99 protein-coding genes, 1 tRNA gene and 6 pseudogenes (1 of these 106 running past the window's edge) are annotated in these 114,850 nt (G+C 67.3%); 25 read left to right on the top strand and 81 right to left on the bottom strand.

All coding sequences use genetic code 11. The annotated features are described in order from the left end of the window. From ampC to WT16_RS26630, 6 genes and pseudogenes are all read right to left on the bottom strand, one after another. Nucleotides 1-387 carry the beginning of a class C beta-lactamase gene (ampC, locus tag WT16_RS26655; RefSeq protein ID WP_063534590.1) on the bottom strand. The gene continues 786 nt to the left of window position 1, outside the view, so the window shows 387 of its 1,173 coding nt (coding positions 1-387); its start codon is at nt 385-387; the stop codon falls past the left edge of the window. Nucleotides 388-652: 265 nt separating this feature from the next. Continuing rightward, nucleotides 653-875 (bottom strand): annotated as a pseudogene (locus WT16_RS32950) (transposase); the annotation flags it as partial. A 4-nt stretch (nt 876-879) separates the two neighbouring features. After that, entirely contained in the window at nt 880-1,200 is a 321-nt protein-coding gene (locus WT16_RS35245) for a GNAT family N-acetyltransferase (protein ID WP_269447552.1), read from the bottom strand. 94 nt (nt 1,201-1,294) lie between these two features. Next, on the bottom strand, nt 1,295-2,875 hold the full coding sequence (locus WT16_RS32940) for an IS66 family transposase (RefSeq protein ID WP_082875012.1): 1,581 nt from the start codon (nt 2,873-2,875) through the stop codon (nt 1,295-1,297). A 31-nt stretch (nt 2,876-2,906) separates the two neighbouring features. Further along, a complete protein-coding gene (tnpB, locus tag WT16_RS26635) occupies nt 2,907-3,257 on the bottom strand; it encodes an IS66 family insertion sequence element accessory protein TnpB (protein WP_061083813.1) in 351 nt (116 codons plus the stop codon). Further along, nucleotides 3,233-3,685 (bottom strand): transposase, encoded by a 453-nt coding sequence (locus tag WT16_RS26630; RefSeq protein ID WP_059933741.1) that lies wholly within the window; start codon nt 3,683-3,685, stop codon nt 3,233-3,235. The genes tnpB and WT16_RS26630 overlap by 25 nt, the downstream gene beginning before the upstream one ends. A 74-nt stretch (nt 3,686-3,759) precedes the next feature. Between WT16_RS26630 and WT16_RS26625 the strand changes: the two genes are divergently transcribed. Further along, the gene (locus WT16_RS26625) at nt 3,760-4,551 is read left to right on the top strand and encodes a tyrosine-type recombinase/integrase (protein WP_231892113.1); all 792 of its coding nucleotides are present in this window, start codon (nt 3,760-3,762) and stop codon (nt 4,549-4,551) included. 137 nt (nt 4,552-4,688) lie between these two features. Continuing rightward, nucleotides 4,689-5,021: pseudogene (locus tag WT16_RS34055) on the top strand (transposase); the annotation flags it as partial. On the opposite strand, the gene WT16_RS26620 reads toward WT16_RS34055, so the two are convergent. Together WT16_RS26620 and WT16_RS26615 are read right to left on the bottom strand one after the other, a co-directional pair. Further along, a complete protein-coding gene (locus WT16_RS26620; RefSeq protein ID WP_231892112.1) occupies nt 5,022-6,977 on the bottom strand; it encodes a recombinase family protein in 1,956 nt (651 codons plus the stop codon). It lies immediately after the preceding pseudogene. Between the two features lie 109 nt (nt 6,978-7,086). Then, a complete protein-coding gene (locus WT16_RS26615) occupies nt 7,087-7,290 on the bottom strand; it encodes a hypothetical protein (protein ID WP_063534587.1) in 204 nt (67 codons plus the stop codon). A gap of 312 nt (nt 7,291-7,602) precedes the next feature. Between WT16_RS26615 and WT16_RS32930 the strand changes: the two are divergent. Further along, nucleotides 7,603-7,842 (top strand): annotated as a pseudogene (locus WT16_RS32930) (transposase domain-containing protein); the annotation flags it as partial. A gap of 374 nt (nt 7,843-8,216) precedes the next feature. Here WT16_RS32930 and WT16_RS34045 read toward each other — a convergent pair. From WT16_RS34045 to WT16_RS26530, 16 genes are all read right to left on the bottom strand, one after another. Next, a tRNA-Sec gene (locus tag WT16_RS34045) sits at nt 8,217-8,309 on the bottom strand. Between the two features lie 100 nt (nt 8,310-8,409). Continuing rightward, a complete protein-coding gene (selB, locus tag WT16_RS26605) occupies nt 8,410-10,335 on the bottom strand; it encodes a selenocysteine-specific translation elongation factor (protein ID WP_063534977.1) in 1,926 nt (641 codons plus the stop codon). Next, a complete protein-coding gene (selA, locus tag WT16_RS26600; protein ID WP_063534586.1) occupies nt 10,332-11,774 on the bottom strand; it encodes an L-seryl-tRNA(Sec) selenium transferase in 1,443 nt (480 codons plus the stop codon). Before selA ends, selB begins: the two co-directional genes overlap by 4 nt. Further along, entirely contained in the window at nt 11,771-12,730 is a 960-nt protein-coding gene (gene fdhE / locus WT16_RS26595) for a formate dehydrogenase accessory protein FdhE (protein WP_006028675.1), read from the bottom strand. Before fdhE ends, selA begins: the two co-directional genes overlap by 4 nt. A gap of 174 nt (nt 12,731-12,904) precedes the next feature. Continuing rightward, nucleotides 12,905-13,531, bottom strand: coding sequence for a formate dehydrogenase subunit gamma (locus tag WT16_RS26590; RefSeq protein WP_063534585.1), 627 nt, complete (start codon nt 13,529-13,531; stop codon nt 12,905-12,907). Further along, nucleotides 13,528-14,442 carry a formate dehydrogenase subunit beta gene (gene fdxH / locus WT16_RS26585; protein ID WP_006028673.1) on the bottom strand — a complete coding sequence of 305 codons (915 nt, stop codon included), beginning with the start codon at nt 14,440-14,442 and terminating at the stop codon, nt 13,528-13,530. Before fdxH ends, WT16_RS26590 begins: the two co-directional genes overlap by 4 nt. A gap of 10 nt (nt 14,443-14,452) precedes the next feature. Then, nucleotides 14,453-17,524, bottom strand: coding sequence for a formate dehydrogenase-N subunit alpha (fdnG, locus tag WT16_RS26580; protein ID WP_156521505.1), 3,072 nt, complete (start codon nt 17,522-17,524; stop codon nt 14,453-14,455). Nucleotides 17,525-17,736: 212 nt separating this feature from the next. Continuing rightward, a complete protein-coding gene (locus tag WT16_RS34040) occupies nt 17,737-17,913 on the bottom strand; it encodes a hypothetical protein (protein WP_156443000.1) in 177 nt (58 codons plus the stop codon). A gap of 90 nt (nt 17,914-18,003) precedes the next feature. Then, nucleotides 18,004-18,771: a YdcF family protein gene (locus WT16_RS26570; RefSeq protein WP_006028670.1), complete on the bottom strand. Its 768-nt coding sequence runs from the start codon at nt 18,769-18,771 to the stop codon at nt 18,004-18,006. A gap of 216 nt (nt 18,772-18,987) precedes the next feature. Then, the gene (locus WT16_RS26565) at nt 18,988-19,926 is read right to left on the bottom strand and encodes an ABC transporter substrate-binding protein (RefSeq protein ID WP_015603232.1); all 939 of its coding nucleotides are present in this window, start codon (nt 19,924-19,926) and stop codon (nt 18,988-18,990) included. A gap of 169 nt (nt 19,927-20,095) precedes the next feature. After that, nucleotides 20,096-21,961 carry an amino acid ABC transporter permease/ATP-binding protein gene (locus WT16_RS35470; RefSeq protein ID WP_082875009.1) on the bottom strand — a complete coding sequence of 622 codons (1,866 nt, stop codon included), beginning with the start codon at nt 21,959-21,961 and terminating at the stop codon, nt 20,096-20,098. A gap of 139 nt (nt 21,962-22,100) precedes the next feature. Continuing rightward, complete coding sequence (locus WT16_RS26550) at nt 22,101-23,423, bottom strand: LLM class flavin-dependent oxidoreductase (protein WP_006028667.1); 1,323 nt, start codon at nt 23,421-23,423, stop codon at nt 22,101-22,103. Nucleotides 23,424-23,482: 59 nt separating this feature from the next. After that, nucleotides 23,483-24,481 (bottom strand): LLM class flavin-dependent oxidoreductase, encoded by a 999-nt coding sequence (locus WT16_RS26545; RefSeq protein WP_063534583.1) that lies wholly within the window; start codon nt 24,479-24,481, stop codon nt 23,483-23,485. A 60-nt stretch (nt 24,482-24,541) separates the two neighbouring features. Beyond that, nucleotides 24,542-25,489, bottom strand: a complete 948-nt coding sequence (locus WT16_RS26540) for an ABC transporter substrate-binding protein (RefSeq protein WP_043283085.1) — start codon at nt 25,487-25,489, stop codon at nt 24,542-24,544. A gap of 69 nt (nt 25,490-25,558) precedes the next feature. After that, nucleotides 25,559-26,110 carry a GNAT family N-acetyltransferase gene (locus tag WT16_RS26535; protein WP_063534976.1) on the bottom strand — a complete coding sequence of 184 codons (552 nt, stop codon included), beginning with the start codon at nt 26,108-26,110 and terminating at the stop codon, nt 25,559-25,561. Between the two features lie 290 nt (nt 26,111-26,400). Beyond that, nucleotides 26,401-27,423 carry a succinylglutamate desuccinylase/aspartoacylase family protein gene (locus WT16_RS26530; protein WP_063534975.1) on the bottom strand — a complete coding sequence of 341 codons (1,023 nt, stop codon included), beginning with the start codon at nt 27,421-27,423 and terminating at the stop codon, nt 26,401-26,403. A 279-nt stretch (nt 27,424-27,702) separates the two neighbouring features. On the opposite strand from WT16_RS26530, the gene WT16_RS26525 reads away from it, so the two are divergent. The 3 genes from WT16_RS26525 to WT16_RS26515 all read left to right on the top strand — a co-directional run bounded on the left by WT16_RS26525 (nt 27,703) and on the right by WT16_RS26515 (nt 30,619). Then, nucleotides 27,703-27,936, top strand: coding sequence for a hypothetical protein (locus WT16_RS26525; protein WP_009915633.1), 234 nt, complete (start codon nt 27,703-27,705; stop codon nt 27,934-27,936). A gap of 144 nt (nt 27,937-28,080) precedes the next feature. Next, entirely contained in the window at nt 28,081-29,004 is a 924-nt protein-coding gene (locus WT16_RS26520) for a YihY/virulence factor BrkB family protein (RefSeq protein ID WP_015604112.1), read from the top strand. Nucleotides 29,005-29,464: 460 nt separating this feature from the next. Continuing rightward, on the top strand, nt 29,465-30,619 hold the full coding sequence (locus tag WT16_RS26515) for a porin (RefSeq protein ID WP_059931959.1): 1,155 nt from the start codon (nt 29,465-29,467) through the stop codon (nt 30,617-30,619). Nucleotides 30,620-31,060: 441 nt separating this feature from the next. On the opposite strand, the gene WT16_RS34585 is transcribed toward WT16_RS26515, so the two are convergent. Continuing rightward, nucleotides 31,061-31,225 (bottom strand): hypothetical protein, encoded by a 165-nt coding sequence (locus WT16_RS34585; protein ID WP_197486507.1) that lies wholly within the window; start codon nt 31,223-31,225, stop codon nt 31,061-31,063. Nucleotides 31,226-31,642: 417 nt separating this feature from the next. After that, complete coding sequence (locus WT16_RS26510; RefSeq protein ID WP_015603490.1) at nt 31,643-32,086, bottom strand: HU family DNA-binding protein; 444 nt, start codon at nt 32,084-32,086, stop codon at nt 31,643-31,645. Between WT16_RS26510 and WT16_RS26505 the strand changes: the two are divergent. Further along, nucleotides 32,085-33,487: pseudogene (locus tag WT16_RS26505) on the top strand (acyltransferase). The gene WT16_RS26510 and the pseudogene WT16_RS26505 overlap by 2 nt on opposite strands. Before the next feature lie 146 nt (nt 33,488-33,633). Here WT16_RS26505 and galU read toward each other — a convergent pair. Genes galU through WT16_RS34580 form a run of 3 tightly spaced genes read right to left on the bottom strand, consistent with a single transcriptional unit; the run spans nt 33,634 to nt 34,940 of the window. Then, nucleotides 33,634-34,521 (bottom strand): UTP--glucose-1-phosphate uridylyltransferase GalU, encoded by an 888-nt coding sequence (gene galU / locus WT16_RS26500; RefSeq protein ID WP_009915639.1) that lies wholly within the window; start codon nt 34,519-34,521, stop codon nt 33,634-33,636. Then, on the bottom strand, nt 34,515-34,796 hold the full coding sequence (locus WT16_RS35730; protein WP_331457919.1) for a hypothetical protein: 282 nt from the start codon (nt 34,794-34,796) through the stop codon (nt 34,515-34,517). Before WT16_RS35730 ends, galU begins: the two co-directional genes overlap by 7 nt. Further along, nucleotides 34,797-34,940: a hypothetical protein gene (locus WT16_RS34580; RefSeq protein ID WP_009915643.1), complete on the bottom strand. Its 144-nt coding sequence runs from the start codon at nt 34,938-34,940 to the stop codon at nt 34,797-34,799. Between the two features lie 219 nt (nt 34,941-35,159). Here WT16_RS34580 and WT16_RS26490 point away from each other — a divergent pair, with 219 nt between their 5' ends. Then, nucleotides 35,160-36,332, top strand: a complete 1,173-nt coding sequence (locus tag WT16_RS26490) for an acyltransferase (protein WP_063534582.1) — start codon at nt 35,160-35,162, stop codon at nt 36,330-36,332. A gap of 425 nt (nt 36,333-36,757) precedes the next feature. On the opposite strand, the gene WT16_RS26485 is transcribed toward WT16_RS26490, so the two are convergent. The 4 genes from WT16_RS26485 to WT16_RS34035 form a co-directional block, all read right to left on the bottom strand. Then, complete coding sequence (locus tag WT16_RS26485) at nt 36,758-39,220, bottom strand: glycosyltransferase family 4 protein (protein WP_006028638.1); 2,463 nt, start codon at nt 39,218-39,220, stop codon at nt 36,758-36,760. Further along, nucleotides 39,217-40,683, bottom strand: coding sequence for an oligosaccharide flippase family protein (locus WT16_RS26480; RefSeq protein WP_006028637.1), 1,467 nt, complete (start codon nt 40,681-40,683; stop codon nt 39,217-39,219). The genes WT16_RS26485 and WT16_RS26480 overlap by 4 nt, the downstream gene beginning before the upstream one ends. A 48-nt stretch (nt 40,684-40,731) precedes the next feature. After that, nucleotides 40,732-42,888, bottom strand: coding sequence for a hypothetical protein (locus tag WT16_RS26475; RefSeq protein ID WP_063534581.1), 2,157 nt, complete (start codon nt 42,886-42,888; stop codon nt 40,732-40,734). Nucleotides 42,889-43,058: 170 nt separating this feature from the next. Further along, a complete protein-coding gene (locus WT16_RS34035; protein WP_155246043.1) occupies nt 43,059-43,364 on the bottom strand; it encodes a hypothetical protein in 306 nt (101 codons plus the stop codon). A gap of 93 nt (nt 43,365-43,457) precedes the next feature. On the opposite strand from WT16_RS34035, the gene WT16_RS26470 reads away from it, so the two are divergent. Genes WT16_RS26470 through WT16_RS26460 form a run of 3 tightly spaced genes read left to right on the top strand, consistent with a single transcriptional unit; the run spans nt 43,458 to nt 46,550 of the window. Next, complete coding sequence (locus tag WT16_RS26470) at nt 43,458-44,516, top strand: acyltransferase (protein ID WP_009915652.1); 1,059 nt, start codon at nt 43,458-43,460, stop codon at nt 44,514-44,516. Between the two features lie 35 nt (nt 44,517-44,551). Beyond that, nucleotides 44,552-45,595, top strand: a complete 1,044-nt coding sequence (gene gmd, locus WT16_RS26465; protein ID WP_006028634.1) for a GDP-mannose 4,6-dehydratase — start codon at nt 44,552-44,554, stop codon at nt 45,593-45,595. Next, entirely contained in the window at nt 45,582-46,550 is a 969-nt protein-coding gene (locus WT16_RS26460; protein WP_059931947.1) for an NAD-dependent epimerase/dehydratase family protein, read from the top strand. Before gmd ends, WT16_RS26460 begins: the two co-directional genes overlap by 14 nt. On the opposite strand, the pseudogene WT16_RS26455 reads toward WT16_RS26460, so the two are convergent. The 14 genes and pseudogenes from WT16_RS26455 to asd all read right to left on the bottom strand — a co-directional run. Further along, nucleotides 46,535-46,771, bottom strand: a pseudogene (locus WT16_RS26455) (cupin domain-containing protein); the annotation flags it as partial. The gene WT16_RS26460 and the pseudogene WT16_RS26455 sit on opposite strands and share 16 nt — an antisense overlap. Beyond that, nucleotides 46,767-47,993 (bottom strand): O-succinylhomoserine sulfhydrylase, encoded by a 1,227-nt coding sequence (locus WT16_RS26450; RefSeq protein WP_063534974.1) that lies wholly within the window; start codon nt 47,991-47,993, stop codon nt 46,767-46,769. The gene WT16_RS26450 and the pseudogene WT16_RS26455, both read right to left, overlap by 5 nt. 266 nt (nt 47,994-48,259) lie before the next feature. Continuing rightward, nucleotides 48,260-49,795, bottom strand: a complete 1,536-nt coding sequence (purF, locus tag WT16_RS26445) for an amidophosphoribosyltransferase (protein WP_006028630.1) — start codon at nt 49,793-49,795, stop codon at nt 48,260-48,262. A 53-nt stretch (nt 49,796-49,848) separates the two neighbouring features. After that, nucleotides 49,849-50,343, bottom strand: a complete 495-nt coding sequence (locus WT16_RS26440; protein WP_063534580.1) for a CvpA family protein — start codon at nt 50,341-50,343, stop codon at nt 49,849-49,851. 6 nt (nt 50,344-50,349) lie between these two features. After that, nucleotides 50,350-51,084: an SPOR domain-containing protein gene (locus WT16_RS26435; protein ID WP_171845189.1), complete on the bottom strand. Its 735-nt coding sequence runs from the start codon at nt 51,082-51,084 to the stop codon at nt 50,350-50,352. A 119-nt stretch (nt 51,085-51,203) separates the two neighbouring features. Beyond that, nucleotides 51,204-52,517: a bifunctional tetrahydrofolate synthase/dihydrofolate synthase gene (gene folC / locus WT16_RS26430; protein ID WP_063534973.1), complete on the bottom strand. Its 1,314-nt coding sequence runs from the start codon at nt 52,515-52,517 to the stop codon at nt 51,204-51,206. 111 nt (nt 52,518-52,628) lie between these two features. Continuing rightward, complete coding sequence (gene accD / locus WT16_RS26425; protein ID WP_006028626.1) at nt 52,629-53,501, bottom strand: acetyl-CoA carboxylase, carboxyltransferase subunit beta; 873 nt, start codon at nt 53,499-53,501, stop codon at nt 52,629-52,631. Between the two features lie 81 nt (nt 53,502-53,582). Beyond that, nucleotides 53,583-54,398, bottom strand: a complete 816-nt coding sequence (gene trpA, locus WT16_RS26420) for a tryptophan synthase subunit alpha (protein ID WP_015603360.1) — start codon at nt 54,396-54,398, stop codon at nt 53,583-53,585. Nucleotides 54,399-54,440: 42 nt separating this feature from the next. Next, a complete protein-coding gene (locus tag WT16_RS26415; protein WP_063534579.1) occupies nt 54,441-55,301 on the bottom strand; it encodes a site-specific DNA-methyltransferase in 861 nt (286 codons plus the stop codon). Nucleotides 55,302-55,311: 10 nt separating this feature from the next. Further along, entirely contained in the window at nt 55,312-56,505 is a 1,194-nt protein-coding gene (trpB, locus tag WT16_RS26410) for a tryptophan synthase subunit beta (RefSeq protein WP_059931941.1), read from the bottom strand. A gap of 70 nt (nt 56,506-56,575) precedes the next feature. Further along, nucleotides 56,576-57,328, bottom strand: a complete 753-nt coding sequence (locus WT16_RS26405; RefSeq protein WP_063534578.1) for a phosphoribosylanthranilate isomerase — start codon at nt 57,326-57,328, stop codon at nt 56,576-56,578. Further along, nucleotides 57,325-58,137 (bottom strand): tRNA pseudouridine(38-40) synthase TruA, encoded by an 813-nt coding sequence (gene truA / locus WT16_RS26400; protein WP_063534577.1) that lies wholly within the window; start codon nt 58,135-58,137, stop codon nt 57,325-57,327. Before truA ends, WT16_RS26405 begins: the two co-directional genes overlap by 4 nt. Then, entirely contained in the window at nt 58,137-60,557 is a 2,421-nt protein-coding gene (locus tag WT16_RS26395; protein WP_063534576.1) for a FimV/HubP family polar landmark protein, read from the bottom strand. The genes truA and WT16_RS26395 overlap by 1 nt, the downstream gene beginning before the upstream one ends. 135 nt (nt 60,558-60,692) lie before the next feature. Next, nucleotides 60,693-61,814 carry an aspartate-semialdehyde dehydrogenase gene (gene asd / locus WT16_RS26390; protein ID WP_041861959.1) on the bottom strand — a complete coding sequence of 374 codons (1,122 nt, stop codon included), beginning with the start codon at nt 61,812-61,814 and terminating at the stop codon, nt 60,693-60,695. Here asd and WT16_RS26385 point away from each other — a divergent pair. Continuing rightward, nucleotides 61,813-61,974, top strand: coding sequence for a hypothetical protein (locus WT16_RS26385; protein ID WP_009915671.1), 162 nt, complete (start codon nt 61,813-61,815; stop codon nt 61,972-61,974). The genes asd and WT16_RS26385 overlap by 2 nt on opposite strands. Before the next feature lie 181 nt (nt 61,975-62,155). Here the strand turns inward: WT16_RS26385 and leuB are convergent, their stop codons facing one another. The 5 genes from leuB to WT16_RS26360 all read right to left on the bottom strand — a co-directional run bounded on the left by leuB (nt 62,156) and on the right by WT16_RS26360 (nt 66,328). Then, on the bottom strand, nt 62,156-63,223 hold the full coding sequence (leuB, locus tag WT16_RS26380; RefSeq protein WP_063534575.1) for a 3-isopropylmalate dehydrogenase: 1,068 nt from the start codon (nt 63,221-63,223) through the stop codon (nt 62,156-62,158). 96 nt (nt 63,224-63,319) lie between these two features. Beyond that, entirely contained in the window at nt 63,320-63,970 is a 651-nt protein-coding gene (gene leuD, locus WT16_RS26375) for a 3-isopropylmalate dehydratase small subunit (RefSeq protein ID WP_006028617.1), read from the bottom strand. Nucleotides 63,971-64,047: 77 nt separating this feature from the next. After that, a complete protein-coding gene (locus WT16_RS26370; protein ID WP_009915673.1) occupies nt 64,048-64,191 on the bottom strand; it encodes an entericidin A/B family lipoprotein in 144 nt (47 codons plus the stop codon). Between the two features lie 2 nt (nt 64,192-64,193). Continuing rightward, nucleotides 64,194-65,603, bottom strand: a complete 1,410-nt coding sequence (gene leuC, locus WT16_RS26365) for a 3-isopropylmalate dehydratase large subunit (RefSeq protein WP_063534574.1) — start codon at nt 65,601-65,603, stop codon at nt 64,194-64,196. 197 nt (nt 65,604-65,800) lie between these two features. Continuing rightward, complete coding sequence (locus tag WT16_RS26360; protein WP_006028615.1) at nt 65,801-66,328, bottom strand: Lrp/AsnC family transcriptional regulator; 528 nt, start codon at nt 66,326-66,328, stop codon at nt 65,801-65,803. A gap of 173 nt (nt 66,329-66,501) precedes the next feature. On the opposite strand from WT16_RS26360, the gene mdeB reads away from it, so the two are divergent. After that, nucleotides 66,502-69,234 (top strand): alpha-ketoglutarate dehydrogenase, encoded by a 2,733-nt coding sequence (gene mdeB, locus WT16_RS26355; protein ID WP_063534573.1) that lies wholly within the window; start codon nt 66,502-66,504, stop codon nt 69,232-69,234. A gap of 90 nt (nt 69,235-69,324) precedes the next feature. Here the strand turns inward: mdeB and WT16_RS26350 are convergent, their stop codons facing one another. Next, complete coding sequence (locus WT16_RS26350; protein ID WP_063534572.1) at nt 69,325-70,569, bottom strand: DUF1479 domain-containing protein; 1,245 nt, start codon at nt 70,567-70,569, stop codon at nt 69,325-69,327. Between the two features lie 233 nt (nt 70,570-70,802). Next, nucleotides 70,803-71,192 (bottom strand): VOC family protein, encoded by a 390-nt coding sequence (locus WT16_RS26345; RefSeq protein WP_015602997.1) that lies wholly within the window; start codon nt 71,190-71,192, stop codon nt 70,803-70,805. Nucleotides 71,193-71,267: 75 nt separating this feature from the next. Here WT16_RS26345 and WT16_RS26340 point away from each other — a divergent pair, with 75 nt between their 5' ends. Beyond that, the gene (locus WT16_RS26340) at nt 71,268-72,236 is read left to right on the top strand and encodes an AraC family transcriptional regulator (protein ID WP_006028611.1); all 969 of its coding nucleotides are present in this window, start codon (nt 71,268-71,270) and stop codon (nt 72,234-72,236) included. A 97-nt stretch (nt 72,237-72,333) separates the two neighbouring features. On the opposite strand, the gene gltA is transcribed toward WT16_RS26340, so the two are convergent. The 7 genes from gltA to WT16_RS26305 all read right to left on the bottom strand — a co-directional run bounded on the left by gltA (nt 72,334) and on the right by WT16_RS26305 (nt 78,254). Further along, on the bottom strand, nt 72,334-73,635 hold the full coding sequence (gltA, locus tag WT16_RS26335) for a citrate synthase (protein WP_009915680.1): 1,302 nt from the start codon (nt 73,633-73,635) through the stop codon (nt 72,334-72,336). Between the two features lie 52 nt (nt 73,636-73,687). After that, nucleotides 73,688-73,960 carry a succinate dehydrogenase assembly factor 2 gene (locus WT16_RS26330; RefSeq protein ID WP_006028609.1) on the bottom strand — a complete coding sequence of 91 codons (273 nt, stop codon included), beginning with the start codon at nt 73,958-73,960 and terminating at the stop codon, nt 73,688-73,690. 1 nt (nt 73,961) lies between these two features. Then, the gene (locus tag WT16_RS26325; RefSeq protein WP_006028608.1) at nt 73,962-74,663 is read right to left on the bottom strand and encodes a succinate dehydrogenase iron-sulfur subunit; all 702 of its coding nucleotides are present in this window, start codon (nt 74,661-74,663) and stop codon (nt 73,962-73,964) included. Nucleotides 74,664-74,684: 21 nt separating this feature from the next. Continuing rightward, nucleotides 74,685-76,460 carry a succinate dehydrogenase flavoprotein subunit gene (gene sdhA / locus WT16_RS26320; protein ID WP_009915682.1) on the bottom strand — a complete coding sequence of 592 codons (1,776 nt, stop codon included), beginning with the start codon at nt 76,458-76,460 and terminating at the stop codon, nt 74,685-74,687. A 4-nt stretch (nt 76,461-76,464) separates the two neighbouring features. After that, the gene (gene sdhD / locus WT16_RS26315; RefSeq protein WP_006028606.1) at nt 76,465-76,833 is read right to left on the bottom strand and encodes a succinate dehydrogenase, hydrophobic membrane anchor protein; all 369 of its coding nucleotides are present in this window, start codon (nt 76,831-76,833) and stop codon (nt 76,465-76,467) included. 4 nt (nt 76,834-76,837) lie between these two features. Continuing rightward, nucleotides 76,838-77,254, bottom strand: a complete 417-nt coding sequence (gene sdhC, locus WT16_RS26310; protein WP_015602926.1) for a succinate dehydrogenase, cytochrome b556 subunit — start codon at nt 77,252-77,254, stop codon at nt 76,838-76,840. Between the two features lie 199 nt (nt 77,255-77,453). Next, entirely contained in the window at nt 77,454-78,254 is an 801-nt protein-coding gene (locus tag WT16_RS26305) for a GntR family transcriptional regulator (RefSeq protein ID WP_015602596.1), read from the bottom strand. A 297-nt stretch (nt 78,255-78,551) separates the two neighbouring features. Between WT16_RS26305 and WT16_RS26300 the strand changes: the two genes are divergently transcribed. The 5 genes from WT16_RS26300 to acnA all read left to right on the top strand — a co-directional run bounded on the left by WT16_RS26300 (nt 78,552) and on the right by acnA (nt 85,725). After that, a complete protein-coding gene (locus tag WT16_RS26300; RefSeq protein ID WP_006028603.1) occupies nt 78,552-79,535 on the top strand; it encodes a malate dehydrogenase in 984 nt (327 codons plus the stop codon). A gap of 204 nt (nt 79,536-79,739) precedes the next feature. Continuing rightward, entirely contained in the window at nt 79,740-80,759 is a 1,020-nt protein-coding gene (locus WT16_RS26295; RefSeq protein WP_063534571.1) for an aldolase/citrate lyase family protein, read from the top strand. Nucleotides 80,760-80,914: 155 nt separating this feature from the next. Beyond that, complete coding sequence (locus tag WT16_RS26290) at nt 80,915-81,424, top strand: hypothetical protein (RefSeq protein ID WP_006028601.1); 510 nt, start codon at nt 80,915-80,917, stop codon at nt 81,422-81,424. An 84-nt stretch (nt 81,425-81,508) separates the two neighbouring features. Beyond that, nucleotides 81,509-82,960 (top strand): bifunctional 2-methylcitrate dehydratase/aconitate hydratase, encoded by a 1,452-nt coding sequence (locus tag WT16_RS26285; RefSeq protein ID WP_015603447.1) that lies wholly within the window; start codon nt 81,509-81,511, stop codon nt 82,958-82,960. A 47-nt stretch (nt 82,961-83,007) separates the two neighbouring features. Continuing rightward, on the top strand, nt 83,008-85,725 hold the full coding sequence (gene acnA, locus WT16_RS26280; protein ID WP_006028599.1) for an aconitate hydratase AcnA: 2,718 nt from the start codon (nt 83,008-83,010) through the stop codon (nt 85,723-85,725). 307 nt (nt 85,726-86,032) lie between these two features. On the opposite strand, the gene WT16_RS26275 is transcribed toward acnA, so the two are convergent. Further along, nucleotides 86,033-87,205 (bottom strand): multidrug effflux MFS transporter, encoded by a 1,173-nt coding sequence (locus WT16_RS26275; RefSeq protein ID WP_015602776.1) that lies wholly within the window; start codon nt 87,203-87,205, stop codon nt 86,033-86,035. Between the two features lie 136 nt (nt 87,206-87,341). Here WT16_RS26275 and WT16_RS26270 point away from each other — a divergent pair, with 136 nt between their 5' ends. Further along, nucleotides 87,342-88,211 (top strand): LysR family transcriptional regulator, encoded by an 870-nt coding sequence (locus WT16_RS26270; protein ID WP_015603965.1) that lies wholly within the window; start codon nt 87,342-87,344, stop codon nt 88,209-88,211. A 413-nt stretch (nt 88,212-88,624) separates the two neighbouring features. Here WT16_RS26270 and WT16_RS26265 read toward each other — a convergent pair whose 3' ends face one another. From WT16_RS26265 to WT16_RS26255, 3 genes are all read right to left on the bottom strand, one after another. Continuing rightward, nucleotides 88,625-90,790, bottom strand: a complete 2,166-nt coding sequence (locus WT16_RS26265; RefSeq protein ID WP_063534570.1) for a c-type cytochrome — start codon at nt 90,788-90,790, stop codon at nt 88,625-88,627. A 284-nt stretch (nt 90,791-91,074) separates the two neighbouring features. Continuing rightward, entirely contained in the window at nt 91,075-91,449 is a 375-nt protein-coding gene (locus tag WT16_RS26260) for a DUF2784 domain-containing protein (protein WP_015603733.1), read from the bottom strand. Between the two features lie 226 nt (nt 91,450-91,675). Beyond that, the gene (locus tag WT16_RS26255; RefSeq protein ID WP_045554764.1) at nt 91,676-92,038 is read right to left on the bottom strand and encodes a hypothetical protein; all 363 of its coding nucleotides are present in this window, start codon (nt 92,036-92,038) and stop codon (nt 91,676-91,678) included. Nucleotides 92,039-92,235: 197 nt separating this feature from the next. On the opposite strand from WT16_RS26255, the gene WT16_RS35465 reads away from it, so the two are divergent. Beyond that, a complete protein-coding gene (locus WT16_RS35465) occupies nt 92,236-92,370 on the top strand; it encodes a hypothetical protein (protein WP_063534569.1) in 135 nt (44 codons plus the stop codon). Nucleotides 92,371-92,716: 346 nt separating this feature from the next. After that, nucleotides 92,717-94,465, top strand: a complete 1,749-nt coding sequence (locus tag WT16_RS26245) for a S53 family serine peptidase (RefSeq protein WP_041861961.1) — start codon at nt 92,717-92,719, stop codon at nt 94,463-94,465. Nucleotides 94,466-94,536: 71 nt separating this feature from the next. Here WT16_RS26245 and WT16_RS26240 read toward each other — a convergent pair whose 3' ends face one another. The 4 genes from WT16_RS26240 to WT16_RS26225 all read right to left on the bottom strand — a co-directional run bounded on the left by WT16_RS26240 (nt 94,537) and on the right by WT16_RS26225 (nt 99,001). Continuing rightward, nucleotides 94,537-95,376, bottom strand: coding sequence for an ABC transporter permease (locus WT16_RS26240; RefSeq protein WP_006028592.1), 840 nt, complete (start codon nt 95,374-95,376; stop codon nt 94,537-94,539). Nucleotides 95,377-95,407: 31 nt separating this feature from the next. Beyond that, nucleotides 95,408-96,667 carry an ABC transporter permease gene (locus WT16_RS26235; RefSeq protein WP_006028591.1) on the bottom strand — a complete coding sequence of 420 codons (1,260 nt, stop codon included), beginning with the start codon at nt 96,665-96,667 and terminating at the stop codon, nt 95,408-95,410. Between the two features lie 100 nt (nt 96,668-96,767). Beyond that, the gene (locus WT16_RS26230; RefSeq protein WP_006028590.1) at nt 96,768-97,814 is read right to left on the bottom strand and encodes an ABC transporter substrate-binding protein; all 1,047 of its coding nucleotides are present in this window, start codon (nt 97,812-97,814) and stop codon (nt 96,768-96,770) included. Nucleotides 97,815-97,888: 74 nt separating this feature from the next. Beyond that, complete coding sequence (locus tag WT16_RS26225) at nt 97,889-99,001, bottom strand: ABC transporter ATP-binding protein (RefSeq protein WP_006028589.1); 1,113 nt, start codon at nt 98,999-99,001, stop codon at nt 97,889-97,891. 108 nt (nt 99,002-99,109) lie between these two features. On the opposite strand from WT16_RS26225, the gene WT16_RS26220 reads away from it, so the two are divergent. After that, complete coding sequence (locus WT16_RS26220) at nt 99,110-100,639, top strand: PLP-dependent aminotransferase family protein (RefSeq protein ID WP_063534568.1); 1,530 nt, start codon at nt 99,110-99,112, stop codon at nt 100,637-100,639. Nucleotides 100,640-100,657: 18 nt separating this feature from the next. Here the strand turns inward: WT16_RS26220 and WT16_RS26215 are convergent, their stop codons facing one another. The 5 genes from WT16_RS26215 to WT16_RS26195 form a co-directional block, all read right to left on the bottom strand. Next, entirely contained in the window at nt 100,658-101,692 is a 1,035-nt protein-coding gene (locus WT16_RS26215) for a lipase secretion chaperone (RefSeq protein ID WP_063534567.1), read from the bottom strand. A gap of 3 nt (nt 101,693-101,695) precedes the next feature. Further along, the gene (locus WT16_RS26210; protein WP_063534566.1) at nt 101,696-102,790 is read right to left on the bottom strand and encodes a triacylglycerol lipase; all 1,095 of its coding nucleotides are present in this window, start codon (nt 102,788-102,790) and stop codon (nt 101,696-101,698) included. Between the two features lie 328 nt (nt 102,791-103,118). Continuing rightward, on the bottom strand, nt 103,119-105,323 hold the full coding sequence (locus WT16_RS26205) for a TonB-dependent copper receptor (RefSeq protein WP_063534565.1): 2,205 nt from the start codon (nt 105,321-105,323) through the stop codon (nt 103,119-103,121). An 86-nt stretch (nt 105,324-105,409) separates the two neighbouring features. Then, complete coding sequence (locus WT16_RS26200) at nt 105,410-105,805, bottom strand: DUF2946 domain-containing protein (RefSeq protein WP_063534564.1); 396 nt, start codon at nt 105,803-105,805, stop codon at nt 105,410-105,412. Nucleotides 105,806-105,965: 160 nt separating this feature from the next. Next, complete coding sequence (locus WT16_RS26195) at nt 105,966-106,502, bottom strand: cytochrome b (RefSeq protein WP_009915702.1); 537 nt, start codon at nt 106,500-106,502, stop codon at nt 105,966-105,968. A 261-nt stretch (nt 106,503-106,763) separates the two neighbouring features. Here WT16_RS26195 and WT16_RS26190 point away from each other — a divergent pair, with 261 nt between their 5' ends. Continuing rightward, a complete protein-coding gene (locus WT16_RS26190; protein WP_006028582.1) occupies nt 106,764-107,399 on the top strand; it encodes a Pr6Pr family membrane protein in 636 nt (211 codons plus the stop codon). Between the two features lie 106 nt (nt 107,400-107,505). Here the strand turns inward: WT16_RS26190 and WT16_RS26185 are convergent, their stop codons facing one another. The 4 genes from WT16_RS26185 to gndA all read right to left on the bottom strand — a co-directional run bounded on the left by WT16_RS26185 (nt 107,506) and on the right by gndA (nt 111,039). After that, entirely contained in the window at nt 107,506-108,261 is a 756-nt protein-coding gene (locus WT16_RS26185) for a peptidoglycan DD-metalloendopeptidase family protein (RefSeq protein ID WP_075645255.1), read from the bottom strand. A 126-nt stretch (nt 108,262-108,387) separates the two neighbouring features. Then, nucleotides 108,388-108,750 (bottom strand): cupin domain-containing protein, encoded by a 363-nt coding sequence (locus WT16_RS26180; RefSeq protein ID WP_197486505.1) that lies wholly within the window; start codon nt 108,748-108,750, stop codon nt 108,388-108,390. A 342-nt stretch (nt 108,751-109,092) separates the two neighbouring features. Next, a complete protein-coding gene (locus WT16_RS26175) occupies nt 109,093-109,425 on the bottom strand; it encodes a DUF4148 domain-containing protein (RefSeq protein WP_015603870.1) in 333 nt (110 codons plus the stop codon). 198 nt (nt 109,426-109,623) lie between these two features. Then, complete coding sequence (gene gndA, locus WT16_RS26170; RefSeq protein WP_015604050.1) at nt 109,624-111,039, bottom strand: NADP-dependent phosphogluconate dehydrogenase; 1,416 nt, start codon at nt 111,037-111,039, stop codon at nt 109,624-109,626. Between gndA and WT16_RS32870 the strand changes: the two are divergent. Then, nucleotides 111,028-111,153: pseudogene (locus tag WT16_RS32870) on the top strand (6-phosphogluconate dehydrogenase); the annotation flags it as partial. The gene gndA and the pseudogene WT16_RS32870 overlap by 12 nt on opposite strands. A 253-nt stretch (nt 111,154-111,406) precedes the next feature. Here WT16_RS32870 and WT16_RS26165 read toward each other — a convergent pair. The 3 genes from WT16_RS26165 to WT16_RS26155 are packed head-to-tail and all read right to left on the bottom strand — an operon-like array spanning nt 111,407 to nt 114,391. Beyond that, nucleotides 111,407-112,084 carry a DUF938 domain-containing protein gene (locus WT16_RS26165; RefSeq protein WP_009916232.1) on the bottom strand — a complete coding sequence of 226 codons (678 nt, stop codon included), beginning with the start codon at nt 112,082-112,084 and terminating at the stop codon, nt 111,407-111,409. Further along, nucleotides 112,047-112,970 carry an NAD-dependent protein deacetylase gene (locus WT16_RS26160; RefSeq protein WP_063534562.1) on the bottom strand — a complete coding sequence of 308 codons (924 nt, stop codon included), beginning with the start codon at nt 112,968-112,970 and terminating at the stop codon, nt 112,047-112,049. Before WT16_RS26160 ends, WT16_RS26165 begins: the two co-directional genes overlap by 38 nt. Continuing rightward, the gene (locus tag WT16_RS26155) at nt 112,967-114,391 is read right to left on the bottom strand and encodes a cytosine permease (RefSeq protein ID WP_015602709.1); all 1,425 of its coding nucleotides are present in this window, start codon (nt 114,389-114,391) and stop codon (nt 112,967-112,969) included. Before WT16_RS26155 ends, WT16_RS26160 begins: the two co-directional genes overlap by 4 nt. Between the last annotated feature and the right edge of the window lie 459 nt (nt 114,392-114,850).

Raw genomic sequence — 114,850 nt, 5'->3', positions numbered from 1 at the left:
CACTTTGCCCAGCCGGCTACCCCGCATCGCAGGCAGGTACTGGCTCGTTGGGGCCGACAAGGACAGCTTGCCACTCGCCTGCGCGTACGACGCAAGCGTCGCGGTCAAGGTCTTGCTCACGGACCCGAGTTCAAACAAGGTGTCGCGCGTAATAGGCGCATACGTTTCGATCGATGACACGCCAAAATTGAACACGTGTGGTTCACCCTTGACGATGATGCCGACTGCCATCCCGGGCACGTCGTATTTAGCCATCACCGGCTGGATGGCCTCGCTCACCACTTGTCTGAGTTTGTCCTGCGAGCTGTCGGAGGCGTGACAGGAGGTCGAAACGACGCTCATGGAGAACGCAGCCGTCATCATCAGACTACGGGTATTGAACTTCATATCCTTGAATCCTTCGTTTCTGTTGGTTGATCGTGAGACGCACGTGCTCGTGCCGAATGGCCGCATTGAGAGGGCCGGAAAGAACGAACGATAATCCCAGCAACCTTGATCTGACGAGGCAAAACCTGTTCATGCTCAAATCCTCATGAGGCTGATGGCAGGGGGTGGTTGATCTCTCTGCAGCATGATCAGCGTGCCATCAAAATGTAATATAAATGTAAGGAGAACTGTCCGTTTACAACATAGGGGTTTTCATCAATCTAGGCTTCGTCTTCTTCTTGCCCGGCGCGAGCAACGGGATCGGCGTGTCGTCCGCGTGCAGCTTGGACGGTGCCATCGTGTAGCAGCGCAACGCCTCGCACTGGCTGCCCCAGCGACCCGTGCTGGCCGGGTCGAGCTTCACGCAGTCAGCCGCGCGCGGCAATCTGCGACTGCCGGTACAACGGAGTATGGTCAGCGTATTTCGGTAAGCGATCAGACAAAGACGCCCCTCTATAAATGGAGCTTCTTGGAGAGTCGCTGGCCGTCCCTCAAGAAACCATGTCGCTCATAGAAGTGGTGAGCAGCCGGTCGGTGATCGCCGCTTGTCACTTCCAACTTTACACACCCGGCCTGCCTAAACCAGTGTTCTGCAGCGCCAATCAGTGCGCTACCAACTCCGTTTCCCCGATATCGCTCGTCGACGACCATGCTAGTTATGCGCCCGAGATTGCCCGCCGCGTGGAAGAGCGGTAGTGCGTGGAGGCTAATACTACCGATAACTTCTTCTCGCATGGACGCCACAATGATTTTGTCTACCAGGCTCGGAAGCATCGCTTCAACTTTCTCAAGGACTAGCGCTGGAGTTGTCTGGTAGCCGAGTTGCTGCAGCAAGAATGCGGTTGTTGCGTGATCCGATGGTCGCGATTCACGGATGAGAATGTCCGATGACGTCATCGCCTACAGTGCTCCAAGGTAAAAGATCTTCGTAGTCGCTGAGAGTTGTTGCCTTCGGTAACGCCCTAAACAGCGAGACCAGATAGCGATACGGATCAACACCGTTCGCCTTGCACGTCTCGACGAGGGAGTACAGGTTAGCACTGGCCTGCGCGCCGGCGACAGTATCGGAGAACAACCAGCCCTTGCGGCCGACGACGAATGGCCGGATCGCGTTCTCGCACAGGTTGTTCGAGATCGGCCAGTTTCCGTTCTCGACGTAGCGGACCAGCTTGGGCCATTGCCCGCTCATGTATTGCAGCGCCTTGCCAAGCAGACTCGACGGCACAACGCTTGGCAGATGCTCGACCAGTATGCGCTCGATGACGGTGAGCACGCGAGCGCTGTACCGGGCGCGCAGTCGCTGCCGGCGTTCAGCCTTCCACTTCGCGCTGCGCGCCTCGGCCGCAAACAGCTTGCCGATCAGCATCACGAAGCGCGTGGCTAGCAGATCAGGCGAGCGTGCAGCCTTCGGCGCCGACTCCTCGGCCTTGATGAAGCCGCGACGAACGTGTGCCCAGCATCCGAGATGCACGAGCTGGTGATCGTGGGCGATGCCGTTATAGAGTTCGTACCCGTCAGTCATCAGCACGGTGCCGGGTTGCACGCCGACATAGAGCTTCTGCGCATGCTGGGCACCGCGCCCCGGCGAGTACGAGAACATCCGTACCGGTGGCCCTGAGCCGTTGACCTGCGCCCATAGGTAGCTCTTCGCCTGCGGCCTTCGTCCCGGTTCTTTCAGCACTTGGAACGTGGTTTCGTCGCCGTATATCAGGTCTGATTCGAGCAGCGCGTCGCGCATCAGGTTAATCACCGGCTGCGTGGCTAGTCCCACCCGCACCACACTGGCGGCCAGCGTGTTCGACGAGATATCGCCGCCGAAGCGACGCAGCAGTGTGGCCTGACGATACAGCGGCATGCCGTACTGGTACTTGCCAGTGATGATCCACGCCAGCGCGGATTCCGTGAGCAGCCCGCGCGGGACGATGCGCGCCGGTGCGGGCGTGACCTTAATGCCGAGGTCACAGCACGGGCACGCGTACTTGACCCGCTGGTGCTGAACGACACGCACCCGCTCGGGAATCACGTCAAGCTGTTCGCTCGTCTCGACACCGATCTCCACGAGGGCATGGCCGTCGTGCGCGCAGAATCGTTCAGACTCCGGCAATTCGTGCCGCACGACCTCGCGGGGCAGGTTCGGATCGAGTGGTTTGCGCCCGCGTTTTCCTCGCGCGTGGGCGGCGACTAACGTACCGGGCACGTCCTCGCGCGCGGGCGCGTCGGTAGCCGTCGCCAGTGCCTCGGCTTCGTTGAACAGGCCCAGCTGGTCGACATGGCGCGCTTCGCTTGAGGCGCCGAACAATTCGTGCTTGTAGGCTCGCAGCTTCTCTTCGGCCAGATCGCGCTGAGCCGTCACGAGCCGAAGCTCACCGCGCAGCGCATCGCGTTCGACGCTCGCGGCAATCAGCGCCTCGTACTCCTCGGCGCTCAAAATGACGGGATTGTTCGGCATGGCCGATTAGACCATGTCACCCGCGTGGTGTTCAGCTCATCCGCGCGTAATATCGCTGGGGATGCTTATGGATCACGGCCAAGTCGATGCCGTCGAGCAGCCAGTGCAACTGCTCGGCGCTGAGCATGATCGTGTCGCCTCCGTTCGGCCAGATGAAGCGGTCAGCTTCGAGGCGCTTGAGTAGCAACCGGAAGCCGTTGCCGCCCCAGCCAAGAATCTTGATGCGATCGCGACGGCGATTGCCGAAGACGAACAGCGCTGAGGTCATCGGGTTCAGTCGCATCGCCTGTTCGACCAAGATCGACAGCCCGTTGATGCCCATGCGGAAGTCGACCGGATCGCGATGCAGGTAGACCTTCAGCCCTTCGTCGAACCGGAACACGGCAGCCTCCCGAGCATCTGGATCAGCGTCGTGATCTCCTCAAGCCCCGCTTCGCCCAGCTTCAATTCCACCCCGTTGGGCAGGCGCACGTTCAGCGAGAGCGACAGCTTTGCTTCGGGGGTAACGGGCTGCGCCGCCGCCGCGACGACCGGGATAAATGCCGGTGACGAGGCAGGCATATCGATCACATCGTTGTCTGCTGGCTCCGTCGGCAAATTTGCCGTCTTCTGGCTGCGCTGATAGCGCGTCACCCAACTGCGCAGCAGATTCGGGTTGATTCCGTACTCCATCGCCGTGCGCGCTATCGACACGCCCGGCTGAAGGCATTGCCGGATCAATTCCTCCCGCGCCGCTTCGTCGTACTCGCGGCGACCGTCTCGTTTCTGGCCGATCACCAGCCGCTCATGCAAATCCTGTTTATCGTTCATTGACTCTGATGCCATGTGTCCACGTGGACACGTAGCATCTGTGAGTCACGTGACCGATGCTAGGGCGTCGGTAAATGATCGCTTACCTTCGAGCAGCACTCACGTGGCAAGCGCTACTTGCGATGAGCCGATCGCCGTCGCTCGGCCTGTTCGCTCATGTGCAGTCGTACTTCACCGAGTATCTGCCACGGCAACGAGGCGCCAGCGTTCATACCATCCGCGCCTACCGGGATGCGCTGACGTTGCTGTTCAAGTTCGTCTCCGAGCAGAGCGGCCGCGGTGTTGCCTCTTTGCAGCGCGATTACACGTTGCTGCTGTTCCTATACAACTGTGGTGCTCGGGTCAGCGAAGCTGCGGGCCTTCGGTGGGACGACCTGCAATTGACTGCACCAAGGCAGGTGCGCCTGCGTGGCAAGGGTAAAAAGGAACGTCTATTGCCGTTGTGGCCCGAGACGGCCAACGCATTGCACCGACTTCGCGGCATGTCACGCGACGCCGACGGGCAGTGCGTGTTCGTCAATCGGCACGGGCAACCCTTGACGCGCGACGGCATCGCCTACATCCTCACCAAGTACGCGACCGCGGCGGCTCAGGACAATCCCGCGCTGATGCGAAAGCACATCACCCCGCACGTCCTGCGCCACAGTTGCGCTGTCGCGTTGCTGCAGTCCGGAACCGACGTGACGGTGATCCGCGATTACTTGGGTCATACCAGCGTCGCAACGACAGGTCGTTACATCACGATCAACCTGCAGATGAAGCGCGACGCCATGCAGGCGTTCTGGAAAAAGGCCTGCATTGAGCCGGTGAACGCAAAGTCATGGAAGCCAAAGGGCGACCTGCTCGCGTTCCTACAGTCCTTGTGAGCGCGCTCAACTTTATGTGGAGTTCGAACCCCGGAGACGTCGCTCGCACGTTGGCGAAAGCTTGTTCTCTCCCGGATAAAACCGAGCTCGGGATAATGCGCCTTATGCCGAGCTCGGCATAAGGCGCATGCGAGACGGTACACGACGTTCACGACCGCACGCCTACCGACGCGACCGGACAGGTACTCGAATTGATCGGCGAACTCTACGGCATCGAGGCGGACATCCGCGGCAAACCCGCCGCTGAACGGCTGCGCGTGCGGCAGGAGAAAAGCATGCCCCTGCTCGCGACCATCAAGACGTGGATGACGGACAAGCTCGCGATGCTGTCGAAGAAATCCGACCTTGCCAAGGCGATCCGTTACTCGCTCAATCAGCGGGATGCGCTCGTGCTGTATTGCCAAGAGGGGCGTGCCGAGATCAGCAATGCCCTGGCCGAAAACGCACTGCGCTGTGTGAGGACTGGGCGTTCATTGTGCACCTCCTTCCGAAACCTCGGTAAACATTGGGAGTTGCCCTTCAACGCCGTTGCGACACGGGCGATGTTTGCGAGTCAGCGCCGCCGTAACAGCTTCACTGCGCAGATCGCTTGCGCGAATCTGCCACGGGGCATCCGGCATTACCTGCTCGGCAGGCAGAACCTTATCGTTGATTAGACGCCGGATTATGTAGTGGGTAACGCCAAGCGCTTTCGCCGCCTCGGACATCGTCAACCAGTCACCATCCTTCTCAGCCGACTTGTACGCATAGATATCGCGCACTCGCCGTACGGAGCTGACGCGATGCGCAGTCCAGGTCTTGCCTTGGCCCGTGCGTATTCCCATCCGGTTTAGTGATGCGGCAATATCCTGATCAGACCATCGGGTTGCCATGCTGCGGATGACTGCGAGCGCTTCGTCGGACGTGCTGCATCCGTGCTCGCCGGTCTTGGGCTTGCGGATCCGCACCTGCGAGTGCTGACCGCCTTGCCAGTGAATCGTGAGAATGACTTCACGCGTTGACTCGTCCACGTCTGCGACTATATCGACGATCAGCGCCCGAACCACCTGCTGGCGCATGCGCATGGTGACGCCCGGAGCATTCCAGGCGGCATCGAGGTCCTCGGCGAGCTTCGTAAAGTCAGGAGCAGCGATAGGTGCCGCCGGTGTGCGTGCAGTCTCCAGGCGCGCCTGGCAGGCCAGTACGCAACGCAACGCTGCTTCCCAATTCTTCTCCAACTGCGCGGCGATCAGACGGTTATCGGGATCGCAGGCGACGTAGCGTCGCTCTGCCAGCGTGGCTTCGTACTGAGCCTGCTGCAGTTCAAGTTCGATGATCCGACGCTGCTCGCTCAGGGTATCCATAAGCATCTGCTCGGCCTGCAAGGCTGCCTCTATCGCCATTGGCTCCACGACACGCATTAGTTCTCTCGCGATCGCGGCGTCTATGCGAGAGCCGCCGAAGCTCATGCATTTCGGTGGCAGGTCAAAGCGATAGCATCGGTAGACCGGTCGCGGTGTGCGTCCAGTATAGGCTACCGACAGGCGACGTCCGCAGCGCGCGCATCCAAGCAGACCTGCCAGTAGGGCTCGCCCGCCACGCCCTGATTTTACGTCGCCTGCCTTGCCGTAGGCGTTGGCGGCGAGCAGCTTCTGGTTGCGCTCGAATTCTGCCCAGTCGATGTAGCCTTCGTGGTGCTCCTTGAGCAGAACCTCCCACTCCTCGAACGGCTTGCGGTGCTTGTAGCTCTTGTGTGCACGGCCATCAACGATGGTCGTCTGCTTCCCGCTCTTACCATAAGCGTAGGCTCCGGCATAGAACGGATTCCTGAGCACCGAGATCACGTTACGGTAGCGTATCAGCGTCCAGTCGAAGTGCGTCAGGGTCCTGCCATCGGTCGGGCGTGGGAAGTGGACTTGTTCGGCCCGTAACGACAGGAAGGCCTGCCGTGCGCTACCCAGTTCGCGAAAGCGAGTAAAGATCAGGCGTATCACTTCCTGTAGCCGTTGATTGGGATCAAGACCCAGGCCGACATCACGATGCCAGAGGTAGCCGATCGGTACGCTGATGCGCAATTCACCGCGCTGAGCCTTGGCACACGCGGCATCCAGCATGCGCGTTCGAAGCACGTTGAGCGCGAATTCGCTAATGCGGCCCTTCATGCCGAGCAGCAGCCGGTCGTTCGGCCGGCAGGGATCGTACACGCCATCAAGGTCGATGACCCGCGCCTCGACGAGACCACACAGTTCGAGCAGATGGTGCCAGTCGCGCCCGTTACGGGCAAGACGTGATGCATCCAGGCAAAGGACAGCGCCGACTTCACCGGCACAGAGCAATGCCACCAGGCGCTCAAAGCCGGGCCGGGCCACCGTTCCGCTCGCCGATCGACCCAGATCATCGTCGATGACCTCGATATCGCGAAACCCGCACCGCTTTGCTTCTCCCACGAGCTCGTACTGGCGACGCTAGCTCTCGAGGTTCATCTGGACCTGGGCCTGCGTTGACTGACGGACATAAACTACCGCCTTGCGCTGGAGAAGGGGCGCCGGCAAACGATCAGCGCTCGTCATCGTCACGCTCCTTCCTGGTGGTTACGCCGGCGGCTTGGATCAGCAGGCTTGCAAGATGTGCGATTACCTTTGCGCGCTGCGCCGCGTTCATTCCCTGAAGCTCGGCGTTGTTGAACACCATGCTCATCTGGCGCGGCGTCACCGCCGGCGATTGCGGTCGTGCTGGAACATCCCTTGGCAGCTGGCCCATTGCGTTTCTCCCGGACGATGTTGAAACCGTCCGGCGAGTTTGCTCGCAAGCGCCGATCAACAAGCAGCCTATGCAGGGCGCACAGCACCGCCACGGTAACTCTCGGCTCGCCGAGCTCCATGGCTGAACACACGGCCCGATCGAGCATCCACGCTGCCACCACCTTGACTACGCCAGGGCCGGCGTCGACATGCACCACGCGGCCGCCGCTGCGATTCTCGACGTCTCGAACCTTGACGCGGCGACCATACAGCGGATGCCAACGATAATGGACTTCAACTTTTTGCCCGATATGGGCAGAATGAACACGAGCTTGCTCTGGGTCGCAAGAACTTCTTGTTCGCCGGCTCCGATAGCGGGGGCGAACGGGCTGCCGCGATGTACAGTCTGATCGGCACGTGCCAGCTCAACGGCATCAACCCGCGCGCCTACCTCGAATACGTCCTGACCCATATCGCTGATCACCCCATCAACCGTATCGACGAACTGCTACCCTGGAACCTGGCCAGGAAACTGCAAGAGCAGTCTTGCCCACCGGCCTACACAGGCTGATTGCCAGAGCGCGAAAACCAGATCGCCCGATACCTGATCATGCATCATGCGCGCACCGTATTGCGAACGGCCTTCGCGAGGTGCTTACAACGCGCACCACTATCCGCGATCAGCATGTAGAGGCCACCGCCATCCGCGTAATGATCCGGCGCTACTTCTTTCGCGACTCGCAGAGCGCTGAGTCGATGCAACTGTCGTCCGGCCATGTTGCCCTCCCTACCCACAAACCCACATCGCTACCCATACTTCGCGAGGAAATTGTGCGGGACGTCAACGGTAGTCGCAAGCACGCTGTTACCCATAAACCGCTTTAAAATCAGCGATCTAGATGGCATCAACAGAAGAGATAGGAATAGCCTGGAAGACCCATTGGGCGGAAGGCAGCCGGAGTCGAACCGACCTGGCGCGGGCTGACCGCACCAACTGGGTTTGAAGCCCAGCCGCACCACCGGATACGAATGCCTTCCTGCGAGAACGGGAACGGAAGCGGGAGCCGATATAAAAAAGCATGCCGCCCCGTCAAGAACCGTAGAGAACCGCAGCGAACTACACGAGCCCGAACCCGGACTACTGCGAACCGATCAGCAACCGGCTATCGGCGCGCAACCAGTGAAGATCGCGGTGGAAGCGAGTATACCCAACGCGATCGAAGAACTCGAGAATTTGAATCGCGCGCTTGCGGCCGAGGCCCGTCGCGTCGCGAAACGTCGCCGCATCGAGCGCGCCGCCGTGCTCGCTCGCGAGTCGCGCGATCAATTGCGCAAGTTCCGCGATCACGTCGCGGTGATAGAACAGGTCCCGCACGACCTGATGCACGTCGCCGCGCCGCGCGAGCTTGCGCAGCAGCGCGCGCGCCGCGTCCTCCGCCGCGCCCACCGCCGCCGCATGATCGCGCACCCACGGCGGATCGTAGCGGCCCGCCGCGACGAGCGGCAGCAAGCGCCCGGCCAACGCCTCCTCGCGCGCATCGAAGCTCACCGCGTGCGACGGCAGATGCAGCCACGGGCCGCTGCGCACGATCGCGCCTTCGGCGATCAGCGCATCGGTCAACGCACGCCACAACGCGTCGTCCGCGAGCGGCGCCGCGATCCGGCGCAGCCGCGCGACATCCGGCCCCTGCTCGTCCGGCGAGCGCTGATGAAACGTCGCGAGCGCGTCGAGCACGCGTGCGCGCAACGCGTCCCAATGCCCGCGCGCGACAACGCGCGCTTCGTCCGCATGCCTGCCCGGCGCGGCGACGTTCACTGCATCGGCCGGCAACGCCCATGCATCCGCCGGCAAGCCCGTCAGGTGCATCAGCGTCGCGCGCGTGATGCCGAGCGGCGCTTCGTCGAGCAGCGCATCGAGGCGGCCTTCGTCGAGCCAGAGCGCGAGCGCGTCGAGCCATGCGCGCCGCGCGCTCGTGCGCCGCTTGCGCGCGGGGCCGAACGGATCGAGCACGCGCCCGCCGCCCACCGTGCGCGTCGCCTGCGCGTTGCGCACGATGAAGCGGTCGCCCGGCACCGCGAACACCGGCTCCGTGAAATTCAATTGCGCGCGCGCGCGCTGGCCGGCCCCGAGCGTATCGCCCTCGAGCAGCGCAACGTGCGCAACCCTGTGCAGCGTGCCGAGATGCACGTGCAGCGGCGTCCAATGCGAGATCGTCACGTCGGCGTCCGCCGTCAGCGTCAGCTCGACGTCGATGCGCGGCGAAAGCGTCGCGAGCCGCGGATCGACGATCGCGTCGCCGCGCGCGAGCGCCGCCTTGTCGATGCCCGCGAGATTCAGCGCGCAGCGCTCGCCAGCATGGCCGACGTCGGTCGCGCGGTTCTGCGCATGGACGCCGCGCACCCGCACCGGTTCGCCCGTGCGCGCGACGGCGAGCGTATCGCCCGTGCGCACGCGCCCCGCGAACGCGGTGCCCGTCACGACGGTGCCTTGCCCCGCGAGCGTGAACACGCGATCGACCGCGAGCCGGAACAAGCCGTCGTCGCGCCGCGCACGCCACGCGAGCGCCGTGTCGCGCAAGTACGCGTTCAATGCGGCGACGCCCGCATCGTCCGGCTCGGTCGCGCGCGTCTCGAAAACCGGCGCATCGGCGAGCGGCGACGTCGCGAGCCATGCGCGGATCTCGTCGCACACTTGCGCGATGCGCGCAGCGTCGACGCGATCGCATTTCGTCAGCGCGACCGCGCCGTGCGCGAGCCCGAGCAGTTGCAGAATCGCGAAATGCTCGCGCGTCTGCGGCATCACGCCGTCGTCGGCGGCGATCACGACGAGCGCGAAATCGATCCCGCACGCGCCCGCCGCCATCGTATGGACGAGCTTCTCGTGGCCGGGCACGTCGACGAAGCCGAGCACGTCGCCGTTCGGCAGCGGCGTGTACGCGTAGCCGAGCTCGATCGAGATCCCGCGCGCCTTCTCTTCCTTCAGCCGATCGGTGTCGACGCCCGTCAGCGCGCGCACGAGCGTCGTCTTGCCGTGATCGATGTGGCCCGCGGTTCCGACGATCATGCGCGCGTATCCGTCGGCGCTTGCGCGCATTGCGCGACGAATGCCGCTTCGTCGTCCGCTTCGAGGCAGCGCAGATCGAGCCGCAGCGCGTCGTCGGCGATGCGGCCGAGCACCGGGCGCGGCCAGCCGCGCAGGCGCTTCTCGAGCTGCGCGAGCGCGCGGCCGCTGCGCTTGCCGTCGCTCGCGCGCACGACGAGGCCGCAGCTCGGCAACTGATCGACGGGCAGCGCGCCGCTGCCGATCTGGCTGAACATCGGCTCGACGTCGACCGCGAACGCCGCGCCGATCGCGCGTTGCAGCGCCGGCCGAACGCGCCCGGCCGTCGCCGCGATGTCCGCCTGCGCGCGCGTAAGCAGCCGCAACGTCGTCAACCGCTCGCGCAGGAATTCGGGCGCCTGGTACAGGCGCAGCACCGGCTCGAGCGCGGCGAGCGTCAGCTTGCCGACGCGCAGCGCGCGCTTGAGCGGATGCTGCTTGATCTTCGAGATCAGGTCGCGCCGCCCGACGACGAGGCCCGCCTGCGGGCCGCCGAGCAGCTTGTCGCCGCTGAACGTGACGAGATCCGCGCCCGCTTCGACGGTCTCGCGCACCGTCGTCTCCTTCGGCAAGCCCCAGCGCGTCAGGTCGACGAGCGTGCCGCTGCCGAGATCGACGGCGACGGGCACCCCATGCTCGCGCGCGAGCGGCGCGAGCTCCTGCAGCGTCACTTCCTTCGTGAAGCCGCTGATCGCGTAATTGCTGCAATGCACTTTCATCAGGAGCGCGGTGCGCGGCCCGATCGCTTGCGCATAGTCGCTCAGATGCGTGCGGTTCGTCGTGCCGACCTCGCGCAGCTTCGCGCCCGCGCGGCTCATGATGTCGGGAATGCGAAACGCACCGCCGATCTCGACGAGCTCGCCGCGCGACACGATCACTTCCTTCTTCGGCGCGAGCGCGGACAGCGCGAGCAGCACGGCGGCCGCATTGTTGTTGACGACGGTCGCCGCCTCCGCGCCCGTCAGCTCGCAGACGAGCGCGTCGATCAGATCGTCGCGGTCGCCGCGGCGGCCCGTCGCGAGATCGAATTCGAGATTCATCGGCTGCGTGAGCGCCTGCACGACCGCGCGCACCGCTTCGTCCGGCAGCAGCGCACGGCCAAGATTCGTGTGCAGCACGGTGCCTGTCAGGTTGAACACCGCGCGCATCGCGCCCGCCGCGCCGGCGGCGAGCCGCGCGCGCACGTCGGCGGCGATCCGCGCATCGTCGAGCGCCCCGGCCGCGGCCGGATCGCGGCGCGCGGCGTCGCGCCACGCGTCGAGCGATGCGCGCACCGCGGCGAGCGCGCGCGTGCGGCCGTATTCGTCGACGAGCGGCTTCATCTCGCCCGACGACAGCACGCGCTCGACCGACGGCACGCGCGCGAGCAGCACGTTGACTTCGTTCGCGCCCGTCCCGCTCACGTCCGCTCGTCCCCTGCCGCGTCGGCCGGCAAGTCGGGCCACAGCAGCGGATTCGGCGACGCGCGCCGGTAGCCCGCCTCGCCCATCAGCAGATCGAGCGTGAGGCTCGCGAGATCGTCCGCGAGCGGCTCGACGTCGTAGTCCTTCTCCTGATAGCCGATCTTCCGGTACGTATGGCACTCGTCGCACGATTCGGCCTTGATCGCTTCGCTGCCGCCTTCGATTCCGTGATATGCGATCCCCTTCGTCGAATCGCAGTGCGAGCACTTCGTGCGGACCATGTGCCACTCGGTCGAGCACAGCCCACACTGGAGGAAGCGGTAGCCCTGATGCTGGCCGCCGACGCGCACGATGCTCGCGACCGGCTGCGCGCCGCACACCGGGCAGAGGCCGGGCTGTTCGAGATACGGGACGTCGGCGGGCGCGATGCGGCTCGCGAGCGCGGTCCACACCACCTGCAGCGCGGCCATCAGGAACGGCGCCGACGCCGGCTCGATCTCGGCGAAGCGCTGCGCGAGAAGCGCGTCGGCCTGCGCGTCGAGCGCGGCGGGCTCGCGCAGCCGCAGCCCGTCGATCAGTTTCGCGAGCGGCGGATTCACGAGGCCCGCGCGCTCGACGCGGTCGAGCAGGCTTTGCAGCACGTCGCGCCAGCGCGGATCGCGCGCGCCGCCGAGCGCCGGCGCGAGCGGCATCGAATGGCGCTGCGCCTGCTCGATCGCCGCCTTCGCGGGCGCGTTCGGCTCGAACGTCTGCAGCAATTCGTGCTGCGCGTCGGCGGCGGCGGCCATCAGCCGCAGATAGCCCGCGATCGGGTTCAGGTCCGCGAGCTTGCGCAGCCGCGCGGCGCGCGCGGCGAACACGGCGCCGCGCTCGGGCATCCGCACGCGCGGAATGGCCGAATGGTCGAGCGATGCGATTTCGCCCGGTTCGAGAATGCGTTGGGTTGGGTCAGTCACGTGAGTGCCCTAAAAAAACAAGCGCCGAATCGTCGGCGCTTTGGGTTCCGTCCGCCGTCCGCTCGCCCGCCGCCCGCATGGGCGACTCGGCGGACGGGCGGACAAGCGGCGGGCGGCGGGCGGCGCTCGAACCGACCGAGTCCGCGCGCCGCGCCGGCTTCGTGCGATGCGACGTTACTTCACGCTCTCGCGAAACCACTTCGGATGGTGCTTTCTGGCCCAGCCGACGGTCACGGTGCCGCGCACCATCGCGCCGATCGAGCCCTTCACCCACAGCGCCGCGTAAACATGCACGACGATGCCGACGATCAACGCGAACGCCGCCGTCGCATGGACGACGGCCGCCGCGCGAATCACGCCGATCGGAAAGTAGAACGAGAAATAGCGCCGCCAGATCACGATCCCGGAGACGAGCAGCAACAGCAGACACGCCACCATCACGAAGAATAGCAGCTTCTGTCCCGCGTTATAGCGGCCGACTTCCGGCAGCTTGTCCTCGCGGTTCGCGAGCACGTCGTCCATCTGCCGCAGCCACTGGCGATCGCCCGCGTCGAGCAGGTTGTGATGCCAGTAGCGCGCGACCATCACCGCAAACGACGCGAACATCACGAGGCCGACGAACGGATGCAGGAGCCGCGTCCACTGCCCGCCGCCGAACAGCGCCGTCATCCAGAACATCGACGGATGGAACAGCGCGAGCCCGGACAGCGCGAGCAGCACGAACGAGATCGCGGTGATCCAGTGGTTCGAGCGCTCGTTCGCCGTGTAGCGGACGATCAGGTTCGGGTCGTCATGCTTCATTTCGCGTCCTCCTTGATGCGGCGCGCTTCGTCGCGGGCGGCGGCTTCCTCGTCGTCCGTCACTTCGTTCGGGCCGACGCGCGTGTAATGGAAGAAGCCGACGAGCGCGGACAGCGCGATGCCCGCCACCGCGAGCGGCTTCGCGATCCCCTTCCACAGCTTCACCATCGGGCTGATCGACGGATTGTCGGGCAGGCCGTGATACAGCGACGGCTTGTCCGCGTGATGCAGCACGTACATCACGTGCGTGCCGCCGACGCCCTGCGGATCGTACAGCCCCGCGTTCTCGAAGCCGCGCCCCTTCAGATCGGCGACGCGCTCGGCCGCGTGCCGCTTCATGTCCTCCTTCGTGCCGAACACGATCGCGCCCGTCGGGCAGGTCTTCACGCACGCGGGCTCCTGGCCGACCGCGACGCGGTCCGAGCACAGCGTGCACTTGTACGCGCGGTTGTCCTGCTTCGAGATCCGCGGGATGTTGAACGGGCAGCCGGTCACGCAGTAGCCGCAGCCGATGCAGTTCTCCTCGTGGAAATCGACGATCCCGTTGTTGTACTGCACGATCGCGCCCGGCGAAGGGCACGCCTTCAGGCAGCCCGGGTCCTCGCAGTGCATGCAGCCGTCCTTGCGGATCAGCCACTCGAGGTCGCCCGCCGGGTTCTCGTATTCGGCGAAACGCATCACCGTCCACGAGTGCTCGGTCAGGTCGGCCGGGTTGTCGTAGACGCCGACGTTCGTGCCGACTTCGTCGCGCAGGTCGTTCCACTCCATGCAGGCCGTCTGGCACGCCTTGCAGCCGATGCACTTCGATACGTCGATCAGCTTCGCGACGCTGCCCGTCGCCGGCTCGCGCGCGGTGGGCGCTGGCGTCGTGGTGGCCGAGACGCGCTTGATGTCGAGCGATTGCAATGCCATCTCTTTCCCCTTACGCCTTTTCCACTTTCACCAGGAACGACTTGAATTCCGGTGTCTGCGAGTTGCCGTCGCCGACGGACGGAGTCAGGGTGTTCGCGAGATAGCCGGGCTTCGTCAACCCCTTGAAGCCCCAATGCAACGGAATGCCGACCGTCTGCACCTTCCGGCCGTCGACCGTGAGCGGCTTGATCCGCTTCGTGACGAGCGCGACCGCGACGATGTGCCCGCGGTTCGACGACACCTTCACGCGGTCGCCGTGCGCGACGCCGACCTCCTTCGCGAGTTCCTCGCCGATCTCGACGAACTGCTCGGGCTGGATGATCGCGTTCAGCCGCGCATGCTTCGTCCAGTAGTGGAAGTGCTCGGTCAGACGATAGGTCGTCGCGACGTGCGGGAACTGGTCGACCTTGCCGAACGCCGCGCGGTCGTCCGGGAACACGCGGGCAGCCGGATTGTTCAGCGCCCGCGGGTTGTCCGGATGCAGCGGGTTCGCGGCGAGCGGCGTCTCGAACGGCTCGTAGTGCTCGGGGAACGGGCCTTCGTTCATGCCGGCGCGCGCGAAGAAGCGGGCGACGCCTTCCGGATTCATGATGAACGGCCCCATGCCGTTTTCGGGCGGCTCGTCGGCCTTGTAGTCCGGAATGTCCGCGCCTGTCCACGCGCTGCCGTTCCAGCCGATCAGCTTGCGGGTCGGGTCGAACGGCTTGCCGCTCATGTCGCACGACGCGCGGTTGTACAGAATCCGCCGGTTCGCCGGCCACGCCCACGCCCAGTTCAGCGTCTGGCCGATGCCCGTCGGGTCCGCGTTGTCGCGGCGCGCCATCTGGTTGCCCGCTTGCGTCCACGCGCCGCAGAAGATCCAGCAGCCGCTCGCGGTCGTGCCGTCGTCCTTCAGTTGCGCGAAGCCGGCGAGTTGCTCGCCCTTCTTCACGAGCGTCTTCGCCGGGTCCTTCGGGTCCGGCAGATCGGCGAGCGCGCGGCCGTTGAACTCCATCGCGAGCTCTTCGGGCGTCGGGCTTTCCGGGTTTGCGTACGGCCAGCTCAGATTGACGATCGGGTCGGGATACTTGCCGCCGTCCTTCCGGTACATGTCGCGCATCCGCAGGAAGAGCCCCGACATGATCTCGAGGTCGCTCTTCGCCTGGCCGGGCGGCTCCGCGCCCTGCCAGTGCCACTGCAGCACCCGGCCGGAATTGACGAGCGAGCCGCGCTCCTCCGCGAAGCACGACGTCGGCAGCCGGAACACCTCGGTCTGGATCTTCGACGAATCGACGTCGTTGAACTCGCCGTGATTCTTCCAGAACTCGGACGTCTCGGTCGCAAGCGGGTCCATGATCACGAGCCACTTCAGCTTCGCGAGCGCCTCGGACGTCTTGCGCTTGGACGGCGACGCCGCAAGCGGATTGAAGCCCTGGCAGATGTAGCCGTTCATCTTGCCCGCGTGCATCAGCTCGATCGTCTGCAGCAGGTCATACGGCTTGTCGAGCTTCGGCAGGTAGTCGTAGCCCCAGTTGTTCGCGGCGCTGGCCGCGTCGCCCCACCACGCCTTCATGAAGCTCACGTGGAACGCGCGGTAGTTCTTCCAGTAGCTCAGTTGGTTCGGCCGCAGCGGCTGCTGCGCGCGCTTCTGGATGTAGGCGTCGAAATCCTGCTCGGCCTGCATCGGCAGCGTCATGTAGCCCGGCAGCAGGTTCGACATCAGCCCGAGGTCGGTGAGCCCCTGGATGTTCGAGTGCCCGCGCAGCGCGTTCATCCCGCCGCCCGCGATGCCGATGTTGCCGAGCAGGAGCTGCACCATCGCGCCCGTGCGGATCATCTGCGCGCCGACCGAGTGGTGCGTCCACCCGAGCGCGTACAGCACCGTGCCGGCGCGGCCGGGCACGGCCGTCGTCGCGAGCATCTCGCACACCTTCAGGAACTTGTCCTTCGGCGTGCCGCAGATCTTCTCGACCATCTCCGGCGTGTAGCGCGCGTAGTGCTGCTTGAGCAGGTTGTACACGCAGCGCGGGTGCGCAAGCGTGTCGTCGACCTTCACGAAGCCGTCGTCGCCGCGCTCGTAGTCCCATGTCGACTTGTCCGGGTACGCGTGCTTGTCCGCGTCGTAGCCGGAATAGATGCCGTCGTCGAACGCGAAGTCCTCGCGAACGATGAACGAGAAATCCGTGTAGTGCCTGACGTACTCGTGCTGAATCTTGTCGTTCGTCAGCAGGTAGTTGATCACCCCGCCGAGGAATGCGATGTCCGTGCCGGTGCGAATCGGCGCGTAATAGTCGGCGACCGATGCGGTGCGCGTGAAGCGCGGATCGACGACGACGAGGCGCGCGTTGCGATGCGCCTTCGCTTCGGTGACCCACTTGAAACCGCACGGGTGTGCCTCGGCGGCATTGCCGCCCATCACGAGAATAACGTCCGCGTTCTTGATGTCGACCCAATGGTTCGTCATCGCGCCACGGCCAAACGTCGGGGCAAGACCTGCCACCGTCGGGCCATGTCAGACACGAGCCTGGTTGTCGAACGCGAGCATCCCCATGCTGCGCACGGTCTTGTGCGTCAGATAGCCGACCTCGTTGCTGCCCGCCGACGCGGCCAGCATGCCCGTCGTGAGCCAGCGGTTGACCTTCATGCCGTCGTCCGTCGTCTCGACGAAGTTCGCGTCGCGGTCCGCCTTCATCAGCTTCGCGATCCGGTCGAGCGCGTCGCTCCACGAGATCGGCTGCCACTTGTCGGAGCCGGCCGCGCGGTACTCGGGCTGCGTGAGGCGGCTCGGGCTATGGATGAAGTCGATGAGGCTCGCGCCCTTCGGGCACAGCGTGCCGCGGTTGACCGGGTGGTCGGGGTCGCCCTCGATGTGGATGATGCTCGACGTGGCGTTCTTCGCGCCGTCGCCGAGGCCGTACATCAGGATTCCGCAACCGACCGAGCAATATGGACAGGTGTTGCGGGTTTCGACAGTGCGCGCCAGCTTGTATTGGCGGACCTCGGCGAGCGCTTCGGCCGGCGAGAAGCCCATCAGGGCTAGGCTCGATCCGGCAAGCGTCGTCGCGGACAGCTTCAGGAACTGGCGCCGGGACAGTTGGAGCATGGTGGTCTCGGGCGGGTTGTATTGAAGGGGAAGGATTGGATTTTGCGTGGCTGGGGTAACGAATGCGTGGTTGCGGATTGCGCGGCCGCTCCGTGCGCGGCGGCGACGGGCCGTGCTGCCTATCGTCTTTCCTTTATATGACAACGCGAGAGAATCGGATAGCGGAACCGTCACCAATAAGGGAAAACCATTTCTTACAGCGCGCAAGGTTATCAGATCGCGCGAAAACGCGGCGTGTCGCGCGAGGCGCTCGCGCACCAGCACAGCGCCGAGCCGATCGACGGTCCGTCACCCGTCGCCCCGCGCGCCGCGCGCCGCGTGCCGGAAGATCGTCGTCGCGGGATCTCGTCGGGTTGCCGGCGACGGCGCTCGGCGAACGCGACGACCACCCTTGCCGCGTGGCGCTCTCGCGCGTTTACGGCATCCGGCACGAAATATTGAGGGAGCGACGCGCAGCGACCGCGGGCGGCGCGTCGTCGTCAAGCGTCGCCGGGCCGCGTCCTCGCCTGGTTCCAGCCGAGCGCGTCGTAGAGCCGGTAGCGCGCGATGCCGAGATATTCGTGCAGCGCGAGATCGGCGACCGAGAAGTTGTGCGCGAGCGGCAGCGGGAACGTCACCGCTTGCAGATACTCGGCGCGCACGGGAGTCGCGGCGACGCCGAAATGCGAGAAATACAGCACGCTGCGCCGCAAGTGGATGCCCGACGTGACAAGCAGCACGCGGTCCGCGCGATAGCCGTCCAGCACGGCGCGCGTGAATTGCGCGTTCTGCCACGTGTTCATGCTGCGCGGCTCGGACAGCACGTCGGCCGCGTCGATGCCGAGGCCGATCAGCGCGTCGCGATAGACGGCCGCCTCCGGCACGCCGTTGCGACGCGCGTCGCCGCCGCTCACGATGAGCTTGCAGTCGGCGTTCGCGCGCGCGCGGCGGCAGTCGCGGTAGAGGCTCGCCGCCTCGACGACCCGCGAATAGGAGAACGTGCCGGGCTCGACCGCCCCCGTCGCCGCGATCTTCTCGGTGCCGAGGCCGAGCATCACGATCGCGTTGCGCGCGCCCCACTCGATCGCCGGCCGCGCCGCGTACGGCGCCTGCAATCCGCGCAGCAGCCACGCGGGCACGGGGCCGCAGCCGATCGCGAAGAACGCGGCGATGGCCGCGACGAACAGTGCCCGGCTCGCGCGGCGGCGCTTCGCGAGCCGCAGCAGCGCGGCGACGAGAACGACGGCGGTCAGCAGCGCGAGCGTCATGCGGCGGCCTCCGGCGCGCACGCGATGGCGCGCGGGCGCGGGCGCGAACGGTATGGCGCGGCGGTCCGGGTTGCCGGCGGCGTCGGGCGCGAAAATCGGGGCATGGCGGCGGTCACGCGATGATCAGGCCCGAGATTATGCACGGGCATCGGCATCGAGGCCAGCGCGTTTGCGCGGCGTGCGGGGGCGAAGGCGCCGAGCGGACGTCGTCGGCGCTCAGAACGACGGCAGCCCCGGCGGATTCGTCTCCGACCGGTCGACCGCCTCCGACAGCAGCCCCCATCGCGCGAGCGCCTGCCGGTACTTGCCGTCGCGGATCAGATCGTTGGTCGCGAGCGTCAGCGCGTCGGCGAGGCCGCTGCCCTTGCGCGTCGCGATCGCGACGTCGGCCCTGACCGGCCAGCCCGCGTTCACGTTGCCGACGCACCGGATCCTGCCGTCGCGCGCCGCCTGGTACGCGAGCGTCGCGTTCGGATTCAGCTCGGCGTCCGCGCGCCCCGAGAGCAGCGCGACGCGCGATGCGCCGTCGTCGTCGAAGTACAGTACGTCGACCGGCTTGCGCCCCTGCGCGACGTTGCGCCGGTTCCATTCGAGCAGGATGCGCTCCTGGCTCGTTCCCGACGCGGTGATGATCCGCAGGCCCGCGACGTCCCGCGGCCCGGCGATCCGCGCGATCGGGCTCGCGGTCCTCACATAGAAGCCGTGCAGGCCGAGCCGGTACGTCGTGAAATCGAACTTCTCCTTGCGCTTCTCAGTGACGCCGACATTCGAGATCACCGCATCGTACTTGCCGGAGCTCAGCCCGAGCGGCCAGTCGGCCCACGCAACGGGCACGAGCGCGAGCCGCCGGCCTAGCGCATCGGCGATCAGTTGCGCGTAATCCGGGTCCGCGCCGACGACGGTGCGCGCGTCGGTCGCGAACGTCGCGACGGGGGGCGCATGCGGCGCGATCGCGACGGTGAACGCGCCGTCGTCGACCCAACGGCAGCGGCGCGCGGCGTCGATGGCGGCCGGATCGCGGGCGGCGCGCACGCGGCCCGCCTGACGCGGATCGAGATCGACCGCGATGCCGGCGGCGCGCGCGCCGGACGGCGCGGCGGCCAACGCGGCCGCGAACGCCGCCGCGCGGCCGATGAACGTGCGTCGGTCGATCATCGCGGCGATACCTCCGATGCCTCCGATGCCTCCGATGCGATCGACGCGGCGCGGTGCAATGCGAGCGCGTGCGATTGCGCGATGCGATCGCGCTCGGCGACGTCGTCACAGCAGCGACCGCCTTCGCCCAGGCCGCCGCGCCGCACGTCCGCCTGTCGCCGCGCCGCCATCACAGCACCTTCGAGAGGAACGCGCGCGTGCGCGGATGCGCGGGCGCGCCGAGCACCTGCGCGGGCGGCCCCGCTTCGATGATCCGGCCGTGCTCCATGAACAGGATCGTGTCCGCGACCTCGCGCGCGAAGCCGATTTCGTGCGTGACGACGACGAGCGTCGTTCCCGAGCGCGCGAGCTCCTTGATCACGTCGAGCACCTCGTTGACGAGCTCCGGATCGAGCGCGGACGTCGGCTCGTCGAACAGCAGCACCTTCGGCTTCAGCGCAAGCGCGCGCGCGATCGCGACGCGCTGCTGCTGGCCGCCCGACAACTGGCGCGGATACGCGTCGGCCTTCGCGGCGAGACCGACGCGCGCGAGCAGCTCGCGCGCGATGCGCTCGGCCTCGGCGCGCGTCGCGCGGCCCGACGCGACGGGCGCCTCGACGACGTTCTCGAGCACGGTGAGGTGCGGGAACAGGTTGAAGTTCTGGAACACCATGCCAACGTCGACGCGGCGGCGCAGCACGTCCTTTTCCTTCAACTCGTACAGCGTGTCGCCGTCGCGGCGATAGCCGACCAGCTCGCCGTCGATGTCGATGAAGCCGCCGTCGACGCGCTCGAGATGGTTGATCGTGCGCAGCAGCGTTGATTTGCCGGAGCCGGACTGGCCGAGGATCACGGTGACGCTGCCTGCCGGCGCGACGAACGACACGTCGTCGAGCACCTTGTGCGGGCCGAAGCTCTTCGATACGCGACGCACGGCGACCTCGCCGCCGCGGCGCGTGCCCGCCGGCGCGGCGGCCGCCCTGTCGCCGCGCGCGAATCGCGCGCCGGAAGCCGACGCCTCGCCGGCCGGACGCGCGCCTTTTTCCACGGCGCGCGCCGCATCGTCCGAGCGGGCCGCCGACACTACCGCCCGCCCGCGCCGCGGCAATGCATCGACCAGCTTGCCGACGAGCGCCGCGACGGGCGACCGCCCCGGATGGCGCACCGCGCCGCGCGCGTAGCGCCGCTCGACCTGCGCCTGAACGATCGACAGCACGGTCAGGATGATCAAATACCAGACCGTCGCGACCATCAGCAGCGGAATCACCTCGAGATTGCGCCGGTAGATCACCTGCACCGTGTAGAAGAGCTCGGGCATCGCGAGCACATACACCATCGACGTGCCCTTCGCGAGCGAGATCAGATCGTTGAACGCGACGGGCAGAAACGCGCGCATCGCCTGCGGCAGCACGATGCGCGTCGCCTGACGCGCGCGCGGCAGGCCAAGCGCGGCGGCCGCCTCGAGCTGCCCCTGATCGACCGACAGGATGCCGCCGCGAATCCCCTCGGCCGCGAACGCCGCGTGATTGAGCGTCAGGCCGAGCACGGCCGCGCAGAACGGGCTGATCAGGTCGGCCGTCGCGACGTCGGCGAACGTGATCCCCGTGAACGGCACGCCGAGCCACACGTGGTCGTACAGATAGCCGAGATTGTTCAGGATCAGCAGCAGCACGACGAGCGGAATCGAGCGGAACAGCCAGATGAACGCCCATGCGCACGCGGCGAGCAGCGGCGAGCGGGACACGCGCGCGAGCGCGAGCGGCACGCCGAGCGCGAAGCCGAACAGCGCGCCGAGCGCGGTCAGCAACAGCGTGCGCGCGAGCCCCGACAGCACCGGCTCGGACAGGAACCATTCGGCGAAAACCGGCCAGCCCCATTGCGGATTGCCGAGTACCGAGTTCAGCACGAGCGCGATCAGCACGGCGGCAAGCACGGTGCCCGCCGTGCGCGCGCGATAGCGGGCCGGCACGATCCTGAAACGCGGCGCGTCGGCGCGCGCGGCGGGAATGCCCGGCGCCGGCAACGCGCCGCCGACAGCGTGAGTGACGTCGCTCATGAGCGTGGCTCCTTGCTGATTCGATGTCGTGCCGCGCGCACCTTCGATGCGCCGATGCCGATTGCAACGGCGAGCGCGGCCGCAGCGCTCGCGCGCGACGCGGCATGCGCGCGGCGCCGCGCCGCCGCTGGCCGCGCCGTCATGCGATTTCGGCCGCCGCGCGGCGGCTTTCCTTGCGCGGCAGGCCGAGGTGGTCGCGCAGCGTGGCGCCGGCGAGCGTGCGCCGGTAGCGGCCGCGCGCCTCGAGCGCCGGGATCACGAGCTCGACGAAATCGTCGAGCCCCTGCGCCTGCACCGCGAAGCCGAGGATGAAGCCGTCGCCCGCGCCCGCGTCGATCCAGCGGATCAGCGCGTCGGCAACGTCTTGCGCCGCGCCGATGAACTGCGGGCGCGGCGTCGCGACGGCGAGCGCGGTCTCGCGCAGCGTGAGCCCCTTCGCGCGCGCGTCGGCCTTGATGTGGTCGGTCGTCGAGCGGAAGCTGTTGCGGCCGACGTCGCCGAGCTCCGGGAACGGCGCGTCGAGCGGGTATTGCGTGAAGTCGTGGTGGTCGAAGTAGCGGCCGAGATACGCGAGCGCGTCGTCGATCGTCAGCAGATCCTGGATCGCGCGGTACTTGTCCTCCGCTTCGGCCGCGGTGCGCCCGACGATCGGCCCGATGCCGGGGAAGATCTTCACGTCGTCCGCCCGGCGGCCGTGCGCGAGCGCGCTGTCCTTCACGCGCCGCGTGAACGCGCGCGTCTCGTCGAGCGACGGCGAGTGCGTGAACACCGCATCCGCGTACTTGCCCGCGAGCGCGATCCCCGCGTCCGACGAGCCCGCCTGGAAAATCACCGGCTGCCCCTGCGGCGAGCGCTGGATGTTGAGCGGCCCGGCGACCTCGAAGAACCGGCCCGAATGATCGAGCGCATGCAGCTTGTCGCGCGCGAAAAAGCGGCCGCTCGCGCGGTCGCGCACGAATGCGTCATCGTCCCAGCTATCCCACAGCCCCTGCGCGACGCTCAGGTATTCGTCGGCGATCTCGTAGCGCAGGTCGTGCTCCGGGTGCTTCGTGCCGTAGTTCTTCGCGGTGCCCTCGAGCGGCGTCGTCACGACGTTCCAGCCCGCGCGGCCGCCGCTCAGCAGATCGAGCGACGCGAACTGCCGCGCAACCGTGAACGGCTCGCTGTACGACGTCGACACGGTGCCCGCGAGGCCGATCTTCGACGTCGCGGTCGCGAGCGCGGACAACAGCGAGATCGGCTCGAAGCGGTTCAGGAAGTGCGGGATCGACTTCTCGTTGATGTAGAGGCCGTCGGCGACGAACGCGAACGCGATGCCGTTCGCCTCCGCCTTGCGCGCGACGCGCACCAGGAAGTCGAGGTTGACGCTCGCGTCGGGCGGATTGCTTGGGTGCCGCCACGCGTTCATGTGGCTGCCCGCGCCTTGCAGCATGATGCCGAATGGGATCGTGGACTGGGTCATGGCGAAGATCGGTGTCGTTGAGATCGGGTGAAGGCGCGCGGCCCGCGCGCGCCGCACGCTCAGGTCCGCACGGGCAGCTCGCGCGCGAGCAGCTCGACGGACGCGAGCCGCGCCGGATAGTGCGTGACGGGCGAATCGACGACGAACTCGGCGACGCCGTAGCGGCGCGACAGCGCATCGAGCTCGCGGTGCACGTCGTCCGGCGCGCCGGCGATCACGTGCGGACGCAGCTCGTCGACCCGGTAATCGGTCGCGCCGCTCTGGCGCGCGAACTCGGCCGCCGCCTGCGCGCTGCCGAGATTGAAGCTCTGGCCGCCCGCGAGCTTCAGCTTGAAGATCCGCAGCGCGCCGATCAGCCGCTCGGCGTCGCCCTTCGTCGGCGCGGCGACCGCGTACAGCGCGAGGAGCGGCGCGCGTCCGGTCGCGCTGCGGTAGGTGCCGAGCGAGCGCTCGACGTTCGCCTCGTCGCCGTTGAAGTGCCCGGCATAGCAGAACTGCCAGCCGAGCCGCGCGGCGAGCGCGGCGCTCTCGGGCGAGCCGCCGAGCAGCACGCGCTCGGGCGCCTCGGGCGGCACCGGCAGCGCGAGCGCGCCGGCGAGCGGATGCTCCTCGGCGACGCCCCAGTTCAGGAACGCGTCGAGCTCGGCGAGCTGGTCGGCGAACGCGGGCTTGCGCGGCTTGTCGTGCAGCGACTGCAGCGCGCGCGTCGTGAGCGGCAGGCCGCCCGGCGCCTTGCCGACGCCGAGATCGACGCGCCCCGGCGCGAGCGACGCGAGCAGCTTGAACGTCTCGGCGACCTTGAACGGGCTGTAGTGCTGAAGCATCACGCCGCCCGAGCCGACGCGGATCGTCGACGTATGCGCGAGCACGTGCGACACGACGATCTCGGGCGCGGAACTCGCGAGCCCCGGCGCGCCGTGATGCTCGGCGATCCAGAAGCGGCGATAGCCGAGCGCCTCGGCGCGCCGCGCGAGCGCGACCGTGAAGCGCAGCGCGTCGGCCGCCGTCGCGCCTTCGGCGATCGGGCTCTTGTCCAGCAGCGATAACGAATAAGACATGGCGGGTACGTATTCAGGCTACGGGAAATCGGGGAAACCGCGCGCGTCCGGCGTCGCGCGTCACGTCTTCGGCAAGCCCGGCGGGTTGGTTCGCGATGCGTCGATCGCTTCGGAGCCGAGGCTCCAGCGATCGAGCACGCGCCGGTACGCGCCGTTCCGGATGAAATCGTTGATCGCGAGCGTGAACGGCGCGGCAAGGCCGCTGCCCCTGCGCGTCGTGACCGCGAGGTCCGCCGTGCGCGGCCAGCCGCCGCTCACGGTGCCGACGAGCTTCGTCCGGCGCTGCTGCGCGGCCTGATACGCGAGCACCGAGTTCACGCTGAAGATCGCGTCCGCGCGGCCCGATTGCAGCGCGACGTTCTTCACCGCGTGATCGTCGTAATACTGGACCGTGACGGGCTTGAGCCCGTGCGCGACGTTCTCGCGGTCCCATTCGAGCAGGATCTTCTCCTGGTTCGTGCCGGCGTCGGTGATCACGCGCAGGCCCGCGACGTCCCTCGGCTCCTTGATCGACGCGATCTTGCTGTCGGACTTCACGTAGAAGCCGACCTGATCCTTGCGATACGTCGAGAAATCGAACTTCGCCTTGCGCTCCTCGGTCACGGTCACGTTCGACAGCACCGCGTCGACGCGCCCCGATTCGAGCGCGAGCGGCCAGTCGGCCCACGCGAGCGCGACGATCTTCAGCTTGCGGCCGAGGCTGTCGGCGAGCAGTTGCGCGAGATCGGCGTCGAAGCCGACGACGGTGTGCGCGTCGGTCGCATACGCGCTGATCGGCGGCTGGCTCGGCGCGATGCCGACCGTCAGCGTATCGGGCTCGGCGAACCTGAAGCCCGCGGGCAGCGCGCGGATCACCGCCTCGTCGCGCGCGCCGCGCACGCGTCCGGGCTGCTCGGGGCTCAGATCGAACGTGGCGGCGAACGCCGCCGCGCCGATGCCGGCCAGCACGGCCGCGACGACGGCACGCGCGATCGGTCCGGCGAACGACTTCATGTAGGGTGATTTCATCGACGATTCCTGTTCTCGTTCGTGGCGAATGCGTGGTCGCGTTCGAGGCGACAGACGGGCCGCGGCGCGTCACTCGACCGGCGCGGCCGGCGCGGGCGCGCGCAGGTCGTCGAGCGTGCCGACGCGGCCCGGCTCGATCAGATCCTTGCCGAACGGCAAATGCACGTAGATCTCCGGGTCGACGTCGCGATCGAACAGCGCCGCGTAGCCCGTGTCGAGATACAGCGCCCATGCTTCCGGCTGCCGGAAGCCCGTCGTCAGATAGACGCGCCGATAGCCCTGGCGCGCCGCGCGCAGCTCGAGCTCGCGGACCACGCGCCGCGCGAGCCCTTGCCGCCGCAGATCGGCGCGCGTCCAGATCCGCTTGAGCTCCGCCGTGTGCGCGTCGTATCGCTTGAAGGCTCCGCCGCCGATCGTCTCGCCGCCGCGGATCAGCAGGATGAACGCACCCTCCGGCGGCGCGAACAGCTCGGCCGGATAGCGCGCGAGCTCCGCTTGCGCCGAAGCACGGCTGTCGGGCCGATACGCGTGATAGCGCGTCGCGTATTCGTCGATCAGCGCGTCGATCAGGGGTTTCGCGCGCGCGTCGTGCGGCGCGGTATCGATAATGCTGTCGGTCATGGCGATGTCGTCGATGGCGAACGGTTGCGCACGGTTGCGCACGGCCGGCGCGGCCGATACGACGGCCCGCCGCGGCGGCGCGCCCGTTCGATCTGCGGAATCCGGGCAGCGGGGCGCGGCATCGCTATCCGACGCGCACCCGCGTGATCCGATGCGCGCCTTTCGCGATGTCATCGCGCTACCGCTGTTCATCACATTAGCGTTTCGACTCGCAAAGCCTAACCAAGCAATTTCGATATCGATATCGGCGGCGGCGTAGCAAGGATTTCGATGGAACGGGCGGCGCGCGGTCAGGCCGGCGCGTCGTCTTCCGCGAGCTGGAACAGACAGTCGCCGCGCCGCACCTGCGCGGGCACGCGCTTGCAAACGACTTCGCCGTCGCTCGCGAAGCGCTGCGTGACGGGCTCGCGCAGCGGCGTATCGGGAAAATGGATCAGCGCGGCCGGCTGCCCCGCGCGCACGCGCGCGCCGAGCTCGACGAGCGGCTCGTAGAGGCCCTTGTCGTATGCGTACACATAGTGATGCGCGCCGCTCACCCGCATGAAACGCGTCGTCGCGGGCGGGCTGTCCGGCACGAGCGGGCCGTGCAGCGCGCCGACGAAGCCGAGGAAATGCAGCAGGCCGCGACGGGCGTCGCGGATCAGCGCCGGGTCCGACATGCCGCCGCCGCCCAGCTCGGTCAGGATCGAGATCGCGCCCTGCCTGCGCGCGGCCGACGACGCGTGCACCGGATTCGGCGCATGCAGGAATGCGCGCGGCAGCCCGAACGCGGCGAGCAGCGCCCGCACGCGCGCGCGCTCGGCCGCGTCGCGCGGCTCGAGCGCGAGCATGTTGCCGCCTTGATAGACGAGCGAGCTGCCGCCCGAATGCAGATCGACCAGATACTGCGCGCGCGGCAGCAGCGTGTGCTCGATGTAGTCGGCGATCACGGCGGTCGGCGCGCCGGCCGGATCGCCGGGAAAGCTGCGGTTCAGATTGCCGCCGTCGATCGGCGACACGCGCGAGCCCGCGTCCGCCGCCGGGAAATTCGCCATCGGCAGGAAAATCAGTTGCCCGGCGACCTGCGCCGCGTCGATCTCCCGCACGGCTCGCGACACGACGATCTGGCCTTCGTACTCGTCGCCGTGGTTGCCCGCCATCACGAGCACGACGGGGCCGCTGCCGTTGCGGATCGACACGATCGGCACCGGAATCCATCCGTACGCCGAACGATGGACCGAGTGCGGCACGCGCAGATAGCCGGCGTGCTTGCCGTTCGCGTCGAGATCGACTTCGCTGCGGATCGGATTTCGGAAGCGGGAGGTGTCGTTCATGGTCGGCATCGGCCTGCGGCGGCCTGAGCATAACAAGGCGGTGAAAAGGAGCATACCGGCAATCGCCGGCGCTCGCTCGGTGGCGCGATGCGCGACCGAGCGGCGCCGCGCCGTCGATGCCGCCGGACGCTTCGAATGCCGTGCGGCGCGGTTTTCTGCTAATGTCGCCTTACGGCCGCGTTCGGCCGGCGCATGCGCGAGCCGCCGGGCACACGGTCGTTCGCGCGGCCCGCCTCCGGACGCACGCCACCGAAGCACCGATCCCTCGGGAGCCTGCGCATGACCACACATCGTTTCAACGTGTTCGGCAAGCAGATCCTGGTCGAGCGCGCGCAGGACCGCTGGGTGCCGTTCTACCCCGGCGCGGACGGCAAGCGCCGTCCCGCGCATTTCGTCATTCCGGATTTTCTCGAAGCCGACGAGCTCGGCCAGTATCTCGGCGATCTGTTCCATGAGAGCGCGACACCCGATAACGGCGACGTCGAGCGCCTCGATCTGCCGGAGCCCGACTGAACGGCGCCGCGCGCGGCAGCCGCAGCCGCCGCACGTCGTCACCCTGCTTCGCCGGATTGAGTAAACTTTTCTGATCAGGCGGCGTCCGACGCAAAAACGGCAAACGACCCCGGCGCGCGATGCTCGCGCCCGTACGCGCAACCCATGAAATCCTTGATCCCGCAACAACGGCAAAAGCTCGTCCGTCACAACGTCAACTGGGCGCTCGATGCGTTCAAGCGCTTCTCCGCCGATCGCTGCGCCGCGATGGCGGCGAGCATCGCGTTCTATTCGGCGTTTTCGCTCGCGCCGACGCTCGTGATGGTGATCGCGGTCGCCGGCTGGTTCTTCGGCGCCGACGCCGCGCGCGGCGAGGTGTTCAGCCACGTGCACGAGCTGATCGGCAACGAGGCGGCGGCCGGCGTGCAGACGATCGTCGAGAACGCGCATCGCAGCGGCAGCCGCGGCGGCACCGCGGCGCTGATCTCGTTCGCGATGCTCGCGATCGGCGCGTCGGCGACGTTCGCATCGCTGAACACCGCGCTCAGCGTGATCTGGCCCGCGACCGAAACGCGCGCGTCGTCGGTGCTCGGTCTCGTGCGGGTGCGGCTGATCTCGTTCGGGCTCGTGCTCGGCGTCGCGTTCCTGCTGATCGTGTCGCTCGTGCTCGACACCGCGATCACGTTCATCGGCCGCTGGCTGTGGGGCGCGTCGCCATACGTCGCGATCGGCAACCTGCTGCAGTTCTCGATCGGCATCGCGGTGCTCGCGTTCGCATTCGGCACGCTGATGAAATTCCTGCCGGACGCGCGCGTGTCGAACCGCGACGCGATGACGGGCGGCATCGTCTCCGCCGTGCTGTTCTCGGCGGGCAAGAAGCTCTTCGCGCTGTATCTCGCGCACGCGGGCACCGCGAGCGCGTTCGGCGCCGCGGGATCGTTCGCGGTGCTGCTGATGTGGCTGTACTTCTCGGCCGCGGTGCTGCTGCTCGGCGCGGAATTCGCGGCGGCGCGCGGCGCGGCGCGCGCATCGAACGCGGCCGCGCCGCAAGCCGATGCGACGCCGGCGCGCGACAGCCCGCACGACTGACGCGCCCGGCGAGCGCATCAGGAAGCCGCCCGCGCCTTACGCCGGCCTTTCCGGTTGTTGCGCGCGAGCAAACATCCGGCTCGGCATGCCGCGTGTCAAGAGCGGAAAGGTGCAGGCGTGCGTCGAGCCGCATCACGTCGCGGCGTTCGTGCGCACGATTGTCGCCATGCTGGCCGGCCGTACATCCGCAAACGTTTGCACACACTGTTTTTGTTGCGTAACCCGCCCGAAAACCCTCCCCTCCGCGAGCAAGATACTTGTTCCCACAACAATCGCAACGCAGCAATCGGCCAGTGTTCCCCGAATCGAAATAGTCGTTTATGTGATTGATATAAAACGACTTTCCATCGCTGTCACCTTTTTGAGACACTTTATTTTTTTGGATTTCTTGCGTCTGGTGCAGTGCGCTATTCTCCAATCCGCAACAAATAACGACTCACTCGCGTGGAGAAATAACTCGATGAAGAAACTCGCTCTGTCTACCCTCTCGCTCGCGCTGCTGGGCGCAGCCGGTGCAGCCCAGGCTCAAAGCAGCGTCACGCTGTATGGCGTGATTGATACGTCGATCACTTATGTTCATGGTAACGATGGCAAGGCCAACAACGCATGGCTGATGGGCAGCGGCAATCTGCAAGGCAGCCGCTGGGGCCTGAAGGGCACCGAGGATCTCGGCGCCGGCCTGAAGGCGATCTTCCAGTTGGAAAACGGCTTCAGCTCGAATGACGGCACGCTCAGCCAGGGCAAGCGCATGTTCGGCCGCCAGGCGTTCGTCGGTCTGCAAAGCGATCAATACGGCACGGTGACGCTCGGCCGCCAGTACGATCCGCTCGTCGACCTGGTGCAGCCGGTCACGGCAGACAACTACTTCGGCAGCCTGTTCGCCACCCCTGGCGACGTCGACAACAACGACAACAGCCTGCGCGTGAACAACACGGTCAAGTACACGTCGCCTGTGTTCGCGGGCTTCCAGTTCGAAGCGCTGTATGGCTTCAGCGGCATTGCGGGTGCGGCGGGCCAAGGCCAGACGTGGTCGGCGGCGGCGGCGTACAACAACGGCCCGATCGGCGTCGCAGCCGGTTATTTCTACACGTCGAACCCGTCGCCGGCGAGCGGCGTGCGCACGACGTGGAGCGGTTCGTCCGACGCGATCTTCGACGGCGCGATCAACTCCGGCTACGCAAGCGCGAAGTCGATCGGCATCGCACAGGTGGCCGGCCAGTACGTGTTCGGCCCGGTTACGGTCGGCCTCGGCTACAGCAACGCGCAATACAAGCCGGACGGCTTCTCGGGCTTCTCGTCGACAGAGAAGTACAACACGGGCCGCGGCTTCGCGACGTACCAGGCCACGCCGGCACTGCTGCTCGGCCTCGGCTACGCGTACACGAAGGCGAGCGGCGACACGGACGCGAAGTACCACCAGGTGTCGATCGGCGCGGACTACGCACTGTCGAAGCGCACGGACGTCTACCTCGCGGGTGCTTACCAGCACGCGAGCGGCACGCAGCGCGTCGATGCGACGACGACGCAATCGGCGCAAGCATCGATCGGCTCGTACAGCGTCAACGGTACGAAGTCGCAAGAGATGGTCGCGCTGGGCCTGCGCCACAAGTTCTAAGCGCAGCCGCGACGCGCGGCTCGCCGGCGCCTTCGGGCGTCGCCGGCCGCAACCGCAAAGCCAGCCTGGCGCAGATGCGCCAGGCTGGCTTTTTTGTGATGCGTGCGCCGTGCGTGACGCGTGAATCGCGAGGCGGCGACCGATCGACGACATCGCGCGGGACGCCGCGCGCGGACCATGCGCGCGGAGCCGCATAGCGGGCGCTACGCGCGCTCCGAAGGCTTCGGCAACGCCTCTGCCCCGGCATCGCCCGCAAGGGCAACAGGGCCTCTATGGCGAGCCGGCAACGCGCAATGGACGACGGCCGCGCGGCGACGAAGATCCCGACCGCCCCACACGTCGCGCGTCCGACTCGTTCGCCGCGCTACACCGCGTGCCACGCGCGCACCGCGCACGACACGTCACGCACAACAACACATCGCGCACCGCACGTCGCTCGCATCAACGCTCGCCACGCCACTCGCCGGACGCCGCGACCTTGCGCCGGCCTGTTCGACGCGTCCAAGGCTCGGCAAGGACGAACGTCGTCGTCGACTGGTCGATCGCTTCGGGGTCGTGCAGGAAGCATCGTCGACGCGTCGCACCGGCCTCCCGTTCATCCAGCATGACGCCGCTGCCTCAGCGAATGCGAATTTGAACGCCTGTGCCGGCGCATCAGTGCGTGCGCCCTCTCAAAATGAACCCGCACCTTCATGCGGCGAGTCATCGATCGCCGTGCGGCTGCCGCGGCCGCTCGCTCGAACGTCAGCGACTCCGCGCGCATCGCGTATCGCGCGGTGACATCTCGTCGCACCGCAACCGCATCGGTCCATCGTTCGACGGCAAACGAGAAACGTACATCTCACTACGTTGCCGCGAGCATTCCCGATCGACGCTCGTCATCACGCCACGCGCCTTGCGTTCGCAACCGCACGCTGCGCTCCGCCCGCACGCGGACAAAAAAATCCCCGCGCGCTCGCGCACGCGGGGATTTTTTCGGACTGTCGCAGCTACCGGACGATTCCGGCAAACCGCACGCCGTCCTTACGCTGCCGCATCCTTCAGCTTCTTCAGCGCGCGAGCCTTCACGCGCACGCTGGCCGGCTTCGCCGGGAACCAGCGCTCTTCGCCCGTGAACGGGTCCTTGCCGAAGCGCTTCTTCTTCGCCGGCACGGCTTGCGCCGTGATCTTCAGCAGACCCGGCAGCGTGAACTCGCCTGCGCCCTTCTTGTGGACCGAGCCCAGCACGACGTTCTCGAGTGCCGCGAGCACTGCCTTGACAGCCTTCACTTCGATGGCTGCGCGCTCGGCGATGTGCGTCGCGAGCGAAGCCTTCGTGAACTTGTCCTTGAGCGGCGTCGGAGCGGCGGGCGCCTTCGCGACAGCCTTCTTCGCCACTACTTTCTTCGCGGGCGCTGCTTTTTTGGCAGCCACTTTCTTGGCCGGTGCGGCAGCCTTCTTAGCCACCTTTTTTGCGGAAGTCGCCATGTTTCTCCTACCAGGTGTGGTCGTTGGATACACGAAGCGCGCGACATGCGAGCTTCAACGCCGGATTCTACAAGCGCCGCGCCGCTTCGTGCAGCACTTTTATGCGTTATCCGCGGGTTTCCCGCAGGTTTTGTTGCGCGCCGCTGACTACGGATGTCGTTTCGGCCCGCGCGCGCAGCGGTTTTACGTCGCATATCGAATCGCCCGAGCGAATTATGTTCGACATTTGCATTCCTATACTGTCCGTCGGCATCGCATCGCTTGGGACCTGGAATGCGCGCAGTCAAACACGTGAGAGGGCTCGACGGCCTGCGCGCCGTCGCCGTCACACTCGTCTTCCTGTCGCACCGCGCGCACTTCGGCGCGGTCGACGTCGGCCAGATCGGCGTCTGGACGTTCTTCCTCATCAGCGGCTTCCTGATCGTCGGCGAGCTGCACCGCAGCCGGCTCGCGATCGAGCGCGGCACGTCGTGCCGCCGCTACGCGTTCTGGCTGTTCGCGGGCAAGCGCGCGCTGCGCATCCTGCCCGTCTACTACCTGCTGCTCGCCGCGATCGCGATCGCGCATCGCCATCTCTATCAGCACGACGTCGATCTCGGGCTGCGCTGGCACGCGGTGTTTCTATCGGACTATTGGATCGGCGTCGTCAAGGAGGGCTGGCCGGGCAGCACGTCGCACTTCTGGAGCCTCGCCGTCGAGCAGCAGTTCTACCTGATCGCGCCGATCGTGCTGCTCGCCACCCGCGCATCGCGCCATCTCGCGATTTGCGCCGCGACCGTCGCGCTCGCCGCCGCCGCGCATCTGCTGCTCTATTTGCAGCACGCGTCGCCCGTGCTCATTTACGCGTTTTCGCCGTGGAATTTCGCGTTGATCGCGCTCGGCGGCATCGGCGCAATCCTGCGCAGCGGCGGCGCGGCGGCGCCCGAAGGCGTCGCGGGCGCGCTGATGCCGTGGATCGGCGCGGCGGGCGCCGCGTTCTGCGCGACGCTCGCGCTATGGGCCGCACCGCTTTCCGCGACGGCGGGCGGCGTCGCGGACATCGGCCTTGGCGTGTCGATCGCCATCCTGCTGTTCTGGATCGTGAGCCGTCCCGAACATCCGGCCGTCTCGCTGCTCGAGCGGGCGCCGCTCGCGTACCTCGGCACGATCAGCTACGGGTTCTATCTGTTCCACAACCTGATTCCCGAGCGCATCGGCGTGATGCCGGGCCTCTACGAACGGCTGCGCGTTCCGCCCGCGCTGCAGGAACTGCTGCCCGAAATCCTGCAATTCCTGCTCGCGGTGCTGCTCGCGCATCTGTCGTGGCAGTACCTGGAAAAGCGCGTGCTCGACTACAAGAAGCCGCTCGACGCCGCGCTGCGCCGCCGGTTCGCGCCGAGCGAACGTCCGGCCGCGCGCTGACCGGCGCGCCGGAGCATGGGCGCGTGCCGCGGCGAGCGCCTTCCCGCCTCGCTCCGCTCCGTCCGGATACAAAAATGCCCCGGCTCGCGAGAACCGGGGCCAACGGAACAACCACCACACACCTTGGACGTCAAAAGACAGGGATGCTAAGCGACCGCGGCGAGCACCGGCAGGCAGTTGCGCAGGTACGCCTCGAATTCGCGGCCCACTTCCGGATGCTGGAGCGCGAGCTCGACCGTCGCCTTCAGATAGCCGAGCTTGCTGCCGCAGTCGAAGCGGGTGCCGTAGTAGCGGTACGCGAGCACCTGCTCCTCGGTCAGCAGCGACTGCACCGCGTCCGTCAGTTGCAGCTCGCCGCCCGCGCCCGGCTTGATCTTGCGCAGATGCTCGAAGATGCTCGGCATCAGCACGTAGCGCCCGACGACGCCGAGATTCGACGGCGCATGCTCGGGCGCCGGCTTCTCGATGATGCCCGACAGCTTGATGATGTCCTCTTCCCACTCGCGGCCCTCGACGACGCCGTACGAGCGACTGTCCTCGCGCTCGATCGTCTCGACGCCGATCACCGAGCTGTGATAGTGGTTGAAGACGTCGACGAGTTGCTTGAGCACCGGCTGGTCGCCGTGCAGCAGATCGTCGGCGAGGATCACCGCGAACGGTTCGCCGTGCACGAGCTTCTCCGCGCAGAGCACCGCGTGGCCCAGGCCGAGCGCGGCCGGCTGGCGCACGTAGAAGCAGTCGACGTGGCTCGGCTTGATGCCGCGCACGAGCTCGAGCAGCTTTTCCTTGCCGCGCGCCTCGAGCTCGGATTCGATCTCGAACGATTTGTCGAAGTGATCTTCGATCGCGCGCTTGCTGCGGCCCGTCACGAAGATCATCTCGGTGATGCCCGCATTGATCGCCTCTTCGACCGCATACTGGATCAGCGGCTTGTCGACGACGGGCAGCATTTCCTTCGGACTCGCCTTGGTGGCGGGCAAAAACCGTGTGCCGAGACCGGCAACGGGGAACACGGCTTTGGTGACTTTCAACATGATCGCATCCCGAAAGTGTTGACGATTGGCCGGACGTCAAATGTCGGGGGCGCACGCCGGGCGCGGCTGCGCTCGACGGACGGTGCGCATCGGCATTCGACGCGCCGGCAACCCATCAATCTGAATAAAGATCCGCTCGCTCCGGCGCTGCTCTCATTAATATGAAAGAGTTGTCCGGATATAAGCATATTCGGATAATCGCCGCGAAGTCGGTCGATCTTGCCGACCCGCCGGGTGCTTCGCGACAATTTACCGATTCGATCCGGCGCGTTCAATTATTCGAATTCCTCCGAATACGGCGCGCCGCCGCGACCGAAGCCGAAACGGTTGATCGGCTCGTTCTTCAATGCGTCCCGATAGGCCGACAGAACGGCCATCACGAGCAATACGGCGCCGCTTGCAATCCAATGCATGTCCATCGCGCACTCCTTCCTTCAATCGACATGGGATCTCAAGCTATCAGAAAAAAATCGATAAATAATTTGCCGCCATGCCGCAACGTGAGAACCGTTACGAACGGATACGTTTAATTACATCTTATTCAATAGGCGATTTTTTTATTCTCCCGTCCGGATTTCTTGCGGATTACGATCGAATGGCGCCTTTTGCGCCTTTCTCATTGCAAGGAACCGGATCGCATGAATGCTTCGAGCATGGCGTCGGGTGCGCGGCCGAGCGCCACCGACCACAAGGAACACCTGATCGACGCGCTGCGCGGCTTCGCCGCGCTGCTTGTCGCGTACTTCCACTGCCGGCAGGTCGCGTGGGTGGGAATGCAGCACTTCCATCGGACGTATGGCCATTCGCTCGACCCGAGCGCGATCGCCGGCTACCTGACGTTTCCGTTCGCATGGGGCTCGGCCGGCGTGCCGATCTTCTTCGTGATCAGCGGCTATTGCATCCATCGCAACGCGGCGCTCAAGCTCGCCGCCGATCCGTCATACCGGCTCAACGCGCCGAACTTCTGGGCGCGCCGCTTCGCGCGCATCTACCCGGTGCTGCTCGCCGCGCTCGTCGCGACGCTCGTGTTCGATTCGGTCAGCCTGCAGTTCGAGCCCGTCAGCCACAAGATCCGCGACATCGGGCTCACGTCGTTCGTCGTCAACCTGCTGTCGCTGCAGGGCGTCGCGGGCTACACGTACGGCTCGAACGGCGCGCTGTGGACGCTGTCGCTCGAAGTGCAGTTCTACGCGATCTATCCGCTCCTCTTCGCGGCGCGACGCCGCTTCGGGATGCTGCCCGTCGTCGTCGCGATCGCGCTCGTCAACGTCGTGTCGGCCTGGCTGCTCGAACGGCACGATCTGCAATTCTTCACGTCGTACTGGCTGTCTTGGACGGTCGGCGCGTGGATCGCCGACGTCCGCGCGCAACGCGACGCGCACGCCACGCCGGCGCCGTCGCGGCTCTGGTACGCGGCCGCGGCGGCCGGCGTCGCGCTCGGCTGCGTCGCGTTCCATTTCGGGCAGTATGGCGCGTTTCAGCTATGGGCAGCCGGCTTCGCATGCTATCTGTACGCGGCGCTCGCGCGGCCCGTGTCCGCGTCCGTGCCGATGCGGGCGCTGTCGTGGTTCGGCGACTTCAGCTATTCGCTGTACCTGATCCACCTGCCGTTCTTCGTGTGCCTGGCGTCGGTGCTGTATCGCTCGGAGCTGCAGTTGTCGATCTGGCCGTCGTTCGCGTTCATCGCGGCCGTCGTCCCCGTCGCGTACCTGTTCTACCGGATGTTCGAGCTGCCGGCGATGCGCTGGTCGGCGAGCCTGAAGCCGAAGCGGGCCGTCGCGGCTGCCGCGCAGCGGCAGATGCCCGTCTGACGGGCAATGCGCGCGGCTCACGGCGCGCGAGCCGGCTGCGTGCAGTCGCCCTCTTGAAACCGGCAGGACAGCCAATCGAGCCGGATCGCCCGCCACGGCACGAATCCATGCAGCCGACGCTCGCTTCATCCTCCGTCAGATCGCGCATTGGCACGGCGGCGTCGCGACGAACGGCTTAACGTGGTGTTGCCGCAAGCGCGCAACCCGCTGCGGATCTCACGTGGATTCGGATATCGGCCGACAGCGCGTCTTGTCCGGACGTCGACGAAACAACCGGAAATGAACGGCCGCATGTGTGCATCGGGCGCGGCGTTCGGCAACGTGAACGAACACGCAACAATCCGGGCATCCGGTCGCCGATATCGCCGGCCGCGAAGTCACTCCCGCAGCCGCTCGCCGCGCCCGCGCTCACGACAAAACCGGTTTCACCGCCGCCGCGCAGTCTCGACGAGAATCCGCTCGACCTGCTCGACGTAGGTCTGCGTGCCGAACCGGTTCACCGCGGTGTCGTAGCCGTTCGCGACGAGCCGCTCGCAGAGCACCGCGTCGGTGCGCAGCGCGGCGAGCGCGTCGGCGAGCGCATGCGCGTCGCCGGGCTCGCGGAGCAGGCCGTTCACGTCGTCGTCGATGATCTCGACGACGCCGCCCGCCCGCGCCGCGACGACGGGCCGCTTCGCGAGCATCCCTTCGACGATCACGCGGCCGAACGGCTCCGGCGTGATCGACGTGTGCGCGACGACATCGACCGCCTTCATGCAAGCGGCGACGTCGCGCTGAAAGCCGAGGAAATGCACGCGCTCGCCAAGCCCGTGCAGTGCGACGAAGCCGCGCAGCTCGGCCGCGTACTCGTCCTCGCCGAAGAGCGGCGCGCCGACGAGCGCGACGTGCATGTCCGGATAGAGCCGCGCCGCCTCGAGCAGCACGTGCTGCCCTTTCCAGTGCGCAAGCCGGCTGAACGAGCCGACGATCCACGCATCGGCGGGCAGCCCGAAGCGCACGCGCAGCGCGGCCTGGCGGACCGGTTCCAGCGCGACGAAGGGCTCGGCCGAAATGCCGTTGAAGACGACCTGCACCGCGCGCCGCTCGAAGCCCGTCAATTCGAGAAACGCCCGCGCGGACGCGTCCGAGTTCGCGATCACGCGCGTCACGCCGAGCCGCGCGCATTGCTTGATCGCGAGCCGCTGCTTCGGGCCGAAGTGCGCTTCGCTCACGATGTCGCGCAGATGCCAGACCACCGGCTTGCGCGCGAGCCGCCCGGCGAGCGCGCCCACCACCATCGCGCGCTGCGTGTTCGCGTAGATCACGTCGGCGTCGCGCGCGCGACGCGCGACTTCGCGCACGAGCGCGAGCAGGCTGCCCGCCGCGCGCAGCGACACGCCGCCCTGCTTGTGCACGCCCGCGAGCGCGCGCTGGCCGACGACGTCGACCCGCGCGCCCGCTTCGTCGAGCGCCGCGCGAAACGGCCCGTCGTCGAACAGCACGACGTCGGCCGAATCGCGCAGATGCTTCATGATCTCGAGCAGCGACAGCTCGGCGCCGCCCAGCACGCCGCTCTGATCGAGCACGAGCGCCTTCAGGCCGCGCGCCGCGAGCGACGCGCGGCCGGCCGGCTGCGCCGCGCCCGCCAGCTTCGCGCGCGCCTGCGCGTTCGGCAGCAGCGCGTCGATCTGCGCGACGAAGCGCCGCCGGAAATGCGCGGCGGAGAACCGCTCGGCGTTCGCGCGGCAATCCTCCGGCTTGAAGCGCGCCGGCGCGCGCTCGAAATCGTCGACCGCGGCGACGATCGCCCGCGCGCTCTGCTCGTCGAAGAACACGCCGGTCGGCCGCTCGTGCGACGCCGCGTCGCGCACCGTCTCGAGCGCGCCGCCCTTGCCGAACGCGATCACGGGCGTGCCGCATGCCTGCGCCTCGACGACCGAGATCCCGAAATCCTCCTCGGCCGCGAACACGAACGCCTTCGCGCGGCGCATCCGGTCCTGCAACACCGAAAACGGCTGATAGCCCATGATCTCGACGTTCGGCGCGGCCTTTGCGCGGATCTTGCGCATGTCCGGCCCGTCGCCGATCACGACGAGCCGGCGCTCCGGCATCTGCGCGAACGCGTCGACGATCAGGTCGATCTTCTTGTACGGCACCATCCGCGACGCGGTCAGATAGAAGTCTTCCTTCTTCATCGACAGCGTGAACGCGTCGACGTCGACGGGCGGAAACACGATCGCCGCGTCGCGCTGATAGACCTTGTGGATGCGCCGCGCGATGAACGCCGAGTTCGCGACGAAACGGTCGACCGAATTCGACGTGCGCACGTCCCAGTTACGGATGTAATGCAGGATCAGCCGCGCGAGCGCCGATTTGACGCCGCGCGTGAGCTGCGATTGTTCGAGGTACTGATGCTGGAGATCCCACGCGTAGCGGATCGGCGAATGCACGTAGCTCACGTGCACCTGGTCCGGCCCGGTCAGGATGCCCTTCGCGACCGCGTGGCTGCTCGAGATCACGAGATCGTACGCGGATACGTCGAGCTGCTCGATCGCGAGCGGCATCAGCGGCAGGTAGCTGCGGTACTTCGTGCGCGCGTACGGCAGCTTCTGGATGAACGACGTCGTGACCGGCTTGCCGCGCAGGAACGTGCGGTCGTCGAGGAAATCGACGAGGCCGAACAGGTCCGCGTCCGGAAAGCACGCGACGATCTGCTCGAGCACGCGCTCGGCGCCCGCGTAGGTGACGAGCCAGTCGTGGACGACCGCGACGCGCAGCGGCCGCGCCGCATCGCGCGCGCGATGCGCGGGGGGCGGCGCATCGGCGATGCGCGCGTCGCGCGCGGCGCGCTCGACGTCCTGAAACGTCGCGGCGCGCTGCAACGGATGTTCTGCAAGATCGCGATTCATACGCTCTTCCTCGGGTTCAGACGCACGAGCACGCTGCGCGCGAGCGCGCGCATGCCGGGCGTCATCGTGATCGACCAGCCGACATTCAGCGCGACCGCGGCCGCGCACGCGGCGATCGCGGCGGCGAGTCCCGGCAGCGCATGCGCGACGTACAGGCTCGCGAGCAGGAACGCGAGGTGCGCGAACATGTCGAGCGCGATCGCGCGCATCCGGATCGCGGACAGATACAGCAGCACGCCGTAATCGACGAGCGCGCGCGCCGCGACGACCACCGCCGCGCCGATCAGCCCGAAATGATGGATGCCGACCCACAGCGCGCCGACGAAGAACGGCATCTGCACGAGGCCCGCGGCCGCCGCGCGCGCGGGGTTCACCTGCGACTGGATCAGGATGCGCGTGACGCTCGCCTGGCCGACGAGCCACACGCTGATCACGAGCACGCGCCCGACGGGCGCCGACAGCTCCGCGAGATCCCGGCCGACCCACAGCGTGAGAAACGGCCCGAGCGCGAAGACCGCGGCGATCGCGATCGGCGTGAACACGCCGTTCAGGAATTCGAGCGACTGCTTGACGAGCGTGTCCGCGTGATCGCGGCCGACGGCCGACAGCCGCGGGAACAGCGTGCGCACGAGCGCGTTCGGCAGCATGTTCAGGCGCGTGACGAGGTTCTGCGGCACCGTGTAATACGTGACGTACTTCGCGCCGAGCCCGGCGCCGAGCATCACGCGGTCGAGCGTGTCGGCGATCATGCCCGTCATGCTCGCGATCAGCATCCAGCCGCCGAAGTTGAAGAGCCCCTTCGCGGTGCCGAGCTGCGGCGGCTCGATCCTGCGGATGCCGAGCACCTTCATGCTGGCCGCGCCGAGCATCACCGCCGCGATGAGGCGCGCGCCCACCGCGGCCGCGAGCACGACCTGCAGCGTCGGCGCGACGAGCCACGCGGCGAAGAGCGGCATCAACTGGAACAGGAACGTGCCGATCGTCTGGTTCGTGTTGAACACGCCGAAACGCTCGGCGCCGTTGATCGCGCCCGCGAACACCCATGACACGTTCGCGAGCGGAATCGCGAGCGCGAGCCACGGCAGCGCGAGATACACCTCGTGCTGCAGCTCGGCCGACACCTTCGTGAAATACGCCGTGTACATGAACGCGCCGAAGTAGATCAGCAGACCGCCCGCGACGCCCGTGGCCAGGTTCAGCCAGAACGCGCTCCAGAACACGCGCGCGCTCTCTTTCGCGTCGCCGCCCGCGAGCGCCTTCGAGATGTGGTTCTGCGCGGCCATGCTCATCCCGAGATCGAGAATCCCGAAATAGCCGATCAGCGTCCACACGAGGCTCACGACGCCGTAACGCTCGACGCCGAGCGCCTTGATGTACGCGGGCACCGTCACGAGCGACACGAAGGTCGGCAGGATCAATCCGAAGAAATTGATCGCGACGTTCTTCAGCATGCCTTTATCCATGGTCGCGCCGCCCCGCTCCGTTCGCGCCCGCCGTCGCTCCCGCGCCGGTCATTGCGGCCTCCATCGATACATCATCACCTTGCCGCGCGCGTCCTCCTCGACGAAGATCAGGTACTCGCCGTTCTCGCGCCGGTACGCGCTGATCCCGAACGGCACGTCGACCCAGCCGGACGCGCGCCCGACCTCCGGCCCCGGCTTGATCACGCCGAGCTCGCGGCCGTTGTCCTTGTCGTACACGTGCACCGTGCCGACCGGCTCGACGCCGAACAGATAGCGCCCCTCGAGCGTCAGCCCGATCAGCGTGAAGATCGGCTTCGCGTCGAGCTGCCACGGCAGCGAAACCTGATAGCGCACGACGGGGGAGCCGCTCGACCACTTGTCGAAACGCACGAGCACGCGCCCCACCTCCTTCGACAGGCCGCCGACGCGCGCCGCGTCGGCCGTGTAGCCCGTCACGTACAGCGTGTCCGCGGAAGCGTCGTACAGCGCGCGGCGCAGCTCGGTGAACGGCGCGGGCGTCGGGTACGTCGTCAGCTTGTCGTACGAGTAGATCGGGTTGCCGGCCTTGTCGAGCCCGCCGAAGCGAAAGCGCCGGATGCCGCGCGTGTCGCTCGTGCGCCAGATGTCGCCGTTCGTGTCGACCCACCAGCCCCAGCCGCCCGCCATGCCCTTGCCGGTCGTGTTCAGCTCGAATTCGCCTTCGTCGAAGCGGCCGTTTCCGTTCGCGTCGCGCCAGATCCAGTCGCCGCCCGGAGGCCGGTTCGGCACCTTGTCGACGGGCCGCGCGCGCCCCGCGAGCAGCCCCGACGGAATCGCCGTCTCGCCGTCGCGCTTCGGATCGAAGCGATAGATCTTCAGATGATCGGCGTACATGTCGGTCAGGTACAGGAACGTGCGGCCCGCGACCTTGCGCGCGAACGGCATTCCCGGCCATTGATCGGTGTTGAACACCGGATCGTCCGGATACTTGAAGCGATTCGACAGGAATCCCGCATATTTCCATTCCTTGCCCACGGGCTTCGACAGATCGAGCTCGAAGCGCTTGTTGCCGGTGTAGACGCTGTTCGGCCGGCCCGGATCGATCCACGCGCCGTCGACGAACAACAGGCCCTGCACCTGCCAGCGCAGCCGGCCGTCGGGCGCATAGCTCTCGAGCGTGCTGCCGAGCCCCGCGCCGATCGTGCCGTGACGCGGGCCGATGCCGTTCGTCGCCACATACACATTGCCCGCGCGATCGACGCCGACGCCCGTCAGCCCGTTGAAGCGCTGCGGCCCCGGCCGGCCCGCGTAGCCCGAGAAGATGCCGCCGCGCTCGCCGAGCGCGCCGCTCATCGCGTAGCCGCCTTCGGCCGATTTCGAGAAGATCAGGATCTGCTGGCGCGCGCCATTGTCGGCGACGAGCACGCGGCCCTTCGCGTCGGTCGCGACGTCGACGGCGTCGACGCCCGACGGCAGCTCGGGCGCGTCGTCGATCGCGCGGCCGTCGGGCCGCACGTGCGCGAGCTTCGCCGGCCCGTTGCGCGTGTCGGTCAACAACCACAGCGTGCCGTCGGCCGCGAGCGCGATCCGGCCCGGCTCGCGCGCGCTCCACGCGCCTTTCTTCTGCATCGTCTGCGCGTCGTACACGTTGACGGTGTCGTGCAGCGGATCGGTCGCGTACAGTGCGTTGTCGTTCGCGGCGAGCCCGGCGACTTCCGCGTGCGTGTCGGTCGGCACGTCGTTGACCATCAGGAAGCTCGCCGCGAGCTTCGCGCGCGCGTCGCCCGCCTTCGCGCTGCGAAACGGCGCGGCCTCTTTCACATCGCCGATCTCGCGGCGCGAGATGCCGTACCACTGCCGGCCCTTGTCCGGCCAGATGCCCGGCGCGACGAGCCGGCCCTTCTCGTTGCCGACCGCGATCGCGACGTACGCATAACGGCTGTTCACCGCGATCGCGCTGCCGCCCGCGTTGCCCCAGCCGTGCGTGCCGCCCGCGAAGCCGAGCATCTTGCCGTCCTGATAGACGCTCGCCTCCGCGCCGCTCTCGTCCCACGGCGCGTTCGTATACACCTTGCCGTCGGGCGTGACCGCGATCGCGCGAATGTCGATCTGCGTCCACGTGCCGTCGCCGTAGCCATGGGTATTGCCGATCCACGACGTCGTCGCGGGCAGCACGTTCTCCGCTCGCGCGGCGCCCGCGAGCGTCGCCGCCGCGCACACCGCCACTCCCATTCGCATCAAACGTCGCAAGACGCTTCTCCCTTCGACCGTGACGAGACGCCGGCGCGCCCGGCCACCAGCGAGCCCGACGCGCGAAACACTCGTGCGTTTGCGACGCATGCATGCATCGCAAAATAGGTTTCAAACGATGCGAAGCAGGTTACAAGCAAAAATATTCACAAGAAATTTGGAAATATTTGCGGATATTTCGACGCGCAAGAATGTATCGAATGATCAAATCGAATCGTTTCGCATGGCCGCGCGCCGGCAAGAACGACCGGCGGCACCCGCGCGGACGCGTAGAAAATGCCGCGCCGCAGCATGCGCGACCAAGGCGATCGGGGTCGAATGCCGCGCCGAATTCGCTCGCCGCGCCCCGTGAATGCGGCCGCCGCGCCGCTTGCGGAAAAAATCGAACGAATCTCGGTGCGTTTTTTTGCCGATTTCTTTTCCCTAGAATCGATTTCGACTCGATCTTTCATTTATTTCAGCGGATGCACAACGATTCGGAGCGAGCGCGCAGAAAGCGCAATGCGCGGCCGGCGCCGGATCGTCGTCGTTCGCCCCCGTGCCCGATGACTCGCGATACGCTCGTTGCCCCGCCCGCCCACGCCGGCCGCATCGTCCAGCTCGATGGCCTGCGCGCGCTCGCCGTGCTCGCGGTGTTCTTCCAGCATGCGCTGAAGGCCCCGCTGTGGATCGGCGTCGACCTCTTCTTCGTGCTGAGCGGCCTGCTCATCACCGGCATCCTGCTCGAGCGCAAGGCGCGCGGCGCGTCGTACTTCGGCTATTTCTACGCGCGCCGCGTGCGCCGCATCCTGCCGCCGTATCTGCTGCTGCTCGTCGTGTCGTCGATCCTGTTCGGCGTCGAATGGGCGAGGCACTGGCCTTGGTATGCGTTCTTCTCGACGAATATCGGGCTGTCGCTCGGCAGCATCGGGCACGACAGCCTGAACGTGCTGTGGTCGCTCGCCGTCGAGGAGCAGTTCTACATCTTCTGGCCGTTCGTCGTGCTGCTCGTTCCGGCGCGCGCGCTCGCGTGGGTCGCGGCCGCGCTGATCGTCGCGGCGCCGCTTCTGCGCGCGCTCGCGACGCCGTGGTTCGATTCGTTCTGGCCGATCTACTACCTGACGCCGTTCCGGATGGACCTGCTCGCCGCGGGCGCGCTCCTCGCCGTCGCGCTGCGCCGCGACCGGCGCGCGCTCGAGCCGTACTACGGCGCGGCGATTGCGGCCGCCTGCGCGGCGCTCGCGGTGCTCGCGTGGCTGCATTTGTCGTTCCCGCGCTTTCGCGCGGCAAACACGCCCCTCTCCAATGCGACGCTCTACAGCGTGTCGCTCGTGCTGTGCACGTCGATCGTCGTGATCGCGCTGCGCGGGCGCGGCCTCGTGCAGCGCGTGCTGACGAATCCCGCGCTCGTCTATGTCGGCACCGTCAGCTACACGATCTATCTCGTCCACCTGAGCGTGCTGTACGCGCTCTGGCCGCTGCATCTGAACCGCTACCTGACGGCCGCGCTCGCGTTCGCCATCACGCTCGGGTACGCGAGCGCGAGCTGGTACGGCTTCGAGCGGCGCCTGACGCGCGGCGCGCCCCGGCCGGCGCTCGCGGGCGCCGCGCGCGCATCCGCATGATCCGATTCACTCCATCGTTCGATTAGGAAACCGCAATGACCCAAGCACGCAAGGCGATCATCACCGGGATAACGGGCCAGGACGGCGCTTATCTGACGAAGCTACTGCTCGACAAGGGCTACGAAGTCGTCGGCACGTATCGCCGCACGAGCTCGGTGAACTTCTGGCGCATCGCCGAACTCGGCGTCGACAAGCATCCGAACTTGACGCTCGTCGAGCACGACCTGACCGATCTCGGCTCGAGCCTGCGCCTCATCGAACGCACGCAGCCGGACGAGCTGTATAACCTCGCCGCGCAGAGCTTCGTCGGCGTATCGTTCGACCAGCCGGCGACGACGGCCGAAGTCACGGGCCTCGGCGCGCTGAACCTGCTCGAGGCGATCCGCATCGTGAACCCGAAGACCCGCTACTACCAGGCGTCGACCTCGGAGATGTTCGGCAAGGTGCAGGCGATTCCGCAAACCGAGAGCACGCCGTTCTATCCGCGCAGCCCATACGGCGTCGCGAAGCTGTTCGCGCACTGGACGACGGTCAACTATCGCGAGTCGTACGGCATCTTCGGCTCGAGCGGGATCCTGTTCAATCACGAATCGCCGCTGCGCGGGCGCGAGTTCGTCACGCGCAAGATCACCGACACCGTCGCGAAGATCAAGCTCGGCAAGGCGAACCGGCTCGAGCTCGGCAACATGGATGCGAAGCGCGACTGGGGCTTCGCGCTCGAGTACGTCGAAGGGATGTGGCGAATGCTGCAGGTGGACAGGCCCGATACCTACGTGCTCGCGACGAACCGCACCGAGACGGTCCGCGATTTCGTGCGGATGGCGTTCGCGGCGGCCGGCTACCAGCTCGAATGGAGCGGCAAGGCCGAGGACGAGCGCGGCATCGACACGGCGACGGGCAACGTGCTCGTGTCGGTGAATCCGAAGTTCTACCGCCCCGCCGAAGTCGATCTGCTGATCGGTTGCGCGGACAAGGCGAAGGACAAGCTCGGCTGGGCCCCGAAGACGACGCTCGAGGAACTGTGCCGGATGATGGTCGAAGCCGACATCACGCGCAACCGCCACCATGAGACCTTCTGAGCCCGGCGCGCGGCGCGCGCTCGTCACCGGCATCGCGGGCTTCACCGGCCGCCATCTCGCCGCGCGCCTCGAAGCCGACGGCTACGACGTGTGGGGCACGGTCGCGCCCGACACCGACGCGCCGGACGACCCGCTGCTGCGGCGCTGGCGCTGCGTGAAGGCGGATCTGCTCGACGTCGACTCGCTGCACGCGGCGGTCGCCGACGCACGGCCGCACGCGGTCGTGCACCTCGCCGCGCGCGCGCACGTCGCGCACGGCGATCCGCAGGACACGTACCTCGTCAACGTGGTCGGCACGCGCAACCTGCTCGCGTCGCTCGCGGGCCTCGACGCGAGCCCGGACGCGGTGCTGCTCGCGAGCAGCGCGAACGTCTACGGCAACGCGCCGATCGAAGTGCTCGACGAATCGGCGCCGCCGCGGCCCGCGAACGACTACGCGGTCAGCAAGCTCGCGATGGAATACATGGCGAAGCTCTGGCTCGACCGCCTGCCGATCGTGATCGCGCGGCCGTTCAACTATACGGGCGTCGGCCAGAGCGACGCGTATCTGCTGCCGAAGCTCGTCGCGCATTACGCGCGCGGCGAGCCGCGGATCTCGCTCGGCAATCTCGACGTGAGCCGCGATTTCTCCGACGTGCGCGACGTCGTCGACGCCTACGCGCGGCTCGTCGACGCCGCGCCCGCGGGCGAGACGTTCAACGTGTGCGCGGAGCGCGGCCATGCGTTGAAGGAAGTGCTGGCGATGCTCGCGCGGATCGCGGGCTACGTGATCGACGTGAGCGTCGATCCGCGCTTCGTGCGCGCAAACGAGGTGAAGAAGCTGGTCGGCTCGCGGCAGAAGCTGCGCGGCGTGATCGGCGACGCGCGCCGCACGCCGCTCGACGAGACGCTGCGCTGGATGTACGGCGACATGCGCGCGGCGCTCGCCGCGCGCGCGGGTCAGCCGGCGAGCTGAGCGTCGATGCTCTTCGCGAGCGGCGACGGCGTGTCGCCCGTGTGCAGCGTCGTGACGGTCTCGATCAGCGCGATCCCGCACTCCGCATCGGCGACCGGGTTGTGCATCGTGTTCTTCGGCACGATGCAGAAGTCGCCGGCGTTCAGCACGACGTCGTCGCGCCCCTCGAATTGAATGCGCAAGCTGCCGTAGACGACGTAGAACATCTCGTCCTCGTCAGCCCGCGAACCCGCCCGCGAACCCGCCCGCGAACCCGCCCGCGAGCCCGCGCGCGAGATCGTCGCGGATGTCCGCCGGAGCCTCGAGTCCGACCGCGAGCCGGATCAGCCCTTCGGTGATCCCCGCCGCCTCGCGCGCCTCAGGCGCGATCCGGCTGTGCGTCGTCGTCGCCGGATGCGTGATCGTCGTGCGCGTGTCGCCGAGGTTCGCGGTGATCGACACGATCTTCGTGCCGTCGATCACGCGCCACGCGTTCGCGCGCTGCTGCTCCGGCGTGTCGCCCTTCAGCTCGAACGACACGACCGAGCCGCCCGACTTCTGCTGACGCTTCGCGAGCGCATGCTGCGGGTGCGATTCGAGCCCCGGATAGAACACGCGCTTGACGGCCGGATGCGCTTCGAGCCAGCGGGCGATCTCGAGCGCGTTCTCCGATTGCCGGTTCACGCGCAGCGACAGCGTCTCCATCCCCTTGAGCAGCACCCACGCGTTGAACGCGGACAGCGTCGGCCCCGCGGTGCGCACGAACGGGAACACCTTCTCCATGATGAACGCCTTCGACCCGACGAGCGCGCCGCCGAGCACGCGGCCCTGGCCGTCGAGGAACTTGGTCGCCGAGTGCATCACGACGTCCGCGCCGAGCTTGAGCGGCTGCTGCAGCACCGGGCTGCAGAAACAGTTGTCGACGACGAAGAGCGCGTTCGCGGCCTTCGCGATCTTGCCGATCGCCTCGATGTCGGCGAGCTCCGTCATCGGGTTCGACGGCGTCTCGAGGAAGAACATCTTCGTCTCGGGGCGCACGGCGGCGCGCCATGCGTCGAGATCGGCCGGATCGACGAACGTCGTCGTGATCCCGAACTTCGCGAAGATCTGGCCGAACAGCCCGAGCGTCGAGCCGAACAGGCTGCGCGAGCTGACGAGGTGGTCGCCCGCCTGCAACGCGGCCATCACGACCGACGTGATCGCCGCCATCCCGGACGCGGTCGCGATGCACGCCTCGCCGCCCTCGAGCGCCGCGAGGCGGTCCTGGAACATCGTGACGGTCGGGTTCGTGAAGCGCGAGTACGTGTAATAGTCTTCCGAATGCTTGAAGCGCTCGGCCGCCTCGGCCGCGCTCGCGTAGCAGAAGCTCGACGTCAGGAAGAGCGCTTCCGAATGCTCGTTGAATTCGCTGCGCAGCGTGCCCGAGCGGACGGCGAGCGTGTCGAAGTTGAGAGAGTCGTCCATGTTCCGTTCATCCGTTTTCAAGCGCATCGCCGCCATGCGCACCGCACGGCGCGCATGCCGCGATGCGCAGATCAACAAAAAGCCCGCTCATGCGTCGGCATCAGCGGGCTTGGTGTGCGGTACGAACAGCTATCGACTCGGGCCGACGTGGCGCTGCTCGCCGGCCTTCGCTTTAGCTGTTTCGGGTTGCCCCGCGTCCGCAAGCTGAAATCAAATCGACGCAAGGCGCCATCGTATCACGCCTTTTCGGTCATGTGCGCGGGCGCTCACTCGACCGACAGTTGCAGGTTCATCTGCGAGCGCTCGGCGCCTTCGCCGCTCGGATCGCGATCCGCCTGCGACGCGGGCGCGAGGCGCGCGCGCTCGATCGCGTCCAGATACTCGGGCGTGACGTCGCCCGTGATGTAGTCGCCGTCGAAGCACGACGCCTCGAAGCCCTCGAGCGACGGGTTGATGTCGCGCACCGCGCGGCGCAGATCGTCGACGTCCTGGTAGATCAGGTAATCGGCGCCGATGATCTTCGCGACTTCCTCGTCGGTGCGGCCGTGCGCGACGAGCTCGCCGCGCGTCGGCATGTCGATCCCGTAGACGTTCGGGAATTTCACGGGCGGCGCCGCCGAAGCGAAGATCACCGATTTCGCGCCCGCGTCGCGCGCCATCTGCACGATCTCGTGCGAGGTGGTGCCACGCACGATCGAATCGTCGACGATCAGCACGTGCTTGTCCTTGAACTCGATGCTCATCGCGTTGAGCTTCTGGCGCACCGACTTCTTGCGCACCGCCTGGCCGGGCATGATGAACGTGCGGCCGACGTAACGGTTCTTGAAGAAGCCCTCGCGATACTCGACGCCGAGCTTCGCCGCCACCTGCATCGCAGCCGGCCGCGACGAATCGGGAATCGGCATCACGACGTCGATCGGCACGTTCGGCAGCTCGCGCCTGACCTTCTCGGCGAGATAGTCGCCCATGCGCAGGCGCACGTTGTAGACGGGCACGCCGTCGAGGCACGAATCCGGGCGCGCGAGGTACACGTACTCGAACATGCACGGGTTCAGGCTCGGCTTGTCCGCGCACTGGCGGCTGTGGAACCTGCCGTTCACGTCGATGAAGACCGCCTCGCCCGGCTTCACGTCGCGGACGAATTCGAAGCCGATGCCCTCGACCGCGACCGATTCCGACGCGACGATCCACTCGGTGCCCTGTTCGGTTTCGAGCTTGCCGATGCAAAGCGGGCGGATGCCGAACGGATCGCGGAACGCGAGCAGGCCGTAGCCCGCGATCAGCGACACGATCGCATACGAGCCGCGCGCGCGGCGGTGCACGCCCGCGACCGCCTTGAACAGCGAATCGGGATCGAGCTCGAGGCCCGTCGTCGAGAGCTGCAGCTCGTGCGCGAGCACGTTCAGCAGCACCTCGCTGTCGGAATTCGTGTTGATGTGGCGGCGGTCGATGCGGAACATCTCGTCCTTCAACTGCTGCCAGTTCGTCAGGTTGCCGTTGTGCGCGAGGATGATGCCGAACGGCGCGTTCACGTAGAACGGTTGCGCTTCGGCTTCACTCGACGCGGAGCCCGCCGTCGGGTAACGGACCTGACCGATCCCGGCCGTGCCGGGCAGGCTGCGCATGTTGCGCGTGCGGAACACGTCGCGCACCATGCCGTTCGCCTTGTACATATGGAAATTGCTGCCGTCCGCCGTCGCGATGCCCGCCGCGTCCTGACCGCGATGCTGCAGCAGCAGCAGGCTGTCGTAGACAAGCTGGTTGACCGGGGACTGGGAGATAACGCCTACGATGCCGCACATGGCATGTCCTTCAACGATACAAAAAAACGGTTCGGTCGGTGCGCTCGCGCGGATCAGACGTGAATGTACGCAGCGAGCCCGTCGGGCAAGAGCGGCTTGAGCTCGCGCACGCCCTGTTCGGCGAACGGACGCAGCAACGCGTCGCGCCAGAAATCCTGTTTCGGCAGCTCGGTGAGTCCCGCCGCCGCGACGAGCAGCAGCACGAGCAGCACGCCGCGCACGAGGCCGAACATCATGCCGAGCGACCGGTCGACGCCGCCCAGGCCCGTCGCCTGCGCGATCCGCGACAGCAGCGCGTTCGCGACGCCCGCGACGAGCACGACGCCGATGATGATCAACGCGAACGCGACGGCCCACTGGGTCAGCGCGCCGCCCGGCCAAGTCGCCGGAATATAGGGCAGCACGACGCCGACGAAACGGCACGCGATCAGAAATGCGGCGATCCAGCCGATCAGGCCGAAGATCTCGCCGACGAATCCCCGCCACGCGCCGCGCAGCGCCGACAAACCGATCACCAGCAGCACGGCGTAATCGAAAGCAGTCAGCATCGCCCGTTACTGCGTGAGGCCCGCTTCGCGCACCTTCGCGATCGCGGCGGAAGCGGCCGCGCGATCGGCGAACGGCCCCGCGCGCAACAGTGTAGCCGTACTGCCGTCGGCCTGCTTGCGGTGCTCGACATACGCGGGCACGCCCGCCGCCTTCAGCTTCGTCGCCCAGTTGCGGGCGGCCGCGTCGTCGCGGAACGCGCCGAGCTGCAGCGCGAAGCGCGCGCCGGGCGGCGATGCGGGCGAAGACGCGTCGCCGTCGGCCGATGCGGTCGCGGCCGGCGCGCGCGACGCCGGGACCGCATCCTGCGACGGCTGCGCGGCCGGCTTCTGCGCGGCGGCGGTCTGGGCCTTCCTGGCTTCCTTGGCGCCCGTCTTCGTGTCCGGCTTCACATCCGGCTTCACATCCGATTTGGCGGCTACGGCAGGCGCGGGCGCGGCGGCAGCGGCCGTCTCGGACGCGGGCGGCTCGTCGTGCGCGACGCCCGCCTGGACGTCCGACGCGTCTTCGTCGTTCGCGGCGGCCGCCTGGTGCGACGGGCGATTCGGGATGTCGATCTGGACGTCGTCGGTGACGGGCTTCGGATGCGAATCGAGCACCATCGGCAGCACGATCACCGCGGCGACGACGAGTGCGATCGCGCCGACGAGCCGCCGGCGCGCGCGTTGTTTTTCAGGAAGGGTCGGATCGAGCAGCAGCGCGTCGGTATCGGGCCGCTCGGTGCGGCGCGAACGGCGTTCCACGCGTTCGGTGCGCACGGCACGGGCGCCGGACCGCGCCCCGCGCCTTTGCGGCGCGTCGTCCTCTTTCTTGCCGAACGAGAAAATTCCCATGTATGGCTGAACCCGAAGCTACTCGTCAGTCAGTGGTCATGGCGGCGGTCCACGACGGGCATCACGCCCGCTACCGTGTAGAAGCTACCGAAAACCACGATTCTATCATTGTCGGATGCGCTTTTTAGTGCATCGAGGAACGCATCGGCCGGCGCCGCGTGGCGCGTGACGCTGTGCTGCGCGCCGTTCTCGACGCCCGCGCCGCGCAGCACGCGCTCGAGCACGTCGGCCGACGCCGCGCGCGGCAGCGGCAGATCGGTCAGATGCCAGTGATCGATCGCGCCCTTCAGCCGCGCGACGATTCCCACGAGATCCTTGTCCGCCATCGCGCCGAACACCGCGTGCGTGTACGGGTAGTAGCCCATCGAATCGAGATTCTGCGCGAGCACCGCGGCCGCGTGCGGATTGTGCGCGACGTCGAGCAGCACGAGCGGCTTGCCGGGCAGCACCTGGAAACGCCCCGGCAGCTCGACGTTCGCGAGCCCGAGCCGGATGTCCTGCGCGGACACGGGCAGCCGCCCGCGCAGCGCCTCGAGCGCGGCGAGCGCCGCCGACGCGTTGAGCAACTGGTTCGCGCCGCGCAGCGCCGGATACGCGAGCGCCGGATAGCGCTTGTCGCGGCCGAGGTACGCCCATTGCTGGCGCTCGCTGCCCGGCTGCGTCGAGCAGCGGAAGTCGCGCCCGACGAGCCACAGATCCGCGCCGATCGCGGCCGCATGGTCGACGAGCGCGTGCGGCGGCGCCGGGTCGCCGCAGATCGCGGGCTTGCCCGGCCGGAAGATGCCCGCCTTCTCGAACGCGATCTTCTCGCGCGTGTCGCCGAGATAGTCGATGTGGTCGACGTCGATGCTCGTCACGATCGCGCAATCTGTATCGATCACGTTGACCGCGTCGAGCCGGCCGCCGAGCCCCACTTCGAGGATCACCGCGTCGAGCCCGCGCGACGCGAACAAGTGCATGATCGCGAGCGTCGTGAACTCGAAGTACGTGAGCGACACCGGCTCCGGCAGGCTCGTGCGCGCCGCCTCGACCGCCTCGAAGTGCGGCAGCAGCGCTTCGTCGTCGACGATCCGGCCGTCGATGCGCGCGCGCTCGTTGAAGCGCAGCAGATGCGGCGACGTGTGGCAGCCGACCTTGTAGCCCGCGCGCGTCAGGATCGTCTCGAGGAATGCACAGGTCGAGCCCTTGCCGTTCGTGCCGCCGACCGTGATCACCGGGCACGCGAATTCGAGCTTCAGCGCGTCCTTGACCCGGCCGATGCGGGTGAGGCCCATGTCGATGCCGACGGGATGCGCGCTTTCGAGGTGCGAGAGCCACGCGTCGAGAGTGGAAAAAGTGCTCATCGAATCCAAGGCGAATCAAAGCGGCGAATCAAAACGGATACGCCAAAAAAACAAACGCGCCGCTCGGCGCAAGCCGAGCGGCGCGCGGACGTGCGATCACGCGCGCGGCCGTCAAGCCAGCGCGTCGGCCGGCTGGCGCTGCAACAGCGCGAGCAACTGCGCGATTTCGTCGCGCATCTTGCGGCGGTCGACGATCATGTCGATCGCGCCCTTCTGCAGCAGGAACTCCGCGCGCTGGAAGCCTTCCGGCAGCTTCTCGCGCACCGTCTGCTCGATCACGCGCGGGCCGGCGAAGCCGATCAGCGCCTTCGGCTCGGCGATCACGACGTCGCCGAGGAACGCGAAGCTCGCCGACACGCCGCCCATCGTCGGATCGGTCAGCACCGAGATGAACGGCAGCTTCGCCTCGGACAGCTTCGTCAGCATCGCGGTGGTCTTCGCCATCTGCATCAGCGACAGCAGGCTCTCCTGCATCCGCGCGCCGCCCGACGCGGCGAAGCAGATGAACGGCACCTGCTGCTCGAGCGCGTTCTGCGCGCCGCGCACGAAGCGCTCGCCGACGACCGAGCCCATCGAGCCGCCCATGAACGAAAACTCGAAGCACGCGGCGACGACGGGCAGCGTGTGGATCGCGCCGCCCATCACGACCATCGCGTCGGTCTCGCCCGTCTCGTCCATCGCTTCCTTCAGACGGTCCGGATACTTGCGGCTGTCCTTGAACTTCAGCGTATCGACCGGGACGATCTCCTGGCCGATCTCGTAGCGGCCTTCCGGATCGAGCAGCGCGTCGAGGCGCTCGCGCGCGCCGATGCGCATGTGGTGATCGCACTTCGGGCACACGTGCTGATTCGCGTCGACGTCGTTGCGGTACAGCACCGCTTCGCACGACGGGCACTTGACCCACAGGCCCTCGGGAATCCCCTTGCGGCTTTTCGGATCGGTCTGCTTGATCTTCGGCGGCAACAGTTTGTCGAGCCAGCTCATCGTATGGTTTCCTGTTCGGTGACGGACCGGGCGTTGCGCGCCCGGCCCGCGGTCAGCTTGTGTTGACGTGTCGCGCGCGGCTTACGCCGCCGGCTTCGCCGCGCCGTCGATCGCGGCGCGCAACTCGGCGACGAACCCCTGGAGCTCGGCGGCGGCGTTCTCCGGCGCGGCCTGCTCCAGCAACTGGACGAGGCGGCTGCCGATCACGACGGCATCCGCCACCCCGGCCACCGCGCGCGCCGTCGCGGCGTCGCGGATGCCGAAACCGACCCCGACGGGAAGCGGCACGCGCGACTTGATGGCCGGGATTTTACCCGCAATGCTGGAAACATCCAGATTTGCGGCGCCCGTCACCCCTTTGAGCGACACATAGTAGACGTAGCCGCTCGCCACCTGGCCGACGGCGGCGATCCGGTCGTCGGTCGAGGTCGGCGCGAGCAGGAAAATCGGATCGATGCCCGCCGCTCGCATCTTCGCGGCGAAATCGTGCGATTCCTCGGGCGGATAGTCGACGACGAGCACGCCGTCGACGCCCGCGTCGCGCGCGGCCGCCGCGAACGCATCCTCGCCCATCCGCTCGATCGGATTCGCGTAGCCCATCAGCACGACGGGCGTCTTCTGGTCGCGCTCGCGGAAGCGCCTCACGTCGTCGAGCACGCGATGAAGCGTCACGCCCTTCGCGAGCGCGCGCTCCGACGAGCGCTGGATCACGGGGCCGTCCGCCATCGGATCGGAGAACGGCACGCCGAGCTCGATCACGTCGGCGCCGCCTTCGGCGAGCGCGTGCATCAGTTCGACGGTCCTCGCCGGATCGGGATCGCCCGCGGTGATGAACGGGATCAGCCCCTTGCGGCCTTGGGCGGCGAGTGCGGCAAAAGTATTCTGAATACGGGACATGATTTTTTCCAAATCGTTTTGCTATCGCGCGTATCGCGCTGCTCACGCGTCGGCCGGCGCCGAGATTGCCGCGAGCGACGCGACGCGTTCGCGTGCGATCGCGCAATAGCTTTCGTTGATCTCGTAGCCGACGAAGTCGCGCCGCTGCCGCGCGCAGGCCACCGCGGTCGTGCCGCTGCCCATGAACGGATCGAGCACGCGGCCGCCCGGCGGGCAGCTCGCGAGCACCATCCGCTCGATGATTTCGAGCGGCTTCTGGGTCGGATGATCGACGCGCTCCGCGTGCTGCCGGTGCAGGCGCGAGACCGACCAGACGTCCTTCGGGTTGTAGCCCATCTCCAGCCACTTGCTGCCTTCGAACAGCTTGCGCGAGCGGGCCTTCTTCGTATCGGCGTCGTACGGGATGCGGACCGGATCGAGATCGAAGTAATAGCCCTTCGAAACCGCGAAAAAGCCGATGTTGTCGTGCACCGACGTGAAGCGGCGCGTCGTGCCGCCCATGCTCGGCACGCGCCGGTCCCAGATGATCTCGTTGACCATCGTGAGCTTCGTCTTCAGGAAGCTGAAGATCTCGGGCGCGTACTGCCACGTGCAGAACACGTACATCGAGCCGGTGGGCTTGAGCTTCGGTATCGCGAGTTCGAGCCACTCGCGCGTCCACGCGAGATGCTCGTCGCCCGAGCGCTTGTCCGAGTCGTTGCCGTAGTCCTTGCCGAGCCCGTACGGCGGATCGGCGACGATCAGGTCGATCGACGCGTCCGGCAGGCTCGCGGCGTCGTGCAGGAAATCGCGGTTGTGCAATTCGATGCCGGCGGACAGCGCGCGCGGCGCGACGGCGGCAGGCTGAACCGCTTGCGCGTCGCTCGCGGCGCCGCCGCCCGGCTCTTCGATCAGGTCGCGCATCGGTCGGGGTTCAGAGCACGAGGCCCGATCGCTCGGCGACCGTGTGCATGTCCTTGTCGCCGCGCCCCGACAGGTTGACGAGCAGGATCTTGTCCTTCGGCAGCGTCGGCGCGAGCTTCACGCCGTATGCGATCGCGTGGCTCGATTCGAGCGCCGGGATGATCCCCTCGATCCGGCAGCAATCGTGGAACGCCTTCAGCGCCTCGTCGTCGGTGATGCCGACGTACTGCGCGCGGCCGCTGTCCTTCAGCCACGCGTGCTCGGGGCCCACGCCCGGATAGTCGAGGCCCGCCGACACCGAATGCGTCTCGATGATCTGGCCGTCGCCGTCCTGCAGCAGATACGTGCGGTTGCCGTGCAGCACGCCCGGGCTGCCCGCGATCAGCGAAGCCGCGTGATGGCCGGTGTCGAGCCCGTCGCCCGCCGCCTCGACGCCGATCAGCCGGACGGCCGCGTCGTCGATGTACGGATAGAAGATGCCCATCGCGTTCGAGCCGCCGCCGACGCACGCGATCACCGCATCCGGCTGCCGGCCGGCGAGCTCGGGCATCTGCACCTTGCATTCGTCGCCGATCACGCGCTGGAAGTCGCGCACCATCATCGGGTACGGGTGCGGGCCCGCCACCGTGCCGATGATGTAGAACGTGTTCTCGATGTTCGTGACCCAGTCGCGCATCGCCTCGTTCAGCGCGTCCTTCAGCGTGCGCGAGCCGGATTCGACGGGCACGACGGTCGCGCCGAGCAGCTTCATCCGGTAGACGTTGGCAGCCTGCCGGCGCACGTCTTCCGAGCCCATGTAGACAACGCACTCCATCCCGAAGCGCGCGCAGATCGTCGCGGTCGCGACGCCGTGCTGGCCCGCGCCCGTCTCGGCGATCACGCGCTTCTTGCCCATCCGCTTCGCGAGCAGCGCCTGGCCGATCACGTTGTTGATCTTGTGCGCGCCCGTGTGGTTCAGGTCCTCGCGCTTCAGGTAGATCTGCGCGCCGCCGAGCGTCTCGCTCCAGCGCTGCGCGTGATAGATCGGCGACGGACGGCCGACGAAGTGCTTCAGCTCGCGGTCGTACTCGGCGACGAAATCGGGATCGTTCTTGAATTTCTCGTACGCGGCACGCAGCTCGTCGAGCGCGTGAATCAGCGTTTCGGCGACGAACACGCCGCCATATGGGCCGAAATGGCCACGATCATCGGGAAGGTTATACATGACGTCACTCTCGGTTCGACCGCGCGGCGCGCCGGATTCTCGATTCCGGCGCCCGCCGCGCGGACTGGCATCACCCGGCGTCCGCTTCGCGCACTGCGCGCACGAACGCCGCCATGCGGGCGCGATCCTTCACGCCCTTCGCGCCCGGCGCTTCGATGCCGCTCGAGACATCGACCGCGAACGGACGCACCTGACGGATCGCGTCACCGACGTTTTGCGCGTTCAACCCACCACTCAAAACGGCCCGACGCGCGAGCTCTGCTGGGATAAGTGACCAATCGAAGACCTTGCCGCTGCCGCCGTAGTGCTCGACGAGCGTGTCGAACAACAGGCCGCGGGCTGCCGAATAGTGAAGTGCCGATTCTACCAAATCGGCCGGCCGGCTCGCCACGCCCACGCGCAGCGCGCGCAGCCACGGCAGCCGCACCGCCGCGGCGAGCGATGCGCACTGTTCGGGCGTCTCGTCGCCGTGGAATTGCAGCAGCGTGAGCGGCACTGCGTTCGCGACGCGCGCGATCTCGTCCTCGGTCGGATTGACGAACAGCCCGACGACCGACACGAACGGCGGCACGCGCGCGGCGAGCGCGGCCGCCTGCTCGAGCGTCACCGCACGCGGGCTCTTCGGGTAGAACACGAGGCCGATCGCGTCGGCGCCGAGTTCGGCCGCCCAGTCGACGTCGCCCGCCTTCGACAGCCCGCAGAGCTTGATCCGCGTGCGCGGCGGCGGCGCGTCGCCGCCCGTGTCGCCGTGTGCGCCGGCGGCAGGCGCGTCGGCCGTCGTCGCAACGGCCGGATGGGCCGGATGGGTCGTATCGGTCGTCATGGTCGTCCGTCCAGATCGGCCCACACGCTGCTCCACGGCACGCTGCCGAGCTGCGCGGGCGGCACCGCGAATTCGGCCGGATAGCCGACGTGCGCGAGATAGAGCCCTTCGGGCATGAAAGTCGGCGCCGCGCAATCGCGGTCGCGGCTCTCGAGCACGTCGGCGAGCCACGACGCCGGATAGCGGCCGCGCCCCACCGCGACGAGGCAGCCCATCAGGTTGCGCACCATGTGGTGCAGGAATGCATTCGCGCGGAAGCGGAAATGGATGAAATCGCCGTCGGGGCGGATGCCGATCTGGTACAGATGCTTGACGGGCGATTTCGCCTGGCACTCGGACGAGCGGAACGCCGAAAAATCGTGCTCGCCGACGAGGTGGCCGGCCGCTTCGCGCATCGCGTCGACGTCGAGCGGCGTGTGGACCCAGCCCGTGCGCCCCGCGAGCATCGGCGAGCGCACCGGATGCACGTACAGCGCGTAGTAATAGGTGCGCTCGTACGCGGCGAAGCGCGCGTGGAACGTGTCCGGCATCGGCTTCGCCCACTGCACCGCGATCGTCGACGGCAGGAACGCGTTCGTGCCGCGCACCCACGAGAAATCCGCGCGATCGAGGTCGGTATCGAAATGGACGACCTGGCCGAGGCCATGCACGCCGGTATCGGTGCGGCCGGCGACCGTCGTGTGCAGCGACGTCTGCGCGAATTCCGCGAGCGCCGCCTCGAGCGAGTCCTGGACGGTCTTGCCGTGCGGCTGCGACTGCCAGCCGCAGAACGCCGCGCCGTCGTACTGAATGCCGAGTGCGATTCTCATCACGACAGATCGGCGAGTTTTGCGAGCATCACGCGCGCTTCGTCGCGCGTGTCGGCGTGATCGGCTTCGATCACTTCGTGCAGCAGCGTGCGCGCGCCGGCCAAGTCACCGAGCTCGACGTATTCGGACGCGAGCTCGAGCTTGTTGCGCGCGATCTTCGCGAGCGCCTCGGGCGTGAACGCCGGCAGCGACGCGCTCGGGCCGGACGGCAACTCGAGGTCGAAATCGAGGTTCAGCGCGCCGAATTGCGCGACGCCGAGCGGCGGCGGGTTCGCCGTCTGCGCGGCCGGCGCATGTCCCGGCTCGGCCGGCGCCGGCGCGGCGAACGATGCGTCGGGCGGCCGCGGGGCCGCGGACGGCGGCTCGGCGTGCGCGGGCGGCGCGTCCGGCGGTTCGATGCGCGGCGTCGCGGCTTCGTGCGGCGCGGTGGCTCGCGGCGGCTGTGGCACATCGCCGGCCGGGAGCGGCGCGGCTTGCGCCTGGCCGTCGTCGCGCCCGGTTTCGCCAGGCCCCGCAGCGTCCCCTTCCGTCTGCCGCGGCGCGACGCGGGCGTCGTCGTCAAACGATTCGACCCCGTCAAGGTCCGACGCCCCTGCTGCTTCACCATGTGTTTGCGCTCCACGCGGATTTTCCGCGCCAATTGGCGAATGGGCGGCGGGTGGGCCGTTAGTTGCACTTTGCGCACCGCGAGAATCGGTCGGCTCGGCATGTTGCAATTGCGCCGTCTGGTCCGCATCGGTCGATGTCGACTCGCGCGGCGGCAACGGCATGTCGAGACTGTCGAGCGCCGCGATCGCGTCGCTCGGAAACGCCTGTCGCCATGCGTGCGGCGCCAGCTTCGCGCCCGTCTGCGGAACGCCGGACGGCTTGTCGCCGGTCGATTCGGGCGCGTGCGGCGCGCCGCCCTGCTCGTCCGGGCCCGGGATCTTCAGCGTCAGCGGCTCGACGGCCGGTGCCTGCGGCTCGCGAGCCGGCGCGGCGTCCTCGTCGGCAGCCGGCGACGGCTCCGGTCCCCTCGGCAAGGGCGCGTGCTGCGCGGCGGCAGCCGTCACGCCTCGCCCGCCCCTGTCGGCCTCGTCGTCCTTATCGTGCCGGTCTTCTTCCTTCGCATCCGGCCCGGCCGGCGCGCCGGCGATCGCGGCAACCGCGTCCGGATCGAGCGCGGGCGCCGGCGTGAACGCGCCCGGCTCGATCGCGTCGGCGGACGCGCCCTTCTTGCGTCGGCGCAGCGCGAAGCCCGCGATCAGCGCGACGACCGCCGCACCGACCGCGATCGCGGCGCCCGTGTTGAACGGCGCCTGCGGCGCTGCCGCGCGCGGCGAAGCGCTCACGGGCGGCGTCGCGGTGGGTGCGGACGCGGCGCTCGTCGCCGATCCGGCCGCGGCTTCGGATGCGGCGGCTTCGGCACTCGCCGACGCCGATGTCGGCGCTGACGTCGCGGTACCGGCCGCGGCGCTCGCCTGCGGCTTCTGCGCACTCCCCGCCGCGGGCGCCGGCGCAGGCGCGACGTTCGCGGCAGGCTTGCCGATTCCGTGTTTCTGCAACTCCATCAGCACGCGATTCTTCAGTGCGAGCAACTGCTGCAGGCTCGACGGTCGCGCCTGCGAGGCACCCGTCGCCGCCTGCGCGGCCGAACCCGACAGCCCATGACTCGCGGCCCCGGGCGCGAGCAATGCCTCCGCGCCGGCCGCCGACGCGCCGTTCGCGCCGGCCGGCGCTTGCTGAATCGAGCCGCTCCAGACGTGCGCGCTGCCGACGCCGGACGAAGCCGCAGGCGCCGCCGCTTGAGCCGCAGACGCCACCACTTGAGCGGCCGCCGACGATGCGTGCACCGACGCCGCGCCGGGCGCCGACGCGCCGTTCGCGCCGAAGGCCGAGCCGGTTGCGCCGGAAGCCGCGAACGCCGTCGCGCCGCTTGCCGCCGCGGCATGCGATGCTGCCGGATGCGACGCCGCAGCCGGCGCGGCCGATGCGCCCGCATGCGACGCCGCGCCGGCAATTGCCGAAACCGCCGAAGCCGCCGGCGCGCCACTCGCCGCCGCGCCGCTTGCAGCCGTGCCGGCCGCAGCGCCCGTCGCGTCGAGCGCCGGCACGGTCAATTGCGCGCCGATCTTCAGGCGGCTCGGATCGCGCTTCATGAACGCCTGCGGATTCGCGTCGAAGAGCGCGCGGCCCGCGCGCGCCAGCACGCCGGGATCGTGCGATTGCGTGACGGCAACGGCAATGTCGTTGAGCGACTGCCCCGGCCGCACGGTGATCGTGAGCGGCGCGGCCTGGTCGGCCGCCGCGGCACTCGCCGCATCCGGAGCCGCGTAGGCGGCGCTCGCGCCGGCCAGCGCGAGAACGGCGACCGCGACTGCGCGCCGCGCGGACGGCAGGCCATCGGAGATCGTCGTCGAAGAAAGGAATCGAAGCGTCATCGGCTTGGTTGCCGCGGCATGACGCGGCCTGAGTTCGCGTTTGGATTGAGACAAAATCGGACCGCAAATAAAAAAAGCGTCGCGTGAAACGCGACGCTTTCGGGTTGTGTACGCGTCGTAATCGCGTAGTTTACTTTACTTGTCGAGCAGAATGCGCAGCATCCGGCGCAGCGGCTCGGCCGCGCCCCACAACAATTGATCGCCGACGGTAAATGCCGACAGGTATTCGCCACCCATTGCGAGCTTGCGCAGACGGCCGACCGGCACCGACAGCGTGCCCGTCACCTTCGCTGGCGACAGATCGCGCATCGACGCGTCGCGCTCGTTCGGCACGACCTTCACCCAGTCGTTGCCCGATGCGAGGATGCCGTTGATCTCGTCGAGCGGCACGTCCTTCGTGAGCTTGATCGTGAGCGCCTGCGAGTGGCAGCGCATCGCGCCGATCCGCACGCACAGGCCGTCGACCGGAATCGAGCCCGGCTCGCCCATCGCCGGCTTGCCGAGGATCTTGTTGGTTTCCGCGCCGCCCTTCCATTCTTCCCGCGACATCCCGTTGCCGAGATCCTTGTCGATCCACGGAATCAGCGAGCCCGCGAGCGGCACGCCGAACTGGCTGGTCGGCATCGCGTCGCCGTTCATCGCGGCGAGCACGCGGCGGTCGATGTCGAGGATCGCCGACGCCGGATCGGCGAGCTGCGCCGCCACCGCGCCGTTCAGCGCGCCCATCTGCGCGAGCAGCTCGCGCATGTTCTGCGCGCCCGCGCCCGACGCGGCCTGGTACGTCATCGCCGTCATCCAGTCGACGAGGTTCTCGCGGAACAGGCCGCCGAGCGCCATCAGCATCAGGCTGACCGTGCAATTGCCGCCGATGAAGTTCTTCGTGCCCTTGACGAGCGCGTCCTTGATCACGTTCAGGTTCACGGGATCGAGAACGATCACCGCGTCGCCGTTCATCCGCAGCGCCGAAGCCGCGTCGATCCAGTAGCCGTTCCAGCCGGCCGCGCGCAGCTTCGGGAAGACGTCGTTCGTGTAATCGCCGCCCTGGCACGTGATGATCGCGTCGCACTTCTTCAGGTCGTCGATGCTCGTCGCATCCTTGAGCGTGGTCTCGTTTTTCGCGAACGACGGCGCCTTGCCGCCCGCGTTGCTGGTGCTGAAAAACACCGGCTCGATCAGATCGAAATCGCCTTCTTCCTGCATGCGCTGCATCAGCACGCTGCCGACCATGCCGCGCCAACCTACGAGACCTACGTTCATGAGTAACCCTTTGCTGGAGCTTCCCCGCCTTTTCCGTCCCCGGCGCGACCGCGCGGGGAAACAGGCGGGCACGACGGACGACGATCAGATTTTCGTGATCGTTTTCGTGATGATGGTGATTTTGCCGATGACGATGGCGCGCGCACCCGCACGGGCTTGATTGCCGTGGAGTTTCGAGACCGGAGAGATCAGGGAAGTCGCCATCGTTCGAGTCTACACAAACCTGAGGGGCCGCACAACGGCCGGAAAAGCCGGACGGACCCCGTTTTCGGAGCCGCCGCGCCGCCTTGCGGCGGCGAGCCGCGCTCAGGCGCGCGGCCCGCTTGCCGGGCTAGCGGCGCTTACAGCACCGCGACCACCGCGTCGCCCATCGCCGTCGTGCCGACCTTGTTGCAGCCCGGCGTCGCGATGTCGGACGTCCGGTAGCCCGCCTCGAGCACCGTCCTGACCGCGCGCTCGATCCGGTCCGCCTGCTCCGCGCGGTTCAGCGAGTAGCGCAGCAGCATCGCGGCCGACAGGATCGTCGCGAGCGGGTTCGCGACGCCCTTGCCCGCGATGTCCGGCGCGGAGCCGTGCGACGGCTCGTACAGGCCCTTGTTGTTCCTGTCGAGCGATGCGGACGGCAGCATGCCGATCGAGCCCGTCAGCATCGACGCCTCGTCGGACAGAATGTCGCCGAACATGTTGCCCGTCACGATCACGTCGAACTGCTTCGGCGCCTTCGCGAGCTGCATCGCCGCGTTGTCGACGTACATGTGCGACAGCTCGACGTCCGCGTATTCCTTCGACACGTCGATCATCACGTCGCGCCAGAACTGCGACGTCTCGAGCACGTTCGACTTGTCGACCGACAGCAGCTTCTTCGCGCGTTTGCGCGCCGCCTGGAACGCGACATGGGCGATGCGGCGCACTTCCGGCTCCGAGTAGCGCATCGTGTCGAAGCCTTCGCGCTCGCCCGCGAACGGGCCGTCCGGCGCGGCGCGCACGCCGCGCGGCTGGCCGAAATAGATGTCGCCGTTCAGCTCGCGCACGATCAGGATGTCGAGGCCCGCGACGAGCTCGGGCTTCAGCGGCGACGCATCGACGAGCTGCGGGTAGCAGATCGCCGGGCGGAAGTTCGCGAACAGCCCGAGGTGCTTGCGCAGGCCGAGGATCGCCTGCTCGGGCCGCAGCGCGCGCTCGAGCGAATCGTACTTCCAGTCGCCGACCGAGCCGAACAGGATCGCGTCCGCTTCCTTCGCGAGCTTGAGCGTCGCGTCGGGCAGCGGATGGCCGCTCGCCTCGTAGCCCGCGCCGCCGACGGGCGCTTCTTCCAGTTCGAACGTCTCGTCGAGCGCGTTCAGCACCTTCACCGCTTCGTTGACGATTTCCGGACCGATGCCGTCGCCGGGCAGCACTGCAATCTTCATGCGAAATTCCTGACTAGATGAATGGTGGGATTCGGGCGACGCGAGCGCGCCGCGATGCACGGCCCGCGCGCTCGCGCGAGAAACGCAGGACGTCGGTCAGCCGATCAGCCGGTTGTCGAGCCACGGCTGCTTCGCGAGCCGCTCCACCTCGAACTGGCGGATCTTGTCCGCGTGGCGCAGCGTGAGGCCGATGTCGTCGAAGCCGTTCAGCAGGCAGTACTTGCGGAACGCGGTGATCTCGAACGGATATTCGCGGCCGTCCGGCGCGCGCACGACCTGCGCGTCGAGGTCGACCGTCAGTTGGTAGCCGTTGAACGCGACCGTCTCGTTGAACAGGTGATCGACCTGCTGCTCGGTCAGCGCGATCGGCAAGAGCCCGTTCTTGTAGCAGTTGTTGAAGAAGATGTCGGCGAAGCTCGGCGCGACGATCGCGCGGAAGCCGTACTGCTGCAACGCCCACGGCGCATGCTCGCGCGAGCTGCCGCAGCCGAAGTTCTTGCGCGCGAGCAGGATCGACGCGCCCTGGTAGCGCGGCTGGTTCAGCACGAAGTCCGGGTTCAGCGGACGCTTCGAGTTGTCCTGGCCGGGCTCGCCATGATCGAGATAGCGCCACTCGTCGAACGCGTTCGGGCCGAAGCCCGTGCGCTTGATCGACTTCAGGAACTGCTTCGGAATGATCGCGTCGGTATCGACGTTCTCGCGATCGAGCGGCGCCACGACGCCGGTATGCACATTGAATTTTTCCATGATCCGTCAACCAGATTGGAGGCCGGCCGCGAGTGCCGGCGAAATCGAATCCCGAATCGGCGCGCTCGCGCGCGCCGTCAGTCCGCCGCGCGCTTGATCGCGCGGCCGGCGGCGTTGATGTCCTCGCCCACGCCCGCGACCGTGTTGCAGCCGGCGAGGCCGAACACGAAGCCCGCCAGCGCGAACACGGCGGCAATGCGCCGGAAAACCGCTGCGTCCATGCTCACCCCAACTGGCGAATGTCGACGAAGTGGCCTTCGATCGCCGCCGCCGCGGCCATCGCCGGGCTGACGAGATGCGTGCGGCCGCCCTGGCCCTGACGCCCCTCGAAGTTGCGGTTCGACGTCGACGCGCAGCGCTCGCCCGGCTCGAGCCGGTCGGCGTTCATCGCGAGGCACATCGAGCAGCCCGGCTCGCGCCATTCGAAGCCGGCTTCGGTGAACACCTTGTCGAGCCCTTCGCGCTCGGCCTGCGCCTTCACGAGGCCCGAGCCCGGCACGACCATCGCGAGCCGCACGTTCGGCGCGACGCGGCGATTGAGTTTCTTCACGACATACGCGGCCGCGCGGATGTCCTCGATGCGCGCGTTCGTGCACGAGCCGATGAAGATCTTGTCGACCTTGATCGCCTCGATCGGCGTGTTCGGCGCGAGCGCCATGTACGCGAGCGCGCGCTCCATCGCGTCGCGCTTGACCGGGTCCTTCTCGCGCTCGGGATCGGGCACGCGGCCGTCGATCGACGTGACCATCTCCGGCGACGTGCCCCACGTGACCTGCGGGACGATCTCGGCCGCGTTCAGCTCGACGACGCGGTCGAACCGCGCGCCTTCGTCGGACTTGAACGTCTTCCAGTACTCGACCGCCTGATTCCACTCCGCGCCCGTCGGCACGAACGGACGGCCCTTCAGGTAGTCGACCGTCGTGTCGTCGACGGCGACCATGCCGGCGCGCGCGCCCGCCTCGATTGCCATGTTGCAGACCGTCATCCGGCCCTCCATCGTCAGCGCGCGGATCGTCGAGCCGCCGAATTCGATCGCGTAGCCGGTGCCGCCCGCGGTGCCGATCCTGCCGATGATCGCGAGCACGATGTCCTTCGCGGTGCAGCCGCGCGGCAGTTGGCCCTCGACCTTCACGAGCATGTTCTTGCTCTTCTTCTGCAGCAGAGTCTGCGTCGCGAGCACGTGCTCGACTTCCGACGTGCCGATGCCGTGCGCGAGCGCGCCGAACGCGCCGTGCGTCGACGTGTGCGAATCGCCGCACACGATCGTCATGCCGGGCAGCGTCGCGCCCTGCTCGGGGCCGATGATGTGGACGATGCCCTGGCGCACGTCGTTCATCTTGAATTGCGTGATGCCGTATGCGTCGCAGTTCGCGTCGAGCGTGTCGACCTGCAGCTTCGACACCGGATCGGCGATGCCGTGGCTGCGGTCGGTGGTCGGCACGTTGTGGTCGGACACCGCGAGGTTCGCGCTGATCCGCCACACCGGGCGCTGCGCGAGCTTCAGCCCTTCGAACGCCTGCGGGCTCGTGACTTCGTGCAGCAGTTGGCGATCGATATAGAGCAATGCGGTGCCGTCCTCTTCGGTGTGGACGACGTGCGAATTCCACAATTTGTCGTAGAGCGTCTGTGCCATGGGTATGCGGGGTCGTTGTAACGGCGAACAAGCGTTCGGATGCGGTCGATTATGCCACGCGAAGCGCGCACTCTTGTACCAGGAAAACGAAAAAACCCATAAAAAACAGTGAGTTGAATGGTACATCCGATACGGGTATCAGAATTACCCGGCTATCTCCGGACGCGTTCGCGCCGGCAAAACCGCGAACGCCGCGCTCACACCCATTCCTGCGGCTCGTCGTCGCCGTCGGCAAGCGTGAGCCCGTCCGCCGGCAGCGGCAGCGCGGTCCGGTAGCGGACCTGCTTCAGCGCGAAGCTCGAGCGGATGTTCGACACGCCCGGAATCGTCGTCAATTGATCGAGGATGAAGCGTTCGAGGCTCTTCATGCTCGGCACGACGACGCGCAGCAGGTAATCGGCGTCGCCCGACATCAGATAGCACTCCATCACCTCGGGGCGCTTGTCGATCGCCTCCTCGAAGCGGCGCAGCGCATCCTCCGCCTGCTTCTCGAGGCTCACCTGAATGAACACGTTGATCCGCAGCCCGAGCGGCTCCGGATTCAGCAGCGTCACCTGCTGCTTGATGAGCCCGAGCTTTTCGAGCGCACGGACGCGGTTGAAGCACGGCGTCGGCGACAGGTTCACCGCGCGCGCGAGCTCGGCGTTCGTGATCCGCGCGTTCTGCTGCAGTTGGTTCAGGATGCCGATGTCGATCCGGTCCAGCCGGCGAGAAGGTGCGCTCATCGTGCAAATATTCCGAAAACGGCGATTTTTCAGGAATTTATACGTTACACGGAACCCAAATCCCACGCAAAAGAGATGCACATTCTGCGGCTCGATGGATAACCTTGATGACTGTTGCCGCTGCTGTCTCCACCCGCTGTCGCCACCTCGAACCCGCCCGCCCGGAGCCGCGCATGAACGATTTATCGAACGGAATCCGCCCGGTCCTCGCGACCGCGCGCCGCCACGACGACACCGATCCGCAGGAAACCGCCGAATGGCTGGACGCGCTCGACGGCGTCGTCGCGCACGCGGGCGCGGAGCGCGCGCAGTATCTGCTCGCGCGGCTCGCCGAGCACGCGGCGCGCCGCCGGCTCGCGCCGCCGCACGCGAGCGCGACGCCGTACGTGAACACGATCCCCGTCGACGAAGAGCCGCCGTATCCGGGCGACCCGCAGCTCGAGGAGCGCCTCGCGGCGGTGCTGCGCTGGAACGCGCTCGCGATGGTGGTCCGCGCGAACCGCGCGTATGGCGAGCTCGGCGGCCACATCGCGAGCTACGCGTCGGCCGCCGATCTGTTCGAGGTCGGCTTCAACCACTTCTTCCGCGCAGCGGGCGACGCGTCGGGCGGCGATCTCGTCTATTTCCAGCCGCATTCGTCGCCGGGCGTCTACGCGCGCGCGTACCTCGAAGGCTTCCTGAGCGACGCGCAGCTCGAGCACTACCGGCGCGAGATCGCCGGGCCGGGCCTCTGCTCGTACCCGCACCCGTGGCTGATGCCCGATTTCTGGCAGTTCCCGACGGGCTCGATGGGCATCGGGCCGATCAACGCGATCTACCAGGCGCGCTTCATGCGCTACCTGCAGAACCGCGGCCTGCTGCGCACCGACGGCCGCAAGGTGTGGGGCTTCTTCGGCGACGGCGAGATGGACGAGCCCGAATCGATCGGCGCGCTGTCGCTCGCCGCGCGCGAGGGGCTCGACAATCTCGTGTTCGTGATCAACTGCAACCTGCAGCGCCTCGACGGCCCGGTGCGCGGCAACGGCCGCATCGTCGACGAGCTCGAATCGCAGTTCGCGGGCGCCGGCTGGAACGTGATCAAGGTGCTGTGGGGCTCGGACTGGGATGCCCTCTTCGCGCGCGACGCGACGGGCGCGCTCGCGCGCGCGTTCGCGCAGACGGTCGACGGCCAGTTCCAGACGTTTTCGGCGAACGACGGCGCGTACAACCGCGCGCGCTTCTTCGGCCAGGACGACGCGCTCGCGGCGCTCGTCGCGCATCTGCGCGACGAGGATATCGACCGGCTGCGCCGCGGCGGCCACGACGCGCGCAAGCTGTACGCCGCGTATGACCGCGCCGTCCGGCACGAGGGCCGGCCGACGGTGATTCTCGCGAAGACGATGAAGGGCTTCGGCATGGGCGCGACCGGCCAGGGCCGGATGACGACCCATCAGCAGAAGAAGCTCGACGTCGAGCACCTGCTCGCGTTCCGCGACCGTTTCCGGCTGCCGCTCACGGACGAAGACGTCGCGCAACTGCGTTTCTGCAAGCCCGCGGAAGACAGCCCGGAGATGCGATACCTGCATGCGCGCCGGGCTGCCCTGGGAGGCTGTCTGCCCAGAAGGCGGACCGCGGCGACGACGGCATTGACCGTGCCGTCGCTGCCTTCCTGGGGGCAATTCGCGCTCGACGGCGGCCGCGAGATGTCGACGACGATGGCGATCGTGCGGATGCTCGGCGGCCTGCTGAAGGACGCGACGCTCGGGCCGCGCATCGTGCCCGTCGTCGCCGACGAGGCGCGCACGTTCGGGATGGCGAACCTGTTCCGGCAAGTCGGCATCTATTCGCCGCTCGGCCAGCGCTACGAGCCCGAAGACCTCGGCTCGATGCTCTACTATCGCGAGGACACGCGCGGGCAGATCCTCGAGGAAGGGATCTCGGAAGCGGGCGCGATGTCGTCGTGGATCGCGGCGGCGACGTCGTACAGCGTGCACGACCTGCCGATGCTGCCGTTCTACATCTACTACTCGATGTTCGGCTTCCAGCGGATCGGCGATCTGATCTGGGCCGCGGCCGACCAGCGCGCGCGCGGCTTCCTGATCGGCGCGACGTCGGGCAAGACGACGCTCGGCGGCGAAGGGCTCCAGCACCAGGACGGCACGAGCCATCTCGCGGCGTCGACGGTGCCGAACTGCCGCGCGTGGGACCCGGCGTTCGCGTACGAGGTCGCGGTGATCGTCGACGAAGGGATGCGCGAGATGGTCGAGCGGCAGCGCGACACGCTCTACTACCTGACCGTCACGAACGAGAACTACGCGCAGCCGCCGCTGCCCGCGGACCGGCTCGACGCGGCGCGCGACGGCATCCTGAAGGGCATGTATCCGCTCGATGCGGCCGCGCTGCCCGGCGCGCGCGTGCAGTTGCTCGGCTCGGGCGCGATTCTCGGCGAAGTGCAGGCGGCCGCGCGCCTGCTGCGCGACGACTGGCGGATCGATGCGGCCGTCTGGAGCGTGACGAGCTTCACCGAGCTGCAGCGCGACGGCATCGCGGCCGAGCGCGCGCAGCGCCTGTTCGGCGCCGACGATGCCGACGGAGCGGGCGGGCGCGCGCCGGCGTCCTACGTCGCGTCGGCGCTTGCCGCGACGCAAGGGCCCGTGATCGCCGCAACCGACTACGCGCGCGCGCTGCCCGAGCTGATTCGCGCGTACGTGCCGCGCCGCTACGTGACGCTCGGCACCGACGGCTTCGGCCGCAGCGACACGCGCCAGGCGCTGCGCGCGTTCTTCGAGGTCGATCGCGCATCGATCGCGATCGCGGCGCTGCATGCGCTCGCCGACGATGGGGTCGTCGCGCGCGCGGTCGTGCGCGATGCGATCGCGCGGTACGGCAAGCAGGACGCGCCGCGCACGCCGCCCTGGGAGCTGTGACGACGCGAATTCGGCGCGTGCGGCGTCTCGATGCGCTTCGGCGAGCGAGCGCAGGCACGGATCGCGCAGCCCGCCGACGGCGCCCGCGCTTCACGCACCCAACCCCATCTGCTCCCGCCCCAGCGCGGTCAGATCGTCCGCCCGTGCACGCCCGGCGAAATCCGTCTCGAAGTGATCGGCCGGAAAATCCGGCGGGCTCTCGCCGCGCAGGAAGCTCGGCAATTGCCGCTTCAGATAGGCGTCGTTCTTCACGCAGCCCGGCGCCGACGCGATGTACATCACGTTGCTGTAACCGGTTCCGCGATGCGCATCCTCGACCGCATGCACGACGTCGCCATGCCAGAACACCGCATCGCCCGGCTCCATCGGCGGAATCGGCACGAGCGCCGCGAGCAGCGGCGCATGCCACGCCGGCAGCACCGACAGCGCGCGCCCCGGCTGCGCGCCGCACAGGTCGTCGTCGGGCACGTCGTCCTGCAGCGCGCGCAGCACGATGTAGGCCATCGCGTTCGCGACCGGAATCAGTTGCAGCGTGCCGTCGCCCGGCCCTTGCGGCGTAAGCGCGGTCCAGCCCTGGAACGTGCGGAACATCGAGCAGACGGCGGGCGACGGAATCTCCTCGACGTCCGGCCGGAACGCCGCGTCGAACGGGTCGTACGCACGCCAGTCGCCCGCGAGCACGTGCCGGTAGACGCGCCGGAAGTTCGGCCCGAGCCAGCGCTCGACGGAGCCGCCGTCGACGTGCGGCGACAGGCCGAGCGACGACGAACCCGGCGGCCGCCGGCGGATGCGGTCTGCATAGGCCGGCACACGCGCCGGATCGAAGTGCGCCCGCCCTTCGCCTTGCGCGCGCCACAGTCGGTTCAAGAACACGCGCGCCTGCGTGAGCGCGGGCGACTGGCGCACGGCGATCTGCGGCTTCGACCAGTAGACGCCGTAGATCTGCGGCTTGCTCGACGCGAGCGCGCCGAAATAGCGGTCCTCGGCGCGATGCGCGAGCTTGTCGTCGAGCCGGTTCGACTCGACGTACACGGCGATCTCGTCGTTCCAGTCGCTCGCCTGCCGCGCGTCGAACACGCCGCGGATCACGCACGCGCCGCGCGTCTTGAGCGCGGCGAGCGACGCCGGATCGACACGGTTCGCGGCAACGTCGGCGAAATGCAGCACGGGGACGGTATCGCGGCCCTGGGCGCGATCGGTGAGGATCGCGTCGGCCTGCCGCGCAATCTCGCCTTCCAGCTCGCGAAACACCTGCGTGCGGTTCGGCAATGCGGCGCGCAGCGTGGCTTTCGTCGTGCGGATCGCCGCCGGCAGGTCGTCGATATGTAACGGCATCGGATGTCTTCTGGATCTGATCTGAATGGGCGCCGCGCAATGCAACGCGGGCATTCAGCGTAGATCGCCCGAACCGTCCGAAGCGATGCCATCCCGCCAACTATCGATACGATGACGCCAAGCGTCCGGCCGGGACCGACAGCCTGCCCGCTCGCCCCGAATCCAGGGCGATCGTCGACGGGGCTGTCCGAACGCCGGCGCGCGCACCCGCCTCAGCGCGGCGACGCGCACAGCTACGCCGGCTCGTGGCAGCATACGCACAGCTTGTTGCCGTCAGGATCGCGAAAATACGCGCCGTAGTAGTTCGGGTGGTAATGCAGCCGCAAGCCCGGCGCGCCTTCGCTCGTGCCGCCCGCCCGCAGCGCGAGCGCGTACACGCGATCGACGGTTGCGCGGTTCGCCGCGAGGAACGCGGTCATCTGGCCGTTGCCGGGCGCGTGCGGCGCGCCATCGAACGGCCGGCCGATCAGGAACAGCGGCCGCGCCGCATCGGCCGGCTTCCAGCCCGTCCAGCCGTGCGGATCGCGAAACTTGAGGTCGAGCTGCAACGCTTCCATCAACGGCGCGTAGAACGCGAAAGCGCGTTCCACGTCGGTTACGCCCATGCAGACATGTGAAAACATTTGCGTGCCTCCTGTGTCGTCGAAACCCGACGATGATGCCACGCGCGCGCCGCGCGCGAGCGAACGGAGGCGGACATGAAGCCGCGCTACGAGCGAGTCGCGATTCCCGACGGCTGCTCGGTGCGCGTCTATCGGCGCCGGCTCGCGCGAATTCCGTTCGAATGGCACCACCACCCGGAATATGAGCTGACGCTCACGCTCAATAGCCGCGGCAAGCGCTTCGTCGGCGATCACGTCGCCGATTACGCGGGCGATGATCTCGTGCTCGTGCCGCCGAACCTGCCGCATACGTGGGCGTCGGACGAGCGCCTCGATCCTGACGAGCCGCTCGTCGCGCTCGTCCTGTGGTTCGACGGCGACTGGGCGCAACGCGTCGCCGACTGCTGCCCGGAATTCGCCGGCCTGCGCACGCTGCTGCGCCGGGCCGCGCCCGGGCTCGCGTTCGCGCCAAACGCCGCCGCCGACATGCGCGCGCGGCTGCCCGCGCTCGTCGATCGTGCGCCGCGCGTGCGGCTCGCGGCCGCGCTCGACGTGCTCGCGTTCCTCGCCGACGCGCCCGCGGCGCCGCTCGCGACGGCCGCCGCCTACCGCGCGGCCTCGGGCGCAGCGCTCGCGCCCGAGGCCGAGCGGCTCGATCGCGTGCTCGATCTGCTCGACCGCCGCTTTCACGAGCCGCTGCGCGTCGCCGAGCTCGCGACGCTCGCGCACCTGTCCGAGCGCTCGCTGCAGCGGCGCTTCGCGCAACACGTCGGCGAGAGCATCGGGCGCTACCTGCAGCGGCTGCGGCTCGCGCACGCGGCGCGGCTGCTCGCGTCGACCGACTGGCCCGTGTCGCTCGTCGCGACGCGCTCCGGCTACGGGAACCTCGCGAATTTCAATCGTCAGTTCCTCGCCGCGCGCCGGATGACGCCGCGCGCGTACCGTCGACTCCTCGCCGAGCACGGCCGCGCGCCCGATGACGCGCCGGCGAATGCAGCCAGCATCGACGCGCGCCCGCCTTCGCTCGACCACGGCCCGCCGCGCACCGGCAAAACCGGCCGCTGAAAAAGAAACACCCCGACGGGCGACCCGTCGGGGTGTTTCATTGCACGTTGCGCACATTGCGCGCGGCAACCCGCCCGCACGCGACGCGCGCCGTCGATCAGCGCTGATCGATCGGCTTCGCCGTGCGCGGCGTTTCGCCGATGAAGAGCTGCCGCGGACGGCCGATCTTCTGCTCGGGATCGGCGATCATCTCGTTCCACTGCGCGATCCAGCCGACCGTGCGCGCCATCGCGAAGATGCACGTGAACATCGACGTCGGGATGCCGAGCGCGCGCTGGACGATGCCCGAGTAGAAATCGACGTTCGGATACAGCTTGCGCGACACGAAGTATTCGTCTTCGAGCGCGATCTTCTCGAGCTGCATCGCGAGCTTGAACAGCGGATCGTCGTGCAGGCCCAGCTCGTTGAGCACTTCGTAGCACGTTTCGCGCATCAGCTTCGCGCGCGGATCGTAGTTCTTGTACACGCGGTGGCCGAAGCCCATCAGCTTCACGCCCGAGTTCTTGTCCTTCACCTGCTTGATGAACTCGGGAATGTTTTCCGGCGTGCCGATCTGCTCGAGCATGTTCAGCGCGGCTTCGTTCGCACCGCCGTGCGCCGGGCCCCACAGACACGCGATGCCGGCCGCGATGCACGCGAACGGGTTCGCACCGGACGAGCCGGCGAGACGGACCGTCGACGTCGACGCGTTCTGCTCGTGATCGGCGTGCAGGATCAGGATGCGGTCGAGCGCGCGGACGAGCACGTCGTTGACCTGGTATTCCTCGCACGGGTTCGCGAACATCATGCGCATGAAGTTCGCGCTGTACGACAGATCGTTGCGCGGATACACGAACGGCTGGCCGATGCTGTACTTGTATGCCATCGCGACGAGCGTCGGCAGCTTCGCGATCATGCGGATCGCCGACACTTCGCGGTGACGCGGATCGTTGATGTCGAGCGAGTCGTGGTAGAACGCGGACAGCGCGCCGACCGCGGCGACGAGAATCGCCATCGGGTGCGCGTCACGGCGAAAGCCGCGGAAGAAGAACTGCATCTGCTCGTGCACCATCGTGTGCTTCGTGACGGTGGCGACGAACTCCTTCTTCTGCGCCGCGTTCGGCAGCTCGCCCTTCAGCAGCAGATAGCAGGATTCGAGGAAGTCCGCGTTTTGAGCGAGATTGTCGATCGGGTAGCCGCGGTACAGCAGTTCGCCCTTGTCGCCGTCGATGTACGTGATCGCCGAATTGCAAGCTGCCGTCGACATGAAACCCGGGTCGTAAGTGAACTTGCCGGTCTGGCCATACAGCTTGCGGATATCGATCACGTCGGGGCCCATCGTACCCTTGTAGATCGGCAGTTCTACGCTCGGCGAGTTATCGCTGAACGATAGCGTGGCTTTAACATCAGACGGGGTCATGACACATCCTCAATCGAAAATAGAAACGGATTCGATAACGGGCACAACGCTCTCAAACGCTGCGCAGCATCTCCAGCAGCCTGGACATGTCCGGGCTGGCAAGGTCGCCTTCTGGTTCCTTGCGCGCGAGCAGCAAGTCCATCAGGTCGTTGTCGCTTAGATCCAGCAAGCGCGACAGTGCGCTCACGTCTGCGTCGCTGAGGTCGTGCTCGTGTCTGGCGAAGAAACGCTCGAAAATCAGATCGTTCTCCAGCAGACCGCGCCGCGCGCGCCAGCGAAGCCGCGCGCGGCGATGCGGGTCGGATTGATGCGACGATTCGCTCATGTCAGACCGCGCGACGAACCATCAATTCCTTGATCTTGCCGATCGCCTTGGTCGGGTTCAGGCCCTTCGGGCACACGTCGACGCAGTTCATGATCGTATGGCAGCGGAACAGACGGTACGGATCGTCGAGGTTGTCGAGGCGCTCGCCCGTCGCGCGATCGCGGCTGTCCGCGATGAAGCGATACGCCTGCAAGAGGCCCGCCGGGCCGACGAACTTGTCCGGATTCCACCAGAAGCTCGGGCACGACGTCGAGCAGCTCGCGCACAGAATGCACTCGTAGAGGCCGTCGAGCTCGTCGCGCTCTTCCGGCGACTGCAGGCGCTCCTTCTCGGGCGGCGGCTCATCGTTGATCAGGTACGGGCGGATCGAGTGGTACTGGTTGAAGAACTGCGTGAAGTCGCAGATCAGGTCGCGCACGACGGGCAGGCCCGGCAGCGGACGCAGCACGATCTTCTGCGGCAGGTCGTTCAGGTTCGTCAGGCACGCGAGGCCGTTCTTGCCGTTGATGTTCATCGCGTCCGAGCCGCACACGCCTTCGCGGCACGAGCGGCGGAACGACAGCGTCTCGTCGACCGACTTCAGCTTGACGAGCGCGTCGAGCAGCATGCGCTCGTGCTGGAGCTCCAGCTCGTACGTCTGCATGCGCGGCGCGGCGTCCTTGTCCGGATCGTAGCGGTAGATTTCGAAAATGCGTTTTGCCATTTCAGATTCCTTTGCGCTGGCTTAGAACGTACGCGCCTTCGGCGGCACGGACTCGACCGTCAGCGGCTTCATTTGGACGGGCTTGTAGTCGAGGCGATCGCCTTCGCTGTACCAGAGCGTGTGACGCAGCCAGTTCTCGTCGTCGCGGTGCTCGTAGTCACTGTGCGCGTGCGCGCCGCGGCTTTCCTTGCGCGCCTCCGCCGACACCATCGTCGCGCGCGCGACCTCGATCAGGTTCGCGAGCTCGAGCGCTTCGACGCGCGCGGTGTTGAACACCTTCGACTTGTCCTTCAGGTGGACGTTGGCGACGCGCTCCTTCAGGCCCGCCATCTGCTCGACGCCTTCCTTGAGCAGCGCGGACGTGCGGAACACGCCGGCGTGCTTCTGCATCGTCGAGCGGATGTCGTTCGCGATGTCCTGCGTGTACTCGCCCGACGTCGACTTCTCGAGCTTCGCGAGGCGCGACAGCGAGAATTCGGCGACGTCGGCCGGCAGCGGCTTGTGCTCCTTCTGGTTCTTCACGTGCTCGACGATGTGGTTGCCGGCCGCGCGGCCGAACACGACGAGGTCGAGCAGCGAGTTCGTGCCGAGGCGGTTCGCGCCGTGCACGGACACGCACGAGCATTCGCCCACCGCGTAGAAGCCGTTGACCGGCTCCTTGTGGTCGCGCGACGTGCCGACCACCTGGCCGTGGATGTTGGTCGGGATGCCGCCCATCTGGTAATGGATCGTCGGCACGACCGGAATCGGTTCCTTGATGCAGTCGACGTTCGCGAACTTCAGCGCGATTTCGCGGATCGACGGCAGACGCTTCATGATCGTCTCGGCGCCGATGTGCGACAGGTCGAGCAGCACGTGGTCCTTGTTCGGACCCACGCCGCGGCCTTCCTTGATTTCCTGGTCCATCGAGCGCGACACGAAATCGCGCGGCGCGAGATCCTTCAGCGTCGGCGCGTAGCGCTCCATGAAGCGCTCGCCGTTCGCGTTGCGCAGGATGCCGCCTTCGCCGCGCACGCCTTCGGTGATCAGCACGCCCGCGCCCGCGACGCCCGTCGGGTGGAATTGCCAGAATTCCATGTCCTGCAGCGCGATGCCCGAGCGGGCCGCCATGCCGAGGCCGTCGCCCGTGTTGATGAACGCGTTGGTCGACGCCGCGAAGATCCGGCCCGCGCCGCCCGTGGCGAACAGGGTCGTCTTGCCTTCGAGGATGTAGACGTCGCCCGTTTCCATTTCGAGGGCCGTCACGCCGAGCACGTCGCCGTCCGCGTCGCGGATCAGGTCGAGCGCCATCCATTCGACGAAGAACTGCGTCTTCGCCTCGACGTTCTGCTGGTACAGCGTGTGCAGCAGCGCGTGGCCGGTGCGGTCGGCCGCCGCGCACGCGCGCTGGACGGGCTTCTCGCCGTAGTTGGCCGTGTGGCCGCCGAACGGGCGCTGGTAGATCGTGCCGTCCGCGTTGCGGTCGAACGGCATGCCGAAGTGCTCGAGCTCGTATACGACGTTCGGCGCTTCGCGGCACATGAACTCGATCGCGTCCTGGTCGCCGAGCCAGTCGGAGCCCTTGATCGTGTCGTAGAAGTGATAGTGCCAGTTGTCTTCGCTCATGTTGCCGAGCGACGCGCCGATCCCGCCTTGCGCGGCGACCGTGTGCGAACGGGTCGGGAACACCTTCGACAGCACGCAGACGGAGAGGCCCGCGCGCGACAGTTGCAGCGACGCGCGCATCCCCGAGCCGCCCGCGCCGACGATCACCACGTCGAACTTGCGACGCGGCAGGGAAGTTTTGATTGCAGCCATTCTTTTAAACTCTCCAGAGAATCTGCGCAGCGTAGCCCGCGCACGCGAGCAGCCAGACGATCGTCAGCGATTGCAGCAGCAGGCGCACACCGACGGGCTTGATGTAGTCCATCCAGATGTCGCGCACGCCGACCCAGGCGTGATAGAAGAGCGAAAGCAGCGTGACGAAGGTCGCGAGCTTCATCCATTGCGTCGCGAAGATCGACGCCCAGCCCTCGTACGAGAAATCGCGCGCGGTGAAGAACCAGACGAGCAGAATGACGGTGTAGATCGCCATCACGGCGGCGGTGACGCGCTGCGCGAGCCAGTCGCGCAGACCATAGTGGGCGCCGACGACGAGGCGCTTCGAGCCGATACGGTTATTCGCTGCCATTTTCTTAGAATGCTCCGAACAGTTTGAGCGCGACGGCGATCGTGAGAAGGGTCGACACCGCGAACACGACGACCGACGTCTTCTGGCCGCGTTCCTTCGACACCGCGTCGTGGTTCATGTCCATCATCAGATGGCGGATGCCGGCGCAGAAGTGGAACAGGAACGCCCACGACAGCGCGAGGACGATCAGCTTGACGATGATGCTGGAGAGGAAGGCCTTGAAGACTTCGAAGCTGAGTTCGGACGTGAGACTCTGATCGAAGAGGTACAGCAGGAAAGGAAGGAACAGGAACAGCAGAGCGCCGCTGACCCGGTGCAGGATCGAAACCCGGGCCGCGAGCGGCATGCGGTACTTGAGCGTGATGTCGCCGAACCCGATGTTCCGGTACTCCGGCCTCGGTTTTCTTACTGTTTCAGACATGCTAGACCCCTACTATGTTGTCACACTAATCCGTGATTTTAGCGCCTTTTTATTTCGCGCTGCAGCGAAAGCTCTGCTCTGGAGCGTTGCAATTCACGGTATAAACGCGCCGCGAAACGTGCTATGCGCATGGGGTGCGCAATTACCTGTCGTTTCGCCTTACCTTGGTTCAGGCTAAGCCTTACCTTGAATCCGAATTTCAGCTCAAATCGTTCTGATAGTAGTACCCGGTTGTGACATACCATCCGCGCCGCACTTCGACGGGACGATCGCCATACGTGTACGACACGCGCTCGACCGACAGGAGCGGGAAACCGGGCGGCACGCGGAGCGCGTCCGCGACGGCGGGCTCGGCCGCGATCGCGCGAATCTTCTCGCTCGCGCGAATCATCCGCGTGCCGAACTCGCTCTCGAACATCGCGTAGAGCGGCCCCTTGTATTCGCTCAGGCGCTCGAACGTGAGCCCGCGGAACATCGCGCCCGGCAGCCAGATTTCGTCGAGCACCGTGTCGGCACCGTCGAACTCGAGCACGCGCCGCACCTGGACGACGGGATCGGCGGGCTTCAGGTCGAGCTGGCGCGCGATCTCGGCGGGGGCGCGCATCCGCCGGCATTCGAGCAGGCGGCTCACGTGCGGATGCTCGGCGCCGTCGTCGGCGAGCAGGCGCAGGAACCGGAATTGCGCGCGCTCCTCGCTGTGGGTCGCGACGAACGTGCCCTTGCCCTGGCGGCGCACGAGCAGGTTGTCGGCCGCGAGTTCGTCGATCGCCTTGCGCACCGTGCCCTGGCTCACCTTGTACCGGCCGGCGAGCTCGACTTCGCTCGGGATGATCTCGCCGGGCTTCCACTCGCCCGCCTCGAGGCTCTGCGTGATGAGCGCCTTGATCTGCCGGTAGAGCGGGCTGAAAGTGGGCGATGGCGCGGCCGCGGCCTCGCCGCCGGGCTGCGTGGAGCCGGCCTGGCCGTTCGGATTGGGTGCGCTCGCCTGATTGGAAGTCATGGCGCGCATTTCATCACGAATCGCGCTTTTTCGTCCAGATTTTTCCCTCGAAAACATCTGTCTTATATAAGACATAAGATACCGTTTGACTTTACCCGCCCCGACTCCTAAACTCCGGGTCGAGCAAGGGTTCGCGGGGCTGCTGCGCGTCCCGGGCCACGTGCCTCTGCCTATCTTCAGGCGTCGTCGCGCAGCATGCCGCGAGTCCTCCGCCCTGCTTTAAAGCAACGCTTCGCGTAACGCGCATAGAATGGCGTTTTCCCTAGCGTCCCACGCTCAATGTCCTGGAGATTTTCAATGGCTAAGCCCGCAAAGCGCGTTGCCGTCACCGGCGCCGCAGGTCAGATCGCTTACTCGCTGCTGTTCCGCATCGCGAACGGCGACCTGCTCGGCAAGGATCAGCCGGTCATCCTGCAACTGCTCGACCTCCCGCAAGCCCAAGCCGCCGTCAAAGGCGTCGTGATGGAGCTGGACGATTGCGCGTTCCCGCTGCTCGCGGGCGTCGTGATCACCGACGACCCGAAGGTCGCGTTCAAGGACGCCGACGTCGCGCTGCTGGTGGGCGCGCGTCCGCGCTCGAAGGGCATGGAGCGCAAGGACCTGCTGTCGGCGAACGCCGAGATCTTCACGGTCCAGGGCGCGGCGCTGAACGAAGTCGCGAGCCGCGACGTGAAGGTGCTGGTGGTCGGCAACCCGGCCAACACGAACGCGTACATCGCGATGAAGTCGGCACCGGATCTGCCGAAGAAGAACTTCACGGCCATGCTGCGCCTCGACCACAACCGCGCGCTGTCGCAGCTCGCCGCCAAGGCGGGCAAGCCGGTCGCGTCGATCGAGAAGCTCGCCGTGTGGGGCAACCACTCGCCGACGATGTACCCCGACTTCCGCTTCGCGAGCGCCGAAGGCGAATCGCTGCTGAAGCTCATCAACGACGACGAATGGAACCGCAACACGTTCATCCCGACCGTCGGCAAGCGCGGCGCGGCGATCATCGAGGCGCGCGGCCTGTCGTCGGCGGCGTCGGCGGCCAACGCGGCGATCGACCACGTGCGTGACTGGGTGCTCGGCACGAACGGCAAGTGGGTCACGATGGGCATCCCGTCGGACGGCTCGTACGGCATCCCCGAGGACATCATCTACGGCGTGCCGGTCGTCTGCGAAAACGGCGAGTACAAGCGCGTCGAAGGCCTCGAGATCGACGCGTTCTCGCGCGAGAAGATGGACGGCACGCTCGCCGAGCTGCTCGAAGAGCGCGACGGCGTCGCCCACCTGCTGAAGTAATGCGCCTGGCCGGGCCCGCCGCGCCGCGGAGGCCCGGCCGAGCCGGCGCCCGGGCGTCGCGCCCGGCCGCGCCGGCCGCGCGAATCGAGTCGATATCCGATTCGCGCGGGCTTTGCCCCAGGCGCCGCACCCCGGCGCCTCGCAGAGCCCGCCCGAATCCGATTTTCACGCTGGCCCAGCCCCTGAACCGACGCAGAAGAACAGATGTCCTCGCTCACACCCGCAGAAGTGCTGTACGAAGGCGTTGCGCCGCCCGCGATCCTGCCGTGCTGCGATCATTACGCGGGCAGCGAGAAGCTGATGCTCAAATCGCTCGCGCTGCAGGCCGAGCTCGGGCCCGTGTTCGACATCACGCTCGACTGCGAGGACGGCGCGGCCGTCGGCCGCGAAGCCGGGCACGCGGCGCTCGTCGCGGCGCTCGTCGGCGGCGAGACGAACCGCTTCGGGCGCGTCGGCGCCCGCCTCCACGACATTTCCCACCCTCACTGGCGCGACGACGTGCGCATCATCCTGCGCGCGGCGCGCCCACCCGCCTATCTGACGCTGCCGAAGGCCGGCGGCGCGGCCGACGCGGCCGAGATGTGCGCGTTCATCGAGGCGTCCCGCATCGAGCTCGGCATCGCGCAGCCGATTCCCGTCGACGTGCTGATCGAGACGCACGGCGCGCTCGCCGACGCCGCGCGGATCGCCGCGCTGCCGAGCGTCGCGACGCTGAGCTTTGGCCTGATGGATTTCGTGTCCGCGCATCACGGCGCGATTCCGGACGACGCGATGCGCTCGCCCGGCCAGTTCGATCACCCGCTCGTGCGCCGCGCGAAGCTCGAGATCGCCGCCGCGTGCCACGCGCACGGCAAGACGCCGTCGCACAACGTGACGACCGAGGTGCGCGACATGCGCGTCGTCGCGAACGACGCGCGCCGCGCCCGCGAGGAATTCGGCTACACGCGGATGTGGAGCATCCATCCGGCGCAGATCCGCGAGATCGTCGCCGCGTTCGCGCCGCGCGCGGACGACATCGCGCGCGCGAGCCGCATCCTGCTCGCCGCGCAGGCGGCCGACTGGGGCCCGACGCGGCATGACGACGCGCTGCACGACCGCGCGAGCTACCGCTACTACTGGTCGGTGCTGCGCCGCGCGCGCGCGACCGGCCAGCCGCTGCCGGCCGAGTCGGCGCCGCTCTTTCGCGATGCCGACGAGCGGGCGGCGGAGCCACGCGAAAAATGAACAGTGCACGGGGCGCAAAAACTGAATGCGACACGCCAAATAGGTGAAAATAGCGGCCGCTGCGCGCTTCCGGGGCGCGTGCAGTTCCAACCCCACCCGGTGGACGAGCTGTGCGTCCGCCCTTGTTAACCGATTAAACGTAAGGTTCTGATTCCATGAAGAAACTGCTGATCGCTACCGCCATCGGCGCTCTGTCCGCCACGATGCTGGCCGCGGCGCCGAGCGCGTTCGCGCAGGATTCGTCGGCCACCGCGAAGAAGGCCACGCCGAAGCGCCCCGCGCCGAAGCGCCACCTGATCCCGCGCAGCAAGAAGGCGCAGGCGCGCGCCGCCGCGAAGACCGATCCGGTGCCGGAAGGCGCGGTCAAGTGGGCGTGCAAGGACGGCCTGTCGTACGATCTGGCCGGCGACATGAAGCGCGACCAGATCGTCACGGTCCACTGGGCCAACAAGAACTACAAGCTGCCTCGCCAGCAGACGACGACGGGCGCGGACGTGTTCTATGACCCGGCGAGCGGCATGAAGCTCGTCGTGATCCCGACGAAGGGCATGCTCTTCAGCGACAAGGACGACAGCCGCCTCGCCGACGAGTGCCAGACGCCCGAAATGGCGGCCGGCAACGCGGTCGCGCCGACCCAGTCGAACGAGCTGAAGCCGTCGAACTGACGTCGATCCCGACAGCAACCATCTTGCATCGGACCGGAGCAAGCGCTGAAGCGCCGACTCCGGTCGACAGGAGCCTGGATGTCCATGTCCGCCCCGATCCCGAACGTCCGGCCAGCGCCGGATTCAGTGCTGGTCGATATCGCCGACTACGTGCTGAACCATCGCATCGACAGTGCGCTCGCGCTCGAAACCGCGCGCCACTGCCTGATCGATACGCTCGGGTGCGGGCTCGAGGCGCTGGCGTATCCCGCCTGCACCAAGCTGCTGGGGCCGATCGTGCCGGGCACGATCGTGCCGCACGGCGCGAAGGTGCCCGGCACGTCGTTCCAGCTCGATCCGGTGCAGGCCGCGTTCGACATCGGCGCGGCGGTCCGCTGGCTCGACTTCAACGACACCTGGCTCGCGGCCGAATGGGGCCATCCGTCCGACAACCTGGGCGGCATCCTCGCGACGGCCGACTGGCTGTCGCGCACCGCCGTCGCGGCCGGCAAGCGGCCGCTCGCGATGAAGGACGTGCTCGTCGCGATGATCCAGGCGCACGAGATCCAGGGCTGCCTCGCGCTCGAGAATTCGTTCAATGCAGTCGGCCTCGACCATGTGCTGCTCGTGAAGGTCGCGTCGACCGCGGCCGTCGGCCGCCTGCTCGGCCTCACGCGCGACGAGCTGATCAACGCGCTGTCGCTTGCGTTCGTCGACGGCCAGGCGCTGCGCACCTATCGCCACGCGCCGAACACCGGCTCGCGCAAGTCGTGGGCGGCGGGCGACGCGACCTCGCGCGCGGTGCGTCTCGCGCTGATCGCGAAGACGGGCGAGATGGGCTATCCGTCCGCGCTGACTGCGAAGACCTGGGGCTTCTACGACGTATCGTTCGGCGGCAGGCCGTTCCGCTTCCAGCGCCCGTATGGCACGTACGTGATGGAGAACGTGCTGTTCAAGATCTCGTATCCGGCCGAGTTCCATGCGCAGACGGCCGTCGAGGCCGCGATGGCGCTGCATGCGCAACTCGCGGCTGCCGGGCGCACCGCCGACGAGATCCGCCGCATCACGGTGCGCACGCACGCGGCGGCGATCCGCATCATCGACAAGCAAGGCCCGCTCGCGAACCCGGCCGACCGCGATCACTGCATCCAGTACATGATCGCCGTGCCGCTCCTGTTCGGCCGCCTCGCGGCCGCCGACTACGAGGACACGGTGGCCGCCGATCCGCGGATCGACGCGCTGCGCGCGAAGATCGCGTGCGTCGAGGACCCGCAGTTCACGAAGGATTATCACGATCCGGCGAAGCGCTCGATCGCGAATGCGCTCACGATCGAGTTCGACGACGGATCGACGCTCGCCGAGGTGGCGGTCGAATACCCGATCGGCCACATGCGGCGGCGCGCCGAAGGGATGGCGCTCCTGATCGACAAGTTCAGGACGAATCTCGCGCGCCGCTTCCCGGCGAAGCAGCAACAAGCGATTCTCGACGTGTCGCTGGACCAGGCAAAGCTCGAGGCGATGCCGGTCGATGAATACGTCGATCTGTATGTGATCTAGCCGTCAAATACAGAGTTCTTTCCTAGCCTTAAACCCAGGAAATCACCATGGCCCACAATCTCCACAAAACACTCAAGGAATTCGACAGCGGTTCCGGCAAAGGCAAGTTCTACTCGCTGCCGAAGCTCGGCAAGGAACTGAAGACGAAGATCGAGCGCCTGCCCGTGTCGATCCGCATCGTGCTCGAGTCCGTGCTGCGCAATTACGACGGCAAGAAGATCACCGAAGAGCACATCGAGCAGCTCGCGAACTGGAAGCCGAATGCGAAGCGCGTCGACGAGATCCCGTTCGTCGTGTCGCGCGTCGTGCTGCAGGACTTCACGGGCGTGCCGCTGCTCGCCGACATCGCGGCCATGCGCGGCGTCGCGAAGCGCGCGGGCAAGAACCCGAAGAAGATCGAGCCGCTCGTGCCGGTCGATCTCGTCGTCGACCACTCGGTGCAGATCGACTACTTCCGCCAGAAGGACGCGCTCGACCTGAACATGAAGCTGGAGTTCCAGCGCAACAACGAGCGCTACCAGTTCATGAAGTGGGGCATGCAGGCGTTCGACACGTTCAAGGTCGTGCCGCCGGGCGTCGGCATCGTCCACCAGGTGAACCTCGAGTACCTCGCGCGCGGCGTCCACAAGAAGAAGGACGACGGCGACACGGTCTACTACCCCGACACGCTCGTCGGCACCGACAGCCACACGACGATGATCAACGGCATCGGCGTGGTCGGCTGGGGCGTGGGCGGCATCGAGGCGGAAGCCGGCATGCTCGGCCAGCCGGTGTACTTCCTCACGCCGGACGTCGTCGGCGTCGAGTTGAAGGGCAAGCTGCGCGAAGGCGTGACGGCCACCGACCTCGTGCTGACGATCACCGAAATGCTGCGCAAGGAAAAGGTCGTCGGCAAGTTCGTCGAATTTTTCGGCGAAGGCACGAAGACGCTCGCGCTGCCGGACCGCGCGACGATCGCGAACATGGCGCCGGAATACGGCGCGACGATGGGCTTCTTCCCGGTCGACGAAAAGACGATCGACTACTTCAAGGGCACGGGCCGCACGAAGGCGGAAATCGCCGCGTTCGAGAACTACTTCAAGGCGCAGGAACTGTTCGGCATCCCGAAGGCCGGCGAAATCGACTACACGAAGACGCTGACGCTCGATCTCGCGACGGTCGCGCCGTCGCTCGCAGGCCCGAAGCGCCCGCAGGACCGCATCGAGATCGGCAACGTGAAGTCGACGTTCACCGATCTGTTCTCGAAGCCCGTCGCGGAAAACGGCTTCGCGAAGAAGGCCGACGATCTGACGGCCGAGTACAAGACGAGCGACGGCATCACCGTGAAGAACGGCGACGTGCTGATCGCCGCGATCACGTCGTGCACGAACACGTCGAACCCGAGCGTGCTGCTGGCCGCCGGCCTGGTCGCGAAGAAGGCCGTCGAAGCGGGCCTCACCGTCGCGCCGCACATCAAAACTTCGTTGGCCCCCGGATCGCGCATCGTCACCGAGTACCTGACGAAGACGGGCCTCCTGCCGTACCTCGCGAAGCTCGGCTTCGAAGTGGCCGCGTATGGCTGCACGACCTGCATCGGCAATGCGGGCGACCTCACGCCGGAACTGAACGAAGCGATCACGAAGAACGACATCGTCGCGGCGGCCGTGCTGTCGGGCAACCGCAACTTCGAGGCGCGCATCCACCCGAACATCCGCGCGAACTTCCTCGCTTCGCCGCCGCTCGTCGTCGCGTACGCGATCGCCGGCAACATCACGAAGGACCTGATGACCGAGCCGGTCGGCCAGGGCAAGGGCGGCCGCGACATCTACCTCGGCGACATCTGGCCGTCGAGCGAAGAAGTCCAGTCGCTGCTCAAGTTCGCGCTGGACCCGGAGAAGTTCGAGAAGAACTACTCGCACCTGACCAAGAAGGGCGACCTCTGGAGCAAGATCGAGGGCGAATCGGGCCAGGTCTACGACTGGCCGAAGTCGACGTACATCGCCGAGCCGCCGTTCTTCGGCAGCGATTTCGCGATGGAGCCGGCCGCGTCGATCGCGACGGTCAAGGGCGCGCGCGCGCTCGGCATCTTCGGCGATTCGGTGACGACCGACCACATCAGCCCGGCGGGCTCGATCAAGGAGGATTCTCCGGCAGGCAAGTGGCTGAAGGAGAACGGCGTGCAGAAGGCCGACTTCAACAGCTACGGCTCGCGCCGCGGCAACCATGACGTGATGATGCGCGGCACGTTCGCGAACGTGCGGATCAAGAACCTGATGATCCCGGCGAAGGCGGACGGCACGCGCGTCGAAGGCGGCCTGACGATCCACCAGCCGAGCGGCGAACAACTGTCGATCTACGACGCGGCGATGAAGTACATCGACGCCGACACGCCGACCGTCGTGTTCGCGGGCGAAGAGTACGGCACGGGCTCGTCGCGCGACTGGGCGGCCAAGGGCACGCAACTGCTCGGCGTGAAGGCCGTGATCGCACGCAGCTTCGAGCGGATCCACCGTTCGAACCTGGTCGGCATGGGCGTGCTGCCGCTGCAGTTCAAGGGCTCGGACAGCATCCAGTCGCTCGGCATCACCGGCGACGAGACGTACGACATCGAAGGCCTCGGCGACGACTTCAAGCCGCAGCAGGACGTCACGCTCGTGATCCATCGCAAGAACGGCGAAACGAAGCGCGTGCCGGTGCTGCTGCGCATCGATACGCCGATCGAAGTCGACTACTACAAGCATGGCGGCATCCTGCCGTTCGTGCTGCGCTCGCTGCTCGCGGCGTAGGCGCACTGTTTTTGCAGGGACCGCGCGATGCAGCGATGCGTGCGCGGTCGATTTGAAGCCCGGCCTGGCCGGGCTTTTTTTCGATTCGTCGCGGAGTTTCGTGGATGGTGCGTGCCCGCCCGAAGCGGCCTGTCACCGCACCGAAGGAAATGTCCGCTCGCCGTGCCCAAGGGGATATGCAAATGGCAACGCGAGACTTCCATCGTTAGATGGTTCAATGAGGCGCGGCTTCGCTTGGTCCGTCTAAATGGCGCGGCGGAATGTTGCGGGCGTTCGACTGGCAGAAACGGGCGCTAAAGCCAGTAATTCACTCGATACACTCGCCTTCCGGACGCGGTGAGATGCACGCCGCCATCGCGAGCAGCGCCAAAAGCAAAATCGAAGATGCCAGCACCGCTGACCCCGTGCCGCATGCTGCACTGATCAACGATGCCACCAATGCGGAACTGCTGATCTGGAAGAACCCGACGAGTCCGGATGCGGTCGCAGCCTGCCCGTGCGCGCCCGTGACCGCGCCCGATACGGCAAGCGACAGTGACGAGCCGTTTGCGAGACTGACCACGCACATCGGGAGGATCACTGCCGCGACGCTTGTGACGCCGCGCGTCGCGACGACGGCGAACGCCAGTCCGCCCAGCACGAAGCACGCGACGCCGGTGGTGACGATCCGATCGTACGTCCAGCGATCCAGCCATCGCCGGGCCAGCAGGTTGGCCGTTACGATGCTTCCGGTCAGGGGCAGATATAGCCAACCGCTCTGCGCCTCGCGCAAACCGAGGCTCGCGAATATGAAAGGCGATTGCGTCAGGTAGATGAACCAGGCGCAATAGATCGCACAGACAATGACGGTGTAACGTCGAAAGGCTCCGTCGCGGAGAACGTGCGCGAAGCCCGCGAGTGGCGCGCGATGCTTCCTGTCATGCGGCGCGAGCGTTTCCGGCAGCATCGTCATCGCCATCAGTAGTGCGGCGAACGCAAATCCGGCGACGAAGAGAAAGTCGGCGTACCAGCCGAACCTCGATGCAAGATAGCCGCCGACCGCCGGAGCCAGCGCCGGCGACAGCGATACCAGCGGATAAACGACGGCGTAGACCTTGGCGGACGCCTGCTTGCTGCACGTATCGGCAATCAGCGCCCGACCGATGACGAGGCCCGCCGCGGCTCCGGCGGCCTCCACCATGCGCCACGCGAGGAATGCGCCGAAGTGCGTGGCCGCTGCGCAACCTAGCGAGCCAACGAAGTACAGCGCGATGCCGGCGAACAGGACGGGCTTGCGGCCGTGGCGGTCCGAAAGCGGGCCGTAGACGAGTTGCGCGATCGCGAGTACCAGCAGATACACGGAGACCGTTTGTGGCATCCGCCAGTTGGCGACCCCGAATACGGTGGCCATGTGCGGCATCGCGGGCAGATAGACGTCCGATGCGATCAGGCCGAACGCATTGAGCATCGCGATCGTAAAAATGAAAGACATGCGCGGCATGAACTGGGCTCCGTTGCACGCCGTCACGGGGCATGCGGTTATGGCAGTGGGAGCCGTCATGCTAGAGATTCGAGCTTCGTGTGAAAATGCACGATATCGCATACCATACCTGCAAATTTGCAGACCGATATCCAACATGAACTGGGACGACGTTCGAATCTTTCTGGCCGTGCATCGGTCGGTCACGCTGACTGGGGCCGCGCAGCAACTGGGCATCGATCAGACCACGGTCGGGCGGCGCCTGAGCGGCCTCGAAGGCGCGCTAGGCAGCCGCCTGTTCCTGCGCACCACCGAAGGATTCGTGCTGACCCGCAGCGGCGAGCAGGTGCTGGAAACTGCGAGGGAAATGGAGCGCCTCGCGGTATCGTTCGAGCGCCGCAGCGAAGGCGCCGACGAACGCATAGAAGGGGACGTGCGCGTCACCACGACCGATACGCTGGCCATCGATTTCGTCATTCCGGCAATCGAGCGGCTCCAGACACGACATCCCGGTATCCGGGTGCTTCTGAGCACGACTCCGCGTCTGCTCGATCTGTCGCGCCGCGAGGCGGACATCGCCATCCGCACGGAGCGGCCGGAACTGCAGGGCTTGATCGTGCGGCGGCTCGGAAGCTGGGAGGTCGGGCTTTACGCGTCGCGCAGCTATGTCGCGCGGCGAGGAGAGCCGAGACCAGGCGGCGAATTTTCCGGCCACGATCTTGCGGTCTACCAGCCGGGCGTCACGAAACGTCAGCACGACACGTTCGTCGGCGAGTCGAGAGCGCGGGGACGTGTCGTCGCGGAGCTGGATTCCAGCCTGATGCTCAGTGCGTTCGTGCGGGCCGGTCTCGCACTGGGGGAATTGCCGACGTATATGGCGCAGCGATATCCGGAGCTTGTTCGGATCTGGCCAGCCCGGCGAAGGAGCTCGCCCTATGAGGCGTGGATGGTATTGCACGCTGACCTCGCGCGCACGGCGCGGGTCCGTGTCGTAGTCGACGCGCTTGCCGGGCAATTCAACCTTTGATTAGAGCGCGCATCCAGTCAGCCGACGCTTCGGCGCCTGGAGCGATCACTTTCGCGCATATGCGTTCGTTGACGTCTGACCGTTATGCGCCCGATTTCTGTCGCTCGCCGCAGACGCGCCAACGACTCAAACTGGGCGAGCGCCGGCGGTTTGCCCCGCGCGCCCCGGTAATCTTCGATGACCTTTTTTCGATTCGTCGCGGCCGGGATCGGGGAGATCTGTCCGAGGCCATGCCCTGCCCCGAAGCCTGGCTTCGGCGCGAACCGGATTCGTCGAGAGCCGAACGACGATCGGCGCGAGCGCGCGGCCAGCGAAGCGCACCGTGCCGGCATCGCGTTCCTCGATGCGCAAGCCGGATCGCGAGGCACTCGCGAGGCGCCGCGAAAACCAGCCGTTCCGCGGCGTTTGCGCGATCAATAGCGCGCGTCGGCCGGCTTCTTGTCCCTCGGCCAATCCTTGACCTTGCCCGCGAAGTCCGGCCGCGGCTGGTGCGTGAAATATTCGGCGACGTCCACGGATTCCTGATCGGTCAGCCCGCCTTGTCCAAGCGGAAAACGATCGTGGAATGCGATCGGCATGTTGCGCTTGACGAATCCGGCGGCCGTATACGTGCGCGCCATGCCCGCGCCGATGTTGAACGATTCGTCGCCCCAGAGCGGCGGGTACACCCACCGGCCTGCGTCATTCCTGACGCCCTCGCCGTTCGAGCCGTGGCACAGCGCGCACTGCGCCGCATAGATCTGCTTGCCGTTGCCGACGTCGGGCACGATCCGCTGGCTGATCCTGCCGACGCCACGGCCCTCGACCTTGTCTCCCGGCTTGGTTTCGCGTCGCATCCAGTCGAAGTAGGCGACCATCGCCTTCATCTGCTCCGAGTCTGGCGGCAGCGGCTTGCCGTTCATCGACCGCAGGAAGCAGCCGTTGATGCGGTCCGCGAGCGTGATCACCCGGCCGGCGCGCGGCGCATAGCCGGGAAAGAACGCGGATACGCCGACGTACGGCGAGCCGCCGGCGACCGTGCCCGCGTTGAGGTGGCAGCTCGCGCAGTTCAATGCATTGCCGACGTTCTTCGGCAGCATCTGGCGCGTGTCGATGTTCAGGCGCGCCCCCAGCGTGAGTTGGCTCGCGTTGGGCTCGGCGAGCATGTCGGCGAGGCGCGGCGTCTTGAACCGCGTGCCGTCTCCCGCGCCCGCGCGCAGTTGCCTGCGCATGCCGCCGACCGTACCGGCGCCGATCGCGCGGGCGTCCGCCCGGCCCCAGCTCTTGCGCGCGAAGTTCAGGATCTCCGCGATCTCCTGATCGCTCAGTTGCGCGAACGCAGGCATGGTCAGCACCCGCGCATGACGCACCGTCTGCGCGGAACGCCAGCCGGTCAGCATGATGTGGACCAGCGTGGACGGGTCCTCCGACTGCAGCGCGGCGTTGCCCGCCAACGGCGGAAAGACGTCCCGCACGCCGGCCCCGTCCGAACGGTGGCAGTCGTTGCAGAACTGCAGGTAGCCCAAGCCGCCTCGCGACGTGTAGAGATCGGCCGGCACCCATGACGACGGAGCGGCGGCCGGCGATCCCGCGGGCGTGATCGCCGGCGCCGCGCCTCGCGGCACCTGCATCGGCTTGTCGTGCCCGGCGGCGGGCAGCGATTCGAGATACGCGCCCACGGCCAGCAGATCGCCGTCGCTCATGTACTGCGTACTGTGCTGGACCACGTCCACCATGTTGCCCGACGCCGTGCCGTAGCGGTTGCGTCCGGTCTTGAGCATCTCGGCCGTGTCCCGCGGCGTCCACAGCGCGCGCAGGCTGAGCGCGCGCCAACCTTCGACAGTCTCGCCGGCGAGGAAATACTGGCCGGCGGAGCCCGCCCCCGACATCGCCTTCTCCTGGAAGCCGAGCCCGCGCGGCGTATGGCAGGCGCCGCAGTGGCCGAGCCCCTGGACGATATAGGCGCCCCGGTTCCATTCGGCGCTCCGGGTCGCGTCGGGCTGGAACGGCGTGTCGTCGAGGAAGGCCCATTTCCACAGCGCGAGGCCCCAGCGCTGGTTGAACGGAAAGCGCAACGCGAGCGCGCGGTTGGCCTGCGGCACCGGCGCCACGCCCTTCATCAGGTACGCATACAACGCCCGCATATCCTCCGGCGACACCTTCGCATACGACGGATAAGGCATCGCCGGGTAGAGATGATGGCCGTCGGCCGCGACGCCCGTGCGCATCGCGCGATCGAATTGCTCGAACGTATAGCGCCCGATGCCGGTCCGCGGGTCGGGCGTGATGTTGGTCGAGTGCAACTCGCCGAATGGCGTCTGCAACGCCAGGCCGCCCGCCAGCGGCTTCGACTTGTCGCCGGTGTGGCACGCAACGCAGTCGCCCAGTCGCGCGATGTAACGTCCGCGCTCCGCCTGCGCGCGCGTCGCGGCGTCGAGATCGGCGGAATAGTCGGCCGGCAGATCGTCGATGATCCGCGGCACGACGGCGTGCGCGGACGCAGCGGATGCCGGCCTCGCAGACGAAATCTGGGCGAAGGCGGCTGCCACGAAAAGCCCCGCGATCGCACATCGTGCGAGCGTGTTACCCCATGACTTCATAGTGGTCCCCGGAAGGCGAGCTTTATTTTGATCGGCGGCATGCGTGGGACGGACGCGGCGCGCGTGCCGCGCGCGTCGGCGCCGACGCGCGCTTCGCAGCGAGCCCGGCGCATCGCGATGCCTTTGTGGGTCGTCAGTACGGGGTCAGTATGAGGTCATCTTTGCGCTGTGCGCTTGATTCCCGTCAAGCAGGATCAGCCGCGGCGGCATGCCGGCCGGCATGGCCCGCGATCATCGATGGACAGCGCATGCGACGATTCGATTCGGCTTAGCCGTCGGGCGAGCTATCGGTTCCCGCGAGCGGGAATCCGCCTCCACGTCAGCCACACGATCAGCGCGAACAGCACGTACGCGACGGTGAACGCCCACGCAGGCAAGTCGTAGTACAGCAGCCGGCCGACCCAGCGCTGCACGAAGCCCTGCGCACCCGGTGCGCCGGTGCGCAGCCGGTCTTCGAGCACCGTCAGCGGGCAATCGATGCCGAGCACCGCCAACGCGGCGACGACGCCGATCGCGAGCAAATGCGCGAGCCGGAACGTCCGGTCGCGCACCCAGCGCCAGCCGAGCGCCGCGCCCGTCCAGATCGCGGCGAGCCCACCGACGATGAACAGCACGATCAGCGCGTGCACGACGAGTACGATATCGGCGAGCCAGGTCATGAGGTCCCATGCGCGAGCGGCGGCATGCCGCGCGGGCGGCATGCGCATGTCGGCACGCTGCCCGCCGGGATCATTGTATCGATGTCGACGCGTGCGGAACGCGCGTCGCCGCGGCTGCATCGTGGCGGCAGCAAGCGGCCCGGCCGGCCCGGGCGCTTCGTCCGGAGCACCGGGACTCGGTCGTATTGGTTGCGATTAGTTGGTCGTATCGGTCCTGTACCGGCCCTCAGTGCGCCGGCTTGTCGAGCACCGCATACCACGAGCAGACCACGCCCGCCGGCGCGACGCCGCCCGCTCCGTTCGAATGCGGCGCGGTGCGCACGATCGATCCGGCGAGCGCGGGCCGCTGCTTGGTGCCGTTCGGCCAGGCCGGACTCAGGTAGCCGACGCAATCGTAGATCCACTCCTCGCCGCCCACCTTGCCGCGGCCCTGGAACCTCACCGCATTGGGCGAGCCGTAGTCGATGTAGCCGCTCAGCGTCAGTTCCCAGCCATCGCCGTAAATGCGTCCCTTGAAGACGCCCATTGGCGCCGCGATCGGATGGCCGAGCTCGTCGATATCGTCCCGCGTCGCTTCTCGCACGCGCATTCGCACCGTCCGCGCCGCCCGATCACGCGCGACGCGGCTCTTCGGCTGCGTCATCGCGTCATGCGTCGGCCCAAGGGAAAACCCTATAATATCGGCGTCGGCGCGGGTCGTATTCGTTCATCCCCGCCCGACCGACCAGCCACGCGCGGAGGCCCGATCCGCGTCACATTTTGCGCGGCCGTTGCCGCGAATCCATCATGAAGCGAATCGGCGCGTTTTTCATCGCAACCTGGGCGGCCGCCGCAATGCTCTACCTGGGGCGGCATTCGGTGCCGATGATGGCGATGAGCGGCGTCGTCGCGCTCGCCAGCCTCGATCTGCTTCGTCCGTAAAACGGCCACGGCACGCCGCGGGCGACATCTCGACATCTCGGCGGTGCCGGTTCGCCGCCGCGACGCGAACTCTAGAAGAACCTGTCAAAAACGGCGAATGTCGCACGTGCGCGTCACACCCTTTCATTCAGCATCCCAAATCATTTCATCGGCCCGCCTTTTTACTTTCATTTTTCGTTCGCCACTCAAATAGTGAACGGGTGTGTCACTTTTTCTCTGTCAACAGTGACAGCTAACGAAACTGGCAGTTACCCGAGAGAACGGTGCTCGCATACGCTTAGCGCGCTCTCGTCCCCACAAGGGTCAGAGCTTGACAACGTCGCACTCTCTCAAAAGGACACACTCGATGAACAGGACCGCCGATTTTGCACTCTCCCTCTCCCCGCTGTGCAGGCGACTTGCCTGCGTGTGGCCGCTCGCGCTCGCCGCCGGCGTCGCGCACGGCGCGACGGACTGGGTCGATACGCATACCCAAGCTTTCCTGAATCACGCGCAACTCGACACGCTCGCCCGCAGCGCGAACACCGCGTCGCTCGAGCTCGCCTCCGGCGAAGCCGCGCACGTCGTGATCAGCCTGAAGCTGCGCAACGCCGAGCAGTTGAAAGCCGTCGCGCGCAACGTCAACGATCCGCATAGCTCGCAGTACCGGCAGTACATCACGAGCGCGCAGTTCCTGTCGAACTACGCGCCGACCAACGCGCAGGTGAAGCAGGTCGTCGACTATCTGCGCAAGAACGGCTTCGTCGACGTCCGCGTCGCGCCGAACCGCATGCTCGTCTCCGCGCGCGGCACCGCAGGCACGGTCAAGCAGGCGTTCAACACGCCGCTCGTCCACTTCGAGTACGCGGGCCGCTCGGGCTTTGCGAACGCTTCGACGGCGCAAGTGCCGCGCGCGCTCGGCGACATCGTCGGCTCCGTGCTCGGTTTGCAGAACGTCGCGCGCGCGCGGCCGCTGTCGAAGATCGGCGCGATCGCGAAGCCGCAGGCGCTCGCATCCGGCACGGCGACGGGCCACTATCCGTCCGAATTCCCGGCACTCTACAACGCGACCGGCGTGCCGAACGCGGCGAACGCGACGGTCGGCATCATGACGATCGGCGGCGTGTCGCAAGCGTTGTCGGATCTGCAGCAGTTCACGAGCGCGAACAGCTATCCGGACGTGTCGACGCAGACCGTGCAGACCAACGGTTCCGGCGGCAACTACAGCGACGATCAGGAAGGCCAGGGCGAATGGGATCTCGACAGCCAGTCGATCGTCGGCGCCGCGGGCGGTCAGGTCGGACAACTGATCTTCTACATGGCCGACCTCAACGCGTCGGGCAACACCGGCCTCACGCAGGCGTTCAACCAGGCCGTGTCGGACAACACGGCGAAAGTGATCAACGTATCGCTCGGCTGGTGCGAAACCGACGCGAACGCGGACGGCACGCTTTCCGCCGAAGAGCAGATCTTCACGCAGGCGGTCGCGCAAGGCCAGACGTTCGCGGTGTCGTCGGGCGACGAAGGCGTCTACGAGTGCAACAACCGCGGCTATCCCGATGGTTCGAACTACTCGGTATCGTGGCCCGCGTCTTCGCCGCACGTGCTCGCGATCGGCGGCACGACGCTCTACACGTCATCGTCGGGCGCATTCTCGAACGAAACCGTGTGGAACGAAGGGCTCGACGGCAACGGCAAGCTGTGGGCGACGGGCGGCGGCGTCAGCACGATCCTGCCGAATCCGTCGTGGCAGTCGGGCAGCAACCGCAAGCTGCCAGACGTGTCGTTCGACGCCGCGCAGAGCACGGGCGCGTATATCTACAACTACGGCCAGTTGCAGCAGATCGGCGGCACGAGCCTGTCCGCGCCGATCTTCACCGGTTTCTGGGCACGGATCCTGTCGGCGAACGGCACCGGCCTCGGCTTCCCGGCCGCGCGCTTCTACCATTCGATTCCGACGCATGCGTCGCTCGTGCGCTACGACGTCACGTCCGGCAACAACGGTTATTCGGGATACGGCTACAAGGCGTCGACCGGCTGGGACTACCCGACCGGCTGGGGCAGCATCAACATCTCGAACCTGAATCAACTGATCCAGTCGGGCGGCTTCAATTGAGCGGGCGCTCGTAGCGCGATAGCGGCAAGCGGCCGGCGCGGCAGGAGGACGCGCCGCGCGCCGCCAATGCGTCAGCTCACCGCGCGCTTCGCGTTGCGTCCGCGCAGCCATTCTAGCGCGAGCAGCAGACACGTCGAGAACACGATGAGGATCGTCGCGAGCGCGGCGATCGTCGGGCTGATGTTCTCGCGAATGCCGGTGAACATCTGGCGCGGCAGCGTCGTCTGATCGGCGCCCGCGAGGAACAGCGTGACGACCACTTCGTCGAACGATGTCGCGAACGCGAACAGCGCGCCCGACATCACGCCCGGCGCGATCACGGGCAGCGTCACGCGAAAGAACGTCGTCACCGGATTCGCGCCGAGCGACAGGCTCGCGCGCACGAGATTCTGGTTGAAGCCCTGCAGCGTCGCGGCGACCGTCGTCACGACGAACGGCACGCCGAGCGCCGCGTGCGCGCAGATGAGCCCCGCGTACGTGTTCGCGAGGCCGAGCGGCGCGAAGAACAGATACATGCCGACGCCCACCACCACGACGGGCACGATCATCGGCGACAGCAGCACTGCCATCAGCAGCCCCTTGCCGCGAAAATCGGTCTTCGTGAGGCCGATCGCGGCAAGCGTGCCGAGCACGGTCGCGACGAGCGTCGCGGCCGGCGCGACGATGAAGCTGTTCTTCGCGGCCATCCGCCACTCGTCGGACGCGAGCAGGTTCTCGTACCAGCGCATCGAAAAGCCCGGAATCGGATAGACGAGGAACGTGCTCGACGAGAACGACAGCGGCACGATCGCGAGCACGGGCAGGATCAGGTACAGCAGCGTCAGCGCGACGAGGCCGCGCAGCGCGAAATACCATGCGCGCTCGATCCCCGACATGTGCGGCGCGAAAAGCGGCTTCGCCAGCAGTTTCATGTTCGTTTCCCCCTGTTGGTCCCGTCTTTGCTCAGCCGAGGCTCGGCTGCGAGCGCGTGAAGCGTCCGTAGATCGCGTACAGCACGAGCGTCGCGGCGAGCAGCAGGCCGCCGAGCGCGCACGCCATTCCCCAGTTGATCGTCACGTTCGTGAAGTACGCGACGTAGTAGCTGACCATCTGATCGTTCGGACCGCCGAGCAATGCGGGCGTGATGTAGTAGCCGATCGCGAGGATGAACACGAGCAGCGCGCCCGCGCCGACGCCCGGATAGGTCTGCGGCACGTACACGCGCCAGAACGCCGCGAACGGATGGCTGCCGAGCGACACCGCCGCGCGCTGATAGCTCGGCGGAATCGACTTCATCACGCTGTAGAGCGGCAGGATCATGAACGGCAGCAGGATGTGCGTCATCGAGATGTACACGCCGACGCGATTGAACAGCAGCGCGAGCGGCTGCGAAATCAGGCCGACGTCGATCAGCGCGCGATTGACGAGCCCTTCGCTTTGCAGCAGCACGATCCACGCGGCGACGCGCACGAGCACCGACGTCCAGAACGGAATCAGCACGAGGATCATCGCGAGATTCGCGCGGCGCTCGGGCAGCGTCGAGATCCAGTACGCGAGCGGGTAGCCGAGCGCGAGCGCGAACAGCGTGACCGCGAAGCCGATCAGCAGCGTGCGGCCGAACACCGCGAGATAGATCGATTGATCGGGATCGGCGGGCACGATGCTGCCGAAACCGTCCTGCTTGTGATCGAGCGCCGCGAGCAGATAGAACGGCGAATAGCGGCCGCTGTTCTTCGCGATCGCCTGCCAGTACGCGGGGTCGCCCCAGCGCGCATCGAGCTCGAGCAGCTTCGCGCGCGTCTGCGCGGGCGCGAGCGGCGCGTTCGCGTCGCCCGTCAGCGGCATCGCGCGCGCGGTCTTCGCGACGAGCGACCGATAGCCGGGAATCTCGGTGTTCAGGCGCCGTGCGAGCGCGCCCATCGCCTCGCCGTCGGCGACCTGCGTGAGGTCGGCGGCGAGCGCCGCGTAAGCGGCATCGGCGGGCGGCGCCTTGCGGTCCCAGTTCGACAGCGCGGCGACGGTGCGCGGCAGCGCAGCCGCGATCTCGGGATTCTGCACGGCGCGCGTGAGCAGCGCGCCGATCGGCACCACGAACACGAGCAGCAGGAATATCGCGAGCGGCGCGACGAGCAGCAGCGCCATCGCACGCTTCCTGGCCTCGGCCGCCTTCAGTTCACGCTTGAGCGATGGAGTCGGCGGCGCCGACTGCGTAGCGATCGTCATCGTATTCAACGGTTGTCTCCAGCCGAAACGCCGTTCGGAGGAACGCCGCGCGCGCCGTCATGACGCGCGCGGCCGTTTGCTTCATCGGCTCATGCGGCCGTCACTTCGACGCCCAAGCGGCAAAGCGCTGCTCGAGCTCGTCGCCGTGATCGGTCCAGAACGTGATGTTCTGCAGCACCGCGTTCTTGCCGTTCGCCGGCGAGTTCGGCAGGTTCGCGAGCGTCTTCGCGTCGAGCGCCTTGATCGCGGCGACGTTCGCGGGGCCGTACGCGATGTGCTGCGCGTAGTCCTGCTGCGGCTTCGACGACAGCGTGTACGCGATGTACTTCTCGGCGAGCGCCTTGTTCGGCGTGCCCTTCGGAATCGCCCAGTAGTCCAGATCGTAAATGCTGCCGTTCCACACCACCTTCAGGTTCTTGCCTTCCTTCTGCGCGGCGCTGATGCGGCCGTTGTACGCGGTCGACATCACGACGTCGCCCGCGACGAGGAACTGCGGCGGCTGCGCGCCCGCTTCCCACCACTGGATGTTCGGCTTCAGCTCGTCGAGCTTCTTGAACGCGCGGTCCTGGCCCGCCTTCGTCGCGAGCACCTTGTAGACGTCCTTCGGCGCGACGCCGTCCGCCATCAGCGCGAACTCGAGGTTGTAGCGCGCGCCCTTGCGCATCCCGCGCTTGCCCGGGAATTTCTTCACGTCCCAGAAATCGGCCCAGCCGGCGGGCGCGCTCTTGAGCTTGTCCGCGTCGTATGCGAGCGCCGTCGACCACACGAAGAAGCCGACGCCGCAGGTTTGCGGCGATTCGGCAATCAGATCGGACTTCTTCGCGATCTTCGCCCAGTCGAGCTTCTCGTACAGGCCTTCGTCGCAGCCGCGGTTCAGGTCGCCCGACTCGACTTCGACGACGTCCCAGTTCACGTGCTTCGCCTCGACCATCGCCTTCACCTTCGCCTGCTCGCCGTTGTATTCGACGGCCGTCACCTTGTTGCCGGTCGTCTTCTCGAACGGCTGGTTGAACGCGGCCTTCTGCGCGTCGCCATTCGCGCCGCCGAAGTTGACGACGGTCAGCTCGGCCGCGCCGGCCGTCGCGCAGAACGCGGCGAGCGACAGCAGCGCAACCGCGCGGCGCGGCGTGTTGAACGTGTGGTGCATGATGTTTCCTCTCGTGACGGATGATGGAGCGTGGTGGTTATACGAAGAGCGACGCGCAACGCGCGGCTTCGCGTTCATGCGAAGACCCGCAGATGCTCGGGCTGGAACTCGAGCGAGACCGGCGCGCCGGGCGCGAACGCATCGAGCGCGCCGGTGCCGAGCGGCACCTTGACGAAGCATTCGTCCTGCCCCGGCAACGCGCAGCGCATCCGGACGTGATCGCCGAAGTAGATGAGGCTGCGCGCTTCGCCGAATAGCGCGTTCGCCGCGCCGCCTGCCGCGCCGTTCGCCGCGCGGCCGCCGCCCGGTGCGACGTTCATCCGCTCCGGACGAATGCATGCGATGCCCGACGCGCCCACTTGCGCGTTGCCCGTATTCAGGCCGACGAGACGCGTGCCGTCGTCGAGCCGGAACTCGCAAAACTCGCCGTTCACGCTCGCGACGGTGCCGCGCAGCCGGTTGCTGTCGCCGATGAAATTCGCGACGAACTCGTTGCATGGCGATTCGTAGAGCCGGTCGACGGTGTCGAGCTGCTGCACGATGCCCTTGTCGAACACCGCGACGCGATCGGACATCGTCAGCGCCTCGCCCTGATCGTGCGTCACGTAGACGAAGGTCAGGCCGAGCTTTTCGTGCAGCGCCTTCAGTTCGTACTGCATGTGCTCGCGCAACTGCTTGTCGAGTGCGCCGAGCGGCTCGTCCATCAGCACGAGCTTCGGCTCGAACACGAGCGCGCGCGCAAGCGCGATCCGCTGCTGCTGCCCGCCCGACAACTGCGCCGGATAGCGCTTCGCGAAACGCTCCATCTGCACCATCGTCAGCGCGGCGGCGACGCGCGCGTTGCGTTCCGCGGCGGGCAGGCGCCGCACGTTCAGCGGATAGTCGACGTTCTGCTCGACGCTCAGATGAGGAAAGAGCGCGTAGTTCTGGAACACCATGCCGATGTTGCGCTTGTGCGGCGGCACGTTGTTCAGCAGCTCGCCGTCGAGGCGGATCTCGCCTCCCGTCGGGAATTCGAAGCCGGCGAGCATCATCAGGCAGGTGGTCTTGCCCGAGCCGGACGGCCCGAGCAGCGTCAGGAATTCGCCGCGCCGGATGTCCAGATCGAGCGATTTGACGACGAGCGTTTCGCCGTCATAAGTCTTGCGCACGCCGCGAAAGCTGACGATCACATCATCGGTCTTCATCGTCCCGTCCCCTTTTCGTCTTGGCTCGACATTTCGAGATGCGATTCACTATACGGTGCACACGGTTCTACAATAGGGAACCATTTCAATATTTTCGGTAGAACCACTTTGGATACCGTGATCCTCTCCGACTGGCTTGCCGCGCGACTCGAGCGGCACTCGGCCGAGCCGATGTATCGGCAACTGCTGCGCCTGATGCAGCAGGCGATCCTGTCGGGGGAGCTCACGCCCGGCACGAAGCTGCCGAGCTCGCGCACGCTCGCCACCGATCTCGCGATCGCGCGCAACACCGTGCTGCATGTGTACGACCAGTTGACGACGGAAGGCTACGTGCTGACGACGACGGGCAGCGGCACCTACGTCGCCGACACGCGCCCCGACGCGGCGGCGATGCGCGCGCAAGCCGGCGCGCTCGCGCATCCGTCAGACGAATCGCGCGACGTGCAGCAGCGCGCGCACGGCGCGCTGTCGATGCGCGGCGCGCAGTTGATCCGGCATGCGGGCGTGTCGCGCCGCCAGTGGGGCGCGTTCATGCCGGGCGTGCCGGACGTGTCCGAGTTTCCGACGCGCACGTGGAGCCGCCTGCAGGCGCGGCTGTGGAAGGAAGCGAATCCGGAACTGCTGACCTATGCGCCGGGCGGCGGCTACCGGCCGCTGCGGCGCGCGCTGTCCGATTACCTGCGCGTCGCACGCTCGGTCAAATGCTCGCCCGACCAGATCATCATCACGACGGGCATTCATCAATCGATCGACCTGTCGGTGCGCCTGCTCGCCGACGTCGGCGATCGCGCGTGGGTCGAGGAGCCGTGCTACTGGGGCGTGCGCAGCGTGCTGCAGGCGGCGGGGCTCGTGCTCGCGCCCGTGCCCGTCGACCACGAAGGGCTCGCGCCGCGCGCGCAGGACCTGAAGCACCCGCCGCGGCTCGCGCTCGTCACGCCGTCGCATCAATATCCGCTTGGCATGGTGATGAGCCTCGCGCGGCGCCGGATGCTGCTCGAGTATGCGCGGCAGCATCAGTGCTGGATTATCGAAGACGACTACGACAGCGAGTTCCGCTACGGCAGCCGGCCGCTCGCGTCGCTGCAGGGGCTCGACGACGCGGGCCGCGTGATCTACGTCGGCAGCCTTGGCAAGATGCTGTTCCCGAGCCTGCGCCTCGGCTACATGGTCGTGCCCGAACATCTCGTCGAGACGTTCAGGACCGGGCTATCCGAGCTGTATCGCGAAGGACAGTTGATGCAGCAGGCCGTGCTCGCCGAATTCATCATGGACGGCTATCTGACGTCGCACGTGCGCCGGATGCGTGCGCTGTACGGCGAGCGCCGCCAGTTGCTGATCGACGCGATCCATGCGCGCCTCGGCGATGCGCTGCCGGTGATGGGCGACGAGGCGGGCCTGCACCTCGTGCTCGGATTGCCGAACGGCTGCGACGATCGCGCGATCACGCAGACCGCGTTCGACGCGGGCGTGATCGTGCGTCCGCTCACGACGTACTACAACCACGCGGATACCGCGCGCGAGGGATTGCTGCTCGGCTACGCGTGCGTGCCGAACGAGCGGATCGCGCCTGCGTTCGACACGCTCGCGCAAACGATCGAAGTGCATCTGGATCGCAGTGCGAAGCAGCGTGTCGCGTGACGCGCGTGACGCGCGCCGCTATTGCGGCTGCGCCGCCGCGCCGCCGCGATCGAGCGACGCCGCGCGCAGCGCCTCGCCCGGCTGCGTGAAGTAGCGCTGCCGCAGTTGCGCGATCTGCGTGTCGCGATCCTGCGGCGACAGATTCTGTGCGTCGATCTGCGCGCGCTGCGCCGCATATTCGTCGTACTTCGCGCGCCACGCGTCGTTCGCCTGCTGCATCTTCGCGACGCGTTCCGCGGCTTCCGGCCCGAGCGATTGCACGAGCTGCGCGCGCATTTCGTCGGGCGACGCACCAGACTTCTGCGATTGCGCGATCCGCGCAATCGCATCGTTCTGCTGCTTTTCGCGCGCCTGCTCGGCACGCTGGTCGAGCGGCAGTTGCTGTTCGAGCGCCGCGAGGCGCGCGGCCCTCTGCGCGTCCGTCAACGAAGCGTCGCGCGCGATCCTCAGCCGCGCGAGATCGTAGCGCTGCCGCTGCTGCTCGGCGCCGAAGAACGGCTCGGCCCAGTCGCCGAGCGTGCGGCTCGCGATCGATGCTCGCTGGTCGAGCGCGAGCTGCAGCGCTGCGAGGTCGAGCTTGTTGCCGGGCGCGCCGCCGTCCGGCAGCTTCGCGAGTTGATCGAGATACGCGCGATAGCGTTTCCAGACGTCGAGCGCCTCGCCCTGCGCGACCGTGCCGTCGAGCTGCGCGGCGAGCTCGCGCGCGACGAGCGCATCGAGCGCCTGCGCGCTCAGCTCGCTCTGCGCGCTCAGGCAATAGTCGAAGAAATCGCGCACGGCCCGCGTCTTCGCGAGATGACCGTGCGCGTCGAGCGGCAGCCGCGGCGCCGACGAGCCGGCCAGCGACGCGGGCAGCCCGCTCGCAGCGGAGCCCACATCGGCGCTCTGCGCCGCGACGGCGGGCGCGGACGCGGCGACGCCCGGCGCGGCGCCCGCCGCGCCGGCATCGCGCTTCGCCGGCGCGCCGACGACATACCAGACCGCGCCGGCCGCAACGACGCCGGCCGCACCGTAAAGCGCGACGCGTCGCGCGAAGCCGCCCTCACCCTTCATCGATCACACGCCCTGCGTCTTCAGCCGGTTCGCATGCGTTCGGATCACCGCGACCGGATCCTCCGCATACGCGCCGCGCACGCCGAGCAACTGGTTGATCTCGTCGAGGTGGTTCCACTTGTAGCTCGTGCTGAGCACCTGGCCATACAGCGAGCTGCAGCGCGACACGAGGCCGTCGTTCGCGCCGGAGCCGCGATTGATCATCACCGTGCCGGAGCCGAGCAGCGCGAGCGTCGACGGATCGAGCGTATTCGCCGGATCGACGAACGGGATCGTGCTCGTATCAGTTGCGCCCGTCACGCCGAGCGCCGGCAGCGTCGGCTGGATCGCCGTGCCGCCCCACGAATACAGCAGATGCGTGTTGCCGCCGACCGTCTCCGTCGGCGCGCCCGTCTGGCATGAGCCCGGCGCGCCGAGGCCCACGCTCGGATAGTTCTGGTTGTACGTCGCGGTCTGCGACGTCGTCAGCGTCTTCAGCGCGGCGAGCGCGTCCTGATTCGTGTTGTTGTTGCTGCTCGTCAGGATGCCGAACACATTGACGAACGCGGCGATCACCGTCGACGACAATCCGGTCGGATCGTACGCCAGCACGGTTTGCACGAAGTCCGCGAACTCGGAGCCGCGATGCGGCGTGCCGATCGTCGTCACCGACGCGACGAGCTGCGGCGCGACGGCTGCGACGTAGCGCGACGTCAGCCCGCCCTGGCTATGGCCGATCAGGTTCACCTTCGATGCGCCCGTCGCGGCGAGCACCTGCTGCACGTATGCGAGCAGTTGTTCGCCGCGGCCGTTCGGCCCGTCGTCGCTCTGGAAGCCGGACAGGTTCGCGACGTAGACCTGCGCGCCGTGCGCCTGCAGATCCGCCTGGATGCCGTACCAGTAGTCGAGAACGTTCGCGTATCTGTCGGTGCCGGTCAGGCCGTGCACGAGGATGATCGGATATCGGGTCGCCGCGTAACTGTCGACGACGGTCGTCGCCGCGACGGCGGATTGCGTGCCGGCAAGCGAGAGAAAAGTCCCGATGCTCGCGGCCGGCGCCGCGCTCATCGCGAACGCGGCCGCCGCCGCCACTGCTCTGGATCGCATCGATCTGGCCATGTACGTCTCCTTTTGTTTGAATCGTATCGGATGAGGATATTGTTTCTGTGCGCCTGACTACGTTTTGCACTGCCCGAATACGCAGCCTGCATGCCGGACACAGTTGCACGGCTCAACGGCGCCGCACAGGACGCGACGACGATCTTTGACGATTGAAACGAGCGCCTCCTGCGCCGGCCAAAGGAGTGAAGCATGCCTAACGAAAATTTTCCGTCGGTTAGACACGGCTCTCTAATCGATTGACGCTAGCGGCGAGGCCAAGCGGGTAAGCCGCCCGCATCGCGGATGCTGCACTGCGATGCGGGGGAAAGGAACGGATGGGGGAAGCTTAGAGCTTGGTGCTCAGACGGACCCACGCGGTACGGCCGGGCTCCGTGACGGGCACGTTCGCCGGATAGCCGAAACCGGCGTTGCCGGCGAGGTTCAGGTGCTCCGCATAAGCCTTGTCGAGCACGTTGTCGATGCCGACCGAGATCTGCACCGCCTTGCTCACGTTGTACTGCGCGTGCAGCGACAGCACGCCGAAACCGGCGCTCGGGCCGAAGTCCTTGCCGACGACGTTGCCCTCGTTCAGCGCATAGCGATGCTGCGGCGCAACGACTCGCCACAGCCCGCCCGCCGACCACGGCCCGCGCGTGTACTCGACCCCAAAGCGCGCTTCGAGCGGCGGCATCTGCGGCAGCGGCGCGCCGCTTTGCACGTTGCGCCCCCACGCATACGCGAGCGACGCATCGAAACGCCACGGCGCGAGCGGGCGCCACGACGCGCCGAGCTCGCCGCCCATGATCTGCGCATTGACGTTCGTCGCCTGCGTCGTCTGCCCCATCGGGCCCGTCGCGTAATCGAACAGGATGAAGTCCTGCACGTAGCCCGCATACGCGGACACCCACGCGTCGAGCTTGTCGCTCTTGTACTGCGCGCCGATGTCGAGCTGCGTCGTCTTCTCGGGCTTGATCGCCGAGAACGCGTTGACCGAGCCGGTCGGGCCGCGCTTCGCGGAGAACAGTTCCCAGTAATCGGGGAAGCGTTGCGCATGACCGATGCCCGCGTACCACGTGACGGGCAGCGACGCGAGATCGCGCTCGTAGCGCACAAAGCCGCTCGGCAGCACGCGCGAGCGAAGATCGTCGAGCGTCGGATTGCGCATGCTCATATTCATGCCGCCCGTCGTCGCGCGCTTGTCGCGCGCGGCCGCATAGTCGATCCGCGCGCCGCCGATCACGTGCGACGCGTCGCTCGCATACCAGGTCAGCTCGCCGAACGCGCCCGCGTTCCACATGTTCGCCTGCGGATTCCACGGCTTGTCGCCGTAGTTCTGCATCCCCATCGCCGAGCGCGAGTCGAGGCGGTTCGACTGCGCGTCGACGCCCGTCACGAGCTGGAACGCGTCGGTGAAGCGCAGCGTTGCCGCGACGCGCGCGCCGAGCGTGCGGCGGCGGACTTCGGAGGCCATGCGCATCGGCATGCTGCTCGTCGGATCGGGCATCCGCAGCGTGTAGTTGTCCATCACGTGATCGGCTTCATTGTAGAAGACCTGCGCCTCGACGCGGTCGAGCACGTCGCCGATGTGCTTCTTGTCGAACTTCAGGCCGAACGTCTCGCGCCGGAAATGCGCGCCGTCCATTCCGCGGCCCGCGTAGCGCGCGTAGCCGTCGCCCGTGCCCGCCGTCAGCTCGAGCCGCGTGTTGTCGTCGGGCGTCCAGCCGAGCGCCGCATCCGCGTTCCACTTGTCCCATTGCGACGGCACCGTGCGGCCGTTGCCGTCCTCGTAATCCTGCGAATGCGCGTGGTTCGCGGTCACGCGCCCGTAGAAGTCCGGCGTGCCGGCCGTCACGTCGACGTTCTGATCGTTGCGCCCGAACGAGCCGCCGACGACGCTGCCGTCGAAGCGCATGCCCGGCGTCTTGAAGCGCGGCGTCACGCGCTCGAACAGCACCGTGCCCGCCGACGCGCCCGGCCCGTACAGCACGGTCTGCGGCCCCTTGACGACCGTCACCTTGTCGTAGCTCTCGGGCGCGATGTACGACGTCGGCGCGTCCATCCGGCCGGGACATGCGCCGAGCGTCGACATGCCGTTCGCGACGATGTTCAGACGCGAGCCGAACATCCCGCGCAGCACCGGATCGCCGTTCGTGCCGCCGCTGCGGATCGACGCGAAGCCGGGAATCGTCTTCAGGTAATCGGCGCCGTCGCTCGCGGGCAACGGCTGGCGCGGCGTTTTCGGATCGGTGACGACGACGAGCGGCGTCGATTCGGGCGCCGCGACGATTTCGATCGTCGGCAGCATCGCGGCTTCCGGCGCGGGGCCGGCTGTCGTGCGGTTCGTCGCGACGGTCGTCGCGTCGGGCGCAACGCTGCCCATCGCGCCAGGCGCGCCGTGACGGTGCGCGGCATCGTCGGTCTGCGCGGCGGCCGGCGCGAGATGGAACGCACCCGCTGCGAGCGCGGGTACGGTAAGCGTGATCGCGCGCCGCCGACGGCGCGCACGGTCTCCACGCGCGGCGTGCGCGTGACGCAAGAATTTGGATGTCATGAATCGAAACTCGAAAGACGCCCCTCCGCGCGATCGTCGGATCAAACGGATGCGGGGACTGCATGAACGGAAATGAAGTCAGGCGTTCAGGCGTCTGCCGGCGGCGCGCGCGGATAGGCGTGCGTGTAGCGCTCGAGCGGGGGCGCGGCGGCCCCGGAAGGAACGGACGGCGCGACGGCCGCCACGTGCATGGAGAAGAGCGATGGCGCGGCCGCGCCGATCGCCGGGCTGTGCGCGAAGAACGCGCAGTATCCGCATGCGTCGAGATGCAGCGCGTGATGCGCCGCGCCGTCGCGCGCCGGGCCGCCGTGCGCGACGCCCGCCGCGGCCGGCCGTGCGCCGTGCTCGTCGCCGCAGATCACCGCGGCGGAAGACGGCGCGGCGGGCCGCGCGTTTGCCTGCGAGACGAGCGGCGCGACGCTCGCCAACCAGACCGCAAGCATGCCCAGCCAGGCAGTCAGTTTGCGGAATCGGTTGGACATGGTTCGGGATGGCGTAAAGGGAATGTAATGCCGCCCGAATGTTACAGAATGTTGGCTGGCTTGGGTAGCGTGAAACGGTCGCGGGGCCGGTCGTGGTCGCGCGAACCGCGCACGCGCATCGTTGCATCCGCAACGATGCGCGCCGCGGCGGCGAAGCGTGTCAGAACGTCATCCGGCGCAGCGTCGCGTCCCGCTTCACGAAGTGATGCCAGAGCGCGGCGAGTGCGTGCAGGCCGATCACGTAATAGAACACGTTGCCGATCAATTCGTGCGCTTCCTTGATCGTCGAACGCAGCGCCGCGTTCGGACCGAACAGCGTAAACGACCAGTCGATCCCCGCGAGCGTCACCGGCTTGCCGCCGAAGTTCAGCGTCATGATTCCGAGGAGCGGCTGCGCGACGATGAACACGTACAGCGCGAGATGCGCGAGCTTCGCGAACAGCGCGAGCCACGCCGGCTGCGGCAGCTCGCGCGGCGCGCCGCCCGCCAAGCGCCAGACGATCCGCAGCACGGCCAGCGCAAGCACGAGCGTGCCGGCAAGGTAATGGACGTTCGACCAGAACACCCGGCTGTCGGTCCCTTTCGGCCCGCGCACTTCGATCGCGAGGTACGCGAGCGCGACGAGCAGGAAAATCGCCCAATGGAAGAAGACGGCGGGACGGCTGTAGCGCGCCTGGCCGGCGAGGATACGATTCATGATCAGTCTCGTTCGTATTGAAGGGAACCACCGGATCGCGCGCGGCGCCGCACACGACGTTGTCGAATTGTAATGACGCGCGATGCGCGGGCCCTGCGGCTCGATCAAGTTTCCGCATGATCGCGGATCGCGTGCCGGGCGGGCTCGGGTAGAGCCGCATGTCGGCGCGGCAATGCTTGAACTATTCTCGAATCAATATTCGAGCAGTCGGGCACGCATCCGCCACGACGCCCGCTTCACCGCTACACGCAAGGCCCCATCATGCAGAAAGCCGCTTTTGTCGCAGCCTACAGACTGGTCGGCTGCGGACTGATCCTTTCCGCGACCTGTCACAGCATCGCACGCCGATGGAACACGCCGACTTTCCGGCTCGACAACTTCCTCAGCTACTTCACGCAGCTCAGCAGCCTGTATGCGGCCATCGTGCTGCTCGCGGGATTATGGCTTGCGACGAAACCGCCGTCGCGACGATACGAGTCCGCGCGCGGCGCCGTCGTGCTGTACATGGCGATCACGGGCATCGTCTACGAGCTGCTGCTCGCGCATCTGGACACGCTGCATCATGCGACGCCTTATTATACGAACTGGATATTGCATCGGATCATCCCGATCACGGTGTTTCTCGACTGGCTGTACGTCGCGCCGCGCGTGCGGATCGACTGGTCGCAGCTCGCGCGGTGGCTCGCGTTTCCGGTCGCGTATCTCGGCTATACGCTCGTGCGCGGCGCGCTGATCGACTGGTACCCGTACCCGTTCGTCGATCCGCGCGCGCACGGCTATCTGATGGTCGCCGCATACAGCGGCGCGATCGCGGCGGGCAGCCTCGGTTTCGCCGCGCTGATCGTGCTGCTCGGCAACCGCGCCGGCGCGCTCGCGCCGCAGACGGAGCACGCTTGACGACGGCGCCGCGCGCACGCGCGCACGCCGGATGGCCGGGCCCGGCGGCGACACGATCGCGCCGCTCAGCCGCGCATCGCGCGCGGCGGGCGGCGCTGGAAGTCGGTCAGTAGCCGTTGCGCGGCAGCAGGCCGAGCGGATCGACGGCCTTGCCGTTGCGCCGCACTTCGAACTCGAACGTCGAGCGGCCGCTCGCGTCGGTCGCCATCTCCGCGACCGGCTGGCCCGCGCTCACCGCGTCGCCTTCGTTGACGAGCAGCCTGTCGTTGTGGCCGTACGCGGTGATGAGGCCGTTCTCGTGCTTCAGGATCACGAGCGGGCCATAGGCGGCGACGCCCGTTCCCGCGTACACGACGCGGCCGGGCGCGGCGGCGCGCACCGTGCGATCGCCGCCCGCCGAGGTGATCACGATCCCGTGGTTCCTGCCGGCACCGAACGGCGTCGTCACGGTGCCGCGCGCGGGCCACGCGAGCGCCGGCGCGGCCGCTTGCGGCTGCGCGGCGGGTGGCGCAAGCGTCGCCGTGCTCGGCGGCGGCGCGACGCGCAGCACCTGGCCGGGCGTCACCATGTCGGTCAGCGCCATGTGGTTCCAGCTCGCGACGTCGAGCGGGCGCTGCCCGAACGCGGACGCGATGCTTGCGAGCGTATCGCCCGAATTCACGCGGTAATAGCCGGCCGGCACGCCCGACGACGCGCGCTGCGCCGACTGCGGCGGCACGTGCGTCGGCTGCCAGGAGTCGGTCCACGGCGTCAGCGTGCAACCGCCGGCGAGCGCCGCGCCTGCCGCGACGAGCGCCGTGCGCACCGTCCAGCCGATGCCGGAGCGTTGGACGAACAGAATGCTTCTCAAGCGTACCTCCATCAATTCACTTCGCTGCGGCGGCACGCTCGCCGCCGCCGGGACTTCGTGCGCGATCGGCCCGGCAAGCCCGGCGAACCGCACCCGGCCGGGCCGACGCATCGCGAGCCGCGCCATTCCGATCGGACCTCAAACGCTGCCTTCGGTTTCGACGACGAGAATCCGGGCCTCGCCGAGCGGGCACGCGACATGTTCCGTCCCTGCCGATGCGAAAAAGATGTCGCCTGCCTCCAGGACGGTCGCGTGCTCGACGCCGGCGTCGCGATAGCGCATCTCGACCCGGCCGTCGAGCACGACGAACACCTCTTCGCCATCGTTGACGTGCCATTTGTACGGCTGATCCGTCCAATGCAGGCGGGTCGTGACGCCGCGCATGTTGGCGATGTCGACGGCGCCCCACGCCCGCGGCGCGGTGAAGCTCTTGCTGCGTACGATCTTCATGGACATTCCCGTGGCACCGTGGCGGCCGGCGCGACGATCGCGCGGCACCATGCCGGACGGATAGTAACTCGCCGGACATCGCCGACGTAAGTTGTCGGGGAATCGGCCGATCGGCGAAGGCGCGCGCGACGAGCGCGCTCACCCGCTACGAGCGGCGGTGCAGCGTCCGGAATGCGGTGTTGAATCCCGGTGCGCCATCCGCCGCGCGCCGCTCGCCCGATGCCCGGATCGGAATTGACGGCGGCACACGCGCGACCGCCCTGTTTCGGCGCGCCAAAAAGCTCAGCCCGCGCGTTCCAACGAATGGAACACGCGGGCTGAGAACTGCCATGCGCGGGCCGCGACTCGCCGCGCTCGCGTTCAGCCGCGACGCGCGACGGACAACCGTGCCGCTCAACGACCCTTGTAGACCGGTGCGCCGTCGGCGATGCGCTTCACCTTGTTCGGCGCGCCCGATTCGGCCGCGGCCGCAGGCTGCGCGCCGTAGCCGCTCGTGTCGGCTTGCGCGGCGACGTTTTGCTGACCGTGGATCTTGGCTTCGGCAGCCTGGATTTCCTCGGGGTAGTTCACGCGGTCGGAAGCCGGGTTATAGCCCGCCTGCTCGAGCTGGATGAGCTCGGCCCGGACTTGCGCGCGGGTCACCGGGCCATTCGATTGCTGGGCGAACGAAACGGCCGGAACGGCGAGGGCGGCGGCGACTGCGACGGTAGCGAAAAGCGATTTCATGATCAAACCTCCGTGATTTTTTGCTTCGCCGCAAGCACCATGCGAGCAGCGATTAATCACAGTCTAGTCACGGAGGCACTTAGGGAAAACCATGTATCGACGAAAACACTGTTTCGAGACCGATAACAATCGCCGTTCCATCCCTAGAAAAACCCGACCAATAACGTAGACGATCGCAACAATTACCGATCTCGCGTGTCACTCGGCCCAGTTCGCGTGGAAGCTGCCCGGCTTGTCGGTGCGCTCGAACGTGTGCGCGCCGAAGAAATCGCGCTGCGCCTGCACGAGGTTCGCGGGCAGGCGCGCCGACCGGTAGCTGTCGAAATACGCAACCGCCGACGCGAACGCCGGCACGGGCACGCCCGCCTTCACCGCGGCGATCACGACGTTGCGCAGCGCGGACTGGTAATTCGCCGCGATGTCCTGGAAATACGGGTCGAGCAGCAGATTCGCGAGCGCGGTGTTCTTCGCATACGCATCGGTGATCTTCTGCAGGAAGCGCGCGCGGATGATGCAGCCCGCGCGGAAGATCTTCGCGATCGTGCCGAGATCGAGGTTCCAGCCGTATTCCTTCGATGCCGTATCGAGCTGCGCGAAGCCCTGCGCGTACGAGATCACCTTCGACAGGTACAGCGCGCGGCGCACCGATTCGACGAACGCGGCGCGATCGCCTTCGAGCGGCGCAGGAGACGGCCCGCTCAGCACCTTGCTCGCCGCGACGCGTTGCGCCTTCAGCGACGACAGCACGCGCGCGAACACCGATTCGGTGATGAGCGGCAGCGGCACGCCGAGGTCGAGCGCGTTCTGGCTCGTCCACTTGCCGGTGCCCTTCTGCGCGGCGCGGTCGAGAATCACGTCGACGAGATGCTCGCCCGTTTCGTCGTCCTTCTTGCCGAAGATCTTCGCGGTGATCTCGATCAGGTAGCTGTCGAGCTCGCCCTGGTTCCATTCGGCGTAGACCTCGCCCAACTCGTCGTTCGTCAGGCCCGCGACCTGCTTGAGCACCGCGTAGCTCTCCGCGATCAGTTGCATGTCGCCGTACTCGATCCCGTTATGGACCATCTTCACGTAATGGCCCGCGCCGTCCGGCCCCATGTACGCGACGCACGGCTCGCCGTCCGCCGGCGCCTTCGCGGCGATCTGCTCGAGGATCGGCTCGACGAGATCGTATGCGTCGCGCTGGCCGCCCGGCATGATCGACGGGCCGCGCAGCGCGCCCTCCTCGCCGCCCGACACGCCCGTGCCAATGAAATGCAGGCCCGCCTGCGCCAGTTCCTGGTTGCGGCGGATCGTGTCGGTGAAATGCGTGTTGCCGCCGTCGATCAGCACGTCGCCCTTGCCGAGCAGCGGCTTGAGCGCCGCGATCGTCGCATCGGTCGCTTCGCCCGCCTTCACCATCAGGAGGATGCGGCGCGGCGTTTCGAGCGACGCGACGAATTCCTCGAGCGTATAGGCCGGCACGAGCTTGCGATCGGGAAATTCGGCGATCAGTTCGTCGGTCTTCTCGCGGCTGCGGTTGTAGACCGACACCGCGTAGCCACGGCTTTCGATATTCAAGGCCAGATTGCGCCCCATCACCGCGAGACCGACCACACCGATTGCTTGTTTGCCCATTGTTCAATTCTCCGGAAAAAACAGGGCGCGACCCACCGGGGTCGCGCGCACAGGCGCAAGGATAAGGGAAACCGCGCGAGCGCGCCGCGAATGAAAGGCGTCCGGAGGCGAATCGGGTGGCGGCCCGGTTTGACGCCTCGCGACGTCTGGCGGTCCCTCGATGCGGCTTCGGCGGCGCTTCGGCGTTGATTCGGGATACTGTCGACGTGTCGTGGTCGAACGGATGGCGGTGTCCATGCTGCGATCGCGGGCCGTCGCGATTGGTTCGTTCTGCCCGTTCTACGATCCCTACGATCGCGCGTTCGTCTCGTTCAACGAATCCGACGCTCACGCCAGCGCCGCCGCGCCGCGCCCGACGCACACGCGCCTACGCGCGCTTTCGAAACACGACGCTCAGATTGTTCGCCGGCATCTCGACGATCTCGTCGAGCACGAGGCCGGACGCACTGCCGAGTTCGACTACCGCTTCCAGATCGCGCACGCCCCACGCCGGATTGCGGCTGCGCAACTGCGCATCGAACTGCGCGTTCGATTCGGCCGTGTGCGCGCCGCCGCGGCGATACGGCCCGTACAGATACAGCACGCCGCCCTCGGGCAGCACGCGCGCCGCGCCTTCGAAGAGCGCGCACGCGGCCGCCCACGGCGCGATGTGGATCATGTTGATGCAGACGAGCGCATCGGCGGCGGCTAGCGGCCACGGCTTTGCGCACACGTCGAGCGCGAGCGGCGCGCGCAGGTTCGGCAGCGCGGCATCGGCCGCCCACGCGGCGACCGACGCGCGCGCGGCCAACTCCACGTCGGTCGGCTGCCAGACGAGATCGGGCAGCGCAGCCGCGAAGTGGACCGCGTGCTGGCCAGTGCCGCTCGCGATCTCCAGCACGGCGCCGCGCGCGGGCAGCACGCGCTTCAGCACAGCGAGAATCGGCTCGCGGTTGCGTTCGGCGGCGGCCGCCCATTGGCGCGAAGTGGAATCGATCGGCATGACGAAACGAATCAGGATGGACGAGTCAGACGTGAAGCGGGCCGCGCGCGTCGCTCGCCGCAAGCCCGAGACGCGCGGCGAGCGCGGCGAGCGTCTGCCCGCACGACGCCTCGACCTTCAGCGTCAGCAGCGGATCGGCGCGCGTATGCCCGAGATTGATCGCGACGATCGGCTTGCGCTGGTCGCTCGCCCATACGCAGAACCGGTAGCCGGAATACACCATCAGCGACGAGCCGACGACGAGCATCGCATCGGCGTCGTCGAGCGCGCGCGCGGCGGCCGCGACGCGCTCGCGCGGCACGTTCTCGCCGAAGAACACGACGGCCGGCTTCAGCAGCCCGCCGCACGCCGGGCACGCGGGCACGCGAAACGTGTCGAGCGCGCGCCATTCGAGATGCGCGTCGCCGTCGGCGGTGGGCTCCGCCTCGGCACCGAGCAACTCAGGATTGTCCGCTTCGAGGATGGGCTGGATCGCCGCACGCGCGTGATGCGCGCCGCAATCGAGACACGTGACGCCGCCGATGCCGCCGTGCAGTTCGATGACGTCGACGCTGCCCGCGCGCTGATGCAGCCCGTCGACGTTCTGCGTGACGAGCCGCCCGATGCGCGCCGCCGCGCCGAGCCGCGCGAGCGCATGATGCGATGCGTTCGGCTGCGCGCGCCCGACCACGGGCCAGCCGAGCATGCTGCGCGCCCAGTAGCGGCGGCGCGCATGGTCGGAATCGAGAAACTCGCGGTACTGGATCGGCGGCGAGCGCATCCATGCGCCGTTGCGGTCGCGATAGCCGGGAATGCCGGAATCGGTGCTGATGCCCGCGCCCGTGAGCACGAAGAGGCGCGGATGTCGCTCGACGAACGCGTGCAGCGCGTCGAGCGCGCGCGGATCGGCCGACGGCGCGGCGTCCGGCGATGAAAGCGGCTGCGACGAAACAACGGCGGAATCGGTCATGACAATGAGGGCTCGTCCGGCAGGATCAGCCGCTCGGGGACGTGCGCGGCCTGCCTGCGTGCCGCCACATAATACAGAATGCCGGGCACGGCGAGGCCGATGATCCACGAGATGTCGGTGCCGCCCAACTTCGCGACGAGCGGCCCGGTATAGAACTCGGTCGCGATGAACGGCATCTGCACGAGCACGCCGATCGCGTAGATCGATACGCCCGCGATGTTCCAGCGGCCGTAGCGGCCGTCGGGATCGTAGAGCGCGGGCACGTCGTAGCGCTCCTTCGTCACGCAGTAGAAGTCGACCAGATTGATCGCGCTCCACGGCGTGAAGAATGCGAGCAGGAACAGGATGAACGCTGAGAAATCCTTCAGGAATGCGTGACGACCGACGAGCGCGAGCCAGGCGACCGCGGCGACCATCGCGAGCACGTAGGCCATCCGCGCGCGCTGCGTGATCTGCGCGCGGCCCGAGAAGCCGGTGACGATCGTCGCGACCGACATCACGCTGCCGTATGCGTTGAGCGTCGTGATCGTCAGCTTGCCGAACGCGATCGCGAAATAGAGCAGCGCGGCCGTCGCGCCGCTCGCGCCGAGACTCACGATGAACTGCACTTCGTGCCCGGCGAACTGCTTGCCCGCGAGCGCCGCCGCGAACACGCCGAACGCCATCGACGCCTGCGCGCCGAGCACCGAGCCGAGACCGATCGCCCAGAACGTGCGGCGCGCGGACGTCGCGCGCGGCAGATAGCGCGAATAGTCGGCGACGTAGGGCCCGTACGCTATCTGCCACGACGCGGACAGCGAGATCGCGAGCAGGAAGCTCGGCAGCGAGAAATGCCGGATCGCGAGCAGCGCGCCGACGTCATGGCCGCCGAGGAGCCGCGCGAACATGTAGACGAACGCGATCACGCCGACGACGCTCGACACGCGGCCGAGCGCGTGAATCGTCCGATACCCGAACACCGCGAGCACGACGACGACCGCGATGAACGCGAAGATGCCGACCGTGTCGGCGACGCCGAGCAGTTGCGCGAGCGCCTGACCGGCGAGCACGGTGCCGCTCGCGGAGAAGCCGACGTACATCAGGCAGACGAGCACGAGCGGAATCACCGCGCCGTAGATGCCGAACTGCACGCGGCTCGAAATCATCTGCGGCAAGCCGAGCCGCGGCCCTTGCGCACCGTGCAGCGCCATCACCGCGCCGCCGAGCAACTGACCGAGCGCGAGTCCGACGAGCGACCAGAACACGTCGCCGCCCAGCACGACTGCGAGCGCGCCGGTGACGATCGCCGTCACCTGAAGGTTCGCGCCGAGCCACAGCGTGAACTGGCTCGACAGCTTGCCGTGACGCTCGTGGTCGGGGATGTGGTCGATCGTGCGGCGTTCGCGCAGCGGGCGGCGTTGGGCATCGGTGACGTTCGGCATGGCGGCGGGTCCCGGAAATGTCTGAGGTTCGGAATGCTCACGGTAGCCGCTCAAAATTGTATAGACAACTCTTTTGGGGATTCGGGTTTGTACCGAGGCGGCAATGTGGTGAATCCCCGCGCACTATCCCGCAAACCACCCCGCGACAAATCCGGACGCGAAGGCTTTGCGAGGCCCGCAACGAAATGGCGGGCCGCACCGCTCTCGATAGGCCGAGACTTCCACCTTCGCCTCCGACTACACCTTCGCCTACCGCTGCGGTTCCAACACCAACTTCTGCCCTAGCGCCCCCGCCGGCGCGTCCACCACGCGCACTAGCTTCATCTGATACTGCGCGCGCGCGTCGAAGCGCGGGCGCGTCGGCCTTGCCGAGATTCTTCACGCGCGCCTTCTCCATCCGCGACATGAACGCGTTCATCGCCGCCTCCCGCTCCTTGCGCGCGACCACCGCCGCATTGA

Source organism: Burkholderia sp. MSMB1589WGS (assembly GCF_001636105.1).
Taxonomy (GTDB): Bacteria; Pseudomonadota; Gammaproteobacteria; order Burkholderiales; family Burkholderiaceae; genus Burkholderia; species Burkholderia humptydooensis.
The sequence above is the reverse complement of the archived record's forward strand: the minus strand, read 5'-3'. Positions and strand labels throughout refer to the sequence as shown.

Bases quoted from the DNA above. Each gene is read 5' to 3' on its own strand.
- WT16_RS35245 (WP_269447552.1), bottom strand. From the start codon at position 1,200: ATGCTTCCGAGCCTGGTAGACAAAATCATTGTGGCGTCCATGCGAGAA.
- WT16_RS32940 (WP_082875012.1), bottom strand. From the start codon at position 2,875: ATGCCGAACAATCCCGTCATTTTGAGCGCCGAGGAGTACGAGGCGCTG.
- WT16_RS26630 (WP_059933741.1), bottom strand. From the start codon at position 3,685: ATGAACGATAAACAGGATTTGCATGAGCGGCTGGTGATCGGCCAGAAA.
- WT16_RS26625 (WP_231892113.1), top strand. From the start codon at position 3,760: ATGATCGCTTACCTTCGAGCAGCACTCACGTGGCAAGCGCTACTTGCG.
- WT16_RS26615 (WP_063534587.1), bottom strand. From the start codon at position 7,290: ATGGGCCAGCTGCCAAGGGATGTTCCAGCACGACCGCAATCGCCGGCG.
- selB (WP_063534977.1), bottom strand. From the start codon at position 10,335: ATGATCGTCGGAACCGCGGGCCACATCGATCACGGCAAGACGACGCTC.
- WT16_RS26590 (WP_063534585.1), bottom strand. From the start codon at position 13,531: ATGAAGCATGACGACCCGAACCTGATCGTCCGCTACACGGCGAACGAG.
- fdxH (WP_006028673.1), bottom strand. From the start codon at position 14,442: ATGGCATTGCAATCGCTCGACATCAAGCGCGTCTCGGCCACCACGACG.
- WT16_RS26570 (WP_006028670.1), bottom strand. From the start codon at position 18,771: ATGACGCTCGCGCTGCTGACCGCCGTCGTTCTCGTCGCCGCGCTGCTG.
- WT16_RS26565 (WP_015603232.1), bottom strand. From the start codon at position 19,926: ATGATCGACCGACGCACGTTCATCGGCCGCGCGGCGGCGTTCGCGGCC.
- WT16_RS35470 (WP_082875009.1), bottom strand. From the start codon at position 21,961: ATGAGCGACGTCACTCACGCTGTCGGCGGCGCGTTGCCGGCGCCGGGC.
- WT16_RS26550 (WP_006028667.1), bottom strand. From the start codon at position 23,423: ATGACCCAGTCCACGATCCCATTCGGCATCATGCTGCAAGGCGCGGGC.
- WT16_RS26545 (WP_063534583.1), bottom strand. From the start codon at position 24,481: ATGTCTTATTCGTTATCGCTGCTGGACAAGAGCCCGATCGCCGAAGGC.
- WT16_RS26540 (WP_043283085.1), bottom strand. From the start codon at position 25,489: ATGAAATCACCCTACATGAAGTCGTTCGCCGGACCGATCGCGCGTGCC.
- WT16_RS26535 (WP_063534976.1), bottom strand. From the start codon at position 26,110: ATGACCGACAGCATTATCGATACCGCGCCGCACGACGCGCGCGCGAAA.
- WT16_RS26530 (WP_063534975.1), bottom strand. From the start codon at position 27,423: ATGAACGACACCTCCCGCTTCCGAAATCCGATCCGCAGCGAAGTCGAT.
- WT16_RS26525 (WP_009915633.1), top strand. From the start codon at position 27,703: ATGACCACACATCGTTTCAACGTGTTCGGCAAGCAGATCCTGGTCGAG.
- WT16_RS26520 (WP_015604112.1), top strand. From the start codon at position 28,081: ATGAAATCCTTGATCCCGCAACAACGGCAAAAGCTCGTCCGTCACAAC.
- WT16_RS26515 (WP_059931959.1), top strand. From the start codon at position 29,465: ATGAAGAAACTCGCTCTGTCTACCCTCTCGCTCGCGCTGCTGGGCGCA.
- WT16_RS34585 (WP_197486507.1), bottom strand. From the start codon at position 31,225: ATGCTGGATGAACGGGAGGCCGGTGCGACGCGTCGACGATGCTTCCTG.
- WT16_RS26510 (WP_015603490.1), bottom strand. From the start codon at position 32,086: ATGGCGACTTCCGCAAAAAAGGTGGCTAAGAAGGCTGCCGCACCGGCC.
- galU (WP_009915639.1), bottom strand. From the start codon at position 34,521: ATGTTGAAAGTCACCAAAGCCGTGTTCCCCGTTGCCGGTCTCGGCACA.
- WT16_RS34580 (WP_009915643.1), bottom strand. From the start codon at position 34,940: ATGGACATGCATTGGATTGCAAGCGGCGCCGTATTGCTCGTGATGGCC.
- WT16_RS26490 (WP_063534582.1), top strand. From the start codon at position 35,160: ATGAATGCTTCGAGCATGGCGTCGGGTGCGCGGCCGAGCGCCACCGAC.
- WT16_RS26485 (WP_006028638.1), bottom strand. From the start codon at position 39,220: ATGAATCGCGATCTTGCAGAACATCCGTTGCAGCGCGCCGCGACGTTT.
- WT16_RS26480 (WP_006028637.1), bottom strand. From the start codon at position 40,683: ATGGATAAAGGCATGCTGAAGAACGTCGCGATCAATTTCTTCGGATTG.
- WT16_RS34035 (WP_155246043.1), bottom strand. From the start codon at position 43,364: ATGAAAGATCGAGTCGAAATCGATTCTAGGGAAAAGAAATCGGCAAAA.
- WT16_RS26470 (WP_009915652.1), top strand. From the start codon at position 43,458: ATGACTCGCGATACGCTCGTTGCCCCGCCCGCCCACGCCGGCCGCATC.
- gmd (WP_006028634.1), top strand. From the start codon at position 44,552: ATGACCCAAGCACGCAAGGCGATCATCACCGGGATAACGGGCCAGGAC.
- WT16_RS26460 (WP_059931947.1), top strand. From the start codon at position 45,582: ATGAGACCTTCTGAGCCCGGCGCGCGGCGCGCGCTCGTCACCGGCATC.
- WT16_RS26450 (WP_063534974.1), bottom strand. From the start codon at position 47,993: ATGGACGACTCTCTCAACTTCGACACGCTCGCCGTCCGCTCGGGCACG.
- purF (WP_006028630.1), bottom strand. From the start codon at position 49,795: ATGTGCGGCATCGTAGGCGTTATCTCCCAGTCCCCGGTCAACCAGCTT.
- WT16_RS26440 (WP_063534580.1), bottom strand. From the start codon at position 50,343: ATGCTGACTGCTTTCGATTACGCCGTGCTGCTGGTGATCGGTTTGTCG.
- folC (WP_063534973.1), bottom strand. From the start codon at position 52,517: ATGAGCACTTTTTCCACTCTCGACGCGTGGCTCTCGCACCTCGAAAGC.
- accD (WP_006028626.1), bottom strand. From the start codon at position 53,501: ATGAGCTGGCTCGACAAACTGTTGCCGCCGAAGATCAAGCAGACCGAT.
- trpA (WP_015603360.1), bottom strand. From the start codon at position 54,398: ATGTCCCGTATTCAGAATACTTTTGCCGCACTCGCCGCCCAAGGCCGC.
- WT16_RS26415 (WP_063534579.1), bottom strand. From the start codon at position 55,301: ATGCGCGACCTGATCGAAGAGCCGGGCGGCGGCGCCGCGAGCGACGCG.
- trpB (WP_059931941.1), bottom strand. From the start codon at position 56,505: ATGTATAACCTTCCCGATGATCGTGGCCATTTCGGCCCATATGGCGGC.
- WT16_RS26405 (WP_063534578.1), bottom strand. From the start codon at position 57,328: ATGACGACCGATACGACCCATCCGGCCCATCCGGCCGTTGCGACGACG.
- truA (WP_063534577.1), bottom strand. From the start codon at position 58,137: ATGAGAATCGCACTCGGCATTCAGTACGACGGCGCGGCGTTCTGCGGC.
- WT16_RS26395 (WP_063534576.1), bottom strand. From the start codon at position 60,557: ATGACGCTTCGATTCCTTTCTTCGACGACGATCTCCGATGGCCTGCCG.
- WT16_RS26385 (WP_009915671.1), top strand. From the start codon at position 61,813: ATGAGTAACCCTTTGCTGGAGCTTCCCCGCCTTTTCCGTCCCCGGCGC.
- asd (WP_041861959.1), bottom strand. From the start codon at position 61,814: ATGAACGTAGGTCTCGTAGGTTGGCGCGGCATGGTCGGCAGCGTGCTG.
- leuB (WP_063534575.1), bottom strand. From the start codon at position 63,223: ATGAAGATTGCAGTGCTGCCCGGCGACGGCATCGGTCCGGAAATCGTC.
- leuD (WP_006028617.1), bottom strand. From the start codon at position 63,970: ATGGAAAAATTCAATGTGCATACCGGCGTCGTGGCGCCGCTCGATCGC.
- WT16_RS26370 (WP_009915673.1), bottom strand. From the start codon at position 64,191: ATGGACGCAGCGGTTTTCCGGCGCATTGCCGCCGTGTTCGCGCTGGCG.
- leuC (WP_063534574.1), bottom strand. From the start codon at position 65,603: ATGGCACAGACGCTCTACGACAAATTGTGGAATTCGCACGTCGTCCAC.
- WT16_RS26360 (WP_006028615.1), bottom strand. From the start codon at position 66,328: ATGAGCGCACCTTCTCGCCGGCTGGACCGGATCGACATCGGCATCCTG.
- mdeB (WP_063534573.1), top strand. From the start codon at position 66,502: ATGAACGATTTATCGAACGGAATCCGCCCGGTCCTCGCGACCGCGCGC.
- WT16_RS26350 (WP_063534572.1), bottom strand. From the start codon at position 70,569: ATGCCGTTACATATCGACGACCTGCCGGCGGCGATCCGCACGACGAAA.
- WT16_RS26345 (WP_015602997.1), bottom strand. From the start codon at position 71,192: ATGTTTTCACATGTCTGCATGGGCGTAACCGACGTGGAACGCGCTTTC.
- WT16_RS26340 (WP_006028611.1), top strand. From the start codon at position 71,268: ATGAAGCCGCGCTACGAGCGAGTCGCGATTCCCGACGGCTGCTCGGTG.
- gltA (WP_009915680.1), bottom strand. From the start codon at position 73,635: ATGACCCCGTCTGATGTTAAAGCCACGCTATCGTTCAGCGATAACTCG.
- WT16_RS26330 (WP_006028609.1), bottom strand. From the start codon at position 73,960: ATGAGCGAATCGTCGCATCAATCCGACCCGCATCGCCGCGCGCGGCTT.
- WT16_RS26325 (WP_006028608.1), bottom strand. From the start codon at position 74,663: ATGGCAAAACGCATTTTCGAAATCTACCGCTACGATCCGGACAAGGAC.
- sdhA (WP_009915682.1), bottom strand. From the start codon at position 76,460: ATGGCTGCAATCAAAACTTCCCTGCCGCGTCGCAAGTTCGACGTGGTG.
- sdhD (WP_006028606.1), bottom strand. From the start codon at position 76,833: ATGGCAGCGAATAACCGTATCGGCTCGAAGCGCCTCGTCGTCGGCGCC.
- sdhC (WP_015602926.1), bottom strand. From the start codon at position 77,254: ATGTCTGAAACAGTAAGAAAACCGAGGCCGGAGTACCGGAACATCGGG.
- WT16_RS26305 (WP_015602596.1), bottom strand. From the start codon at position 78,254: ATGACTTCCAATCAGGCGAGCGCACCCAATCCGAACGGCCAGGCCGGC.
- WT16_RS26300 (WP_006028603.1), top strand. From the start codon at position 78,552: ATGGCTAAGCCCGCAAAGCGCGTTGCCGTCACCGGCGCCGCAGGTCAG.
- WT16_RS26295 (WP_063534571.1), top strand. From the start codon at position 79,740: ATGTCCTCGCTCACACCCGCAGAAGTGCTGTACGAAGGCGTTGCGCCG.
- WT16_RS26290 (WP_006028601.1), top strand. From the start codon at position 80,915: ATGAAGAAACTGCTGATCGCTACCGCCATCGGCGCTCTGTCCGCCACG.
- WT16_RS26285 (WP_015603447.1), top strand. From the start codon at position 81,509: ATGTCCGCCCCGATCCCGAACGTCCGGCCAGCGCCGGATTCAGTGCTG.
- acnA (WP_006028599.1), top strand. From the start codon at position 83,008: ATGGCCCACAATCTCCACAAAACACTCAAGGAATTCGACAGCGGTTCC.
- WT16_RS26275 (WP_015602776.1), bottom strand. From the start codon at position 87,205: ATGCCGCGCATGTCTTTCATTTTTACGATCGCGATGCTCAATGCGTTC.
- WT16_RS26270 (WP_015603965.1), top strand. From the start codon at position 87,342: ATGAACTGGGACGACGTTCGAATCTTTCTGGCCGTGCATCGGTCGGTC.
- WT16_RS26265 (WP_063534570.1), bottom strand. From the start codon at position 90,790: ATGAAGTCATGGGGTAACACGCTCGCACGATGTGCGATCGCGGGGCTT.
- WT16_RS26260 (WP_015603733.1), bottom strand. From the start codon at position 91,449: ATGACCTGGCTCGCCGATATCGTACTCGTCGTGCACGCGCTGATCGTG.
- WT16_RS26255 (WP_045554764.1), bottom strand. From the start codon at position 92,038: ATGCGCGTGCGAGAAGCGACGCGGGACGATATCGACGAGCTCGGCCAT.
- WT16_RS35465 (WP_063534569.1), top strand. From the start codon at position 92,236: ATGAAGCGAATCGGCGCGTTTTTCATCGCAACCTGGGCGGCCGCCGCA.
- WT16_RS26245 (WP_041861961.1), top strand. From the start codon at position 92,717: ATGAACAGGACCGCCGATTTTGCACTCTCCCTCTCCCCGCTGTGCAGG.
- WT16_RS26240 (WP_006028592.1), bottom strand. From the start codon at position 95,376: ATGAAACTGCTGGCGAAGCCGCTTTTCGCGCCGCACATGTCGGGGATC.
- WT16_RS26235 (WP_006028591.1), bottom strand. From the start codon at position 96,667: ATGACGATCGCTACGCAGTCGGCGCCGCCGACTCCATCGCTCAAGCGT.
- WT16_RS26230 (WP_006028590.1), bottom strand. From the start codon at position 97,814: ATGCACCACACGTTCAACACGCCGCGCCGCGCGGTTGCGCTGCTGTCG.
- WT16_RS26225 (WP_006028589.1), bottom strand. From the start codon at position 99,001: ATGAAGACCGATGATGTGATCGTCAGCTTTCGCGGCGTGCGCAAGACT.
- WT16_RS26215 (WP_063534567.1), bottom strand. From the start codon at position 101,692: ATGAAGGGTGAGGGCGGCTTCGCGCGACGCGTCGCGCTTTACGGTGCG.
- WT16_RS26210 (WP_063534566.1), bottom strand. From the start codon at position 102,790: ATGGCCAGATCGATGCGATCCAGAGCAGTGGCGGCGGCGGCCGCGTTC.
- WT16_RS26205 (WP_063534565.1), bottom strand. From the start codon at position 105,323: ATGACATCCAAATTCTTGCGTCACGCGCACGCCGCGCGTGGAGACCGT.
- WT16_RS26200 (WP_063534564.1), bottom strand. From the start codon at position 105,805: ATGTCCAACCGATTCCGCAAACTGACTGCCTGGCTGGGCATGCTTGCG.
- WT16_RS26195 (WP_009915702.1), bottom strand. From the start codon at position 106,502: ATGAATCGTATCCTCGCCGGCCAGGCGCGCTACAGCCGTCCCGCCGTC.
- WT16_RS26190 (WP_006028582.1), top strand. From the start codon at position 106,764: ATGCAGAAAGCCGCTTTTGTCGCAGCCTACAGACTGGTCGGCTGCGGA.
- WT16_RS26185 (WP_075645255.1), bottom strand. From the start codon at position 108,261: ATGGAGGTACGCTTGAGAAGCATTCTGTTCGTCCAACGCTCCGGCATC.
- WT16_RS26180 (WP_197486505.1), bottom strand. From the start codon at position 108,750: ATGGTGCCGCGCGATCGTCGCGCCGGCCGCCACGGTGCCACGGGAATG.
- WT16_RS26175 (WP_015603870.1), bottom strand. From the start codon at position 109,425: ATGAAATCGCTTTTCGCTACCGTCGCAGTCGCCGCCGCCCTCGCCGTT.
- gndA (WP_015604050.1), bottom strand. From the start codon at position 111,039: ATGGGCAAACAAGCAATCGGTGTGGTCGGTCTCGCGGTGATGGGGCGC.
- WT16_RS26160 (WP_063534562.1), bottom strand. From the start codon at position 112,970: ATGACCGATTCCGCCGTTGTTTCGTCGCAGCCGCTTTCATCGCCGGAC.
- WT16_RS26155 (WP_015602709.1), bottom strand. From the start codon at position 114,391: ATGCCGAACGTCACCGATGCCCAACGCCGCCCGCTGCGCGAACGCCGC.